Source organism: Dactylosporangium sp. NPDC006015 (assembly GCF_040614215.1).
Taxonomy (GTDB): Bacteria; Actinomycetota; Actinomycetes; order Mycobacteriales; family Micromonosporaceae; genus Dactylosporangium; species Dactylosporangium maewongense.
The window spans coordinates 56,593-171,935 of the sequence record NZ_JBEXUD010000021.1 but is presented as its reverse complement, the minus strand read 5'-3'; the positions used below and the strand labels follow the sequence as shown (position 1 = coordinate 171,935).

At 70.7% G+C, this 115,343-nt stretch carries 102 protein-coding genes (2 of these 102 only partly in view); 43 read left to right on the top strand and 59 right to left on the bottom strand.

The window, feature by feature from the left end; translation table 11 throughout:
- Positions 1–1,669 carry the start of a hypothetical protein gene (locus ABZ321_RS32615; RefSeq protein ID WP_354898457.1) on the bottom strand. The gene continues 1,763 nt to the left of window position 1, outside the view, so 1,669 of the gene's 3,432 nt are visible here — the first part of the coding sequence; the start codon lies at positions 1,667–1,669; its stop codon lies off the left edge, out of view.
- 221 nt (positions 1,670–1,890) lie between these two features.
- Positions 1,891–2,583 (bottom strand): hypothetical protein, encoded by a 693-nt coding sequence (locus ABZ321_RS32610; protein ID WP_354898454.1) that lies wholly within the window; start codon positions 2,581–2,583, stop codon positions 1,891–1,893.
- A 161-nt stretch (positions 2,584–2,744) separates the two neighbouring features.
- Between ABZ321_RS32610 and ABZ321_RS32605 the strand changes: the two genes are divergently transcribed.
- On the top strand, positions 2,745–3,179 hold the full coding sequence (locus tag ABZ321_RS32605) for a hypothetical protein (protein WP_354898451.1): 435 nt from the start codon (positions 2,745–2,747) through the stop codon (positions 3,177–3,179).
- 15 nt (positions 3,180–3,194) lie between these two features.
- Positions 3,195–4,310 carry a hypothetical protein gene (locus ABZ321_RS32600; protein WP_354898448.1) on the top strand — a complete coding sequence of 372 codons (1,116 nt, stop codon included), beginning with the start codon at positions 3,195–3,197 and terminating at the stop codon, positions 4,308–4,310.
- Positions 4,311–4,464: 154 nt separating this feature from the next.
- Here ABZ321_RS32600 and ABZ321_RS32595 read toward each other — a convergent pair whose 3' ends face one another.
- Positions 4,465–5,148 carry a DUF6766 family protein gene (locus ABZ321_RS32595; protein WP_344509902.1) on the bottom strand — a complete coding sequence of 228 codons (684 nt, stop codon included), beginning with the start codon at positions 5,146–5,148 and terminating at the stop codon, positions 4,465–4,467.
- 81 nt (positions 5,149–5,229) lie between these two features.
- The gene (locus ABZ321_RS32590; protein ID WP_354898445.1) at positions 5,230–5,622 is read right to left on the bottom strand and encodes a hypothetical protein; all 393 of its coding nucleotides are present in this window, start codon (positions 5,620–5,622) and stop codon (positions 5,230–5,232) included.
- A gap of 66 nt (positions 5,623–5,688) precedes the next feature.
- On the opposite strand from ABZ321_RS32590, the gene ABZ321_RS32585 reads away from it, so the two are divergent.
- Positions 5,689–6,312 (top strand): SGNH/GDSL hydrolase family protein, encoded by a 624-nt coding sequence (locus ABZ321_RS32585; RefSeq protein WP_354898442.1) that lies wholly within the window; start codon positions 5,689–5,691, stop codon positions 6,310–6,312.
- A 56-nt stretch (positions 6,313–6,368) separates the two neighbouring features.
- On the opposite strand, the gene ABZ321_RS32580 is transcribed toward ABZ321_RS32585, so the two are convergent.
- Positions 6,369–7,190: a hypothetical protein gene (locus tag ABZ321_RS32580; RefSeq protein WP_354898439.1), complete on the bottom strand. Its 822-nt coding sequence runs from the start codon at positions 7,188–7,190 to the stop codon at positions 6,369–6,371.
- 85 nt (positions 7,191–7,275) lie between these two features.
- On the opposite strand from ABZ321_RS32580, the gene ABZ321_RS32575 reads away from it, so the two are divergent.
- Both ABZ321_RS32575 and ABZ321_RS32570 read left to right on the top strand, forming a co-directional pair.
- Positions 7,276–8,685 (top strand): lectin, encoded by a 1,410-nt coding sequence (locus tag ABZ321_RS32575; protein ID WP_354898437.1) that lies wholly within the window; start codon positions 7,276–7,278, stop codon positions 8,683–8,685.
- A gap of 21 nt (positions 8,686–8,706) precedes the next feature.
- The gene (locus tag ABZ321_RS32570; protein ID WP_354898435.1) at positions 8,707–10,122 is read left to right on the top strand and encodes a beta-N-acetylhexosaminidase; all 1,416 of its coding nucleotides are present in this window, start codon (positions 8,707–8,709) and stop codon (positions 10,120–10,122) included.
- Here ABZ321_RS32570 and ABZ321_RS32565 read toward each other — a convergent pair.
- The 5 genes from ABZ321_RS32565 to ABZ321_RS32545 form a co-directional block, all read right to left on the bottom strand.
- Positions 10,085–12,298 carry an MMPL family transporter gene (locus ABZ321_RS32565; protein ID WP_354898432.1) on the bottom strand — a complete coding sequence of 738 codons (2,214 nt, stop codon included), beginning with the start codon at positions 12,296–12,298 and terminating at the stop codon, positions 10,085–10,087. The genes ABZ321_RS32570 and ABZ321_RS32565 overlap by 38 nt on opposite strands.
- Before the next feature lie 128 nt (positions 12,299–12,426).
- Positions 12,427–13,092 carry an alpha/beta hydrolase gene (locus ABZ321_RS32560; RefSeq protein ID WP_354898429.1) on the bottom strand — a complete coding sequence of 222 codons (666 nt, stop codon included), beginning with the start codon at positions 13,090–13,092 and terminating at the stop codon, positions 12,427–12,429.
- On the bottom strand, positions 13,089–14,384 hold the full coding sequence (gene paaK, locus ABZ321_RS32555; protein ID WP_354898426.1) for a phenylacetate--CoA ligase PaaK: 1,296 nt from the start codon (positions 14,382–14,384) through the stop codon (positions 13,089–13,091). The genes ABZ321_RS32560 and paaK overlap by 4 nt, the downstream gene beginning before the upstream one ends.
- Positions 14,381–14,818, bottom strand: a complete 438-nt coding sequence (paaI, locus tag ABZ321_RS32550) for a hydroxyphenylacetyl-CoA thioesterase PaaI (protein ID WP_344509882.1) — start codon at positions 14,816–14,818, stop codon at positions 14,381–14,383. Before paaI ends, paaK begins: the two co-directional genes overlap by 4 nt.
- 21 nt (positions 14,819–14,839) lie before the next feature.
- Positions 14,840–15,313 (bottom strand): hypothetical protein, encoded by a 474-nt coding sequence (locus tag ABZ321_RS32545; RefSeq protein WP_354898423.1) that lies wholly within the window; start codon positions 15,311–15,313, stop codon positions 14,840–14,842.
- Between the two features lie 69 nt (positions 15,314–15,382).
- On the opposite strand from ABZ321_RS32545, the gene ABZ321_RS32540 reads away from it, so the two are divergent.
- On the top strand, positions 15,383–16,045 hold the full coding sequence (locus tag ABZ321_RS32540) for a TetR/AcrR family transcriptional regulator C-terminal domain-containing protein (protein WP_354898420.1): 663 nt from the start codon (positions 15,383–15,385) through the stop codon (positions 16,043–16,045).
- A gap of 28 nt (positions 16,046–16,073) precedes the next feature.
- Positions 16,074–16,538, top strand: a complete 465-nt coding sequence (locus ABZ321_RS32535; RefSeq protein ID WP_354898417.1) for a DinB family protein — start codon at positions 16,074–16,076, stop codon at positions 16,536–16,538.
- Between the two features lie 9 nt (positions 16,539–16,547).
- Here ABZ321_RS32535 and ABZ321_RS32530 read toward each other — a convergent pair whose 3' ends face one another.
- From ABZ321_RS32530 to ABZ321_RS32515, 4 genes are all read right to left on the bottom strand, one after another.
- Positions 16,548–17,240, bottom strand: a complete 693-nt coding sequence (locus ABZ321_RS32530) for a uridylate kinase (RefSeq protein WP_354898414.1) — start codon at positions 17,238–17,240, stop codon at positions 16,548–16,550.
- A gap of 373 nt (positions 17,241–17,613) precedes the next feature.
- Positions 17,614–18,012: a hypothetical protein gene (locus ABZ321_RS32525; RefSeq protein ID WP_354898411.1), complete on the bottom strand. Its 399-nt coding sequence runs from the start codon at positions 18,010–18,012 to the stop codon at positions 17,614–17,616.
- 79 nt (positions 18,013–18,091) lie between these two features.
- Complete coding sequence (locus ABZ321_RS32520) at positions 18,092–18,769, bottom strand: FadR/GntR family transcriptional regulator (RefSeq protein ID WP_344509870.1); 678 nt, start codon at positions 18,767–18,769, stop codon at positions 18,092–18,094.
- A gap of 43 nt (positions 18,770–18,812) precedes the next feature.
- A complete protein-coding gene (locus tag ABZ321_RS32515; RefSeq protein WP_354898408.1) occupies positions 18,813–19,925 on the bottom strand; it encodes a C45 family peptidase in 1,113 nt (370 codons plus the stop codon).
- Between the two features lie 132 nt (positions 19,926–20,057).
- Between ABZ321_RS32515 and ABZ321_RS32510 the strand changes: the two genes are divergently transcribed.
- The gene (locus ABZ321_RS32510; RefSeq protein ID WP_354898405.1) at positions 20,058–21,020 is read left to right on the top strand and encodes an acetylxylan esterase; all 963 of its coding nucleotides are present in this window, start codon (positions 20,058–20,060) and stop codon (positions 21,018–21,020) included.
- On the top strand, positions 21,017–21,961 hold the full coding sequence (locus ABZ321_RS32505; protein WP_354898402.1) for an amidohydrolase family protein: 945 nt from the start codon (positions 21,017–21,019) through the stop codon (positions 21,959–21,961). Before ABZ321_RS32510 ends, ABZ321_RS32505 begins: the two co-directional genes overlap by 4 nt.
- On the opposite strand, the gene ABZ321_RS32500 is transcribed toward ABZ321_RS32505, so the two are convergent.
- Positions 21,912–23,516, bottom strand: a complete 1,605-nt coding sequence (locus ABZ321_RS32500) for a hypothetical protein (RefSeq protein ID WP_354898399.1) — start codon at positions 23,514–23,516, stop codon at positions 21,912–21,914. The two genes, ABZ321_RS32505 and ABZ321_RS32500, sit on opposite strands and share 50 nt — an antisense overlap.
- A 376-nt stretch (positions 23,517–23,892) precedes the next feature.
- On the opposite strand from ABZ321_RS32500, the gene ABZ321_RS32495 reads away from it, so the two are divergent.
- Genes ABZ321_RS32495 through ABZ321_RS32485 form a run of 3 tightly spaced genes read left to right on the top strand, consistent with a single transcriptional unit; the run spans position 23,893 to position 26,943 of the window.
- Positions 23,893–25,158, top strand: a complete 1,266-nt coding sequence (locus ABZ321_RS32495) for an extracellular solute-binding protein (RefSeq protein ID WP_344509860.1) — start codon at positions 23,893–23,895, stop codon at positions 25,156–25,158.
- Positions 25,159–25,162: 4 nt separating this feature from the next.
- Positions 25,163–26,122 (top strand): sugar ABC transporter permease, encoded by a 960-nt coding sequence (locus ABZ321_RS32490; RefSeq protein ID WP_344509858.1) that lies wholly within the window; start codon positions 25,163–25,165, stop codon positions 26,120–26,122.
- Positions 26,119–26,943 (top strand): carbohydrate ABC transporter permease, encoded by an 825-nt coding sequence (locus ABZ321_RS32485; protein WP_344509856.1) that lies wholly within the window; start codon positions 26,119–26,121, stop codon positions 26,941–26,943. The genes ABZ321_RS32490 and ABZ321_RS32485 overlap by 4 nt, the downstream gene beginning before the upstream one ends.
- Before the next feature lie 8 nt (positions 26,944–26,951).
- Here ABZ321_RS32485 and ABZ321_RS32480 read toward each other — a convergent pair whose 3' ends face one another.
- The gene (locus tag ABZ321_RS32480) at positions 26,952–27,239 is read right to left on the bottom strand and encodes a UTRA domain-containing protein (protein ID WP_344509854.1); all 288 of its coding nucleotides are present in this window, start codon (positions 27,237–27,239) and stop codon (positions 26,952–26,954) included.
- Positions 27,240–27,831: 592 nt separating this feature from the next.
- Positions 27,832–28,443 carry a hypothetical protein gene (locus ABZ321_RS32475; protein WP_354898394.1) on the bottom strand — a complete coding sequence of 204 codons (612 nt, stop codon included), beginning with the start codon at positions 28,441–28,443 and terminating at the stop codon, positions 27,832–27,834.
- A 371-nt stretch (positions 28,444–28,814) separates the two neighbouring features.
- Between ABZ321_RS32475 and ABZ321_RS32470 the strand changes: the two genes are divergently transcribed.
- From ABZ321_RS32470 to ABZ321_RS32460, 3 genes are read left to right on the top strand one after another with little or no spacing between them, the layout of a single operon-like run.
- Entirely contained in the window at positions 28,815–30,131 is a 1,317-nt protein-coding gene (locus ABZ321_RS32470) for an extracellular solute-binding protein (RefSeq protein ID WP_344509853.1), read from the top strand.
- Positions 30,132–30,168: 37 nt separating this feature from the next.
- Positions 30,169–31,101 carry a sugar ABC transporter permease gene (locus tag ABZ321_RS32465; RefSeq protein WP_354898391.1) on the top strand — a complete coding sequence of 311 codons (933 nt, stop codon included), beginning with the start codon at positions 30,169–30,171 and terminating at the stop codon, positions 31,099–31,101.
- Positions 31,098–31,922 (top strand): carbohydrate ABC transporter permease, encoded by an 825-nt coding sequence (locus ABZ321_RS32460; protein WP_354898388.1) that lies wholly within the window; start codon positions 31,098–31,100, stop codon positions 31,920–31,922. The genes ABZ321_RS32465 and ABZ321_RS32460 overlap by 4 nt, the downstream gene beginning before the upstream one ends.
- A 140-nt stretch (positions 31,923–32,062) precedes the next feature.
- Here ABZ321_RS32460 and ABZ321_RS32455 read toward each other — a convergent pair whose 3' ends face one another.
- Positions 32,063–32,530 carry a hypothetical protein gene (locus ABZ321_RS32455; protein WP_354898385.1) on the bottom strand — a complete coding sequence of 156 codons (468 nt, stop codon included), beginning with the start codon at positions 32,528–32,530 and terminating at the stop codon, positions 32,063–32,065.
- 225 nt (positions 32,531–32,755) lie between these two features.
- Here ABZ321_RS32455 and ABZ321_RS32450 point away from each other — a divergent pair, with 225 nt between their 5' ends.
- A complete protein-coding gene (locus ABZ321_RS32450; protein WP_344509845.1) occupies positions 32,756–33,028 on the top strand; it encodes an ABC transporter permease subunit in 273 nt (90 codons plus the stop codon).
- An 8-nt stretch (positions 33,029–33,036) separates the two neighbouring features.
- Here the strand turns inward: ABZ321_RS32450 and ABZ321_RS32445 are convergent, their stop codons facing one another.
- Positions 33,037–33,792 carry a GntR family transcriptional regulator gene (locus ABZ321_RS32445; protein WP_344509843.1) on the bottom strand — a complete coding sequence of 252 codons (756 nt, stop codon included), beginning with the start codon at positions 33,790–33,792 and terminating at the stop codon, positions 33,037–33,039.
- A gap of 218 nt (positions 33,793–34,010) precedes the next feature.
- Between ABZ321_RS32445 and ABZ321_RS32440 the strand changes: the two genes are divergently transcribed.
- The 6 genes from ABZ321_RS32440 to ABZ321_RS32415 all read left to right on the top strand — a co-directional run bounded on the left by ABZ321_RS32440 (position 34,011) and on the right by ABZ321_RS32415 (position 38,831).
- On the top strand, positions 34,011–34,859 hold the full coding sequence (locus ABZ321_RS32440) for a cupin domain-containing protein (protein WP_344509841.1): 849 nt from the start codon (positions 34,011–34,013) through the stop codon (positions 34,857–34,859).
- Positions 34,852–35,808: an ROK family protein gene (locus ABZ321_RS32435; protein ID WP_354898380.1), complete on the top strand. Its 957-nt coding sequence runs from the start codon at positions 34,852–34,854 to the stop codon at positions 35,806–35,808. The genes ABZ321_RS32440 and ABZ321_RS32435 overlap by 8 nt, the downstream gene beginning before the upstream one ends.
- Positions 35,809–35,914: 106 nt before the next feature.
- The gene (locus ABZ321_RS32430; RefSeq protein ID WP_354898377.1) at positions 35,915–36,343 is read left to right on the top strand and encodes a DJ-1/PfpI family protein; all 429 of its coding nucleotides are present in this window, start codon (positions 35,915–35,917) and stop codon (positions 36,341–36,343) included.
- Between the two features lie 33 nt (positions 36,344–36,376).
- Positions 36,377–37,417, top strand: a complete 1,041-nt coding sequence (locus ABZ321_RS32425; protein ID WP_344509835.1) for a hypothetical protein — start codon at positions 36,377–36,379, stop codon at positions 37,415–37,417.
- An 11-nt stretch (positions 37,418–37,428) separates the two neighbouring features.
- Positions 37,429–38,094 carry a type 1 glutamine amidotransferase domain-containing protein gene (locus ABZ321_RS32420; protein ID WP_344509833.1) on the top strand — a complete coding sequence of 222 codons (666 nt, stop codon included), beginning with the start codon at positions 37,429–37,431 and terminating at the stop codon, positions 38,092–38,094.
- Entirely contained in the window at positions 38,091–38,831 is a 741-nt protein-coding gene (locus ABZ321_RS32415; RefSeq protein WP_354898374.1) for an SDR family oxidoreductase, read from the top strand. Before ABZ321_RS32420 ends, ABZ321_RS32415 begins: the two co-directional genes overlap by 4 nt.
- Positions 38,832–38,912: 81 nt before the next feature.
- On the opposite strand, the gene ABZ321_RS32410 is transcribed toward ABZ321_RS32415, so the two are convergent.
- Together ABZ321_RS32410 and ABZ321_RS32405 are read right to left on the bottom strand one after the other, a co-directional pair.
- Positions 38,913–39,704: an SMI1/KNR4 family protein gene (locus tag ABZ321_RS32410; RefSeq protein WP_344509829.1), complete on the bottom strand. Its 792-nt coding sequence runs from the start codon at positions 39,702–39,704 to the stop codon at positions 38,913–38,915.
- Between the two features lie 201 nt (positions 39,705–39,905).
- Positions 39,906–40,232 carry a nuclear transport factor 2 family protein gene (locus tag ABZ321_RS32405; RefSeq protein WP_344509827.1) on the bottom strand — a complete coding sequence of 109 codons (327 nt, stop codon included), beginning with the start codon at positions 40,230–40,232 and terminating at the stop codon, positions 39,906–39,908.
- Positions 40,233–40,280: 48 nt separating this feature from the next.
- On the opposite strand from ABZ321_RS32405, the gene ABZ321_RS32400 reads away from it, so the two are divergent.
- Positions 40,281–41,096, top strand: coding sequence for a MerR family transcriptional regulator (locus tag ABZ321_RS32400; protein WP_354898370.1), 816 nt, complete (start codon positions 40,281–40,283; stop codon positions 41,094–41,096).
- Positions 41,097–41,153: 57 nt separating this feature from the next.
- The gene (locus tag ABZ321_RS32395) at positions 41,154–42,170 is read left to right on the top strand and encodes an endonuclease/exonuclease/phosphatase family protein (protein ID WP_354898367.1); all 1,017 of its coding nucleotides are present in this window, start codon (positions 41,154–41,156) and stop codon (positions 42,168–42,170) included.
- 68 nt (positions 42,171–42,238) lie between these two features.
- Here the strand turns inward: ABZ321_RS32395 and ABZ321_RS32390 are convergent, their stop codons facing one another.
- The 3 genes from ABZ321_RS32390 to ABZ321_RS32380 form a co-directional block, all read right to left on the bottom strand.
- Positions 42,239–43,105: a S41 family peptidase gene (locus ABZ321_RS32390; protein ID WP_354898364.1), complete on the bottom strand. Its 867-nt coding sequence runs from the start codon at positions 43,103–43,105 to the stop codon at positions 42,239–42,241.
- A 214-nt stretch (positions 43,106–43,319) separates the two neighbouring features.
- Positions 43,320–44,051, bottom strand: a complete 732-nt coding sequence (locus ABZ321_RS32385; RefSeq protein WP_354898362.1) for a methyltransferase domain-containing protein — start codon at positions 44,049–44,051, stop codon at positions 43,320–43,322.
- 119 nt (positions 44,052–44,170) lie between these two features.
- Positions 44,171–44,581 (bottom strand): organic hydroperoxide resistance protein, encoded by a 411-nt coding sequence (locus ABZ321_RS32380; protein WP_344509819.1) that lies wholly within the window; start codon positions 44,579–44,581, stop codon positions 44,171–44,173.
- Between the two features lie 138 nt (positions 44,582–44,719).
- On the opposite strand from ABZ321_RS32380, the gene ABZ321_RS32375 reads away from it, so the two are divergent.
- The 4 genes from ABZ321_RS32375 to ABZ321_RS32360 all read left to right on the top strand — a co-directional run bounded on the left by ABZ321_RS32375 (position 44,720) and on the right by ABZ321_RS32360 (position 47,588).
- The gene (locus ABZ321_RS32375; protein WP_354898359.1) at positions 44,720–45,634 is read left to right on the top strand and encodes an AraC family transcriptional regulator; all 915 of its coding nucleotides are present in this window, start codon (positions 44,720–44,722) and stop codon (positions 45,632–45,634) included.
- A 49-nt stretch (positions 45,635–45,683) separates the two neighbouring features.
- Positions 45,684–46,439: a YwqG family protein gene (locus tag ABZ321_RS32370; protein WP_354898356.1), complete on the top strand. Its 756-nt coding sequence runs from the start codon at positions 45,684–45,686 to the stop codon at positions 46,437–46,439.
- Between the two features lie 50 nt (positions 46,440–46,489).
- On the top strand, positions 46,490–47,179 hold the full coding sequence (locus ABZ321_RS32365; protein WP_344509815.1) for a hypothetical protein: 690 nt from the start codon (positions 46,490–46,492) through the stop codon (positions 47,177–47,179).
- Positions 47,180–47,261: 82 nt separating this feature from the next.
- Positions 47,262–47,588 (top strand): DUF2283 domain-containing protein, encoded by a 327-nt coding sequence (locus ABZ321_RS32360; protein ID WP_344509813.1) that lies wholly within the window; start codon positions 47,262–47,264, stop codon positions 47,586–47,588.
- Positions 47,589–47,824: 236 nt separating this feature from the next.
- Here ABZ321_RS32360 and ABZ321_RS32355 read toward each other — a convergent pair whose 3' ends face one another.
- Positions 47,825–48,271 carry a GNAT family N-acetyltransferase gene (locus ABZ321_RS32355; protein ID WP_354898352.1) on the bottom strand — a complete coding sequence of 149 codons (447 nt, stop codon included), beginning with the start codon at positions 48,269–48,271 and terminating at the stop codon, positions 47,825–47,827.
- A gap of 94 nt (positions 48,272–48,365) precedes the next feature.
- On the opposite strand from ABZ321_RS32355, the gene ABZ321_RS32350 reads away from it, so the two are divergent.
- Positions 48,366–49,793 carry a hypothetical protein gene (locus tag ABZ321_RS32350; RefSeq protein ID WP_354898349.1) on the top strand — a complete coding sequence of 476 codons (1,428 nt, stop codon included), beginning with the start codon at positions 48,366–48,368 and terminating at the stop codon, positions 49,791–49,793.
- On the opposite strand, the gene ABZ321_RS32345 is transcribed toward ABZ321_RS32350, so the two are convergent.
- Positions 49,790–50,530, bottom strand: a complete 741-nt coding sequence (locus ABZ321_RS32345; protein WP_344509807.1) for a hypothetical protein — start codon at positions 50,528–50,530, stop codon at positions 49,790–49,792. The two genes, ABZ321_RS32350 and ABZ321_RS32345, sit on opposite strands and share 4 nt — an antisense overlap.
- Positions 50,531–50,717: 187 nt before the next feature.
- Between ABZ321_RS32345 and ABZ321_RS32340 the strand changes: the two genes are divergently transcribed.
- Positions 50,718–51,299 carry a dihydrofolate reductase family protein gene (locus ABZ321_RS32340; protein ID WP_354898345.1) on the top strand — a complete coding sequence of 194 codons (582 nt, stop codon included), beginning with the start codon at positions 50,718–50,720 and terminating at the stop codon, positions 51,297–51,299.
- A 3-nt stretch (positions 51,300–51,302) separates the two neighbouring features.
- On the opposite strand, the gene ABZ321_RS32335 is transcribed toward ABZ321_RS32340, so the two are convergent.
- From ABZ321_RS32335 to ABZ321_RS32320, 4 genes are all read right to left on the bottom strand, one after another.
- Positions 51,303–52,271 (bottom strand): hypothetical protein, encoded by a 969-nt coding sequence (locus ABZ321_RS32335; RefSeq protein ID WP_354898342.1) that lies wholly within the window; start codon positions 52,269–52,271, stop codon positions 51,303–51,305.
- Positions 52,272–52,325: 54 nt separating this feature from the next.
- A complete protein-coding gene (locus ABZ321_RS32330; protein ID WP_354898339.1) occupies positions 52,326–52,538 on the bottom strand; it encodes a hypothetical protein in 213 nt (70 codons plus the stop codon).
- 47 nt (positions 52,539–52,585) lie between these two features.
- The gene (locus ABZ321_RS32325; RefSeq protein WP_354898463.1) at positions 52,586–54,838 is read right to left on the bottom strand and encodes a catalase; all 2,253 of its coding nucleotides are present in this window, start codon (positions 54,836–54,838) and stop codon (positions 52,586–52,588) included.
- An 82-nt stretch (positions 54,839–54,920) separates the two neighbouring features.
- The gene (locus tag ABZ321_RS32320) at positions 54,921–55,412 is read right to left on the bottom strand and encodes a quercetin 2,3-dioxygenase (protein WP_354898336.1); all 492 of its coding nucleotides are present in this window, start codon (positions 55,410–55,412) and stop codon (positions 54,921–54,923) included.
- Positions 55,413–55,470: 58 nt separating this feature from the next.
- On the opposite strand from ABZ321_RS32320, the gene ABZ321_RS32315 reads away from it, so the two are divergent.
- Positions 55,471–56,124: a helix-turn-helix domain-containing protein gene (locus ABZ321_RS32315; RefSeq protein WP_354898333.1), complete on the top strand. Its 654-nt coding sequence runs from the start codon at positions 55,471–55,473 to the stop codon at positions 56,122–56,124.
- 42 nt (positions 56,125–56,166) lie between these two features.
- Here ABZ321_RS32315 and ABZ321_RS32310 read toward each other — a convergent pair whose 3' ends face one another.
- Both ABZ321_RS32310 and ABZ321_RS32305 read right to left on the bottom strand, forming a co-directional pair.
- On the bottom strand, positions 56,167–56,766 hold the full coding sequence (locus ABZ321_RS32310; RefSeq protein ID WP_344509796.1) for a sugar O-acetyltransferase: 600 nt from the start codon (positions 56,764–56,766) through the stop codon (positions 56,167–56,169).
- 14 nt (positions 56,767–56,780) lie between these two features.
- A complete protein-coding gene (locus ABZ321_RS32305) occupies positions 56,781–60,824 on the bottom strand; it encodes a hypothetical protein (protein ID WP_354898330.1) in 4,044 nt (1,347 codons plus the stop codon).
- A gap of 237 nt (positions 60,825–61,061) precedes the next feature.
- Here ABZ321_RS32305 and ABZ321_RS32300 point away from each other — a divergent pair, with 237 nt between their 5' ends.
- The 4 genes from ABZ321_RS32300 (at position 61,062) to ABZ321_RS32285 (ending at position 64,669) form a co-directional block, all read left to right on the top strand.
- Positions 61,062–62,111 (top strand): aldo/keto reductase, encoded by a 1,050-nt coding sequence (locus ABZ321_RS32300; protein WP_354898327.1) that lies wholly within the window; start codon positions 61,062–61,064, stop codon positions 62,109–62,111.
- 62 nt (positions 62,112–62,173) lie between these two features.
- Positions 62,174–63,334, top strand: coding sequence for a hypothetical protein (locus ABZ321_RS32295; RefSeq protein ID WP_354898324.1), 1,161 nt, complete (start codon positions 62,174–62,176; stop codon positions 63,332–63,334).
- Positions 63,321–63,950, top strand: coding sequence for a hypothetical protein (locus tag ABZ321_RS32290; protein WP_354898321.1), 630 nt, complete (start codon positions 63,321–63,323; stop codon positions 63,948–63,950). The genes ABZ321_RS32295 and ABZ321_RS32290 overlap by 14 nt, the downstream gene beginning before the upstream one ends.
- Before the next feature lie 47 nt (positions 63,951–63,997).
- A complete protein-coding gene (locus tag ABZ321_RS32285) occupies positions 63,998–64,669 on the top strand; it encodes a GPP34 family phosphoprotein (RefSeq protein ID WP_354898318.1) in 672 nt (223 codons plus the stop codon).
- A gap of 32 nt (positions 64,670–64,701) precedes the next feature.
- Here the strand turns inward: ABZ321_RS32285 and ABZ321_RS32280 are convergent, their stop codons facing one another.
- From ABZ321_RS32280 to ABZ321_RS32260, 5 genes are all read right to left on the bottom strand, one after another.
- A complete protein-coding gene (locus tag ABZ321_RS32280; protein ID WP_354898315.1) occupies positions 64,702–65,961 on the bottom strand; it encodes a hypothetical protein in 1,260 nt (419 codons plus the stop codon).
- A gap of 54 nt (positions 65,962–66,015) precedes the next feature.
- On the bottom strand, positions 66,016–66,915 hold the full coding sequence (locus tag ABZ321_RS32275) for a septum formation family protein (RefSeq protein ID WP_354898313.1): 900 nt from the start codon (positions 66,913–66,915) through the stop codon (positions 66,016–66,018).
- A gap of 113 nt (positions 66,916–67,028) precedes the next feature.
- Complete coding sequence (locus ABZ321_RS32270; RefSeq protein ID WP_354898311.1) at positions 67,029–67,832, bottom strand: hypothetical protein; 804 nt, start codon at positions 67,830–67,832, stop codon at positions 67,029–67,031.
- Positions 67,832–68,653, bottom strand: coding sequence for a hypothetical protein (locus ABZ321_RS32265; protein ID WP_344509777.1), 822 nt, complete (start codon positions 68,651–68,653; stop codon positions 67,832–67,834). The genes ABZ321_RS32270 and ABZ321_RS32265 overlap by 1 nt, the downstream gene beginning before the upstream one ends.
- 236 nt (positions 68,654–68,889) lie before the next feature.
- The gene (locus ABZ321_RS32260) at positions 68,890–69,510 is read right to left on the bottom strand and encodes a putative immunity protein (RefSeq protein WP_354898308.1); all 621 of its coding nucleotides are present in this window, start codon (positions 69,508–69,510) and stop codon (positions 68,890–68,892) included.
- A gap of 162 nt (positions 69,511–69,672) precedes the next feature.
- On the opposite strand from ABZ321_RS32260, the gene ABZ321_RS32255 reads away from it, so the two are divergent.
- Together ABZ321_RS32255 and ABZ321_RS32250 are read left to right on the top strand one after the other, a co-directional pair.
- A complete protein-coding gene (locus ABZ321_RS32255) occupies positions 69,673–70,062 on the top strand; it encodes a hypothetical protein (RefSeq protein WP_354898305.1) in 390 nt (129 codons plus the stop codon).
- An 83-nt stretch (positions 70,063–70,145) separates the two neighbouring features.
- Entirely contained in the window at positions 70,146–70,577 is a 432-nt protein-coding gene (locus ABZ321_RS32250; protein WP_354898303.1) for a GNAT family N-acetyltransferase, read from the top strand.
- 199 nt (positions 70,578–70,776) lie between these two features.
- Here ABZ321_RS32250 and ABZ321_RS32245 read toward each other — a convergent pair whose 3' ends face one another.
- The 6 genes from ABZ321_RS32245 to ABZ321_RS32220 all read right to left on the bottom strand — a co-directional run bounded on the left by ABZ321_RS32245 (position 70,777) and on the right by ABZ321_RS32220 (position 83,557).
- The gene (locus tag ABZ321_RS32245; RefSeq protein WP_344509769.1) at positions 70,777–71,286 is read right to left on the bottom strand and encodes a hypothetical protein; all 510 of its coding nucleotides are present in this window, start codon (positions 71,284–71,286) and stop codon (positions 70,777–70,779) included.
- Positions 71,271–78,392: an FG-GAP-like repeat-containing protein gene (locus ABZ321_RS32240; RefSeq protein WP_354898300.1), complete on the bottom strand. Its 7,122-nt coding sequence runs from the start codon at positions 78,390–78,392 to the stop codon at positions 71,271–71,273. Before ABZ321_RS32240 ends, ABZ321_RS32245 begins: the two co-directional genes overlap by 16 nt.
- Before the next feature lie 200 nt (positions 78,393–78,592).
- On the bottom strand, positions 78,593–78,760 hold the full coding sequence (locus ABZ321_RS32235; protein ID WP_344500648.1) for a hypothetical protein: 168 nt from the start codon (positions 78,758–78,760) through the stop codon (positions 78,593–78,595).
- Positions 78,761–79,103: 343 nt separating this feature from the next.
- The gene (locus ABZ321_RS32230; RefSeq protein WP_354898297.1) at positions 79,104–80,372 is read right to left on the bottom strand and encodes an MFS transporter; all 1,269 of its coding nucleotides are present in this window, start codon (positions 80,370–80,372) and stop codon (positions 79,104–79,106) included.
- Positions 80,373–80,512: 140 nt separating this feature from the next.
- Positions 80,513–81,367 (bottom strand): DUF4253 domain-containing protein, encoded by an 855-nt coding sequence (locus ABZ321_RS32225; protein ID WP_354898294.1) that lies wholly within the window; start codon positions 81,365–81,367, stop codon positions 80,513–80,515.
- A gap of 81 nt (positions 81,368–81,448) precedes the next feature.
- Complete coding sequence (locus ABZ321_RS32220; protein ID WP_354898291.1) at positions 81,449–83,557, bottom strand: MMPL family transporter; 2,109 nt, start codon at positions 83,555–83,557, stop codon at positions 81,449–81,451.
- Between the two features lie 134 nt (positions 83,558–83,691).
- On the opposite strand from ABZ321_RS32220, the gene ABZ321_RS32215 reads away from it, so the two are divergent.
- The 3 genes from ABZ321_RS32215 to ABZ321_RS32205 are packed head-to-tail and all read left to right on the top strand — an operon-like array spanning position 83,692 to position 86,194.
- The gene (locus tag ABZ321_RS32215) at positions 83,692–84,975 is read left to right on the top strand and encodes a sensor histidine kinase (protein WP_354898288.1); all 1,284 of its coding nucleotides are present in this window, start codon (positions 83,692–83,694) and stop codon (positions 84,973–84,975) included.
- A complete protein-coding gene (locus ABZ321_RS32210; protein WP_344500638.1) occupies positions 84,927–85,577 on the top strand; it encodes a response regulator transcription factor in 651 nt (216 codons plus the stop codon). The genes ABZ321_RS32215 and ABZ321_RS32210 overlap by 49 nt, the downstream gene beginning before the upstream one ends.
- 47 nt (positions 85,578–85,624) lie before the next feature.
- On the top strand, positions 85,625–86,194 hold the full coding sequence (locus ABZ321_RS32205) for a hypothetical protein (protein WP_344500636.1): 570 nt from the start codon (positions 85,625–85,627) through the stop codon (positions 86,192–86,194).
- A gap of 8 nt (positions 86,195–86,202) precedes the next feature.
- Here ABZ321_RS32205 and ABZ321_RS32200 read toward each other — a convergent pair whose 3' ends face one another.
- Positions 86,203–86,970, bottom strand: coding sequence for a helix-turn-helix transcriptional regulator (locus tag ABZ321_RS32200; protein ID WP_354898284.1), 768 nt, complete (start codon positions 86,968–86,970; stop codon positions 86,203–86,205).
- An 85-nt stretch (positions 86,971–87,055) separates the two neighbouring features.
- Between ABZ321_RS32200 and ABZ321_RS32195 the strand changes: the two genes are divergently transcribed.
- The gene (locus tag ABZ321_RS32195) at positions 87,056–87,478 is read left to right on the top strand and encodes a hypothetical protein (protein ID WP_344500632.1); all 423 of its coding nucleotides are present in this window, start codon (positions 87,056–87,058) and stop codon (positions 87,476–87,478) included.
- Between the two features lie 33 nt (positions 87,479–87,511).
- Here ABZ321_RS32195 and ABZ321_RS32190 read toward each other — a convergent pair whose 3' ends face one another.
- A complete protein-coding gene (locus ABZ321_RS32190) occupies positions 87,512–88,213 on the bottom strand; it encodes a Clp protease N-terminal domain-containing protein (protein ID WP_354898282.1) in 702 nt (233 codons plus the stop codon).
- Between the two features lie 75 nt (positions 88,214–88,288).
- On the opposite strand from ABZ321_RS32190, the gene ABZ321_RS32185 reads away from it, so the two are divergent.
- Entirely contained in the window at positions 88,289–89,401 is a 1,113-nt protein-coding gene (locus ABZ321_RS32185) for a hypothetical protein (protein WP_354898279.1), read from the top strand.
- Between the two features lie 7 nt (positions 89,402–89,408).
- Here the strand turns inward: ABZ321_RS32185 and ABZ321_RS32180 are convergent, their stop codons facing one another.
- The 11 genes from ABZ321_RS32180 to ABZ321_RS32130 form a co-directional block, all read right to left on the bottom strand.
- On the bottom strand, positions 89,409–90,920 hold the full coding sequence (locus ABZ321_RS32180) for an ABC transporter ATP-binding protein (protein WP_354898276.1): 1,512 nt from the start codon (positions 90,918–90,920) through the stop codon (positions 89,409–89,411).
- Positions 90,917–93,625: a cysteine peptidase family C39 domain-containing protein gene (locus ABZ321_RS32175; RefSeq protein ID WP_354898273.1), complete on the bottom strand. Its 2,709-nt coding sequence runs from the start codon at positions 93,623–93,625 to the stop codon at positions 90,917–90,919. Before ABZ321_RS32175 ends, ABZ321_RS32180 begins: the two co-directional genes overlap by 4 nt.
- Before the next feature lie 2 nt (positions 93,626–93,627).
- Positions 93,628–94,722 (bottom strand): tetratricopeptide repeat protein, encoded by a 1,095-nt coding sequence (locus tag ABZ321_RS32170; RefSeq protein ID WP_354898270.1) that lies wholly within the window; start codon positions 94,720–94,722, stop codon positions 93,628–93,630.
- A 110-nt stretch (positions 94,723–94,832) separates the two neighbouring features.
- Complete coding sequence (locus ABZ321_RS32165; RefSeq protein ID WP_354898267.1) at positions 94,833–95,099, bottom strand: hypothetical protein; 267 nt, start codon at positions 95,097–95,099, stop codon at positions 94,833–94,835.
- A gap of 334 nt (positions 95,100–95,433) precedes the next feature.
- Positions 95,434–96,462, bottom strand: a complete 1,029-nt coding sequence (locus ABZ321_RS32160) for a hypothetical protein (protein ID WP_354898264.1) — start codon at positions 96,460–96,462, stop codon at positions 95,434–95,436.
- Positions 96,463–96,484: 22 nt separating this feature from the next.
- Complete coding sequence (locus ABZ321_RS32155) at positions 96,485–103,387, bottom strand: polymorphic toxin-type HINT domain-containing protein (RefSeq protein ID WP_354898261.1); 6,903 nt, start codon at positions 103,385–103,387, stop codon at positions 96,485–96,487.
- Positions 103,388–103,835: 448 nt separating this feature from the next.
- A complete protein-coding gene (locus ABZ321_RS32150; protein WP_354898258.1) occupies positions 103,836–104,903 on the bottom strand; it encodes a hypothetical protein in 1,068 nt (355 codons plus the stop codon).
- Positions 104,904–104,906: 3 nt separating this feature from the next.
- Complete coding sequence (locus ABZ321_RS32145) at positions 104,907–106,016, bottom strand: SPFH domain-containing protein (RefSeq protein ID WP_344500612.1); 1,110 nt, start codon at positions 106,014–106,016, stop codon at positions 104,907–104,909.
- A gap of 160 nt (positions 106,017–106,176) precedes the next feature.
- Positions 106,177–107,127, bottom strand: coding sequence for a glycosyltransferase family 2 protein (locus tag ABZ321_RS32140; RefSeq protein WP_344500610.1), 951 nt, complete (start codon positions 107,125–107,127; stop codon positions 106,177–106,179).
- A gap of 191 nt (positions 107,128–107,318) precedes the next feature.
- Positions 107,319–108,119 (bottom strand): class I SAM-dependent methyltransferase, encoded by an 801-nt coding sequence (locus ABZ321_RS32135; protein WP_354898253.1) that lies wholly within the window; start codon positions 108,117–108,119, stop codon positions 107,319–107,321.
- Complete coding sequence (locus tag ABZ321_RS32130; RefSeq protein ID WP_354898250.1) at positions 108,116–109,276, bottom strand: glycosyltransferase; 1,161 nt, start codon at positions 109,274–109,276, stop codon at positions 108,116–108,118. Before ABZ321_RS32130 ends, ABZ321_RS32135 begins: the two co-directional genes overlap by 4 nt.
- Before the next feature lie 94 nt (positions 109,277–109,370).
- Here ABZ321_RS32130 and ABZ321_RS32125 point away from each other — a divergent pair, with 94 nt between their 5' ends.
- Positions 109,371–110,369, top strand: a complete 999-nt coding sequence (locus ABZ321_RS32125; RefSeq protein WP_344500604.1) for a lysylphosphatidylglycerol synthase domain-containing protein — start codon at positions 109,371–109,373, stop codon at positions 110,367–110,369.
- 19 nt (positions 110,370–110,388) lie between these two features.
- Here ABZ321_RS32125 and ABZ321_RS32120 read toward each other — a convergent pair whose 3' ends face one another.
- The 3 genes from ABZ321_RS32120 to ABZ321_RS32110 form a co-directional block, all read right to left on the bottom strand.
- The gene (locus tag ABZ321_RS32120) at positions 110,389–112,542 is read right to left on the bottom strand and encodes a hypothetical protein (RefSeq protein ID WP_354898247.1); all 2,154 of its coding nucleotides are present in this window, start codon (positions 112,540–112,542) and stop codon (positions 110,389–110,391) included.
- 114 nt (positions 112,543–112,656) lie between these two features.
- A complete protein-coding gene (locus ABZ321_RS32115) occupies positions 112,657–114,234 on the bottom strand; it encodes a hypothetical protein (protein WP_354898245.1) in 1,578 nt (525 codons plus the stop codon).
- A protein-coding gene (locus ABZ321_RS32110) for a DUF2079 domain-containing protein (protein ID WP_354898242.1) crosses the window boundary here: on the bottom strand, positions 114,231–115,343 show its 3' portion. 450 nt of this gene lie beyond the right edge of the window; 1,113 of the gene's 1,563 nt are visible here — the last part of the coding sequence; the start codon falls outside the window, past its right edge; its stop codon occupies positions 114,231–114,233. Before ABZ321_RS32110 ends, ABZ321_RS32115 begins: the two co-directional genes overlap by 4 nt.

Below are 115,343 nucleotides of genomic sequence, written 5' to 3'. Positions count from 1 at the left end.
TGTGCTCGTCGTCGAGGCGGTTGGTCCACGGCCCGTAGAGGGTGCTGACGGCGCGGATCGCGTACAGCCATCCGGCTGCGTCGTCGGTCCGGCCGTCGTGGATGGCCTGTTCGACGGCTTGCCGCCAGTGTTCGATTGCTTCCTCGGCCGAGCCGTCAAGAACGTCCCGGCGTCCCTGCGCTGCAAGCACCATCGCAGCGTGGTGGCGCGGTATCCGCCGCTGCCGCGCCTGGGCCAGCAACGCCGTGCGAGCCTCTCCGTCGTAGGCGGCCTGGATCATCCGCAGCCGGACGGTGACATCCTTCGTCTGCGCCGACCGTGGCGCCTTCGTCAGGTTCCGCAGCGCCGCCGTGACCAGATCGTCAAGACCAACCATGCTGCCGGCGACCGGGTCTACCGGGTCGGCGCCGTCACCGGCCGGGGTGGGGCGCTCGCCCGGCCCGTTGATGATGGCGTCGGCGACGGTCAGTTCCGCGGCCAACAACACCAGCAAGGGTTGGTAAGTCGGCGGTTCGACACCCGCTGGCGGATGGCGTAGCGCATTGGTCAATTCATTGCTGTCGGCAAGCGGGTGCATCACTGCAAACACCGCAGCAGAGATCAGTTGTCCGCTCCAGGCGGCGGCGCTGATCGGCCCCTCCAACCCTGCGGCTGGGTTTGCAGTCGTGGGTTCAGATGCTGCCGGGTCGGCCGGTGCCGGTACCTGGCGCTCAAAGACACGAGCCAGGTGCAGGTTGCCCTCGTGTAACGCGGTGGCGGCCAGCAGCGCCGCCAGCGCCGCCCGGGCGTCGTCCTCACCTGCGGCGGCCAGCGCGTCGAGCTGCTTGCGCCGCATGACGTTGGCGTGGCCGAGGTAGTTTTCGCCGGTCAATGTATCGGCCAGCCTCGCGTAGATCTCGGCGGCGGACGCCGGCTGATCGTCGAACAGCCGATCGGCTTCGGCGAGCTGCTCGTCGAGGCCGTCCACAGCCAGCGGGGTACGCAGCACCTGGTCGGCCAGACGAGTCCAGTCCAGCGGTGCAGCGGCGACGCCCGCAAGCGGCGCGCCGGTACAGAACGTGTCGGCCGTTTCTCGGGTCCAGAACCGGGCAACGATGTCGGCCCGCTTGCGAAGCTCGTCGTTGATCTGCTCGGCGCCCCACAGCTCGATGTCCAAGTCCGGGTGCGCGTCCTGTGCTCGGGCGAGTTCGTCCTCCACCTGAGTGTCACGTGTCACGACGCTGACTGCGATGATCAGATGGCGCGCGCCGAATGGTCGGGAGCCATCGGCGAAGGTACGGACTGCCGTGCGAAGCTGCGCCGCGGTGAACTTTTCGACCTGTTTGCACTGTACGACGGTGTATGAGCGGTCCGCGCGTCGACCGGCCAGATCGATTCCCCGCTGGGCCTGACCGCCGAGTCCGTATCGACGGAACCGCATCTGGTTGAGGCCGACGATCTGCTGAGCGACATACACCAGAAGCTGTTCGAAGCGGTCCCACCCAATCCTCAGATCTAGATCACCGCCGGTGAAGACCCTGCCCGGCAATCCCGGTACCGGCGCCTGCGACAAAACCGAGTCCTCGCGCACTGGACGCCAGGACACCGGATCCTGGGCGGCCTTCGCATGGCTGGATCTGCGTCGCACGCCGGTCCCCTTGATCGGGCGAGCAGGCGGTTCATGGCTCACAGTGCACATTCTTCCGCGCGGTCGCCGATCCTGCGGGTGAACACACGCCGCAGGAGGTCGAGCAACTATCTCTCCGTCGGACCAGCGCCCATGAGAACGTCGATCTCTTCTGCTCGGGAACTAGTCGGCAATCACTTAATCACGTACGCACACATGCCGCGATGCGCTCGTTACGGATAGTAGTGTCTAACTTTCCGATCCTCCGTGGCCGGCGCTTGTCGTCAAGACGCCGAAGCGGTGCCGGTCGCCGTCCGCCTGTTGGTTCGTCCCGCAGCGAGTTCAGCACGAATACGAAGTTCGAGTCTGACCGCCGCCTCGGACGCATCAGCGAAGACGATCTCCAGCGGCATGGTGTGTTCATCAGTGAAGAAGTAGTAGGACTCAAAGTTGTCGACGAGTCCATGGTCTGCCGTGGGTGAGGTTGCTCCGCGTTGGCTCGCACCGTCGCCGCGGAGATAGTTGCTGTAGTGGGCAACCGCGTTGCGGAGCGCCCTGCGATCTGGACATGCCGCGTTGAACTCAGCGACGGCTGCCTCAATGCCAACTTCAAGGTCCGCCGGAGCGTGTTGACAGATTGCCTTGGCGGCCTCGGCCACCTGATCCAGAGCGAGCACGAACATCAGCCCGTCCGCGCTCAGCTGGGTTACCGCAGCGAAGATCTCCTCACGCGACACCGTGCCATCCGATTCGACGAACCGTCGGGGACGCAATCGTCCGCGCTGCAGGCAGATGGCGGTAACCCACGTCGTCAAATTGATCTCGGCATCGAAGAGCTCCGAGAAGGGGGCCAACTGGTAATCCACCCGTTTAGCGTCGGCTTGGATCTGACAATGCACAACCGCTTTGCGGCGCGTCCCCTTCGGCTGGCGTTGGAGCTGCGCGTCGCGACCGGTCAACATCCGGTGCACGCTCATGGCCGCCGATCGAGCGTCCTTGCGTCGGAACTGCCGGTTGCCGGACCAGTCTGCGCGCTTGTGCTACCCGTCGTGCCGATCCTCGGTAGTCTTCCGGCCGTTGAGGTCCAGCCACCGGAGGTCTTGTGGAGCATCGGAGTCCTGCCCAGCGAGTCGCCGTCGTGCTCCGGACGGCACGGATTCTGGAGATCTACGGGCGGGATCGGAACGTGTTCTGCGCGGCAGTCGAGGAACCGGGCGCCGACATCGTCTGTTGGGACTGCGACCCCGATGCGGTCCTCGTCTGGAACGTAGTGGCCAGGGACGGCGCGGAGCAGGCAGAGCTCGCAGCGGCGATCGAGCTGCTCTCCCAGCCACCTTGCAATCGCCTGGTTCGGGCCGGCGACCCGTTGGGAGGACCGCAAACGGGCTTCAACCCGTTGCACCAACTGCTGGTAACTGTCTCCAGCGGCGACGGTGGCGTGGAATCCTACGACTCGACCCGCCGCGTTCAGCGGCTGGACATCGACGCCGCGATGGCCACGCAGCGGTCTGCCGAAGAGCTGGTTGGACGCCGACCCCGTTGGACGAAACCACCCTACCTCCGGGGTGAATAGCATCAGTTTCTGCCCGTGACCGAACGCCGTCGATTGCGAGAACCGGCGATTGACCATCGGGGGAACAACTACGCACCGCATCAGAAGCCCAGCCGCTCAACCAAGCCCCGCGACGCCGTGAACCGCGTGAATCTTCAAGGTCACGTGCGCACATCTGCCGCTGAGCGCTCGGCTGTCGGACTGCCGTCGGTCACCGTGTGTCGGGCAACGTCCGATCGCACCGTTACGATCGTGTCCGACTCGGGAGTGATTGAGACGTTGGTGCGCACGCTGCAATGTCGTCGGATGGCAGAGCTTCCGGCTCTGACTGACGCGGAAGACCTCGTTGCGTTGAACGCCACCGTCGACGGCCGGTTGATCGCTGTCTCGGCTCGTGGTAGCCGGCGCGACGGGCTGCCCGACCTGCGGGTACGGGTTCACCTGCATGAAGCCGGGGGCGATTGGCGTGCGGTGGTACTGACCGATGTGACGATAGTGCCGAACAAGGTGGATCTACTGCCAGACGGAAGTTTCCTGCTGGTCCAATCCCGATGCGTCCACCGGCCGTTCAAGCCGGTGCCGGACAACGCACAAGTGTTCAACGCCTCCGGTCAAGCGTTGCGGTCATTCCGGATCGGTGATGGCGTCGAACACCTCGCCGTCGACGAGCCAGGCACCATCTGGGTCGGCTACTTCGATGAAGGCATCTACAGCGGGGATCCGCTCAGCGCCGGCGGTCTCGCACGGTTTGACGAATACGGTCGGCAGTTGTGGACCTACTGGCCGCCATCCGGATTCGACCACATCGCCACCTGCTACGCACTGAACGTCGGTGCACGCACGGCTTGGGCGTACTACTACACCGGCTTCCCACTGGTCCGGATCACCGACACGGAGGTCAGGCCCTTCCCGCCGGGCCCGGTCCGCGGGGCACGGGCCGTATTGATCCACGACAACGTGGTGATCTTCATCGGTGGGTACGGCACGCCGCATCAGCTCACCGAGTGCCGGCTGCACGACGGAACCATCGTCGAACACGGACCGGCCACCCTGACCCCGCTGAAGAAGATCAACGTCGTCAGCACTCGCGGAAGCCGCCTCTACGCGCGAAGCACCCATTCAGTCTTCCAGGCCGACGTAGCCGATTGCTGATCGCTGGCGTGGGCCTGGCCGCTCGGCGGACGTCCTCTCATGCCGCGATACGCGCGGCACCTCCCAGCGACGAACGAACCGGTTCCGGCCAATGAGCGTGCGGGTCAGTGCCAGTGGCCCCATGTCGGGAACGCCGCCGGCCGCGTTGTCCGCCTCAGCCTTCGATGCCGGTGGAGGTGTGGGAGGCGCCGACGGGTTTGGACTCTGGGGAGCCTCGTTGGCGCAGGTACACGGAGAGGATCACCATCGAGAAGACGGCGAGGAGCTCGGACTGCCAGTTTTGCAGGGTGCGGTTCCAGAAGTCGGGTTCGGTCAGGTAGGCGGCCCAGGAGACGGGGGGCTGGCGGTGGCTGAGCTGGCGTTCGTTGAAGGCGGCCACGCCGGCGATCGACTGGGCGAGCCACGACAGCGCGAAGATGCCGCCCATGACGAGGCCGAGGGAGTTGGACAGCAGGTGCAGGCGCCAGCCGGTCGTGCGGGCCCAGGCGGGTGAGTCGTCGCGGGCGAAGGCGCCGACGAGCTGGTCCTTGTCGGACTCGGTGCCGGGCCGGTCGAGCGGCTTGGACTCCGGGGATCCCTTCTGCAGCAGCCAGACCGTCGCCAGGATGTACAGGGAGAACTGCAGATACTCCGACTGCCAGTTCTCCGCGACGTCCACGGCGAAGTCCGCCGACGTCAGGTACCGGCCGAGGGAGACCGGCAGGAGACCGTCGGTGACCTGCTGCTGGTTGAAGTCGGCGTGCCCGGCGAGGCCCTGGCCGACCAGGGCGAGGACGAACAGGACGCCGAACACCACGCCGAGCGCGTGCTCACGCAGGACCCGCCGTGCCCCGCTCACCGGTGCAGCAGCCCGATCGTGATGACGTAGGCGAGACCGGCGCCGACGACCGTCAGGCACAGCACGAACATCAGCCGCATCTCAGTCTCCTTCCACGGCGCACTGGTACGGGCGTTCGCCGCGGGACTGGCAGCCCGCCGCCACGACCCGCCAGCCGCCCGGGAACACCGCCAGGAACTCGGTGTCGCCGGCGTGGACGACGCGGGCCCATTGCCCGTACACGTCGACGTGGCGCACCGCGTCGGGGGCGGGCAGGTCCTCGTCGAGGATCGCGGCGGCGCACGGGGCGTCGGCGGACCGTTCCAGGGCGCTGACGGTCCCGGGCGCGAGCAGCCGGCAGGCGGTGGCGCCGTCGCCGTCGCGGACCGCCGTCAGCAGCCGGGTCGCCGTGGCCGAGGCGGCGTCGCGCCGGCCACCGTCGCCGCAGCCCGCGGCCAGGAGACCCACGACGACCAGCACCACAGCGATCCGCACGCTGTCCGTAGTGCCCCGATCTGGGAGGTCGCACACATCGTGCCGGGCGGATGAGATCATGGCGCGATGATGTTCGAGGCTGGGCAGCGCATCGTGTTCATCGGCGACAGCATCACCGACTGCGGGCGGCGGGACGTGCGGGCGCCCTACGGTGACGGGTACATGAGCCTGGTGCGGGCGCTTGTCACGGCCCGCTTCCCCGGTACCCCGCTGACCTGGGTCAACCGTGGGGTCAGCGGCAACACGGTCCGGGATCTGGCCGCACGCTGGGACCGCGACGCGATCGGCCAGCGGCCCGACTGGCTGGTCGTGATGATCGGCATCAACGACGTGTGGCGGGCGTTCGCCGGGCGGCCGCACGAGGCGGTGCCGTTGGACGAGTACGAGGCGACCCTGCGCACTCTGCTGCGGAGCGCGGTCGACGCGACCGGCTGCCGGTTGCTGCTCGCCGACCCGTACCTCATCGAACCCGACCGCACGGAGCCGCAGCGCGCCGAGAGCGACCGCTACGCCGCGGTGGTGGCGAGGCTCGCGGAGGAGTTCGAGGCGCCGCACGTGGCGACGCAGCACGCGTTCGACGCCGTCCTCGAGGTGTCGCCGCCGGACCTGTGGGCCGACGACCGCGTCCACCCGGGCCTGCCCGGCCACGCCGTCATCGCCGACGCCTTCCTGCGCGTCATCACCGGCTGAGCCGGCCGAACCAGCCGAGCGGCTGAGAAGGCCGAAAGGCTGAGACAGCCGACCTGCTACCGGACCCGCCCCGGATCGGCCAGGAACTCGGTGATGGCCCGCCCCGGCACGTCCGTCACCCCGAACTCCCAAGGCGCGGCGTCGAGCTTGCGCTGCACCGCCGCCCGGATCGCTCCGGCGTCCTCCCCGTCCGGCGAGGCGAGCCGCTCGTAGGCGTCGTCGTCGGCGTCGCGCAGCACCGCCCGCAGGTCGGGCAGGCCCAGGTAGTCGGCGGCGCGCGCGGCGGCGTCGAGCCGGTCCGGCGGGAACTCGGCCAGCACCGCGTCCAGGCCACCGCCCATGGCGCGGTCGTGCAGCCGCCGCAGCAGCGCCAGGTGCCGCAGCCCGAGGGGTCCGGCGGCGGCCGCCGGTTCATCGACCGGCAGTGAACCGGCCGCGTCCCACAGCACCTCGACGAGGTCCCGCAGCAGATACCCGCGCCGGTCGCCGACCCAGGCCGGCGCGGGCCGCCAGCGGCGGGTGGCGCGCAGCTGGTCGAACCCGGCGCCGATGGTGACCGTCTCCAGGGCGTCGACCGCGAACCGGCACGGCAGGATCGACGCGAGCGGCACCACACCCGGCGTCCCGGTCAGCGACACCCAAGCCAGGGTGGAATCGTCGGAGTCGACCAGGTCGTGCCAGCGCCCGCCGTCCAGCAGCGCGACCTGGCAGTGGTCGGCGTCGATGACCGACACGACCACCGCGACCCTTCGTTCGTCGTCGCGCCAGGTGTACGAGGGGTCGTCGCCGGGGTCCGCCGACATCAGGATCCGCTGCACGTCACCCGCCGCGGCGGCCCGCAGCGTGCGGGTCAGCCCGAAGATCCGTCGCTCGATCACGCGCAACTGTAGCCGGTTGACTTAACCCGTTTTAGCTGACTTACTCGGTTCAGTTCGCACCGACCGCCAGCGGAAGGAACCCCTCATGCGACTTGCCGCGTTCGCGGCGTCGGCCGTCGTCGTCTGGGCGGCGGCCTCGGCCGTGCCCGCCGCGGCGGCGCCGACGCCCAGTGGCACCGCCACCGTCGCCGACGTCGTCACCTACCTGCAGAGCATCACCGGCCGCAACATCCTGTCCGGCCAGCAGGACGGGCCCAGCTCGGCACCGAACACCTGGCAGCAGAAGGTGCACGACATCACCGGCGAATACCCGGGGTCGTGGGCCGGCGACTTCGCCTTCGAGCAGAACGACATCAACGCCCGGCCGGCCGTCATCGCCCAGGCGAAGGCGGTGTGGGCGGCCGGCTCCATCCCCGCCCTGGTATGGCACATGTGCCCGCCGACGGTCGCGCAGTCCTGCCACTGGGACTACGGCACCGGCGCCATCATGAGCAGGCTCAGCGACGCGCAGTGGAACGAGCTCGTCACCAACGGCACCGCCCTCAACACCGCCTTCAAGCGCCGCCTCGACGAGGCCGTGCCCTACCTGCAGGACCTCAAGAACAGCGGGATCCCGGTGCTGTTCCGCCCGCAGCACGAGATGAACGAGGGCTGGTCGTGGTGGGGCGGTCGCCCCGGCGCGAACGGCAGCCGCAAGCTGTTCCAGATCACCCACGACTACCTGTCCGGCACCAAGGGCCTGAACAACCTCGTCTGGGTCTGGAACCTCAAGGACATCGCGGGCGGCGAGAGCCACGTCGCCGACTACTGGCCCGGAGCGTCCTATGTGGACCTCGCGACGCTCGACGCGTGGGTCAACAAGCAGCCGACGCAGGCCTGGTACAACGCCATGCTGGGCATCGCCGGCGGCAAGCCGATCGGCCTGTCGGAGGTCGGCACCGTACCCACGCCGGAGACCATCACCGCCCAGCCGCGCTGGACGTTCTTCAGCGTCTGGATCAGCTGGCTCACCGACCCGGCCTGGAACACCAACGACGCCGTCAAGCGCACCTACTACGACCCGCGCGTGCTCAACCGCGGCGAGATCCACATCGGCGGCGGCACCGACCCCGCGCCCGGCACGGGACCAATCACCGGCCTGGCCGGCAAGTGCCTCGACGTCGCCGCCGCCGGCACCGCGAACGGCACAAAGATCCAGCTGTACAGCTGCAACGGCACCAACGCCCAGCGCTGGACCGTCGGCACCGACGGCACGCTGCGGGCGCTCGGCAAGTGCCTGGACGTGACCGGCGGCACCGCAGCGGACGGCACGAGGGTCCAGCTGTGGGACTGCAACGGCAACGGCCACCAGCGCTGGACCCGGGACGGGCGGCGCCTCGTCAACCCCGACACCGGCAGGTGCCTCGACGTCGCCGGCCAGTCCACCGCCGACGGCGCCCAGATCCAGATCTGGACCTGCAACGGCCAGACCAACCAGAACTGGACCCTGCCCTAAGAGGGGCGTTACCGTGCATCGATGGATGCGATCATTCCCGCGCCGGTGTACGTCAAGCCGGTGCCGGCGGAGAGCTTCACACTGACCTCCGCGACCGTGGTGTCCGCGACCGGTGCCGGTGTGCCGGTCGCGGAGCACCTCGCGGCGCAGCTGGACATCGCGGTCGTCGAAGGGACCGGCGGGGCGATCGCGCTGACGCTCGACGAGGCCGCCGTGACGCACCCGGAGGGCTACCGCCTGCGCGTCGGCAAGGAGCGGGTGACGCTGGCGGCGGGGACGCCGGCCGGGCTGTTCGCCGGGGTGCAGACCCTGCTGCAGCTGCACTCGGACCGGGTCATCGCCGGTGGGGAGGTGCGGGACGAGCCGCGGTTCGCGCACCGCGGGGCGATGCTCGACATGTCGCGGCACTTCTACACGGTGGCGGAGGTCAAGCGGTTCGTCGACCAGCTGGCGCGGTTCAAGCTCAACGTCCTGCACCTGCACCTCACCGACGACCAGGGCTGGCGCATCGAGATCCGTAGCTGGCCGCGGCTGGCGACGGTCGGCGGTGGCACGCAGGTCGGCGGCGGGGGCGGCGGGTACTACACGCAGGACGAGTACCGGGACCTGGTCGCGTACGCGGCGGCGCGGCACATCACTGTCGTGCCGGAGATCGACGTGCCGGGGCACACGACCTCGGCGCTCGCGTCCTACCCGGAGCTCAACGCCGACGGGGTGGCGCCGGCGGTGTTCACCGGGCGGGGCAACGCGACCGGGTTCAGCTCCCTCGCCACCGGCAAGGAGGTCACGTACCGGTTCATGGGCGACGTGCTGCGGGAGGTGGCCGCGCTGACGCCGGGCGAGTACCTGCACCTCGGTACCGACGAAACCCACGCGACGCCGGAGGACGAGCGCCTACGGTTCCTGGACCGGGTGCTGCCGATGGTCGCGGACCTCGGCAAGTCCGTGATGGGGTGGCACGAGATCCTGCGCTCGCCGGACCTTCCGGTGTCGGCGGTGCCGCAGTACTGGGGGCGCGCGTCGAGCGACCCGGCGATGGCGGCCGCGGTGGCGCGCGGGCAGCGGGTCCTGCTGTCGCCGGCGCACCGCGTGTACCTGGACATGAAGTACGAGCCCGGCATGGAGATCGGTTACGACTGGGCGGGCTGCATCGACGTCGCCGACGTGTACGGCTGGGATCCCGGCACCTACATGGAGGGTGTGCCGGAGGCGGCGGTGCTCGGGATCGAGGCGCCGCTGTGGTCGGAGACGCTGCGCTCGTACGCCGACGTCGAGGCCATGGCGTTCCCGCGCCTGGCGGCGGTCGCCGAGCTGGGCTGGTCGCCGCGGTCGGCGCACGACTGGGACTCCTTCGCCCGCCGGCTCGCCGCGTACGGGCCGCGCTGGGACGCCGACGGCGTCAACTACCACCGTTCCGCGCAGATCCCCTGGCGCTGACCGGCTCCGGCGCCTTCTTGATCACGACGACCGGTCGCACCAGGGTCGCGCCTTCGACGTCGACATTCGGCAGCAGCCGTTGTAGCGGCCTCGGCAGCCACCAGGCGCCGCGGCCGAGGATGTGCAGCACCGCCGGGACGAGGGTCATGCGGACGATGAACGCGTCGACGGCGACGCCGACGGCGAGGGAGAAGCCGATGGCCTTGATGATGACGTCGCCGCCGAAGATGAACGCGGTGAAGACGGCGGCCATGATGAGGCCGGCGGCGGTGACGACGCGGGCGCTGTCGCGCATGCCGTCGCCGATGGCGCGGCGGGCGTCGCCGTGGTGGGTGAAGGCCTCCTTGATGCGGGAGACGAGGAACACCTCGTAGTCCATCGCCAGCCCGAACAGGATGCCGATGACGAGGACGGGCAGGAAGCTCAGGATCGGGGCGGGCGCCTGCACGCCGAACACGCCGCCGGCATGCCCCTGCTGGAACACCCAGGTGACCGCGCCCAGCGACGCGCCGAGGGACAGCAGGAACCCGGCGACCGCCTTCACCGGCACGAGGATCGACCGGAACACCAGCAGCAACAGCAGCAGCGCGAGCACGACGATCAGCACCAGGAACGGGGCCAGGGCGGCGCTGAGCTTGTCGGAGACGTCGTTGTTGACCGCGGTGGTGCCGGTGACGTACGCGGTGATCCCGGCCTGCTGCCTGGCCTGCTCGCCGGCGGCGCGGATGCGCCGGACGAGGTCTTTGGTCTGCTGCGAGTCGGGCCCGGACTTCGGGATGACCGACAGGATCACCACGTCCCCGGCCTGGTTGGTGGCGGCCGGGACGGCGACGGCGACGTCGGGGTCGGCCCGCAGCAGCGGCGCGGCTTGCTCGCCGATGGCCTTCATGTCGGTGCGGCCCGGCCCGTGCAGCACGAGGGTGAGCGGCGCGTTGAACCCGGGCCCGAAGCCCTTGGCGAGCAGGTCGTAGGCGCGGCGTTCGGTGGTGCCGGTGGACTTGGTGCCGTCGGACGGCAGGCCGAGGCGCAGGTCGAGCACGGGCAGCGCCATGCCGCCGACGACGGCGAGGCAGGCGACGACGGTCAGCCACGGCCGGGCGGTCACGATCCGCGCCCACCGCGCGCCGAACGGGTGGGCCTTCGGCTCGGCGCGCCGGTTGAGCGCCCTGATGCGGCTGGCGGTGATCCGGTGGCCGGCGACGGCGAGGACGGCGGGCGTGAGCGTGACGGCGAGGACGACGGTGACGGCGACGGTGGCCGCGGCGCACAGGCCCATGACGGTCAGGAACGGGATGCCGGCCACGGCGAGGCCGCACAGCGCGATGATGACGGTGACGCCGGCGAAGATCACGGCGCTGCCGGCGGTGGCGGTCGCGGTGGCGATCGACTCCTCGACCTGCATGCCGTCGCGCAGCTGCTGGCGGTGCCGGGCCACGATGAACAGCGCGTAGTCGATGCCGACCGCCAGGCCCAGCATCGTGGCGAGGGCGGGCGCGGTCGAGTTCAGCTCGACGAACCCGGTCACGACCTGGATGCCGAGCATCCCGATGCCCACGCCGACGGCGGCGTTGAGCAGCGGCATCCCGGCGATGACCAGCCCGCCGAGGGTCAGCGCCAGCACCAGGTACGCGATGATCACCCCGTACAGTTCGCTGCTGGCGCCGTGCGCCTCGGTGGTGGACACGACACCGCCGGAGAACTCCACCCGCAGCCCCGCCGCCCGGGCGGGGCCCGCCAGCCGCTCCAGGGCGTCCTTCGCCTCCTGCGTGACCTCCGAGACCGGCACGGCGTACTGGACGTCGGCGAACGCGATCCGCTTGTCCGCGCTCAGCGTCGCCTCATTGAACCCGGTCACCGCGATGACCTGCGGCGCCTTCGCCAGCGCGACGAGCGCGTCGGCCGCGCGGGCGGTGTACTCGGCCTCGTCGAGCGTGTGCCCCGGCGGGGCGGCCACCACGATCCGCGCGCTGGCGCCGCCGGTGCCGGGGAACTTCTTCGACAGCAGCTCGATCGCCCGCTGCGACTCCGTGCCGGGGATGCTGATCGCGGACGTCGTCGGCTTGGCCAGCACCGCCGCCGACACCGCGACGGCGACCAGGACCGCGGCCCAGCCGCCCAGCACGACCCAGCGACGGCGCGCCACGACGACGCCGAGACGGTACAGCATCGTCGCCATTCGCCCGCTCCCTAGAACTGGCGGCCGCGCGGACCCGGCCGTTCACGGCTGTGGGTGTTCGCGCCTTGATCCTATGGGCGTGCCCCGCCGGGCAGGACCGGAACGGCGAATGCGCAACCGGGCGGCGGTCAGCTCCTGCCGCTCAGCGCGGTGCCCATGGCGATGAGGCGGTCGGCGACCGCTCGCGGGTCGACGAGCTGGTGCAGGTGTTGGCCCGGGAGGTGCTCGACGAGCCAGCCGCGGTCCTCGGCCTGCGCCGCGGCCGGCGCGTAGTGCGCGGAGAACCGGAGGTATCCGCACGGCACCGCGTCCCAGCCGGCCGGGACGGGAAGCCGCTGCTCGTAGTACCAGAGCGGAATCCGCGGCTGCTCGGCCTCGACCGCGCGCCTGATCAGCGGGTCCGGGACGAGCTCGGCGAAGTCGGCGCCGGGCCACCACGTCGTCCACGGTGGGAGCAGGCCGTCGACGACCCTGTCCCGCAGCCGGTCCAGCGCGCCGGGCGCGACGATGCCCGTGGTGGGGCCGGTGCGGGCGGGCAGCGACGCGTCCACGAACACGCACGCCGCGACCCGCCGCGGCATCGCGCCGACCACGGCCGGCATGAAGTAGCCGGCGTTGCTGTGCGCCACGAGGATCACCGGGCCTTCCCCGGCCGACGCGACGACCCGCTCCACGATCGCCTGACCGGACGGGGGCATCTCGTGCAACGCCGGCACCGCCGCATCGAGCAGCGCCGCCACCGGCGCCCACGACGCGGGCCCCAGCAGCGGGCTGTGCACCAGGACGTAGTTCACCGCGGGCGGTTGTCGAGGATGCGCTTCGCCTTGCCGACCGAGCGCTCCAGCCCGCCGGGCGGCAGCACCTGCACCCGTACCGTGACGCCGACGTTGTGCTTCACCAGCGCGACGAGCTGCGCGGCGAGCGAGTCGTCGACGGGCTCGGTGCGGGCCTCCACGCGGACGGTCAGCTCGTCGAGGCGGCCGGGCCGGTCGATGACGCAGACGTAGTGCGGGGCCAGGCCCGGCACCCGCAGGATCAGCTCCTCGATCTGGGTCGGGAACACGTTGACGCCCCGCAGGATCATCATGTCGTCGGAGCGGCCGGTGACCTTCTCCATCCGGCGCATCGTGCGGGCGGTGCCGGGCAGCAGGCGGCTCAGGTCGCGGGTGCGGTACCGGATGATCGGCAGCGCCTCCTTGGTCAGCGACGTGAAGACCAGCTCGCCGCGCTCACCGTCGGGCAGCACATGGTCGAACACGGGGTCGACGATCTCGGGGTAGAAGTGGTCCTCCCAGACGTGCAGGCCGTCCTTCGTCTCCACGCACTCCTGCGCGACCCCGGGCCCGATCACCTCCGACAGCCCGTAGATGTCCACGGCGTGCATGTCGAGCCGCTCCTCGACCTCGCGGCGCATGTCCTCGGTCCACGGCTCCGCCCCGAAGATGCCGACCTTGAGCGCGAGGCCGCGCGGGTCCACGCCCTCCCGGTCGAGCTCGTCCAGGATCGTCAGCATGTAGGACGGGGTGACCATGATGATGTCGGGCTCGAAGTCGACGATGAGCCGCACCTGCCGCTCGGTCATACCGCCGGACACCGGGATGACGGCGCAGCCGAGCCGCTCGGCGCCGTAGTGCGCGCCGAGCCCGCCGGTGAACAGGCCGTAGCCGTACGCGACGTGGACCCGGTGGCCGGGGCGCCCGCCCGCCGCGCGGATCGAGCGGGCCATCACGTCGGACCACATGTCGACGTCGGCCCGCGTGTAGCCGACGACGGTGGGCTGTCCGGTGGTGCCACTGGATGCGTGGATGCGGGCGATGCGCTCCCTGGGGACCGCGAACATCCCGAAGGGATAGCTCTCCCTGAGGTCCTGTTTCGTCGTGTACGGGTAACGCGCCAGGTCCTCGAGCGAGCGGCAGTCGTCCGGGTGCACTCCGGCCTCGTCGAACTTGCGCTTGTAGAGGGGCACGTTGTCGTACGCGTGCCGCAGCGTCCACTGGAGCCGCTTGAGCTGCAGGGCGCGCAGCTCGTCGACGGACACGGTCTCGATCGGCTCCAGGTCGCCGGGGCGCGGGCTCAGGTCTCTCACGCTCGTTCCTGCCCTTCCAGGATGCGGCGGCCGAGTGCTCTGCTGCGGCCGCGGAACTCGGCGATGACCGACCCGTCGGCGGTGCGCACGGTGACGTCGTACAGGCCGCTGCGCCCCTGCCGAACCCGCTCCTGCGCGACGGCGGTCAGGTCGTCGCCGGGCTTCGCGGGCGCGACGAACGTGACGTCGAAGCCGGCGGCCACGGTCACCTCGTCGTAGGTGTTGCAGGCGATCGCGAACGCACTGTCGGCGAGGCTCGCGATGAGCCCGCCGTGACAGATGCCGTGGCCGTTGGCCATGTCGTCACGGACGCGCATCGCGATCGTCGCCCGGCCGGGCGAGACGTCGCCGAGCCGCATGCCGAGCGCGCGGCTCGCCTCGTCACCGTCCCACACGGTCCGCGCGCAGCGGCGGGCCACTTCCTCGGGGTCCATGCACCTTGCATACCCGGGTTTTCACACCGCCGCAAAGGTACAGACGGCCGCGGCGAGCATCAGGGTGTGCAGGATCATGTGCTCCAGGTTGGGCCGGGGGCGGTCGCCGATGCGGGGCAGGACGGTGACGGTGCGGGCGTACGTGCGGGCGTGCAGCTCCGCCCAGGTGACGCCGGCGCCGGCGGTCGCCCACGGTGCGGTGCGGCCGGCGAGGTACGGCATCCACCACAGGATCAGCCCGCCGGCCACGGAAAGTGCGGCGAGGGTGCCGGCGGCGTAGCCGAGGACCGGCAGGTGCAGCACCTTCCCGAGCCCGAGCAGCACCGCGGGCAGCGCAATCACCGGCGCGTTGATCGCGACCTCGGTGCGCTGCTCCTCGCGCTTCGCGTCGCGCACGTTGTTGAACGGGTACAGGTCGACCAGCGTCGTCACCAGGAAGTAGGCGACCACGGCAAGGATCAGGACCAGGGCGAGGACGAGCACGTCAGCCTCCATGTTTACGGTGTAAGCATGCCGCTGTCTGGTAGTTTTGCTTACGCCGTAAACATCGTCAAGGGAGCGCGCGTGCCGAAGGCCGGACTGAGCCGGGAGCGGGTCCTCGACGCCGCGCTGGACTACGTCGACACCCACGGCCTGCCGGCGCTGTCGATGCGCAAGCTGGGCGCGCACCTCGGCGTGGAGGCGATGTCGCTCTACCGGCACGTACCGAACAAGGACGCGCTGCTCGACGGCCTGGTCGACCGGGTGATGGAGCACGCCTTCGCCGGACTGTCCGTGGACTTCGACGACTGGGTGCCGTGGATGCGGTCCTTCGGGCACTCGCTGCGGGCCGCGCTGCTCGCCCACCCCGGCGTGCTCCCCCTCGCCGCGACCCGCCCCGTGAACTCCCCCGACGCGCTGCGCATGTCGGAGCGCTGGCTGGCCGCGATGCGCGCCGCCGGCCTGCCCCTCGGCCGCGCCATGGATGTCGTGAACGTCGTGGCCACGTTCACGATCGGGCACACCCTCGCCGAGGCCGGCCGGACCCCCGGCCACGAGGACTCCGACCCCAACCTCGACGAGCACGCCGGCGACCTCGACCCGGCCGAGTTCCCCAACCTCCTGGAGGTCATCACCACCCGCGCCGGCCTGGACTTCGACCACCGCTTCACCGAGGCCGTCGACATCCTCCTCGCCGGCTACGCGGCGCTGCCGCCTGTTGCGGATCCGCACGTTCCTTCGCCGTGACGCAACCCCGGCGGCGATGCTTGGCGACATGGCGCACCGAGACTCCGGACCACCGTCGACCGCCCCCGACGAGAAGTCGGTCCTGCTGGGCTTCCTCAACTACCTCCGCGACGCGATCACGACCAAGGTCTCGGACGCTCCCGAGCCACACGTCCGCACCGCGGGCGTCCCCTCCGGCACCAACCTGCTCGGCCTCGCCAAGCACCTCGCGCACGTAGAGCGGTACTACTTCTTCGGCGACCGCATCACCAGCCTCCGCCGCACCATGCGGCCCACCACCAAGGACACCGTCGAGAGCATCCTCACCGACTACCGGCAGACCATCACCCGCGCCAACGAACTCGTCGAGTCCTGCCCCGACCTCACCAGGCCGCTACGCGCCGGCGGCCCGTCCCTGCGCTGGATCCTGGTCCACCTCATCGAGGAGACCGCCCGCCACACCGGCCACGCCGACATCCTCCGCGAACACCTCGACGGCACCACCGGCCGCTGACGGTTCAGTTCACCGCTGTTCGGTCCTGCTCGTCGGCATGATGCGGGGGTCGTCGAAGTTCCGGTTGTCGATGACGATGTCGGCCTGTTCGGCGGGGCGGATCTCGGCCAGGTACAGCTCCTCGCCGGGGATGTAGTACGTGCGGTACCGCTCGGCGGCGGCCTCCGCCGAGTCCATCCACGCCTGGTCACGGGCCGTGCCGCGGGACAGCACGTCCGCCCCATCGATGTGGAGGTAGACCCGCAGGTCCCAGTGCCGCACCAGGGCCGGCTTCTGCAGGAAGCCGCCATCCGCGATCAGGATCGCGTCGTCCGAGGCCACCTGGACGCCGGAGTCGACGGGCGTGCGACCGCTGAGGTCCATGATCTGGGTGCGGTAGCGGCGGTCGCCGCCGGGACCGAGCGGCACCAACAGCTCATTGCGGATCGCGTCGACGTCGTACATCTCGAAGTAGTAGCTCTCCGGCGAGCCGGACGGATACCGCGTGCGCAGGTCGACATGCCGTTTGAAGTGGTCGACCGCGACTCGGAGCACGGGCCGCGTCGTCTTCCCTCGCAGGGCGGCGGCCACCTCGTCGGCCAGCGTCGTCTTGCCGGCAGCGGAGTGACCGTCGATCCCCACCCGCGCCGGGTGCTCCAGCCGCAGCCCGAGAATCCGGTCCGCCAACCCGTCGACCACCTGCCGCCGTGCAGCGCTACGCAAGCTGGTATGTGAAACGGTCGGTCCGGCCATCTGCAGCGGCCGCTCGCAAGACGTCCTCAACTTCCACGCACACCAGCCCACGGTAACGGATCGCACGGCAACACCTGGTCATCGGCCCGGTGGCGGACGACAGCCGTTCAGGCTGAACGCAGCAGTGACTCAGCGATGAGGTACATGCCGTCCGCGTCCAGCACCAGGTCGGCGCCGGCGGCCTGGTGCGCTGCGCCAGCTGTCCGTGGTGTCACAAGGCCCGATGCACGGCATGCGCAGCGAGCTCACTGGCGGCATGAGCGCGCAGCCGGTGAGATCTGAGCCGGTTCGATCAAGCCGCAAGCGCTGGGCGCTGGCCGGTCTACGGCCTCCGGTTTGGCGATCAATCGGTCACAGAGTGCCCTCGGTCAACGTAGAAGCTCCGTTTCGGGCCTCCCTCCGGAATCGGGTTCGAGGCCGTGTCGCCGCTCATCTGCTGCCGCAGCGCGTTCCACTTCCTGGTGACTTCCTCTGGGCGCTGATGGCCGCTCTCGAGACGGGTGCCGGTGCTGTCGGTGACTTCGGCGCTTCCTTCGTTCACGCAGACGGCGATGTTCGCGATGCCGGCCGCCCGGTCGTCGTCGTCCTCGAAGCGGTCGACAGTGAAGGGTGCATCGGCGCCGTCGTAGTCGGAGCGGACGTGGAACGTTTCGCCCGGTTTCAGCCAGCGGTCCTCTCCCCACGGCTCCAACCAGAGCACCAGCAACCCGGCGGAGTCGTTGTGCACGTCCATGATCGCCACGAGTACACCGTAGTCTCGGTGGCACTGCGGTCACCAGCAGTGGTCCTGACGGACGGTCAGGACGTACCCGAGTGCGCTGCTACTTCCGGCGTCCGGGCTTGGTCACGGTGTCCTCCACGGCGGCCAGGTGCAGCTTCATCGCATTGGCCGCCGCGTCGGCGTCGCGCTTCGAGATGGCGGCGAGGATGGCGTCGTGCTCGTCGGCCGCCTGGGTCGCCCGGCCAGGTACGGCGGCCGCGGCTATGGCCTGCTCCTGCAGGACCGAGCGGAGTTCTGAGACCAGCCTGGGGAACAGCGGGTTGGCGGTCGCGGTGGCGATGGCCACGTGGAAGTCGGCGTCGATGCCGACTCGGATGGAGGGGTCCTGCTCCTCACGGAACCGCACGAGCAGCTCGGTCATCGCCTTGAGGTCGGTCCGCGAACGGCGCTCGGCCGCGAGGGCGGCCAAGGGCACCTCCAGCGTCCGGCGGACCTCGTGCAGGTCGCGGGGGAGATACTTGCCGGTCAGCAGTTGGGACGGCGCGAACTGCGCGTCGACGAACGTGCCCTTGCCGGCGTACGAACGGGTGAGACCGAGCGCGTTCACGCTGTGCAGTGCCTCACGGATCACCGAACGGCTGACCGCGAACGACTTGGACAGCTCGGCCTCGGAGGGCAGCCGCTGACCCACCGCGAACTCACCCGACTCGATGAGTTCGACGAGTTGCGATCGCACGTGTTCCGCCGCGGTGCGCTGCGCGACAGGGATCACCTTCACGGCTGCCAGGTTAACAGCCTGTCGGGCAGCCGGCCGGTCAGACTTAGGCATCGAAGCGCACCGGCACTGACCAGGTCGACTCGCACGGGCTGCCGGCGGCGTACACCAGCGAGCGAGCCGACAGGTCCATCACGATCCCCGCGATGGTGCAGGTGCGCTCGGCCACGGGCTGGGCCGCGTCCGGGTGCTGGCACACGCTGTGCGGTGCGTCCGCGTGGTCGGCCAGCGCCTCCTGCAGGCTCTCGATCGTGTGCGTGTCGTGTTGCTGCACGCGCGCGGTCAGGTGGTGCAGCCGGTTGCGCGTGTGCGCCTTGCGCTCGAGATAGCGGTCCACCCCTGTGAGACCGTCGACCAGGAAGTGGTTGGCGTGCGTGACCACACCGTCGACGGGAGTGATCACGCCGCATGGGCCGTCGCCCGGTCCGGTCTCTATGTCCGCGCAGAACCCGCCCGCATCCGCGATGAGATAATTTGCGGAGTTTGCCCGGGATGTGGATTGAATCCGCTGGGCGGCCTCCGCACCACTGTCGCTGTCGAGCACCGATCGCAGCAGCACGTGGTACGGAACGCCGAACCGGCCCTCGTCGCCGTCCGAGATGAGGGTGTTGGTGCACAGGCCGACACCGCTGGAGTTGATCCCGACCTTCGCCAGCATCCCGGCCTCGACCACCGTGACGAAGTCCGGGCCGTCGTCCCGGTGCACCTGCAGCACGATCGCGGTTTCCCGGGCCCCCTCGATCCAGTCCCAGTTCTGCCCCATCAGCGCGGCACCGGAGGTCGTGCGCTCCGGGGTCAGCGCGAATGACGTGCACTCGGTGGATGCCACCGCCCGGGCTCGCCCGGGAGCGGCGAACATGATCTCGCTGCGGGTGTTCAGGGCCAGGATGTCGGCCACCTCGACGCCGGCCCCGCGGGCGATCGCCCGGATCTCCCGCGCGGACGCCGGCGAGAAGTCCTCGATAGGACCGGCGAACCGGAGCCCATGTCGCCGCACGGCGTCCCAGTCCCACGATGCGTAGTGCCGGAACACGTCGGCATAGGTCCGCAACGCTTGCTCGATCCGGGTCTTCGCAGCGAGGCCGTACTGGTATCCCCGCTCTTCCGGGTCACCCGAGACGGCAATGACGTCGTACCCGGAGGCGACTGTCCGCGCCATGCCCGTTCCTCCACCTGTAGCTCCTGGCTTCACTCGCCTGGCAGGCTATCAGGTTGCATGACAGGTTGTCCCTTCCCCGCCGCGGTCGTCATTGCTTAGACTCCTGTCGGACAGTCGGACAGGAGTCGTGCAATGCGGGTAGACCTCCCCCTCGATCAACTGGTGCGGTACGAGTACCCGCACCCCGAGCCCGGGGACTTCGACGCCTTCTGGAGCCGGACCCTGCACGAACAGGGCGCTCATCCCCTCAATCCGCGGTTTGAGCCGGTGGACGCCCTGGTCCGGACCGTTGACGTGTACGACGTCACCTTCGGCGGATACGCCGGGGACGACGTACGGGGGTGGCTGCTGCTGCCGCACGAGCGAACCGGCCCCCTGCCGCTCGTGGTGGAGTACCTGGGCTACGGCAGCGGACGCGGGCACCCGGTCGAGTCGCTCGCCTACGCCAGTGCCGGCTTCGCGCACGCCGTCATGGACTCCCGCGGCCAGGGCAGCGCCCTGCGGGCCGGCCACACCGCGGACCCGCATGGGGCGGGCCCGTCCGCGCCGGGGTTCATGACCAGGGACATCCTCGATCCCGAGCGGTACTACTACCGCCGCCTGTTCACCGACGCGTACCGGTTCGTCGATGCCGTGACGACCCACGAGGCCGTGGCGCGCGACCGGATCGCGGTGACGGGACGCAGCCAGGGGGGTGCCATGGCGCTCGTGGCGGCCGGCCTGCGGGACGATGTCCGCCTGGCGATGCCGCACGTGCCGTTCCTGTCCGCCTTCCGGCGCGCGGTCGAGGTGACGGACCACAGTCCCCATGGGGAGATCGTCAAGTGGCTGGCCGCCCACCGCGGTTCGGTGGAGCGCGCCTTCGAGACCCTCGCCTATTTCGACGCCGTGTCCTTCGCGCGGCGAGCCACCTGTCCCGGCCGGTTCTGCGTCGCCCTGCATGACGTCGTGAGCCCGCCTTCCACTGTTTTCGCTGCATACAATGCCTTTGCCGGGCCCAAGGAGATGACCGTGTGGCAGTTCAACGGCCACGAGGCGGGCGGGCCCGAAGACCTCTTGCGAACCATCCGTGCCGTCCGAGAGCTGGTGTCATGACCATCGTCGACTTCCACCACCACGCGCCGTTGGCGTCCTATGTCAGCCGGTTGACGGCACTGGGCATCCAGGCTCAGCCGGGCGCACCGTTTCCGGTGTGGGAGCCGGCGGACTCGGTCCGGATGATGGATCGGCTGGGGATCGACCTGGCCGTGCTGTCCGTCGCCTCGCCCGGGTTCTACTTCGGCGATCAGACCTTCACCACGGCCCTGTGCCAGGACACCAACGACGAGCTCACCGAGGTGGTCCGCGACGGCGACGGGCGGTTCGCGGCGGTTGCCTGCCTGCCGCTGCCCTCGGTCGACGCCGCGCTCACCGAGATCGAGCGGGTGTTCGACCGGCCGGAGTTCGTCGGCGTCGGCCTGCTCACCAGCTACGCCGGGTCGTACGTCGGCCATCCCAAATTCGACGGCCTGCTGGAGACCCTGAACGACCGCGGTGCCTTCATCCACGTGCACCCGGTGCTGCCCGCGTGGTGGCCCGAGGGCGAGATCCCCCTCCGGCCGTCGGTCCTGGAGTATCTCTTCGACTCGACGCGCCTCATCACGAACCTGCTCCTCACCGATGTGCCGCGCCGATTTCCGCGGATCCGGTGGGTCTTCTCGCACTGCGGCGGCGCGATGCCGGTCGTCGCTCCGCGCATGGTGCTGGCCGAAGGCATGCCGGAGCTCGCGGCCGTCGCCGCGCAGGGCGTCCTGCGCGCGCTGGCGGCGTTTCGCTATGACACCGCCCTGTCCCACACCGCCGCCGACCTCGGCGCGCTGCTGTCCTTCGTCGACGACTCGCGGGTCGTGCTGGGAACGGACTTCCCGTTCTCGTCGCTCGACGAGGTGGCCGAGCGCTTCAACCTCTTGCGCGAGTATCTCGGCGACACGCATCGCTCGGCCGTGCTCAGCGAGAATGCCCGCGAGCTCGTCGGCGACCGGGGGCGGACGCGGTGACCCGGGCCGGCGGCTGGATGGTCAGTGCCCGGTAGATGGCCGCCTGCTCGGGGCTCAGCGGCGTGGTCTGGGTGACGGTGCCGGCCGAACCGGTGAGCGTCACCTGGGCCACCCGCCCGAGCTTCCGGTTGATGGTCCGCCAGGTCTGGCCGCAGGACTGCTCGGCGACGCGGGTCAGCAGCAGGGCCAGCCACCAGATCAGCACGTGCGCGCGGATGCGGTGTCCCGAGCTGTGGGCGGCCGCTCCGGGCAGCAGCCGCGCCTTGAGGTCACGAGCTTCCAGGAGGTTCTTGTAGCCCAAGGCGACGTCTTCGGCGCTGACGTGCGGGTCGGAGGTGGCGATGAGGTACTTGCCGTCGAGCCTGGCCTCGGCCTTGACCTTCGCCAGGTCCACCTTCAGGCGTCCGTCGGGCCGCCGGACAAGCCAGCGGCCGAGGGTGGGGTGGTCGCGTAGCGCGCACTCGGCCCGCACGCGGCCGGCGTCGTCTCCGGCGCACTGGTCGGCGATCCGGGCCAGTTCGGCTTGGATGTGGACGATTGCCTCGTCGCGCTGCCGGCGGTCGCGCTGCGCCTGATCCGGGTCGTGGCAGACGACGAACCGGGCGTCCTGACCGTCGATGCGGACCTCCCGGACGCGCAGATCGTCGCGGACGTACCGGTAGCGGCCCGAGCGGGACAACACCGCCTCGACGAGGCGGTTGCCGTCGCACATACGCATCCCGGCCATGTAGTGATCGCCGGCGCGGCCCAGGCCGGCCAGGTCGTCCGCGCCGGAGAAGCCGCGCTCGACCACGGTGATGACCCGGCCCGGATGCCGGTCCAGCAGGTCGTCGCGGACCTCGGCCGGGACGGAGCCGGCACCGGCGCCACCCGGCCAGCACCAGCAGCGGACCGGGATGCCTTCCTTGGTCGCGGCAAGGCCGATGACGATCCGCTCCCCGTCGTCGCAGGCGAACTCGATGGTGTCGAAGAACAACGGGTCGAGCCGGTCGGTCACGGCGAGGAACAGCGACTCCTGCACCCGCGCCTGCGTGTCCGCGTCCACGAGCAGATCCATCGTCCGGCGGACGTGTTCATCGTCCATTGTGGATAGTCCCGGAACGGCGGCCTCCTCGCGCACCCATTCCGCGGCCGGCAGCCCGCTCATCGGGGCCACCGCCCGGTGGGCGACCAGCGCGAACAACACCCGTTCCAGGTTGGCGGTGAACCGCCGCGCGCCGGTGGCCGCACGCACCGCCGCGCCCACGTCGAGGCGGTGCCACAGCGCGTCGAGCAGCCAGGTGGCTCCGATGGTCCGGACATCGACGACCTCCAGCGACGCGGCCCTGACGGCCGCACCCGCCGGCGCGGCACCGGCCGGATCGTCGCCGCCGAAGTGCCTGCCGATCGACGCGGCCAGCCGCTGCAGCCCGGCCACGTCAACCTGGTCCTCCCGGCCCAGATTCATCAGTACGTCCGGCTTGATCTGCCCGTCCACCCGCCGGTTGTGGGCCAGGGCGACGTAGCGCACCACCGCGCCGTCGGCGTTGGTCCGCGAGGTGAACCGCAGGAACATGCCTACGACCAAACCATTCTTGACCTGCTAGCACAAGGTCAAGATACTGAGTCGTGTTACTACATGTTCATCCTTCCGAGCCGCCTTGCGGCCGTCCGACACCGCTCTGACCAGCGGTGATCCTAAACTGATCACTCCCGCGTGTGTACCAAACTGTGGGCCCCGGGCGCAAGGAAACTTCGTAACGAACCGAGCGGAGGCCCTTGCGATCCACCTCACCACGGTGCACCCTGAGGGACAACTTATCCGGCTGTCAGACAGCCGGGCAGGTTGACAGGTCCGGAGGCACCGCGTACCCCGCGCTTAGCAGGTCTTCGGTCCCGAGCAGAGGAGAGCAGCGATGCGTGCAAGGAACTTATGGCGCGGCCGTGTCGCCGTGGCCATCGGGCTGGCGGGGGCTCTGGCCCTCGCGGCCTGTGGCGGAGCAAGCGACTCGGGCGCAAACAGCTCGGGCGAGATCAAGGGAAGCATCGACTTCTGGATGGGCGACCCCATCGGGGACACCCAGCAGCCAATCATGCAGAAGCTGGCGGACGACTACGCCGCCGCACACCCGGGGACCAAGGTGAACCTCCGGTTCCTCGGTAAAGACGCACACCAGACGTACCTGACCTCGATCGCCGGCGGCAGCGTCCCCTGTGTCGCGCTCATCGGCAACACCTGGACCCCCGAATTCGCGGCACTCAACGCCCTCGAGGTCTACGCCAACGACCCCAAGACGCTGCAGGGCACCTACGTGCCCGGCATGATCGAGTCGACCATCTTCAAGGGCAAGTCGTACGCCGTTCCTTATGACACCGGTGTCCGCGCCCTCATCTACCGCAAGGACATGCTCGAGGCGATCGGCAAGACGGCGGCCCCCGCCACCTGGCAGGAGCTGCGCGAGGACGCCCTCGCCATTCAGGCGAAGAACCAGGGCGTCAACGGGTTCGGCATCATCGGCGGCGCGCACTGGTACTACCTGCCGCTGATCTGGAACTGGGGCGGGGAGATCGCCAAGCAGAGCGGCGACAAGTGGGTCTCCGAGGCCGGCTCGACGCAGTCCGTCCAGGCGTTCCAGTTCTACTCCGACCTGCTGACCAAGGATCGCCTGTCGCCCGCCGGCGCCTCGGCCTGGACCGCGGCCGACGTCGACAAGTCCATGGGCCTGGGCCAGACGGCGATGATGGTCGGCGGATCGTGGGATCTGCGGACCATTCTCAAGCAGAGCCCCGATCTGGAGGGCAAGCTGGCCACGGCCGTCCTGCCCAAGGGCCCGGGTGGGAACAACGACACGTTCGCCGGCGGCAGCAACCTCGCCGTGTTCCGCGAGTGCAACAACAAGGCGGTGGCGAACGACTTCGTGAAGTTCATGATGACCAAGGAGAACCTCGTGCCGGTCACCTCGAACCTGGGCCTGCTTCCGGCGACGAACGACGCGCTGGCCCAGGAGAAGGCCACCGGGTCGTTCTCCGCCCCGCTGTTCAAGGCGTACGCCGAACAGGCCGACCACACCCGTTCCATTCCGCCGGTGGCCACTTGGGGCAAGGTCGAGGGGGCCAACTCCATCGTGAACGCCATGCAATCGATCATGAGCGGCAAGAAGACGGCCGACGTCGCCATGAAGGAACTCGCGGACCAGGTGAACCAGGCAATTGGTTGAGAATGTGAAGACCACGATCCGTCGCGCGGCGTCCTCGGCCATCCCGAGGGCGCTGCGCGCGCCGCGCTTGCCGCACCGGCAGCAGAGCTTCGAGAAACGATTCCTGCCGTGGGCCTTCCTGGCGCCTCTGCTCGCGGTGATCGTCGGCGTGGTCGGATACCCCGTGGCGCGCACGATCTGGCTGTCGTTCTTCGACGGTGAGTACCTGCAGAGTGGACCGTTCGTCGGGCTGCAGAACTACCGCGACATCTTCGCCGACCCGAACTACACCGCCGCGCTGCTGCGCACGACCCTGTTCGCGGCCGCGGTGGTCGTCACCACGATCCTGCTGAGCCTGGCCATCGCCCTGGTCCTTGACTCCGCACCCCGCGCGGCCAGGGTGCTCAGCGTCATCGTGCTGCTCCCCTGGGCCATGCCGCGGGTCGCGTCGGGCATCGTCTGGAAGTGGTTGTTCGACGACCAGTACGGCGTGGTCAACTGGCTGCTGGTCAACTGGTTCGGCCTCGACTCCTTCAACGGCTACTCCTGGTTCAGCACGGGTACACCGGCCATGGTGGCCATCACGATCGCTGTCGTCTGGCACTCGGTCCCCTTCGTGGCGGTCTCCCTGTTCGCCGGGCTGCGCGGCACCCACGGTGAAGTGGTGGAGGCGGCCCGGGTCGACGGCGCCAGCGCCTGGCAGATCCTGCGACGGATCCGGCTGCCGATGATCCGTCCCCTGCTGGTCGTGATGACCACGATCTCGACCATCTGGGCGTATCAGTCCTTCGACCACTTCCTGGTGATGACCACACCGCCCGGCGGCCCGGACCACTCGACCGAGGTGTTGTCCCTGCTGACCTGGCTCGAGGCGTTCGCCCAGCTCGACCAGGGCTCCGCCGCGGCCATGGCCGTGGTCCTGTTCCTCATGCTGGCCGCGGTGAGCGTGCTGTACGTCCGGCTGAACCGAGAGGACGTTCGATGACGTCGCTGTTGCGCCGTGGTGCGCTGTTCCTGCTCGTTGCCGTGATCGTGGTGAGCAGCCTGTTCCCGTTCTTCTGGATGCTGGTCACGTCGGTCAAGCCCGACAGCGAGCTGTTCACCCGCACCCCGCGGTTCATCGTCACGTCGCCGACGGTGGAGCGGTACACGCACCTGCTCGACGGCAACATCCCCACCCAGTTCCGCAACTCCCTCATCGTCGCCGTGGCGACGACGGTGCTGACCGGCCTGATCGCCCTGCTGGCGGGCTACGCCCTGGCCCGCTACCGGCTGCGGACCCGGCACATCCTCACGGTCGTCATCCTCGTCACGCAGTTGCTGCCGCAGACCATCCTCGTCATCCCCCTGTTCACGCTGTTCCGCAACGCCGGCCTGCTCAACACGTTCCAGGGGCTGACCCTGAGCCACCTGGCTCTGACCGTGGGCCTGTGCACGTTCATGCTGCGCTCGTTCGTCGTGGAGATCCCGTACGAGCTGGAAGAGGCCGCTCTGGTCGACGGGGCGAGCCGGCTACGTGCCGTTTGGTCGATCGTGTTCCCGCTGGCCTGGCCGGGGCTGGCGGCGAGCTCCGTCTACGCGTTCATCACGTCGTGGAACGAGCTCATGTTCTCGGCGACGTACATGCAGCGGCCCGAGATCGAAACGCTCCCCGTCGCCTTGCAGCAGTACTTCTCCAGCTACTACACCGACTGGGGCGGAGTGATGGCGGCGAGCGTGATCTTCACGATCCCCGTGGTGATCTTCTTCCTCGTCGTGCAGAAGCGGCTGATGCAGGGAATGGCATCGGGCGCCATGAAGGGCTAGCAGAAGGGCTAGAAGCGGAACAGCGACGCCTGGAATCGGTAGGCGTCCCCGCGGTACAGCTGACGGCCCACGTCGAAGCACTGGTCGTGCTGGTCGAAGGTCTTCTGGTAACCGACCAGCACCGGATCACCGGGCTCGAGGCCGAGCAGCTTGGCAGCCTGTTTGACCTGGTCACGTCGTTGCCGGCTGCCCACTTCGAGGAGCAGACCCTTCGCCAGCGCCGCCCGGACGCGCCAGTCCTCGTGAGCAACGAGAGCTTCAAGCCAGCCATCATCGGACAGACCATGGAACAGCACAGCACGGCGCGCGAAGAAGGCCGCCTCCTCCCCTGCTCGAAGTCGGCTGTGCCGAGCAGGGCCTCCGCCATTCCGGCGTCAAGAGACCGTTCAAGATGCGCCAGCATCTCCGTCCACACTGACGGGCCGAATGTGCGCAGCGCGGTGACGACCCATTCGCTGTACGTTCCGCTGAGAGCGGTGGCGAGTTCCGGCTTGGACAGGAGGGCCCGGGCGAGATTCAGCGTCTGCGGGTGCGTCGCGCGGGCAGCGCACGACCGCAGTACCTGCGGTGATCTCGTCGCTGCGGCAGGGTTCCGTAACAGCACGGGCAACGCCACGTCGACAGAGATGGCGGGCGACGTAGCGATGGCGGGCACGAGGTTCTGGTCACGGTCGTCGACCCGGCAGACGACGAACTCGAGGATCCCCTGCGCTGCCGCGGACACGGTAGCCTGCTCCGCCAGGTCGTTGATCGCGCTGACACTTGGAACGGAACGGCCCATCTCCACGAGTGCGTCGGCGATGCGGGCAGCAACGAAGTATTCGCGGATGACGTCGTGCGCGAACCTGGGTTCCAGGCCGGCGTTGACCACGAGCGGCGGCAGTTCGGTCAATGCCCTGACGGGGCTTGGTCCCGCACTGCCCGGCGGGGTCCGCCGCAGCATGTGCGCAGGGAGTGACGGGCCAGCAGAATGGGGGCCTGGGCCATCGCGAGGTCGGACAGGGACTCGAACGTGACCGCTGCGTCAACGCCCGCCCGACGGAGGATGCCGCGGATGCAGTGGTCGACCAGCCGGTACGCCGACGCTGCACGTTCAGGGCCGGCCCGCCCGGCCGAATGAAGTAGCGCCAGGTAGAGCGGCACCGTTGCAAGCTGTTGAACGGATGGCGGCAGGTCCGTGAACGGTGTCTGGTGTTCACCCTCAGCCGACTCCCACACCTGACATGCCTGCTCGTGCCGCCACGGAGCGAGCCGGAACGACACGCCAGGATCGTGCGCCGCCGGCTCGAAGATCGACGCGGCGAGCACCGGATACGTCGTCAGCGCAAGATCCGGCGGAGTGCGCACGACCAGCATGAACTTCATGCGCGGCTCCGTGACCTGCCGCAGGATCATCTCCAGCTGGGCGGCGAGCGCGCATTCACCGGGAAGTCTCGAGCCGGGCAGGAAGTCGGCGGAGTTGAGGCCTTCACGACGATTTGTCTCCGTCACGTCGCGCACGACGCGACGACCCGTATGACCTGCATCACGGGTGGGTAACGAAGGCCGCAATGATCGCCAGCGAGCCTTGACAGCCCGATCATGGAATTGCAATCTGGTCTCCTCCGCAGACCAGTTGCTGCTTGGAAGTGAAGACCCGAGGCGGCAAAGGATCGGTTCACGTCTCCGCCGCGCCGTTGATGTCCACCGCCCGAAGGTTCCGCCGGCGCTCCGACGTCCGCTCCCAGGCCACCTAATCCCTGCGATTCCGACCCTCGCTCCGCGGGGTGCAGCACCAGCGAGCCCGGCCAGCCGGCCGCGCCGAGTAGAGAAGGAACCCGCAAATGCCCAATAGACACGCCAAAGGGCGCCATGCCCGGTTCGCTACCGCCTTGCTAGCCACCGTCGTCGCAGTCGCTGTCACCGCCTGCTCGTCCTCGCCGGCTGGCGAGGAAACCGGCGGCGGCACTTTGGTCGTGCAGAGCGGCCTGGCCAATTCGCCGGGCAACCTGGCCGTCTACCAGAAGCTGAACAAGCAGTTCGAGGACGAAAACCCAGGCGTAAAGGTCGACTTTGTCGCGAAGAGCTTCGACGACCTGGCCTCCATCGCCAAGCTTCAGCTCTCCGGCACCAACCCGCCGGATGTTACGCAGGTCAACCGCGGTTACCAGGCCTTGGGCGCCTTCGTCAAGGGCGGCCTGCTGACCAACATGGACGACTACGCCAAGAAGCACGGTTGGGACACCCGCCAGACCGCCTCCCAGCTTCAGCTCAACCGTTTCAGCACGGACGGGAAGCTGATGGGCGAGGGCCCGCTGTGGGGCATGTCAGCCACTACGGCATGGATCGGCCTGCTCATGAACACGGAGATCGCCGGGAAGCTGGGCATCACCGAGGCGCCGAAGACCATCGCGGAGCTCGAAGACCAAATGCAGCGTGCCAAGGCGGCCGGGGAGATTCCGATGCAGTTCGGATCGGCCAGCGGCGAGCTGGCCGCATGGCTGCTCAGTGAGTTGCTGCTGGCCCACGGCGGTCCGAAGGCCGTGCAGGACCTGGTGTTCCACCACGCGAACGCGAACTTCACCTCCGAGAGCGCAACCTGGGCCGCCAAGACCATGAAGTCCTGGGGCGACAAGGGCTACTTCGCGCCGGACTGGACGGCGTACAAGACCGACCAGGTTCTCGCCAACTTCATCTCCGGCAAGGGCCTGTTCTCCCTGACCAGCTCCCGCTTCACTCCGCTCAAGGGCACGCCGGAGCAGACCAAGAAGCTTCGGATGGTGTTCTTCCCGTCGGTGTCCGGGCAGGGAATCGCGGCCGTCGGTGCTGGCGATATTCCATGGACCATCCCGGCAAAGGCGAAGAAGAAGGACCTGGCGGCCAAGTACATCGACTTCGTCACCAGCCAGAAGGCAGCCGAGCAGTTCCTGGCCGGTGGCGCCATCCCATCGAAGCCACCGGCGGACGCCGAAACCGCGATCAACGCGGCAAACCTGCCGGTCCCGTCACAGGACGCGCTGCGCAACGGCCTCAAGCTGGTGGGCGAGGGCACACCCGTGCCGTACGTCGACTGGGGCGCGCCGGAGCTGTACCCAACCATCTCCCGCACATTCGACCAGCTCATGTCCGGCGCCCTCAGCGTCGACGCTTTGCTGGCGGAACTGCAGAAGTCCTACGGCCCGTTCGTGGAATCGCTGGCGAAGGGCTGATCGGCATGTTCCACCCGCTCGCGAAGGCGGCAGGCTCTTGGCGTCGAGACTGACGGTGACCTCCCGCCCCGTTCAACCGAACGGGGCGGGAGTCGCCGCTCGCAAGCAGCGCAGGTCCACGACCCTTGTCGGCTTCGGGTACCTGGCACCCGCGTTGATCTTCTACGGTCTGTTCCTGATCCTGCCTTTCCTGCACAGCGTCTACCTGTCGTTCAGTGCATGGGACGGCATCAGCCCGGCACGCTGGGTTGGTCTGGAGAACTACCGAACCATCCTGGAGAGCTCGCAAAACCGCGCCGCGTTCGGGCACGCGTTCGTGCTGATCGGCTTCTACGCGCTCCTCACCACGGCCTTGGCCCTAGTGCTGGTGGGCATCATCGGCAGCACACGGATCCGAGGGCTGACCGTATTCCGGGCGGCGCTGTTCCTGCCGTACGTCATCGCCCCGGTGGTGACCGGTGTCGCCTGGCGCTGGCTGCTGGCCCCAGAAGGACCGATCAACTCGCTGCTGCGGGCGGTCGGCCTCGGCGGCTGGGCCCGCGGCTGGCTGGGCGACTTCACCTGGGCGCTGCCCTCGGTCGGGCTGATCGGCACCTGGATGCTCCTCGGCCTGGCCCTCGTGCTGCTCATCTCCGGTGTGCAGCGCATACCCGTGGAACTCTACGAGGCGGCGCGGATGGACGGTGCGGGCCCCGTCCGCGAGTTCTTCGCGGTGACGCTGCCCAGCATTCGCAACGAGATCACGGTCGTCACGGTGCTCGCGGTCACCGCCGCGCTGCGCAACTTCGACCTGATCTATGTGACTACCCAGGGCGGACCGGGAAGTTCCACCGAGGTGCCATCCTTCCTCGTCTATCAGAAGGCGTTCTTCGTCGGAGACCTCGGCCTCGCCTCAGCCATGGGTGTGCTCCTGACCATGGTGATCCTCGTGCTGACAATGTTGATCCTCCGGCCATGGAGAAAAGGATGAGAACGAGCCGGGCACACGCCCTCACCGGCCAGGTGGTCGTCACCTGCGCGGCCGCGCTCGCGATGGTCCCCCTCATCGGAGTCGTGATCATGGCATTGGGGGAGCCCGACACCCAGGACAGCACCATCAGGTTGAGCGACTCCTTCCACTTCGGCAACTTCAAGGCCGTCTGGGACCTCGCCGACATGGGGACAGCCTTGGCGACAAGCTTCAAGGTGAGCATCACAGCGACGCTGCTGACACTGCTGCTTTCGGTGCCCGCTGGCTACGCCCTCGCCCGGTTCAAGCTCCCGCTGCGCAACGCGCTGTTCTTCATCCTCCTGGCCGGACTGATGCTGCCGAACGAGTCGCTGATCATCCCGCTCTTCTTCGACTTCCGCGAGGTGGGGCTGGCCGACAACCTGATCGGCGTCGTCCTGGTGGAGACGGCGCTCGGCCTCCCCTTCGGATGCTTCTGGATGCGCACGTTCTTCCGGGACGCACCACACGAAATCACCGACGCCGGACGGGTCGACGGGGCCAACAGCTTCGTCATCCTGGTACGCCTGCTGCTGCCGATGGCAATGCCGCAACTGCTGGCGCTGATCGTCCTGTCATTCGTCTGGACCTGGAACGATCTTCTGGTGCCGCTCGTCATGCTCTCCGGCGGTCGCGAACTGACGGCACCGATGTCATTGGCCACCTTCCAGGGCCAGTACACGACCGACTACACCTACCTGTCCGCCGGCGCCATTCTGACCGCCCTCCCCGTCATTGCCGTGTACCTCGTGCTGCAGCGGTCGTTCGCCCACGGGATCACATCAGGCGCGATGAAGGGGTAGTCACTAGGCCTCGGCCCTTCGTTAAGGGCTGTCCGCATGGTGGATCAATTGCGAACAGGCGCCTTGTCGGGTAGCCGGAGGGGGTTCCCCTCCGGCTCCCGCAGATCCCGGCGTGAGCGTCTCTGAAATCCTACGAAAGGCTATGCCGCGGCACTGTTCCAGCATGTGACGGTGTCGCTGTCACATGCTGGTGGAATCCGCGGTGGGCCCGCCGGTCGCGGATGCGCCGGCACGGTTACGACCGCGATGCCTTCGACCGCGGCCAGATGGGTGAGTGCGGTGAACACGAGCCCGCGGACGTGTACGCCGAGACGGCGGTTCAACGTCCGACCCAACCCACAGGTCTCCATCGACGTGAGGTCTTCGATGTAGATGACAGTGGATCGCGCGGCGGAGGCATGGTCGACTGTCCAACGCGCGGCGGCCCAGGCGAGGCTCTTGCGAAGAAACCGGATCCGGGCACACACCCGGTCGTGCTCAACCTCGAGCCGGCCTCGTTTCACGGCCAGTGCGGGGTCGGGCCGTCCTTCGAGGAGCCGGTCGTAGCGGTCGAGGCGGGTCCGGACCTGTTCACGGATGGTGCGCAGGCGTAGCAGTTTCGCGGACACGCCGGTCGCGTCGAAGGTGAGGGGCTTACCGGTCGTGGTGACCCGGGCCCGGCCGGCGCGGTCGTTGCCGAGGCGGGCGGTCACGCCGGTGAGTAGCGTGTTGTAGCCCCAGTCCACGCCGACCGCCCGCCGGTGTCCGGCCGTGCGGGGCAGTGGGGCTGGCCGGGTGAACGGCAGATCAACTCGGACCAGACCCGACGTCGACTGCGGGCCGTGTGATCGATTGTGTTTCCGCTGGCCTGGCCGGGGCTGGCGGCGAGCTCCGTCTACGCGTTCATCACGTCGTGGAACGAGCTCATGTTCTCGGCGACGTACATGCAGCGGCCCGAGATCGAAACGCTCCCCGTCGCCCTGCAGCAGTACTTCTCCAGCTACTACACCGACTGGGGCGGAGTGATGGCGGCGAGCGTGATCTTCACGATCCCCGTGGTGATCTTCTTCCTCGTCGTGCAGAAGCGGCTGATGCAGGGAATGGCATCGGGCGCCATGAAGGGCTAGCAGAAGGGCTAGAAGCGGAACAGCGACGCCTGGAATCGGTAGGCGTCCCCGCGGTACAGCTGACGGCCCACGTCGAAGCACTGATCGTGCTGGTCGAAGGTCTTCTGGTAACCGACCAGCACCGGATCACCGGGCTCGAGGCCGAGCAGCTTGGCCTCCATCGCGTTGACCGCCTCCGCCGCGAGTTCGTAGTCGCACCGGCTGGCCGCGATGTCATACCGGTCGCGCAGGACGTCGTAGAGCGACTGGCCGGTGAAGTCGACGTCCTCGATGCCGGGGACCCGGACGGCGTCGAGGCACGAATGGTCGACGCTGAGCGGTGACCCGTCCAGGAACCTGACCCGGCGCAGCTCGAACACCGGCTGGGACGTGTCGATGCCCAGGACCTCCGCCTCGGCCAGTGTGGCCGGGCGGACCGTGGCCCGCGTGACCCGGGACGACGCTTCCATGCCGCGCTCGCGTGCGACCTCGCTGAGCCCGCGCAGCCGGTTGGGCTCGTGCACGAGCCGGTTCTCGGCAACGAACCAGCCGCGCTGCGGCGACGGCATGATCCGTCCGGCGTCGGCCAGGGCGCTGAGCACCTGCCGCAGCGTCGCCCGGCTGACCCCGAGCTCGGCGGCCAGGGTGCGCTCACCGGGCAGCCGGGTGCCGGCCGGGAACTGCCCGACGGTCAGCGCTTCCTGGAGGGCGCGGTAGGCCTCGACCGCGTTGTTGCGGCCTTCTATCCGGGCCGGGGAGACCTTGAGGTCGAGTGCCTTCACCACGGGGCTGCCCTCCTTGGTTTGTTGCGGTGCGCTGTGGTGTGCGCCGGCCGGGATGCATCCTAGCGCCAGGCCGTCCGCTGCCGGGGAGTCGCTTGTTGCGCAGGCCGCAGTCGTTTGACACCGTCGACCCGATCCATCAGACTGGTTCAACATGTAGACCAGTTAGCTTGACTGCTTGGCTGGCCTCAACGCGAGAGCGTCCGACCCGAGAAGGCGATATGACAGACGAGAGCATCCGCGAGCCGCAGGTCCTTCGGTACCGAGACCTTGAGCGGCGCACGTGGGGTGACGAGACCACTGGACGGCTGTGCGACTGGTTCTACGCCGACGACGCAACGATGAATCTCAACATCGTCGGCATGCCGCCGAACGGTTCCGCGATCTCCTCGCCGGAGCACCCCACGGTGTTCGGCGCCGACGAGCTCTTCTACGTGCTCGAAGGGCGCATGGTCCAGAGCAACCCGGTCACCGGCGAGGTCTTCGTGGTCAACCCCGGCGAGGCCATCTTCTTCCGCAAGGACACCTGGCACTACCAGTGGAACCACAGCAACACGCAGCTGCGGATGCTCGAGTTCTTCCAGCCCGCCCCCAAGGCCGGAACGGGCGGCGCCTACGCGCGTGCCCAGCCCCCGCTCGACGGCCCGCCGAAGCAGGGGCAGGACGAGCTGCTCGGCAACTGGCCGATGGCCCGCGACCTTCCGCGCGAGCGGACCACCTGGATGATCCGGGAGGCCGACATCCTCTGGCGGATGGAGGGCACCACGCGGGGCCGCGAGATCCTCGTGGGCATCCTGGCCAGCACCGAGCACCTCACCGGCGGGAAGATGTCGTTCCTGGGCGGCCAGCGCAGCGACGTGTACAGCCACGGCGCCGACAAGGTGATCTTCGTGGAGTCGGGCAATCTGCACGTCGAGCTGACCGGCACGAAGAAGTGGGTCGAGCTGGACGCCTGGGACGGCGTGCGGATCCCGGCCGGCACGCCGCACTCGTTCTACAACATGAGCCACGAGCCAGCCTCGTGCCTGTTCTCGGTGGCCGGCGAGTACCGGCCGGGCTGCGTTGAATGACCTCGCGGTCGACGGCGGTCACGACACTCTCGTGGCCGCCGTCGACTGGGGTGGGACCTGGATCCGGACGGCCGCCGTGTCGGGCGGCCGGATCGTGCGCAAGGACCGCCGCGCCAAGCCGGCGAGCCTGGCCGAGCAGTACGTCACCGTTGCCGAGATGGTCCTGCACACCACCGCGGACCTGGCCCAGCCTCCGGCGGCGGTGGGCGTGGGACTCGCGGGCGTGGTGCAGGAAGGCATCGTCGGCACCGCCCTCAACCTCGGTTTCACCGACGGGACCGACGTTGCGGCGGCGCTGCACCCGCACCTGCCGCTGCCCACCTATCTGCTCAACGACGCGCAGGCCACCGCGCTGGGCGTGGCGGCTCGCTGGCCGCACGGCACGACCGTCGTCCTGACCATGGGCACCGGCATCGGCGGAGCGGTGATCAGGGACGGCTCGCTGGACCCCGGGCTCGGCGGCGCCGGCGACTTCGGCCATGTGGTGGTCGATGTGTACGGCCCCCGCTGCCCCTGCGGCGGCACCGGCTGCCTCGAGGCGCTGGTCTCCGGACGGGTCCTGGCCGAGGCCGCGGGCGCGCTCGCGGAGGACGGGTTGAGCCCCCTGCTCGCCGCCCGCGCACACAGCGGGCGCGCCCTGCACGCCGGAGACCTGCAGGACGCCGCCGAGAACGGCGACGGCCAGGCGGTCGGCGTGCTCGACCGGTCCGCGTTCGCCCTGTCCGCCGGCCTGCGCACGATCGTCGCGACGCACGATCCGCAGCGCATCGTCCTTGCCGGGGCACCCCTGGCCCCGGACACGTGGTTCGGCCGGGCGGTGCGAACCCACTGGGACCACACCCGGCCGCGCTGGGCCCGCACGGAGCTGCACCACGTGCGCGACGACGAGGACGCGGCACTGCTCGGGGCGGCGTCGCACGCACTCGACAGGTTCACCGCGGCTTTGTAGCGGCTCAGCCCGGCTCCTGACGAACTTCCCAGCCGATCCATCGTGTGGCAAACTGCAACTGGTTCATGTACTAGACCAGTTCTCTTGAGAGGCCAGGTCAATCCCCATGACGTTGTCCAACCGTTCGATCGTCGTCTTCGCCTTCGACGGCTACCAGGAGCTCGAGTTCTGGTACCCGGTCCTGCGCGCCCGGGAGGAGGGGGCGGAGGTCAAGGTCGTCGGTCCGGGGGACGGCCCGTGTGAGAGCCACCTGGGCTACCCGATCCTCGGGGACACGGTCCCGGGCGAGGTCGTGTCCGAGGACGTGGACGCACTGGTCGTGCCGGGGACGGTGACCGGCCGCCCGGCGGCCAGCGACGAGCAGGTGGCGCTCCTGCGCCGGTTGCGCGCCGCGGAGGTGCCCATTTTCGCCAGCGGCTCCGGCGCCCACCTGGTCCGGGAGCTCGTCCTCGACGTCGATCCCGACCGCGTCGCGGTGGACGCCGACGCCCTTCCCTCCCTGTTCACCCGGCTGCGGACCGAGCTGGCCGGCTGAACCCCGCTCGCCGACGTCGAAGGAGCGTTCGTCATGCAGATCTTCCGTACCGTGCTCGGTGACGTCCCGGCCGAGGAGTCGGGCCGCATCCTCACCCACGAGCACCTGCTCTACGGCTACCCCGGGGCCGAGCTGGACCACCGGACCGTGTTCGACCACCCCGCCGCCGTCGAGCGGGTCAGCGATCAAATCGTCACCGGCATGATCCCCAACGGCTACAACACCCTCATCGACATGACCCCGGCCGAGGTCGGCCGCCACCCGCAGTTCATGGTGGACGTCGCCAAGCGCACCGGCATCAACGTCGTGGCGATCACCGGGTTCTTCCCGGAACGCATGGGCGTGCCGTACTACTGGCGCCGGCAGACCGTCGAGGAGCTCACCGACTTCTTCGTGCGTGACCTCACCGAGGGCATGGTGTTCGCCTGGCAGCAGACGCCGTACAAGGCCGGCGCCATCAAGATCGCCACCGGCCAGGAGAGCGTCTTCCCCAAGCCGAGCCCGGTGGGCGCGTACGGCCGCCACGTCCACGAGGTGGAGGACCGCCTGATCCGGGCGGCCGGCAAGGCGGCCATGGCGACCGGCTGCGGCATCAACACCCACATCGACCCGATGGACTTCGAGGTCACGAACCCGGGACGCGAGCAGCTCGAGATCCTCGACGAGGTCGGCATGGACCTCTCCAAGGTGATCATCGGCCACGCCTTCGTGCCGCCGCAGGTCAACATGATGCGCGAGGTCCTCAAGATGGGCGCGAACGTCCAGCTGGACCACATCGGCATTCCCTGGCGCGTCGGCAGCGCGGAAGAGCTGGACGAGGCGATGGCCAACGCCCTCATCGAGCTCATCGAGGACGGCTACCTGAACCGCATCGTCCTGTCGTTCGACCGGTGGTTCTTCAACCCCCGGGCGACGGTCACCGAGACCGACCCGCAGCTGGAGAACGAGAAGGTCAACCTCAACTACATGTTCACCAGCTGGGTGCCGCGCCTGAAGGCCAAGGGCGTCACCGACGAACAGCTCGACCAGATCATGATTCACAACCCCCGACGCATCCTGTCGATCGCGGTCTGACGGAGGACTGAATGGAACTGCAGAAGGCTCGAGTCGCCGTCCTGGCCGAGAACCTGTACCAGGAGCTGGAGCTGTGGTATCCGGTCCTGCGGCTGCGGGAGGCCGGTGTACGGGTCACGATCGTGGGCTCCCGCGCGGGCGAGGTGTACGCCAGCAAGCTGGGCTACCCGGCGGTGGCCGAGGTCGGCATCGCGGACGTGTCGCCCGACGACTTCGACGCGGTGATCGTGCCCGGCGGGTTCTCGCCCGAGTACCTGCGCCGGGAACCGCGCTTCGTCGAGTTCGTCCGCGCCCTGAACGACCGGGCCGCCCCGGTCGCGGCGATCTGCCACGCGGGATGGCTGCTGGCGACGGCGGACATCGTGAAGGGGCGGGCCGTCACGTCGGTCCCCGTCATCAAGGACGACGTGATTCACGCCGGTGGCGACTGGCGCAACGAGGCCGTCGTGGTCGACGGCAACCTCATCACCTCGCAGCTGCCCAACGACCTGCCCCAGTTCCTCGCACGGATCCTCGACGCCCTGGCCGGCAGCGACGCGAAGGGCGGTGACGTCCCGGCCGTCGTCCGTGATGCCACGCCGAGCTCGGCGGTCTACCGCGCGGCCGCCGTGGTGAAGAACCGTGCGGCCGGCCCGGGATCGGCCAACTACCGGGCGTACGCGGTGGCGGGCGAGTGACCGTCGCGCTGGTCGCCGGCGGCGCCACCGGCATCGGACGGGCAACCGTGCGGGCCCTGCGCGCCGCCGGCACCGACGTCTACCTGGCCGACGTCAATGACTCGGCGGCCCGGGAGGTGGCGGCGCAGGAGGCCCCGGGGCGGATCGTCGTGGGGCACCACGACCTGGCCGACCGGCACGCGCCGAAGGCCGCCGTGGACGCCGCCCTGGAGGCATTCGAGCGGCTCGACCACGTTGTCGTGACCGCCGGCCTGCACGTCGTCGCCCCCCTGGAGACCTTCGCGTTCGAGGCGTGGGAAGCGACCATGGCGGTGAACGTGCGGGCGCCCTACCTGCTGGCCCAGGCGGCCGTGGCGGCGCTGGCGGACACCCGCGGAAGCATCGTGTTCACGGGCTCGACCGCGGCCCATCGCGGCAGCCCCGGCACGTTCGCCTACGCCGCGTCCAAGGGTGCACTCATCAGCCTGACTCGATCGCTGGCGGTCGAGCTCGCGGGCCGCGGAGTTCGCGTCAACAGCGTGTGCCCGGGGTGGATCGACACCCCGTTCAACGATCCGTACTGGAACGCCCAGGCCGACACCGACGCTGCCCTGAACGGCATCGTCGCGCGGGTGCCGCTGGGCCGGCAGGGCGATCCGGAGGAGGTGGCCGCCCTCATCGTGTACCTGCTCGGTCCGGGCTCGGCCTACCTGACGGGACAGTCCGTGATCATCGATGGCGGCTTGCTCTCCGCCTGAACTACGACAGGGCGGCCGGCCGGGGACGGTGGTTCGACACCACGAGCCCCCGGGCCGTGCCGCGCGCGGCGGCGAGATGGTTCAGGCTTCCAGGCGATGGCCGATGCGGTCGAGGGCCTCCGCGCCCCAGTACGTGCTGAGCTGCGTCGCCAGGCCGCTGGCTGCCCGCACGGTGGTGACGAGGTCGACGAGCAGGTCGTCGCTGGCCGCCCACAGGTAACACTGGCCGGTCTGGCCCCACGCGTCCTTCTCCAGCAGGACCCGCTGGTCGTCGGCGCTTCCGGCGAACCGGTGCCGCTGGCCGTTGCTGTCCGTGGGCCGCTCCTCCAACCGTGTACCGAGACCCGCCCAGGCGGCCGGGTCGAAGCTCGTCACCGGTGCCCGGAGCGTCCGTTCGCCGCACATCGCCTGGTGGTCCCAGATCCGGGTGTACACCAGATCCGAGAACGAAGCCGTGAGCATCGTCCACTCGTCGGTGGGCTCCAGGTCGTCGAACGAGATCATCACGGGCGGGTCGTCGCTGCCGTCGAGCATGACCGCCCAGAAGCAGACTCCCTGATTCTCGATCATGAACGGCAGCAGCTGACGCTCGGCGACCAGATCCCACTCGCGTTCCTGGTCGGACTCGTCGCCGGGCCAGTACTCCTCCATCCGGCCCAGCTCGTGGGCCGCGTACACGCGGTCCTCGTTGCTGAACGCGCGCAGCGTCTCCTGGCCGGCGGTGAGTGAATACCACTCCCGCACCGATGCGGGCAGCGGGAAGCCGCGCGCAGCCGCGAACCGGTCGATGGCCGCGACGGCGTCGGGTGAAATCTCCGCGGTTCGCCCGGCCAGGGCCAACGAACGCGCGTGATACTGCAGCTGGGACAGCATATGTGGAACGCTCCTGAATGCCTTGTGTACGTTGACGCGATGCGATCTTGAAACGCGCGGTGCATCGTACAGAGGCGGTTCAAGGGCAGGCCGGGCCGAAACAACTCCCGCTGACGTGACCGCCCGGCGAGGGTGCCGGAGGTCCTGCCTCACGTCCCCGGCGCGGAGGAGGGTCCTCGGCCATTGCGGCGAACCACGTCCTCACGGCTCGATCACCAGCCGGACGATGGCGGAGCCGCGCAGGGTGAACCGGTAGTGCAGGTCGACCACCCCGCCCGGGAAGTCGCCTTCCAGATGCTGCACCACGTCGTAGCGATCCTCGCCGAGCCGCGTGACGGAGATGAGTTCGGTGGTGTACGTGTACTCGGACGCCGCGCCGGCCAGCCACTCGCGGATCTCATCCGTGCCGTGATGGCTGCGGCCGTCGTCGATCACGGTGGCGTCGGGTGCGTACGACGTGATCGCCCTGTCGACGTCCCGGGCGTTGTGAGCGGTCAGGTATGTCGTGATCGCTGGGGGAAGGTTCATGAGGCCAACGGTGGAGTCTCCCGCAGGGAGAGGGTCAACACTGGAGGCATGCGCCAAGGACTGACCATCGGGGAGTTCGCCACGCTGACCCACCTGAGCGTGCGGACGCTGCGCCGGTACCACGAAGCCGGCCTGCTCGAGCCGGCCACCGTCGACCCGTTCACCGGCTACCGCTACTACTCCCCCGAGCAGATCCCGTCCGCACAGGTCATCCACCGGTTGCGCGAGCTCGACGTACCCCTCGCGGATGTGAAGTCCATCCTCGCCTCCGGCGACCCGCAACGGCGCGCGGACCTCATCGCCGAGCACCTGCGCCGGCTGGAGGCGGAGCTCGACCGGACCCGGGCCGCCGTCGTGTCGCTGCGCCGCCTGCTGCGCCCCGACCCGGAGGACCTCCAGGTCGAGCTGCGCTCCGTGCCCGCCCGTACCGTCGCCGCCATCCGCGGCCACGTCACACTGGAGGACTCGACCAGCTGGTACGACGCCACGATGGCCGAGCTCGACGCCGCGTTCGGCCCGTCCGAGCGCACCGGCCCACCCGGCGGGCGTTACGCCAACGAGCTGTTCACCGCCGGCGCCGGGACGATGACGGTGTACCGCCCGGTCCGTGAACCCCGCGTGAGCGGCCGCATCGAGATCGTCGAACTGCCACCGGTCGACGTCGCCGTAGCCGTGCACTCCGGCCGGCACGACGACATCGACGTGACGTACGGCCGATTGGGATCCTGGGTGGTCGAGCATGCCTTGGCCGTCGACGGCCCGGTCGACGAGACCTACGTGGTCGGCCCCCGCGACACCCCGACGCCGGCCGACTGGCGCACCGAGATCGGCTGGCCGGTGTTCCGCCTCACCCCAGGGGACTGAGCGCTCGTCCAACGACCCGCCACGTGACGACTCGCCTGGTCCCCTACCCTTAGCGGGATGATCAGCACCGAGGAGACTCTGCCGGGCACGTCGGCTGCTGCGACCCTACAGCGGCGGCGGTGGTTGACCGTGCTGCTGTGGCTGATCATGGCGCCGTTCGCGGTATGGGCGGCGGTGCGGGTGTTCGGCCTGGAGAGCGGCTACCCGACCATCCAGCTCCTCGCCTTCACCCCGTACGTCGCGGTGGTCTCGTTCGTGCCGCTGGCGCTCGCGGTGCTGACGAAACGGATCTGGCCGGCGGTCGTGGCTGCGGGGGTGGTGGTCGCATTGGCCGCGTGCGTCCTGCCGCGCTGGATCGCCGACACCGACGCCGGGGCTCAGACAGGACCGACGCTGCGGGTGATGACCGTCAACATGCTCTACGGCCAGGCCGACCCCGGCCAGATCGTGCGCCTCGTCCGCGACGGCGCCGTCGACCTGCTCGCCGTCCAGGAGTACACCGCCGAAGCGCGTGCCGCACTGCATGCGGCCGGGCTGGAGGAGACACTGCCGGACGCGGTCACCTACCCGCGGGCCGACGCGGGCGGCTCGGCCGTCTACAGCCGCTTCCCGCTCGCCGACAAGGGGTACCGACAGCTCGCCGGCGGCTTCATGCAGGCGCACGGCAGAGTACAGGTGCCGGGCGCCCCGGAGGTGTACGTCGAGTCGGCGCACCCATGCGCCCCGATGGGCCGCGTGACGGACGCCTGTTGGCACGCCGATCTCGCGGCGCAACCGGCCGCGACCCCGAACGGGCCGGTCATCGTGCTCATGGGCGACTTCAACTCGACCCTCGACCACGAGGCGTTCCGCGGGGTGGTGGCGAAGGGGTACCACGACGCCGCCGACACCGCCGGTGCCGGGCTGTCCACGTCGTGGCCCTACGACAACCGGTGGTACTTCCCGAGCGTGACGCTCGACCACATCCTCGCCGACAAGCGCGTCGGAGTGCGGAAGGTCGTGATCCATCGCATCGCGGGGAGCGACCACCGGGCTGTGTTCGCCGAATTCGTGCTCCCGAAGGCCAGCGGCTGACCCGCGCGGAAAGATTCCTGACGGCCCTGCGAACTGCCCTGATCCTGGCCCGGCTCACCCAGCAGCCGTCAGCGCAGCGCCTCCACCGCGGTCTCGATCACCGTGTCGGGCGGGCTGACGACGTCGGGCACGACGCCGGCGCCCTCCCAGTTGGTGCCGGTGATGCTGTCGACGACGTAGGCCTCGGGCAGGTACGCCAGGACCGTCGGCGCCAGCCGGATCGGCGTGATGTGATCGGCGGCGCCGGGCGTGGTTTCACCCACGACGGCCACCCTGCCCCGTGCCTGCAGGTGATACGCGAGCGCTTCGCCGGACGAGAACGTGCCCGGGCCGACGAGGACGGCGACCGGCTGCCGCAGACTCGTGCCGGACGGCAGGGCGGGTGTCCACCACTGGCGCCGCCGGTCCGGGTAGACGACCTCGGACAGCTGCGTCGGCGTATCGCCAAGCAGCCGGCCGGCGATGTGCGCCACCGTTGCCGGGTCGCCGCCCCCGTTGGCGCGCAGGTCGAGCAGGATCCGGGCCGAGCCGTGAGCGAGGGCGAACGCGGCGTCGAGATACGGCTGGGCGAGGCTGACGGCGTCGAGGTCATCGACGCTGATGAGGCAGGTGCCGTCCGCCAGCCGCCGCACCTGCGAAACGCACGCGGCCCGAGCCCGGACCACGTCCGGGTCGGGATCCGGCCACCCCGGCGACACGGTGTCGGGCCGGCCGGTGCCGCCGGGCTCGAAGGTGAGCGCGAGATGGCGGGAGACCGTCCACGCACACTGTTCGATCGCCACGCAGTCGGCGCCGGTGACCGGGGTGTCCGCGGCCCCAAACCGTTCGGTGAGCACGGCGATGAGCGCGTCGCGTCGCGCGCCGGATGGCATCAGCCGCGGCAGCCAGCCGGTGAGCCGCTCGACGAGGTCATGCACCAGCAGGACGTCGGACATGACCGAACGGTAGAGCAGCGGGTCCGCGTCCAGCAGCCTCGACCGCTACGCCCGCAGCGAACCGGCTTCGCGCCCTGCACAGATCAAGTCCGGCAGCGAACGGCGTCGGCGCCGACAGCGACGGCACGCGGATTCTCACTGCGCAGCAACGAGCGGACAGCGGCTCCGGACGCCAAGATCGTGACCGGCGGCGCGGCAGGTCGGGCCGCGATGGTCAGGTTGCGCGTCGTGCGGCGACGATGAGGAAGTTCGGCAAGTGGACGTAGGCGTCGATGCCGTCGGGGCCGTCGGAGGCGACGTCGGGGGCGAGTCCGGGCTCGGCGATCTCGGTCAGGTGGCAGCCGAGGCTGGTGAGCTGGTTGAGGTAGGTCGAGAGGGTGCGGTGGAAGTTGGCGCCGCTGGGCCCGGGGATCTCGTACTCGGCGAGGTAGCGGTGCGTGCGGTACTCACCGTGGTCGCGCCAGGCGGTCCACAGCTGTTCGAAGCAGGGGTGGTTGACAGTGAACACGAACAGTCCGCCGGGTTTGAGCGCGTGCACGCACGCCTGCATGGCGCCGGTCCAGTCCGGGATCGCGGGCAGGACCATGCTGGCGACCACGGCGTCGAACGGTGCGCCGAGGTCCGGCAGGGCGCACAGGTCAACCTGAATGTACCGGATGCCTTGCGGCGCAACGGCTTCCTGCTCCACCGCGAAGTCGAACAGGGACTGGCCGGGCTCGACGCCGACGGTCCGGGCGCCGCGCCCGGCCAGCATCCGGCTGAGGTAGCCGTTGCCGCAGCCCGCATCGAGCACCCGCCGCCCGGCCACGTCGCCGAGCATGCGCAACAGGACGGGGTTGATCAGGTGGCGCTTGGCGAAGTCGCCGTCGTGCGCCATCTGCTCCAACAAGGTGCGGGGCATCGTTCCCCAGCGTTGGATGGCCATGTCGTTGGTCCACTCGGTCACGATGTGCTCCCTCTGGTCCTTGTCTTGCTGATGAGTCTGGTGGGCTCACCGAGCTGTGTCATGCGGCGGGTTCCTGCGTCGCGGACTCCGGTGGTCGCGATCCAGGCGGCGTCCGGCGGTTACCCGGCGAGCAGTTCGACTGGGATGTTGCCGCGTGTGGCGTGGGAGTACGGGCACACCTGGTGAGTGGCCTCGATGAGTTCGCGACCGGCTTCCCGGGGCAGGCTTTCCGGCAGCTTCGTCCGCAGGGTGACTTCGAGACGGAAGCCGCCTTGCCCGTTCGGGACGAGGCCGACCTCAGCGGTGACCGACATGCCGGAGACGTCGATCTTCTTCTTCTGCGCCACCAGCTGCATCGAGGTGGCGAAACAGGCGGCGTAGCCGGCCGCGAACAACTGCTCGGGGTTGGTGCCGTCGCCGGTGCCGCCCAACTCCTTCTGGAGGGCGAGCGTGACGTCCAACTTGCCGTCCGAGCTGAAGGCGCGGCCGTCGCGGCCGGTGGCGGTCGCGACGGCGGTGTAGTGGCTCATGTACTGCTCCTCTGGTAGACGGACCGATCGGTTGACTGCATTCACCGTATGGAGATCAAAGACCGCTCTCCATGGCTCTAGGTCTTCGATCCATGTCTGATCGTCTCGATCGGTGCCGTCAGGCGATACGATCTGGAGATGGACGTACTCAGTGACGCCATCCGCGTCATGCGCACGGGGCGGCCACATTCCGCCGAGATCCGCAAACGTGTCCCGTGGGGAGTGCGGGCCGAGCCGTTCTCCGGGGCCGGCTTTCACGTGGTGCTGGAAGGGACGTGCTGGCTGATCCCGCCGGATGGCGCGACGATCGCGCTGGGTCCGGGCGATGTGGTGTGCCTGCCGCACGGTTGCGGGCACGCGCTGGCCGACAGCCTGTCCAGGCCGCTGGCGGGCGCACCCTCGGCCGCCCTGCCGGAGGTGGTGCCGAGTGCCGACGACGGCGAAGGCGCCGCCACGATCCTGTTGTGCGGCGCCTACACGCTCGACCAGACCCGGCCGCATCCACTGTTCCAGGAACTGCCCGAGGTGATTCACCTGCCGGCTCGCCTCGGCCACCGCTCGCCGCTGCACGCTGCTGTCAACCTGCTCGGCGACGAGATCGCCAACCCCGGCCACGGAACCGAAGCCGTCGTTTCGGCTCTGCTGGACATGATGCTGCTCTACATCCTGCGGGCCTGGCTCGCCGACCAGACCGAGGGCGGCCCGGCCACCGGTTGGGCCGCGACGCTGGCCGATCCCGCGATCACCGCGGCGCTGCGCCACATCCACCAGGAACCCGCCCGGCAGTGGACGGTCGAAGCGCTGGGCGCGAAGGCCGGGCTGTCGCGGGCGGCCTTCTCTCGCCGGTTCACCTCACTGGTCGGCAAACCACCCCTCGGCTACCTGACCTGGTGGCGGATGACCTTGGCAGCGCGACTGTTGCGCGACAGCAACAAATCGGTGCAGACCATAGCGCAGAGCGCCGGATACACCTCCGAATTCGCCTTCGCCAAAGCGTTCAAACGGGAGCAAGGCTTGGCCCCTGGCCAGTACCGCCAGCACTCGCGAAGGTAATCCCGGCGCGCGTTACCTGCGGCAGATCGTGCACTCATAGTTGCCGTCGGTGCGTATCCAGCCAACCGAAGCGTGTGACGCGGACGCTGCGGTGACCCGGTTCGGGGGTGTGCCGCTCGTTGGCATGGGCTTCGCATGGCCGACGAAGGACGACGGCCGACCGCTGAGTCTGATCGGCCAGTGGCGTTGCGACGAGCTGAACCGGTGGATCGGCGAGCAGCTCCTGCCGGCCGACAGCCTGCTCTGCTTCTTCTTCGACGTGGAGGAAGAGGCCGGCTGGGGCCTTACCCCGCAGGACGTCCGGGCCTGGCGGGTCATTGCCACCGACACTGCCACCGCTTCCCCCGCGCAGCCGCCCGTCGGCGCGGTCACCTATCCAGCCGTTGCTGCGGAGGGACGCCGGGTGCTGACGATGCCGCAATCGGATGAACCTGCGATCGAAGCCATCTGGGCCTGGGCCACTCCTGCATCCCTGACCTACGAACGCCTCCGGCTCGATGAGGGACCCGGTCGCGTTCACCGCGCCTTCGGATGGCCGGAACCGCAGCAGCATCCGATGCATCTCGACTGCCAACTCGTCACCAACGGCATCGAACTCACGGCGGCCGGCTACCGCGACCCACGCGTCCCGGAACTCCAGACCGACGCCGCAGGCTGGCGGCTGCTGTGGCAGGTGGACACCGACTTGCACGGCCTCGGGATCGAGTGGATGTGGGGCGACATGGGCAAGCTGTACTTCTGGATCCGCAGTGAGGATCTTGCCATCGGCTGCTTCGACCGAGTCTGGGTCCTCGTACAGGGCTGAGGCCGAACGTCTCAACTCATCGGCTGCACGCGTAGCCGTAGGATGCGGTCGTGGTGTCGTCGCTGTCGTTGTCGCTCGAGAGAGCGCTGCATGCGCGGTCCGCCGAGCAGGTGCGGGTGATCGTGCGGATCGACGGCGTCGACATCAGCCACGCCAACGGCGACGACGGCCCGGACCCGTGGGACGCGCTGGTGCCGGTGAACCGTTTCGTGGCGACCGGCGACCTCACGACCGCAACGCTTGCCTGCTGCCCGAGCTGCGGCCCGGACTGCTGCGCGATCGAAGCGCGGGTCCGCCGCGAGGGCGACGTGGTGCGCTGGGAGGTGGGTGACCGGCGCGGCGTTCGTCATGTGGGCGAGCGGCGCACGATCCTGTTCGATGCCGCGGCGTACGACGCCGAGGTTGCCCGCATCGAGGCCGACCGCAGCTGGGAGACGGCGATGCACCGGGCCGGGCGGCTCATCCTCGCCGGCCTTGCCCTGCCGTCAGGGATCGAGGGCGTGCGGGTCGGCGTGATCGGCACCGGAGAACTCGAGGTGTGGCTCGAGGAGCCGGACGAGTACCAGATCTGGGTGGACGCCCCGTGGGACCCGCAGCGGCCCGACGAGAGCGCCGCCGCGGTGCGGGCGATGCTCGCCGGACCCACCGCCGACTGGCCCGCGCGGTGGCACAGCATCAAGGGGGGCCGCGAGGACCCGCCGGCGTACGCCGGTCCGTCCTGGCGGCACTTCGAGTTGTAACGGAACAGCGCGAGTGGCGCCCGGCTTCAGCCGCCGTACGGCACGGTCCGGACCGCCATGGCGTTTCAGGCTACGCCGACGCGTGAACGTCGTTGAAGCTCTGGAAGCATTTCGCCTGCAACAGGCAAGATTGACCGTCGTGGGACGCTGGGGCATGGCTCAGTTGAAGGTCACCTACGACGAGACCGTGAATGCGGCCTACATCTACCTCAAGCCCGGAGCCGAGGGCGCCAGAGTGGCCCGCATGTACGCGTGCGACCCGATCGGGGTCGACGGAATGATCAATCTGGACTTCGACGGATCCGGCCGCCTCGTCGGCGTCGAGGTGCTGGCCGCGCGCACGAAGCTTGCACCGGAGCTGCTCGCGATGGCCGAGGACATCACCGAGCCAGATCAGAGCGCCGAGTAGCGGTGCGGTGGGCGTCGACGCGACAGGGCGGGTAGTGGATCGTCGGGATCGGGTGGCCGGGGGGCTTGTTGGGTGTGCACGCCGGGGACACGCTCGGGGCGGCCGTGGAGTTCTCGTCCTGGGCGAGTATTCGTGACCGGTACCCCGGCGGGCTGCGGGACATCGTGGGAGGTTCGGCACCGCCGCCGACTCGCTGTGCGGCCGGTGACGGTACCGCGGCAGGAGGTGAACGGCCGTCAGGGCAGGTCCCGGCGCAGGATGTGGTTCAGGCCGAAGTCCGTCTCGATGGAGCGGACGTCGACGTAGCCGAGCCGGCGGTAGAAGTCGTGCGCGGTGATGCTCGCGCTGGTCTCCATGTGGTCGTAGCCGTCGGTCACGGCCAGCGCCTCGATGTGGCGCAGGAGGAGTCGTCCGATGCCGCGGCCGGCGGACGTCGGGTGGACGAACATGCTGTGGACCTTGTTGCCGTCGCGGGAGATCGTGCCGGTGATCCCGTCTGTTTCGGCGACGAACATCTGCCGTTGCGCGGCGAGTTCCTGGACGCGTTGCGCCGTGAAGTGGACGCACATCCGCTCGATGATCTCGCTCGGGTAGTCGCGGCTGTTGACCTCGCGCAGGCAGCGTTCGATGATGCCGGCCACGGCGTGGGCGTCAGCATTGTCGAACCGTCGAATCGTCACCATCGATCCATCGTGCCAGCATCAGGCGCCGACACGCCCGGGTTCGGCACGGACACTGCCGGTCGCCACGACCACCAGGGCCGGTAGGGTGCGGCGCATGTCCAAGCTGGCCGGGAGTCTGTCGGCGGTGTTCGCCGGGTACGCCGAGTTCTGGCTCGGGGTGTCGCGGCCGGTGCCGGAGTTCCGGGTCGAGGTGCACGGGCCGGACCTGGAGCTCACGGTCGAGGTGGACGGGGCCGAGCGGCGGGTGGTCGGGCGGCTGTCCGCCTACGCGGTGCTGGCGCACCGGTTCTGGGCCGCGGTCCTGCCGCCGCCGGTGGTCATCCCGTCGCTGATCCGCGAGGGCAACGAGGGACGCGACTGGGCACAGTTCGACGACGAGCACGCCGGAGCACCGCTGCGGGAGGCCGCGGCCTGCCTCGAAGCGGCGGGCGAGCGGACCGAGGCGGCCCTGGTCCATCGGCTCCTGGCGGCCACCGACGGCGACTGGGGTGTCCCGCCGTGGACGAGCGACAAGGACTACACCGGCCATCACCAGGTGCCGGTGTCGTTACTGGCGGAGGTCCAGCGCCGCAGCCCGGTCGTGGACCGGATCGCCGGCCGCAAGTCCTGGAACGCCACCGGCACCGTCAAGGCGCTGCAGGCCGGCGTCGGGGTGAGCGACCCGTTCGACCGGCTGGCCCTCGCGCACCTCTCCGCGCATGCGATCGGTGAGTGGATGTGGTCGGAAGGGCTCAAGCACGACGAGGCGCTCCGGTTCCTGCTGGCGTTGACGACCGACCCGGACGCCGCCGGCATGGTGGCGCTCGGTGGCGCCGAGGACATGGGGCTGGCGCTGGCCCGGCAGCGGGCGTACGCGGAGGCGATCCCGTGGCTGACCGCCTGCATCGACGGCGGCGTCCGCGTGGCCGAGCTGGCCGCGGCCCGGCACGAGTGCCGGCTGGCGGTCGGCGACCCTGCCGCCGACGACGACTGGGCCCTGGTCGAGCGGACCATCGGCGCACCGGACGCCAAACGGAACCGCGGCGAGGCGTACTGGAACGACGTCCGGTTCTCGGGCGGTCTCGCCGCCAGGCGCGCGGTGGCCCTGGCCCGGGCCGCGGAGGCCACCGCGCTGCGGGCCGCCGGTGAGGATCTGTGGCTCGTCGAGCAGGTCCGCCGGTACGGCCGCGACACCGCACGCAAAGGCATCGAGCGGCTGCTCAAGAAGCAGGCCTACACGCCCGGCGACGACGAGGCCGCCGCGCTGCGCGCCCGCGCCCAGGACCTGTGCGAGCAGGCGTTGCGCACGGCCGGGCCGGAGGCGGCGGACACGACACCCACCACCGTGGAGGGCGGCAAGGACCGGGAGCGGTTCTTCCGCGCCAATGCGCTGTTCGGCTCGGTCGGCCGGGCCCGCGAGGCACTCGGCGACCGCGACGGCGCGCTCGCCGCCTACACCGCGGCCCGCGACATCGCGCTCGCCTCCGGCATCACCGGCGACTGGTGGGACGGCGACGTCCAGCGGGTCGGAAACGCCGCTTAGGGAACGTCGACGACATCCACCACCTCGCCCTCGTACGTCCACACTTCCGGGGGCGGGCCGAACGCGCGGCGAGCGGCCCGCACGGCCAGACTGGCGACGGCGGCGTTGGCGCCACCGCCGATCACCGCGCCGATGCCGAACGGCGCCACCCGGCCGAGCACGATGATGCCCTGCCTGGTCCCGTACTTGGTGATGAAGTTCCTGCCCAGGATCTTGTTGATCTGCCGCAACGTCTCGGTCGGCACCTTGGCGACGACCTGACGCCCCCAGTGCTGCCCCGTGCGCTCGGCGACCTTGCTGATGGTGGCGGAGCTGGTCCCGCCGAGCATGATGCCCATCACGATCGTCCGGCGGCGCTCCAGCTCGTCGATGGGGACGCCGTGGATCTCGGCGACCGAGAGCGCGAACAGGGCGGTCAGCTCGAGCGATGAGAGCACCTCGCCCGCCGACAGCGCCAGCGCGACCCCCGTGCCGACGCCGGGCGCGGCCGCGGCCCCGCCGACCGCGGCACCCGTCCCGGCCAGGGCGCTGACGTACATCCGCTCCAGGTTGCGGATCACCTGCGCCGGTGTCGCGTCCGGGTTCCGCTGGCGGGCCCGGGCGATGTTCCTGGCCACCAGCGAGCCGTGGACACCGATCGCCTTGTCCAGCACGTCGAGCACCCGTTGCCCACGTCCGGCCGCCGGAACCGGACCTTCGGGGGCATCGGTGTCCACATCGTCGTCGCGTGCCGTCATGGCCGAATCGTGCACGTCGGCCGGCGACAAGGGCACCGCCGAACATCCAGTTCTCCGCCGTTGCTTCGGGCACGCGCACTCCCGCGGAAATATCCTGGTGCGGTGTGTCGGATCGGGTGGCGGCCGTTCGTAGACATGAGTGAGGGCGGCCGACAGAGGGCCGCCGCAGGAACCGAAGGGAACCGACATGACCGCGGTCTACACCTGGGACGTCTTCTCCACGCTCGACGGCTACGGCTCCTACGCCGAGCCCGGCGACTGGGGCGGCTACTGGAGCAAGCAGGGCCCCGAGCTGCTCGCGCACCGCGCCGCACTGTTCGACACCCCGCAGCGCATGGTCTTCGGCGCCACCACCTTCCGGGAGAACGCCGAGATCATGTCCTCCGGCCTCGACCCCCACACCCTCGACGAGTGGAACGTCCGGACGATGCGGATGCCGGCGACGGTGATCTCCTCCACGTTGCGGGACACGCTCGGCTGGCCCGACGCGACCATCGTCAGCGGCGACGCGGTGGACATCGTCAAGCGGCTCAAGGAGGAGTCCGATGTACCGCTGCGCTCGCAGGCCAGCCTGTCGCTCAACTGGGCGCTGATGGCCGCCGGCCTGGTCGACCGCGTGCAGGTGACGATCTTCCCGGTCATCTCCGGCCTGACCGGCACCAGCCCGATCCTCAAGGGCGCCGCCGACTTCGACCTCGAGCTGCTCGAGAGCCGGACCCTCGACGGGCGCACCCAGGAGCTCGTGTACCGGCCGACCCGCCGGCGGTGAGGTTCAGCGCAGCTGCGGCAGGAAGCGGTGCCGGGCGAGCGCCGCTGTCGTCTCGGCCGCGAGGGCGGCGACGAGCGCGGTGATCGCCAGGATGACGACCCAGGCCCAGATCCGGGCTCCCGGTGGGTGGCCGTAGGCGATCCAGTGCAGCCCGAACGTGGCGACCGCCGCGTACGGGAACGCGTACGCCCAGAACCCGGAGCTGAAGCGCAGGTGGCGGTACATGCCGATGAGCCGGAGCTGGACGAGGGCCGCCAGGAGCGTGTAGCCGGCGAGCCCGAAGGCCACGGCGTCGACCTTGCCGTGGGTGATGGCCAGGTACGCCAGGCCGGCGAGGGCGGGCGGCGCCGCCAGGATCGCCAGGGTGGGTTGCAGCTGCGGGGGAAGCGGCCCGCGGAAGTACAGCCGGGCCAGGATCATCGACTCGATGACGAGCCACGACACGAGCCCGATGCCGAAGAACACCCGGGCGAGGCCAGGCCAGCCGGCGAGCGCCGCGCCGATCGTGGCGATGAGCCCTCCGGCGACCGTGGGCAGCACGTACCCGGGGTGCAGCTTGTCCATGTCGAGGCCGCCGGCGATCCACTGGCCGGTCATCCACCCGGCCAGCACGACCGTGACGATGGCGAACACCCCGAACAGCCACTGACCCGCCCCGCGGTCGTGCCGCATCAGGCCGATGGACAGCAGCATGCCGACGATCGGGATCACCGAGATGAACGGTCCCAGCACCGGGTCGGTCAGTTCGGCGCCCCAGCCGCCGGCCCGCCGCGACACCTGCGTGACGTAGCCGACGAGCAGCGTCAGCCAGACCGCGGCCGCCAGTATGCACAGGATGTCGGACACGAGGGCGGGCGCGAATCCCAGCACCGCGGCGTAGCCCCAGCAGCCGGCAAGGCCTGTCAGGCCGTACGCGATGCCGAACAGATTCGGTGTGATCCCGACGCGTGGCTCATTCGTCCGTGCGTTCACCGCGGCACGCTACCCGCCGATCCGGCCGTTATGCCGGTGCCGTGGTGCCGGGCATCAGTCGCAGCCGCCGGTTGCCGGCGTGCCCGCGACCCGGCCGCCGATTCGTTCGGGGAGACCGGTGACCGCTCCGACGACACACGCCGGCACCGACTCCGGCACCGGCGCAGCGGCCAGTTCGATCCGCTCGATCACCAGCGCCGTGACAGCGAGCGCGGGGAAGGTCAGCACGAACGCACCCAGCCCGAGAACCGCCCGCCGATGCGACACCCGGTCATCGTGCCACCGATCCCCGGCGCTCACCGCCCACGCGGCGGTCAGACGATCGTGGCGGGGAACCGCTCCCAGACCCGGTGCGCGCCCATCAGCCGCAGCACGTCCGCGAAGACCTCCTCGGCGGCATCGCCGGTGACGACGCCCGGTGAGCCGGTGACGCCGGTCGCGGTCAGCACCGTGGTGCCCGCGCCCCAGGCACCGATCGCCTTGGCGTGCCGCCAGCACTCCTCGACCAGCAGCAGGACCCGCGGGTCGACAGCGGCGTCGGCGGGCTTGGCCTCGCGGGACGGGGGCGCGTCGGGTGCGGGGACGGGCGCGCCGGCGAGCAGCAGGGCGTCGAACTCGATCGACCGGCCGGTGGCGAACGTCCGTTGCACCGGCAGGCCGCCGGCCATCCCGCCGTGCGGTGCGATCAGCAGCGGCACCATGCCGGCGGCGAACACGGCCTCGCGGAGGGCTCGTACATCGGCCATGTCGCCTTCAGGGTCGACGACGACGCCGACGGTGCGGCCGTCCGGCGGCCACACGCGCCCCACCTGTGACAGCGCGGGGCTCGGCGTCACCGCGGCCACGGGCGTGGCCGGCTGCGGTGCGGGCAGGCCCAGCCCGGCGGCCACCTGTGCGCACAGCACCGGGTCGATGTTGGCGAGGGCCTGCAGCTGCCGTTCCTTGATCGCCTGCTCGTAGCACTTGCCGAGCTCGAAGGTGTACGCGCGGACGATGTGCTCCTGCTCCACCGGCGACATGCTGGCCCAGAACAGCCGGGCCTGGCTGAAGTGGTCGTCGAACGACGCCGGGTTGGCGCGGATCTTCGGCGCCTCCGCGACGGTCACCGGGGTGTCGGAGAAGGCGTGCTCGGCGTCGCCGGCGACGAAGGGGTTGCCTCCGTCGAGGGAGTTCGGCCGGTACGGTGCGACCCCGGCGTGCACGGCCTGCTGGTGGAAGCCGTCGCGGAGCATGTCGTTGACCGGCGCGTGCGGCCGGTTGATCGGGATCTGCGCGAAGTTCGGGCCGGCGAGCCGGGTGATCTGGGTGTCGAGGTAGGAGAACAGCCGCGCCTGCAGCAGCGGGTCGTTGGTGACGTCGATGCCGGGCGGCAGGTGGCCCGGGTGGAACGCGACCTGCTCGACCTCGGCGAAGAAGTCCCGCGGCGTCTGGTTGAGGACCATCTTCCCGACCGCCTGCACGGGTGCGAGCTCCTCCGGCACGATCTTCGTCGGGTCGAGCAGGTCGATCCCGGCGAACGTCTCGTCCGGCGTGTCCGGGAACACCTGGACGCACAGCTCCCACTCGGGGTAGGCGCCGGACTCGATCGCGTCGTACAGGTCGCGGCGGTGGAAGTCGGGGTCCATGCCGCTGAGCAGCTGCGCCTCCTCCCACACCAGGGAGTGCACGCCGAGCTTCGGCTTCCAGTGGAACTTCGCCAGCACCGTCTCGCCGGCGTCGTTGACCAGCCGGAACGTGTGGATGCCGAAGCCTTCCATCATCCGGAACGAACGGGCGATGCCCCGGTCGGACATGTTCCACATCACGTGGTGCTGGGCCTCGGTGTGCAGCGACACGAAGTCCCAGAACGTGTCGTGCGCGCTCTGCGCCTGCGGGATCTCGCGGTCCGGGTGCGGCTTGCCGGCGTGGATGATGTCGGGGAACTTGATGCCGTCCTGGATGAAGAAGACCGGCATGTTGTTGCCGACCAGGTCGAACGTGCCCTCCTCGGTGTAGAACTTCGTCGCGAAGCCCCTCGTGTCGCGCACGGTGTCGGCGGAGCCGCGGGACCCCAGTACCGTGGAGAACCGCACGAAGACGTCGGTCTCCTTGCCCTTCCTGAGGAAGCCGGCCCGGGTCAACGTGTCCGCGGTGCCGTAGCCGGTGAAGACGCCGTGCGCGCCGGCGCCGCGCGCGTGCACCACCCGCTCCGGGATCCGCTCGTGGTCGAAGTGCGTGATCTTCTCGCGGAGGTGGTGGTCCTGCAGCAGAGTCGGCCCGCGCGGCCCGGCCTTGAGCGAGTGGTCGGTGTCGCGCAGCCGCGCGCCCTGCGCCGTGGTCAGGTATGCGCCCTGCTGTCCGTTCGCCGCGGGCGGCGCGCCGGTCTTCTCCCCCGTCGGAGTGCGCGTGTCGGGGCCACCCTGGTCCTGCTTCGCCGGCAGCGGCGGCGCCGGTGCCGTCGGCTCCTCGACCGTCGGCGTCCCGCTGCCCGGTGACCCGGGCACGTCGGGCGTCAGCAGGTCGGCCACCTTCTCTGCGGCGGCTTCGACGGCGTGCTTGACGGCCTTCGCGGGCTTGCTGGTGACCATGGCGAGTACCTCCATGAAGTGGACTCATGCAGGCCTTCCGGACTACCCGGGGCAGGTCCGGACAAACGTCTCCACGGCCCGTTCAGTGCCCGGGTGGGGGTCCGAGGAGCTCGATCGCGTGCTGGGCCGCGGCGTGGCCGAGGGCGACGGGATCGATCGGTCCGGGGTCCGGCAGCCGGGGTGCCCGCGCCGGCTCGCCGACCGCCGCGGCGAACTGGTCGAAACCCGACGGCGTGGTGATCTGCAGGGTCCGCAGGGGTTCGTCGGCGCCGACCACGAATGAGTGCGGCAGTCCCGTCGGCAGCAGGACGAAGTCACCCGGGCCGGCCGGCAGCACCTGCCCGTCGCAGTGGAACTGCGCCGTGCCGGACAGCACGTAGAACAGCTCGTCCTCCTCGAGGTGCCGGTGCAGCGGTGGCGCGAAGCCGGGCGGATTGACGAACTCGACGACCGTGAGACGCCCCCGCGTCTGCGCACCGGCCGCCTTGACCGTCACCAGGCTGCCGAGGAACCACAGCGCCTCACCCTCGCCGTCGCGCCGCACGTACGGACGGACCGCTTCCGTGTCTGACATGCCCCACCCCATTCGATATACCGCTGTCTAATGAATACGTTGCTAGTATGGCGGAACCATGAGTGATGTCAACGGCAAGCCGCGGCGGCGGTACCAGTCGTCCGTCCGCGAGGAGGGCGCCCAGCGGACCCGCCGCGCGATCGTGGCCGCGGCCGGCGAACTGTTCGTCGAGCGCGGGTATGTCGTCACCTCGCTGGCCGAGATCGGCGCCGCCGCCGGCGTCGCCCGGCCGACCGTCTTCGCCGCCTTCGGCTCCAAGCCCGCCCTCCTCAAGCAGGTGCTGGACCAGGCGCTCGCCGGCGACGACGAGCCCGTGGCCGTCGCCGACAGGCCGTGGTTCCGCCCCGTCTGGGACGCCACCACGCCCGGCACGGTCCTCGACGCCTACGCCGACGCGTGCGTCGTCATCGCCCGCCGCGCCGCGCTGCTGTTCGAAACCGTCCGCAGGGCGGCCGACGACGCGCCGGAGGTCGCCGAGCTGTGGGACACCCTGCAGCGCAACCGCCGGGCGGGCGCGGCGATGGTCGTCAGGCAAGTCCAGACGCTCGGCACCCTCGCCCCGCCGCTCGACACGGAGACCGCGACGGACGTGCTGTGGATCTACAACGACCCGGGCCACCACGCGGCCCTGGTGTCACAGCGTGGCTGGCCCGAGGACGCGTTCCGCCGCTGGCTGGCCACCAGCATGCGCCGCGCGCTCCTGCCCACCTAAACGCTCCTGCCCAGGCGACGCTCGCGGCCCGGGCGGCGGTGCTCAGTGCGTGGGGACGTAGCCGGTGCGGTCCGCGTCGGTGATCTGGCGCAGCACCCGGGCGGGGTTGCCCACGGCGAGCGCGCCGGCGGGCACGTCCCGGGTGACGACGCTGCCGCCGCCGACGACGGCGCCGTGGCCGACGGTCACACCGGGCAGGATCGTCACGCCGCCGGCGATCCACACGCCGTCGCCGATCGTGATCGGCCTCGCCCGGCAGCCGCCGGCCTTGCGCTCGGCGAGGTCCAGGGCGTGATCGGCGGTGTAGAGGCCCACCTTCGGACCGATCAGTACATCGTCGCCGATCGTGATGGGTGCGCCGTCGAGCATGACGCAGTCGAAGTTGGCGAAGAACCTCGCGCCGACGTGGATGTTCGTGCCGAACTCGCACCGGAACGTCGGCTCGAACTGCGCGCCCTCGCCGACGGTGCCCAGCACCTCGCGGAGCAGGGCCTCCCGTTCGGCCTGCGGTCGCCCGTACGAGGCGTTGTAGGCGTTGGTCGCCAGCACCGCCCGCTGCCGGGCGCCGATCAGCTCGGCGGTGAGGTCGTCGTACATCGCGCCGGTGGCGATGTGCGCGAACTGCTCGGAAAGGCTCGCCATGGGGATCAGGCTCCTCAGCACGGGTTGACGTAGGCCAGCCGTGGCACGAGCGTCCTCCACTCGTGCGGCGACAACGGCTTCTGGACGAGCCGGCACGCGGCGACCATCGGGTCGCCGGCGACGTGCCGCAGGGTCGGTGTCGTGCCTGGCTGGGCGGGGTTCTTCCAGACGGCGATCCAGTCACCGATACGCCCGTTCGTCCGGTAGACGCGGACCTCGCGAATGTCGTCGCCCTTACCCATCCGGTGGACTTCGCCGGTCGAAACGTTCACCGCCGCCTTCTTGCCCGCCACGATGACGGATGCCCATCGCCCGTCGTCGGTGAGGTAGACCGCCGACGTCAAGGGACCGCCGAGCGGGACGACCCGCTGCTGCCCGGTGGCGAGCCGCACGATCCGGAGGCTGCCGTCCCGCTGCCCGAGCACGGCGACCTCGCCGCCGACCGCGACCGCGACCGAGGTGTACTGGTCGCCGGGCCCGACGTACACCGGCGGCAAGTACCGGTCCCAAACCGACCAGCGCCCGGCGTCGTCCGCGAGCACTTCACTTTTCACCAGCTCGCCGGTAACGGTGACCCGCAGCGGATCCTGGTTCAGGTCCAGCAGCCTCAACGCGTTCCTGCTCTCGGACCCGAGCGCCACCCACCTGTCGGTGAGATGCTGGACGTCGTCCACGCCGGTCGCCACCGTCCGCCAGGCCGGCGGGTCCGCACCGAAGTCGACAACCGCGACGACACCACCGCTGAGGACGATGGCACGATCGTCGTGACCGGGCACGGTCACGGCGTCGTCGTACTCGATCGAGCGGGCGGGCGCCGTCCCCACATCGACCAGGCGGTCGCCGACAAAGACGAGCCGTGGTCCGGAGACGGACACAGCGGCGTCGGTGTCCGCACCGCCCACGTAGCGCGAGCGACCCGGGTCGGCGGGATCCCAGAGCGTGATGACGCCGGCCGGCGACGTGGTCACCAGGACCTCACCACTGGCGTCGGCGTCGAGCTTGGCGGTGGGGTCCGCGAGCGTCGCCACCCGGGGTGGTTCGTTCGCGAAATCGATGACGCGGACGTGGGTGCCGTCCCGGCCGGCGGCGTACACCCATCGGGTGGCGTCGCTCGCCGTCTCCGTGACGTCGCTCGCCAGGAGCACCTCGCGCGCCGGCCACAGCCGTGCGTCGAAGGCGGTCAGCCGCCCGTCCGGGTACAGACACAGCAGCCAGCCGCCGGGGCCGATGCTGAGCTCGGCGTCGTCGTCGATGTGGGCGGACTCCAGCCGTGGATTCGACAGCTGCCACACCAGGCGGGGCAACCGCTCCGACATCGCCCAGACACCGTCGTTGAACATGTCCGACAGCCCTCCGGTGTCACCCAGCGGGACCGGACCGGCCGCCGACGTGTCGGCAGGCCCCCACGCGGTGCCACGGCCGCCGGCGTCGTTGAACATGAGCCACTGGTCGCCTTCGACGATCTCGTTGGCCGCCTTCCGCCAGGTCAGCACCTCGCCGGTGGCGAGCAGGTCCAGGACGGAGCCGAGATCCAGCTTGGACGAGTCGTCGGAGTCCAGCTTCGCCGCGGCGGCGCGCAGCCGCAGCGCCGTCATCGGATCGGACTCCTGCAGGGTGTCCGCCTTGTCGATGAGCTCGGCCGCGTCGTCGCTGTCCTCGGCCGCGATCGCCGCCTCGAGACGGTCGCGGGCCACCGGGAACGACACCGTCACCAGCAGCGCCGGCAGCACGAGCATCGCCACCGCCGTGACGCCGAGGCGAGCGGCCCGTCGCGGCGGCGGGCGCTCACCGCGCAGGATCGCGCCGACCTCCGCGCCCGTCTCCACCAGCCGCCCGTAGCGGCCGGGGCGGTGCCCGGCGGCGAGGCGCTCCAGCAGGCGGGCGTGGCGGAACTGGTACACCGAACCCAGCTGCCGCAGGATCGCCCGCTCGTGCGCGTCCTCGAGGAACGTGAACAGCCGCCACGGCAGCCGCCGCCACAGGACCAGCCACCCGTGCGCGATCATGTACGACACGCTCGGCGCGCCGGAGCCGAGCAGCACCGCGCCGAACGCGACCAGCGCCGCCCACGGCGCCGCCTCCAGCGGGGAGTCGGTCGACATCCCGGCGAACTGGACCAGCGACCCGCTGCTCATGCCGGACGTGACCATCGTAAGCAGCGCGTCGCCGAGGCCCGCGGTCACCGCGCAGCTCAACGCGGTGACGGTCAGGCTGATCAGGTCGCCGCGCAGCACCGTGCGCGGGGTGAGCGGGGTGTCGGCCTCGACCGGCGTGGCGAACCACCGCCCGACGCCGACCGGCAGGCCGACGGTCGCGCCGACGACGAGCACCGTCAGCAGCCCGGCGATGAGGCCGCTGCGCAGGTCGCGCTCGGACACCCCGGCGACCACGCCGAGCGTGAGCCCGGCGGGCAGCCCGAACGCCAGGCCCATGCCGAGCCCGGAGACCAGCCGCGGCACCAGCAGGCCGGGGCGGGGCGCCGCCCGGTTCGGCGTGGAGCCGCGGCCCAGCGCCAGGCCCTGCAGGACCACGCTGAGCGCCATGCCGAGGCCGGTACCGAAGACCAGCAGCTGGATGAGCTGGTAGAGCAGGCCGATCCCGCCGGAAGTGGCGCGGCCAGCGAAGTACCAGCCGGTCGCCGCGCAGACGACGAGCGCGCCGGCGAGCCCGTCGCGGGCCGCCGCGCCGACGAGCCCCGTCCAGCGCCGCCGGCCGGTCGCGGGCGTGTTGGTGGCGGTCATGCCGCGGGCCGCGTTGAGCCCGGCCACCGTGCCGGCCGCGAGCCCGATCCCGGCGCCGAACAGGGCATCCGGCGCCACGCCGTACCCGAAGGGCTGCACGTATGCCGTCGCGGCGGCACCCACCGCCGCGATCACGGCCGCGACGGACCAGACCACCACCCCGGTCGGCACCGCCCGCGCCAGGTGCCACCAGGCGAGGTTCGGTGTCGCGAGCCGCTCCTGCAGATGCGCCGCCAGGAACGACAGCGCCCGCTCGGCGACCGGCAGGCGGGCGGCCGGGTACACCGTCGGCAGGAGCCGGTCGAGCAGGTGCTGCTGGATCGCGGGGACGTCGGGCAGCGCGCACAGCTCCGCCGGCGTGGTGTGCGGCCGCTCGTAGACGGCCCGGGCGAGCGCCGTCATCAGCGGCGTCGACAGGGCGGTGGCGAGCGGACCCGCCGGCTCCTGCCGCATCCGCTCGACCACCTCACGCCAGCGGTCGGCGTCGACCTGCTCGCCGGTGATGAACGCGATCGAGTCGCTGACCCGGATGGGCCTGATGACCGCCAGCGCGGCGAGGCGCAGCGGCGCGACGTCGGCGAGCGCGGCGTTGAACTCGGCCCGCCGGCAGGTGACCACCGTCTGCAGCCCGCCGACCCCGGCAACGTCGTTGAGCGCGTCGAACACGTCCGGCAGCAGCCCGGCGGGCATCTCGTCCAGCCCGTCCAGCACCGGCAGGACCAGCCGCTCGGCCACCAGACGCGCGGCGGCGTCCGGGCCGTACCGTGCGGCGTCGGCGAGCTCCGGGTAGTCCTCGACCAGCCGCCGCGCGATCCACTCGTGCAGCGTCTCCTGGTCGGCGCGCCAGGCGGCGAGGCTCAGCAGGACCGGCACGGGCCGCTGCACGGACACCGGGTCGTCGTCCCGGCCGGCCGCGGCCAGCACGAACAGCATCGCCACGGTCGACTTGCCGGCGCCCGGCTCGCCGAGGATGACCAGCTGACGGTGCTGCAGCCGGCGGAACGCGTCCACCAGCGCGGCGGCCGGTTCCCGTCCGGTCGTCTCGTCGACGAGGTTGCCGGGCGTGACGGTCAGCGACGCCGGCCGGCCGGGCACGGCGTTCTCCCAGCGCAGCTGCAGCGGCCGCGGGTGGCGCAGCCGGCGGTCCCCGACCTCTTCGTGCCACTGCTGGAGGATCTGCCGGCGCAGGAACCTGGCGGCCTCCAGCAGACGTTGATGGTCGGGCGTGCCCGGCCCGGTCGCTGTGACCGACTGACGCCAGGCGATCGCCGCGAACACGAGCTGCCCGAGGCCCGCGACCAGGCCGATCGTGTCCACCGCGCGACCGAACGGCTGCAGCCCCCACCCGACGGTGATCGACCCTGTGACGACAGCGACGGTGGCCAGCCACCGCCAGCGCGGACGCGGCACTCGCCGTGGACGGGATGGGGACACGGCGTCATCATGTCGCACCGCGGCGACCCCGGCCACCCAACATCATCTCGGGCGCTCGTGAACGACGTCGATGGTCTGGCGGTTGACCTGGAGTCCACTCCAGGTCCTACGCTGCGCGACATGCGATACCGCGCTCTCGGCCGGACCGGCATGCAGGTCAGCGTCCAGTGTCTCGGCACCATGATGTTCGGCGCCGTCGGCAACCCCGACCACGACGACTGCGTGCGGATCATCCACGCCGCACTCGACCAGGGCATCAACTTCGTCGACACCGCCGACATGTACTCCGCCGGCGAGTCGGAGGAGATCGTCGGCGAGGCGCTGCAGGGGCGGCGGGACGACGTCGTGCTCGCCACGAAGGTGCACTTCCCGATGGGTGAGGGGCCGAACCGGGGCGGCAACTCGCGGCGCTGGATCGTGCGGGAGGTCGAGGACAGCCTGCGGCGGCTGCGGACCGACTGGATCGACCTGTACCAGGTGCACCGGCCCGACCCGACCACCGACGTCGAGGAGACCCTGTCGGTGCTCACCGACCTCGTGCGGCAGGGCAAGATCCGGGCGTTCGGCTGCTCGACGTTCCCCGCCGAGGAGATCGTCGAGGCCCACCACGCCGCGGAACGCCGGGCGCTGCACCGGTTCCGGACCGAGCAGCCGCCGTACTCGTTGCTGGCCCGCGGCGTCGAGAAGGACGTCCTGCCGGTCGCCGCCCGGTACGGGATGGGCGTGCTCACCTGGAGCCCGCTCGCGTCCGGGTTCCTGACCGGCCGCTACCGCAAGGGCGACCCGATCGACCTGTCCGCCGGGCGGGCCGCCCTGAACCCGGCGCGGTTCGACCCGTCGCTGCCGGAGAACGCCCGCAAGCTCGACGTGGTCGAGCAGCTCGTCGCCGTCGCCGAGGACCTCGGCTGCACGCTGCCGGAGCTGGCACAGGCGTTCCCGATCGCGCACCCCGCCGTCACGTCCGTCATCATCGGCCCGCGCACCATGGCCCAGCTGGACGCCTCGCTGAAGGGCGCCGGCCTGACCCTCGACGACGCCGCCCTCGACCGCATCGACGAGATCGTGCCGCCGGGCACCGACCTGTACCGGGCGGACGGCGCCTGGCGGCCGCGGTCGCTGACAGACCCGTCCTTGCGCCGCCGCCCCGTCGCCGAGCGCGCCGCGGCGTAACGGGGCGGCGAGCGGGAGGGCGAACCCGTTAGGCTGGCCGGCTGCCGTACGGAAGGCCGAGCGTGACGACTGACCCAGTAGCCCTCCCGCAGTTCTGGCAACTCAGGTGGCGGGACGTCGATCCCGCCGCGCGTCCCGCGGTCGACCCGGCCCGCGTCGCGGACCTGGTGCGGGCACTGCCGCCGGCCGCCGACGTCCCGCCGGCCGGCACCGATTGGCGGCTCGTCGACATCTGGTACGACCGGATGACGCAGGCGCTGATCGAGCACCTGGGCGACTGGGTGGTGAGCTGGTGGTACACCGTCGCGATGGAGGACTTCCAGGGTCGCGGGTCCGTTCCGGTCTGGCGGGCGGAGCGTCCCGCCGCGGTGACAACCCCGGAGGAGACGCTGTCTCGCCTCGCCGACGCCGTCGTGGCCTGGCACGAACTGCTGGTCGAGCTCGCGACCGACGCCCGCGGCCGCTTCGCGGCGGCGGCCCCGGCGGAGGTGGACGGCACCGGCGAGCCGCCGGCCTGGCGGGCCGTTCGAGGCGACATCCAGGTCATCCGGTACACCGTGCCCCCGGACGGCCCGCTGCCCTATCCGTGGCAGCTGAGCTGGGCGGACACCGACGTTCAGGATCGGCCCTTCGATCCGGGGACGGTCCGGGCGGTGGTGGGCGACCTTGTCGCGGCGACCGGGTTTCCGGGCGCCGGCAGGCGGCTCAGGGACCTGTGGCTGGACAGCGTGTCGTCCGGGCTTGCCGCCCGGTACGGGCGGTGGGCGGTGGGTTGGCGCTGGTCGGTCGGCGAGGGCGACCTCGACGGTGGCCCGGTCGGCTCCTGGTGCTGCGTCCGGCACTCGGTCACCACACCCGAGGCGACCGTTGCCGCGATCTCGGCGGCTCTGATCGAGTGGCGCGCCTGGCTGGACGACCTGGCGGAGCGGTTCGACCGGTTCCTGCCGCACCTCGGCGACGACATCGACGGATGGGAGCGTGCGGTCGCTCACCTGGTGACCGCCGTCGGTGACCGCACGCAGTACGAGTCCGGCTGGTACGGCTGCTGCACGACGGTGCTGTGGTGGTTCCTCGAAGCGGCCGGCATCGACTCGGCCCGGCGGACGGAGCTGATCGAACACGCGGTCGGCGGCCGGTTCCGCAGCTGGGTGGAGCCGAAGCGAGCGGTCGTGCTGTCGGTCGCCGAGGACCTGGCCCAGCGGGTGGCCGTTGACCGCGCCTGATCACCTGACGGTGTGGCTCCGGTTGCGGGAGATCGTCGGCTGGCGGGAGCTCGTCCCGCACCCGGAGGTGCCGGTGCCGGCGATCCGTGACGGCTTCGCCGGCTGGGCCGCCGGGTCCGGCTCGCGGCGGCAGTGCCGGCTGCTGACCGCGTACGACGACGTGCGGCGCGAGGCCGCCGCCGGCGCCGACCTCACCCCGGACCTCCTGGCCCGCTGGAACCGGACCGTCCGTGGGGTCCCGGTCGCCACGTTCCGCCGGGCGCCGGCGCACGCGAAGAACGGCCGGGAACGGTACGGGCTGCACGCCGACACCGAGCACCGGTTCGCCGCCTGCCTGGCGCAGACCGCCGACCGGGACACCCCGGTGACCGCCCGGGCCGCCAGGGTCTACCTCGACGTCGCCTTCTTCCACCCGTACGACGACGGCAACGCCCGCCTCGCCGGGCTGGTGCTCCAGTTCGTGCTGCTGCGCGAGGGCGTCGAACTCGACGACGTCGCGCCGATCCTCACGACGGTGCGCCGCGCCGACGACGCCGAGGGAGCGGCCGACCTGGCCCGGCTGGTCCACGGCATCGCCGCGGCCACTCGCCGCCGCTGGCTGCGGGTTCACGGGTGACGCCGCCGCGCGCTGCACGGGATGCGCGGACGGCTTACGGTGGGATCATGAGCGACGGTCTCGCGGATCACTTCCTGCTGCTGGCTCTCGACGACGAGGGCAACCACCTGATCGGCGACCCGGCGCTCGACTACGGGCTCGCCGGGGCGGTGCTGCTCGACCTGATGCTGGCCGGGCGGATCGACCTCGCCGGTGACCAGGTCGTGGTCACCGACGCCACGCCGACCGGGGACCCGGTCGCGGACGCGGCCCTGGACCGTGTCGTGTTGGAGAAGAAGCCGCGCAAGCCCGACGCCTGGATCCAGCCGCTGGCCGACGGGCTGCGCGGGCGGCTGCTCGACCGGCAGGTCGAGGCCGGGGTGCTGCGCCGCGAGCAGGACCGGGTCCTGTGGGTGTTTCCCCGCACCCGGTACGCGTCGGCGACCGGCACCGAGCCCGCCGCCGAGACCGCGGTCCGGCGGGACCTCGCCGCCGCCCTCGACGGTGACGGTCCCGTGCCCGCGCGGACGGCGGCGCTGCTCGGGCTCGTGCAGGCGGTCGACCTCGCGCGGAAGCTGTTCCCCGGCCGGGACAAGAAGGAGCTGAAGGCGCGCATCGACGCGATCGGCAAGGACAACTGGGCCGCCGACGCCGTCCAGCAGGCCGTCGCCCGTATTCAGGCCCTCATCGCCTCGATGACCGCCGTCTCCGTCGCCACCACGGTCATCACCACCAGCTGATCAGGCGCCCCCGCGGTCAGCCGCCCCCGCCGTCAGGCGCCACCGGCTGGTCGGGATCGGCGGCGTTTGCGGAGGCGGACCAGGGCCGGGATCCACGGGGCGGTGCCGAGGACCGCGAGCAGGGTGAGCAGGGGCAGCCGCCACCACCAGTGGATGGTCTCCGGCGGCGCAGACGGTGTCTGGGCGACCCACGGCCGGGCGGTCTTCGACCAGGCGAGGAACGCGTCGCCGACCGGGACGAGGCCGAGGGCGTACCGCTTGGTCCACGGCGTGCCGAGCGGCAGGCCGGCCAGCTCGCCGTAGTTGGCCAGGGCCGCGGCGAGCGGGGCGTCGTGCTGCACCTGGGCGGCGCCGATGGTGACCACGGTCGCGGAGAGGCTGACGCCGAGCGGCAGCGGCCCCGAGTCGACGTCTGCCGGGCCGTCCAGACCGGCCGGGTACTCGCGCACGGCGGGGCCGAGGCCGAGCGGGCGCACGACGTACTGGTCGCGGAAGCGCAGGTACTGCTCGCGGGCGAACGCCGGATCGATGTCGCCGAGGAACCGGTGGATGATGCTCTGCGACGTCGCGCGGGCCACCTCGAGGGGCTCGCCGGTGGCGGGGTCGGCGCGGTGCGGCAGCAGGCCGGTCCTCGGGTCGAGCCGCTCGCGGGCGCCGGCGACCCAGCGGGTGACGGTCGCGCCGTACCGTGGCGGCAACAGCGCATCGTGCAGCCGTAGCGACGCGATGGCGACGGTCGAGTCCACCGGCCACGCCTGGCCCGGATACGCCTGCAGGAACGGCGACGCCGACGCGTCGAACGCGGTGCCGAGCGCCTCGGCCGCCGCCGCGAACCGCGCCTGCTCCCCCGGGTCGCGCTGCCCGGCGGGTTGCAGGCTCAGCACGCCGCCGAGCAGCCAGTTGCTCCAGCCCTGGTAGAAGACGCCGTACGGCGGGGTGAGGCTCTCGCTGAACGGTGCCTTGCCGGCGGGGTCGTCGAGGTGCCGCCACGCCCACCGGGCCTCGCGCAGCGCCGTCGCCCGTTCGCCCGCGGGGCCGCGCATGCCGAGCTCGACCCAGGTCAGGCCGTACAGCACGTGGAGGAAGAAGTACCCCTCCGGGTACAGCTGCTGCGCGTCCTCGCCGGCGCCGTCGTCGAGCGCGGCGCGCAGGAACGCCAGCTGCCGCCGCACCCCGTTCGGCTCGCCGCCCGTGCCGCCGGTGGCTGGCGCGACCAGCCGGACCGAACCCACCAGCGCACACACGCTGACAGCCACAGCGACGGTACGGCGTACCCACCGCAGCCAAGACATCCGCTGATCTTAGGAGGCGCCGTCCATACGCTTCGTCCCCGGACGACGCCGCGGTCAGGCGGGCAGGTCGCCGGCCCCGCGGATGGAAACGGTGACCGGGTGCGGCAGGAACACCCAGCAGCGGCCGTAGTGGTCGCCGCCGGGCCACGTCGACGGTTCGCCGGTCGGCAGGAACCCGACGGTGACGGCACGGCCGCGCATCAGGTCGCCGGGCATCGCGGTGTACGCGAGGGCGCGGTCCCGGCACTGGTCCCCGAACGCCGCGTCGCGGGCCGCCGCGGTCTCCGGGAACGCGGGCGCCGCCGACTCGGCCACGCCGGCGAACTCCATGTCGTGCGGCTCCGTGCACGGGGTCCGTTTCGTGCCGGCCCACTCGTCGTCGGCGACGAACCTGACGGCGCAGTTCAGGGTCAGGTCGTTGGACGGTCCGTGACCGGCCGGGTCGCCGTGCACCGAGCCTTCGCGGTCCCGGACGCTGTCGATGTCCCCGCCGAGCGCCACCACGTCGCAGCGGTACCAGCGGGCGCCCGCCTGCCACTGCTCGGCCGTCGGGGCGAACAGCAGCAGCGACACGTCCAGCGTCCGCCAGTCCGCGCCGAGATACTCCCCCGCCGTCCGCCCGCAGCCGGCGAACTCGCCCGTGAGCTCGGCCCGTTGCGGCGGCGCGTCACGGCGGGCGAGGGCCTTCGGGACGTGCCCGACGGCGACGGTCTCCAGCTGGTGCGGCACCTCGCAGGCCACACTCTCGGTCGGGGTCGCCTCGGCGGTGAGCACGACGTGCAGCCCGTGCCCCTGCCAGCATGCACCGACCGCCGGATCCGGCCCGCCGCGTGGCGGTGCGGGCTCGGCGGCGGGCTTGACGACCAGCGACAGCAGGACCGCGGCGAGCGGCAGCCCGAACATGACCACGTGCCGCCACCGCCGTGCCAGAACCTGCCGCCACCGCTGCACCATCGGCAGACTCTAACGACCTGCCCACCGGGCGGACCCAGCGGTCTCAGACCTGTGCTGCCGATGACAGCGGCAGGGCCGCTACCGACCGTCGCGGTAGCGGCCCTGCCGGTGGGTCAGGCGAACTGGGCGAGTAGCGCCGCCGGGGCGGGCTGCACGTCCGTGGCGGCGGGCTTGCTGATCGAGACCGGCTTGCCGAAGTCGGTGAACGTCGACGTCACCGTCGACGGCGGGACCTGGCCGACGCCGGGCATCTTCACCGTCAGCGAGGTGACGTAGCCTTCGGCGCTGACCGTCGCCTCGAACGGCACCGACTTCGCCGCGTCGCCCATCTGCTGGAGCAGGGCGGCGGCGGCTGCCGGGATGTTGCGCTTGGTGGCGTCGAGCGTGCCCTTGTACGTGCCCGTGCCGGTCCGCTCGACCGACACGATCGTGTCAGCGAGGCCCTTGACGTTGGCCGGGTCGTCCGGGCTGCCGAGGCCCAGCTTGCTCAGCGACGTCTTGGTGCCGTCGATGTACATCCACTTCTTCGGGTCGACGCCCGGAATCGGCAGGCTCAGCTTCAGGTACAGGTCGGTGCCGACGACGATGACATCGCCGTTGATCTGCTGCCCCTGCGCGGTGATGGTCATCGTGCCGCTGTTGGCCTTCTTGGCAGGGTCGCTGGAGCCCGTCAACTTGCTGCTGGCCATCGCGCCTGAATCGGTCGTCGACGTGTACGTCACGGTGACGCCGCTCAGTTTGCTGAACGCGCTGGTCAGCTCCGCGCGCGCGTCGGCCGTCGGTGACGCCGCGGCACTGGTCGATCCGTTGGCCGCCGGCGCGACGTCGCCGTTCTGGTTCTTGTCGCCGCAGGCCGCGGTGACGGTGAGTGCGCCGGACAGCGCCAAAGCAAGCAGGACATTCCTGCGGGACTTCATCAGTTTCCTCCCGTTGGGCGGCTCCGTGCCGCCTCGGCGAGGATAGTCACGGCGCCAGCAGGCCGCCGCACCCGGTGCTGGAAGCCGATCCGGAGGCGGTCCAGTTCGGTCTGGGTGCCGATGTCGGGGCGGTGCTCCGGGCGCTCGGCGTAGTGCCGTACGACGGTGGCGAGAAACTCGCGGTCGACGTGGTAGGTGTACACCAGGACGTCCAGTTGCCTGGCTCGTCCGGTGCGGCCGCGGTAGCGCAGCGGCATGGTCCTGCGGACCGTCGGCGGCGGGCCGCCCGGGAACAGGTCATGCCAGTCGATGCTCCGGGAACCCAGGAGGTACCGCACCGTGAGACCGGTCGGGGTCAGCCGTACCGACGAGTTGGGCAGCCACACAAGAACCAGCGCGAAGACGGCCAGCACGGCGGCCTCGACCACGAGAACGGGGACGAAGCCCAGCGGCGTCGACAGACGCATCCGGTAGCTGTCTGGCACTCGCTCCGTCGGTATCAGATTGGCGGCCATCATCATGAACACGATGGTCGCGATGCCGCGGTACATCGGCGACTCAGCTGCCACGAAGGCCGGCCGATCCAGGTCCGCGGACAGTGTGAACGTGGCGGGTCGGGGCCGCAGGCGCCGGGTCAGCCAGAGGAACGTGAGGACCGGCACGGCGACCGTCGACGCGAAGGCGATCAACCCGGCGTACAGGCCGAGGATCCCGGGTTCGATCCGCCAGGTCAGCGGCTGGATCACGAACTTGTCCAGCACGACGTAGCCGGCCGCGGAGACGGCGACGAGGATGGCGGTGACCCGCCAGGCAAGCGTCATGCCCGGACGGTGGACGGCCGGAGACCGGGCAACACCGGCGAGCCGGCCGCGGTGAACGCCGCCAAGGCAACGACGGCGGCGCTGATCTTCCAGACGAGCGACATCGCCAGAGCGTAGGCGCCCGGCCGGAGCGCAGGCACCCGCCGAACGGCTCAGAGCCGCTCAGGGGCGGTTTCGAGTCTCACCAGGGAGCGCCGCCGTGTGAGACTGAACGGCGTGGCCGCCCCGTGGAATGATTACTGCCCCTGACCGTCACCGCTACCGTTCTGCCGGTGCTGTTTCGGAGATCGTCGGTGTCCGGCCGGCGGTGGCCCGGTTCGCAGGGCGTGGTCCAGTGTGCTCATCAGCTGGGCGACACGGTTGCTGCCGGTCGGGGCCGGCGGGTAGCGGCGGAGCACGTCGATGAGCGGCGGTGTCGCGCGCTGCCGTGACCGTTCCAGCAGCGCGTCCCCGACCGTGGGGTCACCGCCCGCCATCAGCTCCCCGATGCGGGCGGCGCTCGCGGAGGCTCGCAGGATGTGGCCGACCTGGCTGGCCTGGGCGATGGGGTGCAGGTATGCGGCCGAGGCGGAGTCGCCGGCGGATCGCGCGGCCAGTCGCGTGGCCTCGGAGGGTGCGGACCGGGCGGCTCGATGCGCGTCGAGCGAGGTGACGCGCTGCAACTTCGTCCTGTTGGCGCCGTTGATGAACACCCACGCCGCGTCGATCGCCGCGCGGGGGCGAGGATCGTCGGGAACAGCCTGCTCGAAGACCGGCAGGACGTCCTCGGCGTGCCCGACCACGTACCGCGCAACGACGCGCAGCTCGTCCATCGTCAGGTCGAAGTCTCCGGACACGGTGTGCGTGCTCTGTGCCATGTCCATGAATCGTATCCTTGAACAGCCGATCGAGGCTCTGCGACCAGTTCTCCGCTTGCCTGCGCCGGAAACCCTCAACGGGCCTGGGAAGTGGCGGTCCTTCGTCCGTGAGGAGCTGGGTTCTGGCGCGTCTTCCGTTCACTGATCAGGCAAGATCAGTTTGTGCTGGTTGAGGTGAGCGACGCGGTCCGCACGCCGGATGGCGTGTCGGTGGTGTGCCGGGTTCCGTTCGGTCAGGCGAGGATGCGGTGGTGCGGAGATCCGTCGGTCTCGGCGGGGTCCTTTCACGTCGAGTGGACGATCAACGTGAATGCGGACTGGGGCCGAAATTCCTGGTTCTCGGCTGTGGCCCAGCCCGGCTTGTGGATGGACGCCGGGGCGGTCGTCTTCCGCGCCCGGCTCCGAGGGCCGGCCGAGCTGGCGGATCTGGAGTTCGGCGACTCGCTGGTGCTGCTGGAATTTGACGGGCCGGTGCCGGCCGAGGCATGGAATTCCTGGATCGAGCTGCAGGTGCCATCCGACCAGGTCGAGATCCACCCCTACAACCTGTAGCCGGCGAGCAGGTGATCCCGGACCTGTGCTCCGAATTCACCGGCAGACCAGGTCGCCGGTCGTGGGCGTGGCATCCTCTCTGGGTGATCATCAGCGCCTTGACAGAGCAGGACCTCGGCTCCTGCGCCTCGCTGTACGTCGCCACGTTCAACGCGCCGCCGTGGAACGAGTCCTGGCGTGTGGAGGACGCCACGCGGCGCCTCGGGGACTTTCTCGCGACTCCCCGTGCGCACGGCGTCGGTCGGCGAGCCGCGGACGGCGAGCTGCTGGGGTTCGCGATCGGACACCTGGAGCGCTCGGGAGCCGAGGACCACTTCCTGTTGCAGGAGTTGTGTGTACGGCCGGCACGCCAACGGCAGGGACACGGCAGCGCGCTGCTCGGAGCCCTGGCCGACCGTATGCCCGACGTCCGTCACTGGTACCTGCTGACCGCCCGGGACAGCGACGCTGCACTGTTCTACGAGAAGCACGGCTTCAGGCCGGCTCCGCGGATGGCAGTGTTCGTCCGTCCTTGAAGACGTCCACGCCCGCGTCCCCGTCCGCATCCGCTGCGCCGACGTGCGCGGCTCACGGCACGATGGCGGCGGAGAGTTCAGCACCTTTCCGGACGTCGGCGGCTGGTACCAGGCCGGCCGTACCGCCCCGAGAAGCACACGTTCGCGTCCATACCCGGCTACACGTCGATGTCAGCCGATCGGTTCCATCGCCGTTCGATCAGTTCGAAGTCTGCGAGTAGCCACATCCGACACTCAGCACCAGCACCACCGACTGCCCATTGGCGACGGCCGTGACCTGTTCCCGGGAAAGGCGGAAGCTCGGCAGCGGCGCTCGCCCCTGCGCGAACCGCGTCAGCAGCACGCTGCATCGCGAACCGCCGCCACCATCGACGTTTCCCACACCGTGTGCGATCTGTTCGTACAGCCCCTGACTGCGGTCGTTGGCGCTCTGCAGATCAATCGGGCCGGCGTAGTACGTGAGAATGCCCGGTATGCGGTCCGACGGACCGACCAGCACCACTTCCACGTGACCCTGCAGATACTGCCGATCCGACTGAGTGAAGCCTGCGATCGAAGTTCTGTCAGCGGTCCAGTTCGCGGCCCGGCAGTCGCCTTGCACGCACCAGTTCCACGGCCGCAGGTACAGCACAACGCCGATGCCGAGCACCGCGGCAGCGGCGACGACGAGGGCGACCAGGCGGTACCGTCGACTCACGAGCAGGTCCAATAGTCGGAATTGCAGAGGAAGCGTTCGGCGGCATCATAGTGGCTCATGATGATGTCGGCATAGTAGGTGCCGGTGTTGTCCGACTTCCCGCCGTAGAGTTCACCCTTCTTCGCGTCCGCGATCGCGTCGGCAGGCCCCCTGTTGTACGAGTAGGCCGTCATGTACTCCAGGCTCTTACCCTTAGCCGGTCCCTTAAAATCGGCCTTGTTCGCCTCGATCCCATCCTGAATATCCTTGATGTGATAGGCAGCGACCACGATCGCCAGCTGGTCGTTCTCAACCATGTCGGTGAACTTGAACATGCCCAGCTCGGGGTGATTCGCGACGGTCTCGTCGAATCTGCGTTCGATAAGCTGACCGACGCCGATCGACGGCGAATCACTCCACCAGAGCGCCCCGTAGTCGATCGCCTCGTAGAAAGTCTTCTGCCCCTGACGGCCGCCCTCCCTGAAGATGATTGCCATCAGCATCCGGGCGTCGATCCCGACCCACTGGGCGGCATCGACGATGGTCTGCGACATTACATACGGAAGGAAGTCCCCTCGGTCGTAGTCCTTGCCCTTCTTGTAGGTCTTCTTCTTGAGCTTGGCCAGTTCCCTCTTGAACTTGTCCCGCTTCGCCGCCTCAGGGCTGTAGGCCATGTTCCCGTTGGTGTCGTCGCCAGCGCAGTCGGTCGGATCGGAGCAGGTCCGCATCCCGGTCGCGTCGATGTTCGTCACCGGACTCGCCGCGGCGTAGGAGTATCCGTTGACCTGTTGCGGATCAGCTGGATCGGTGACCGAGTCATCGGAGATGAACCGACCGCTGAGCGGGTCGTATTCGCGCGCTCCGAGGTGGGTGAGCCCGGTGACGTCGCGGGTGCCACCGACGAACCCCTGTGTGTTGGGCCAACTCGGGTCGGCACCCCTGGGCCTGCCGAAGGGATCCGTCTTGCGCCGTGTGACTGCCTGAGTCGCCGCGGCGATCGCGAGTTGCCCAGTGCCGTGATGGTCCTTGGCGAGCCAGGTCAGGTCCGACGGGGTACGGCTGGCAACGCCGTAGTATCGGGTGCCGGTTACGGTGCTGCCGACCTTGCGCAGTTCATAGCCGGAGAGGTACACGGTCGCGCCGGCCGCATCTTTGGCCACGAGGCGGGCACCAGCGGGGTCGTAGATATAGCTGCTGGTCCCATTGCTGTCAGCGATGGAGGCCAGGTGGTTCTCATTGTCCCAGGTCAGAGTCTGCCCTGGTTTGCCGGCGATGTTGCGTGTCTGGGTGTTGCCGGCGGCGTCGTAGGTGTAGCTGTCGGTGCCGTTGCTGCCGCCGGTGGCGGTCACACTGGTGAGGGTGTGCCGCTTGCCCGTGGTCGGGTAGGTGTAGTTGCGGGTGGTGTCGGTCCCGCCACTGGTCGAGTGCTGAGTCTCCTGCGTACGGTTGCCGTTGTTGTAGTCGCTGGTGCCGGTGGCGTACCGGTAGCTGGTCCAGTACGGGTCCGGTCCGCCGATCGCGCCCGCGGACGGGTTTGCCTGGCAGACAGCCGCGGCGGTCGTCCACGCCTCGGTCAGCTCCCGCAGCGCGTCGTAGTTGAAGCACTGGTTCGACACAACTGACCCGGCGAGGGTCTCGGTGATGTTCTTGACGTTGCCCACCTGATCGTAGCCGTACCCTTCGGTGAGCCGCTCGATCCATGTGTTCGGGTTCGCGGAGTTCTCGGTCTCCGTCTTGGTGCTGGTAAGCCGGCGGGTCGAGTCGTCGATGACGGTGGTCTGGCGGACCCGCTTCGAACCGGAGCCGAGGATCTGCTGGTACGGGTCGCCGAAGGCGTAATAGCTCGTCCCGGCGATGTAGGTTTCCATACCGGTCAGGGTGAGCGCCTTGCCGGTGTCGTCGTAGGTGGTGGTCAGCGTCTCTGCGGGCAGGTTGCCGGCGCCCGGGTAGGTCAGCGTGGCGATGGACCCGTCGACCTTGTACGTCATCGACGTGGTGTAGGAGCCGCTCGGCAGCCACGGCATGCTGAGGCTTGAGGGAATGACCGTGGTGGTGCCGAGCGGACGGTAGCCGTCGTCGTAACCGGTGACCGTACTGGTGAAGCTGTCCGTGCCGACGTATCGGGTGGTCGAGGTCAGCTGACCGTTGGCGACGGTGTCGTACAGCCATGAGGCCCGCTTGAACCCGGTCGTGCCGATGCCGTCATACAACTCTGTCGCCCGGCCGAGGGAGTCGTAGGCGGTGGTGAGGCTGATGCCGCGGGCGTCGGTCGTGGTGACCGCTCGGCCGTCGAGATCGAACTTGACCGTGTTGGTGGTACCCCGGTCCGGGTCGGTACTCTGATCCGCCCAACCGCGCAGGTTGAAGCGGGTGCTCCACACGTTGCTGGACTGGTCCTGCACCTGTGTCAGACGGTTGAGCCGGTCGTATGTGTACGTCGTTGCCTGGTAGGTCCCGGTGGCCGTACTGCCCAAGTATTGCCGCAGTTGCGTGGTCGAGCCGCGGACGTTCATGAACGACGTGGTGGCGTAGCCGCCCGTGGGCGTGAGCACAGTGGTACGGTCGCCGTCGTAGGCGGTGGTCGTCTGCCACTTGAATGTCGGGTTGGTGGGGCCGGCGCCGTAGAGGGCGTCGATGGTCTTACGGCCCATGGTGTCGTAGGTGTACCGGTTCTGGCTGAGCACCGTGTTCTCTGCGACGGCCTTGATCGCGTCGGCCGGTCCGCTGGAACTGTCGTAGGCGATCGAGGACTTCGCGACGAGGCCTCTGCCGTCGTACTTCGTGTCGGTGATGATCCGGCCGCCGTTCGCGACAGGTGCCGGTGCCTGGGTCTGCCGCGCCCGGAGCAGTCCGTCGTAGAACTCGTAGCTACTGATGATGTTGCCGTTCGGGCCGAGCTTCTTGGTCTGCACCGAGCTGGCCGGGGTTTCCCGGACGTTGTAGACGTACTCGATGTTCGGTGTCAGGTTCAACGCCCGGCCGGGCAGCCACACCTGGGTAAGCCGTCCAAGCGGGTCGTAGGCCAGGGTCGTGGTCTTGCCGTTCGCGTCGGTGTTGGTCACCGGCTGCGAGCGGACACCGTCGAACGTCGCAGTGGAGATGTGGCCGGCCGGGTTCGTGGTGGTGGCGCTGAGTACGGGTCCGCCGGACGCGGGAGAGTACCGAGTCATCGTCTTGTCGCCGGACGCGTCGAAACTGTCCAGCACTCGACCGTTGTCGTCGTACACGGAACGGCTGGCCTGCGTCCATACCGGCGTGCTGCCGGTGAAGGACTCCAATGCCAGGGTCTTCGTGGCCAGACCGCGGGTACCGATGACGCCAGCAGTGGTGTTGCCGTCAAACAGGGTCTGGCTTCCGCTCAGGTGATTCGCCGGCGCTGGACTGGCCGTGCAATCGGTCGTGAGCGTCTGCGCCTTGTAGTCGATCAGCCAGTTGGTGGTGTTGCGCGCGTAGGTCGTCGAGGTGCACACATTGTCGGTGGCGATGCTCGTGTCGCCCAGGTCCTGTTCCAAGGTCGGTTGCGCGTAAGTCGAGTCGAAGGTGGTCTGCACGTCTGTGCGCCGCCACGTCGACGTTGCAGCGATCCAGATCCGACTCTGCTTGCGGGAGGTCTGCAGGAACGCCGCGGTCTGCACGTTCGGTGCCGCCCAGGCGGGCGTCATGGTCCGGGAGGCGGTCTGCTGCTGCCACGGGTCGTTCAACGTCGCCGAGAGCAGCTGCCCACCCGGCCCGTCGTAGTGGCGTTCCTCGCGGAGGAAGCCGTGCAGACGGTCATCATCGTTGAGCACGGCGCCTTCGGACGCAGTGATAGTCGCCGTTCGGGTGTACAGGCCAGCGTCGGTGCGGTCCTTATGCATGCCGCGCATGTACAGGAATTCGGTGTAGCCGCGTGGATCGCCGGCCGGGCCCTTGGTGACCTTGACAGTTGAGTAGCCGCGCCAGGCCGACCAGGTCCGCTTCGACACCTTCGTGTCCCAGATGCTGTCATTGTGGTGCCACAGCACCGGCGTGGAGGAACCCGCAGTGGTGTAGTCGTAGTTGTACTCGACGGGGGTGGTGCTACCACCGACGAGGTCCACTTCCAGGACCTTCGACACGCGGTACTTGTTCCACCACGACCAACCGGGTTGTGCCAGCGGCGGCGCGTAGTACTGCGGGAAGCATCGCTTGTCGTTGTTGTCCGGGTCCGGCGGCGCGGAGATGGAACAGTCGGTCGGGTCGTAGGTGATCTGCAGTTCGCCGCCGGTGCCGTTGCTGACCCTGGTCACCCGGTACTTGTTCGTCTGCGGCACGCCGGCGGAGACGTTGAAGTCCATCCGGTTTGCGTACGCGGTGCCGCCGAACGTGACCGCCGGCAGAGCTTTGCTGCCGCCGACCTTGCCGGCGTGCGTGATACTGGCCAGCCACAACGACGGGCTTGTGGTGTCGTTCGTCGACGGATACTGATGCGTCAGCGTCCACTCATCCACGTCCTGGTAGGCGGTGCTGCCTCTGACCTTCGTCGTCACACCGGTCAGCCGTTTGATGGTCCAAAACGACGGCGCGATGTTGTTGTTACACGGCACCGCAGAACACTTCAGGTCCCATGGCGTGTCGGGCCAGTTCGCGGTCACCGGGTTCGACCCCGACCAGCAGGACGCCAGGCACCGATCCCCCACCGAGAACACCATCTGCATCGGCGCCGGCGTCGACAGCGACTGGTTCTTCCGGGTGCCGTAGTCGATCCGGTTCAGATACCCCGCCCGGTCGTACGCCGCTGTAGCGCCGGGGTTGGCGAACAGGCCTGTGACGTTCTCTTCCCGCGTGTACCAGTACGACATCGTGTTGCCGTGCGGGTCCTCCACGTAGTCAAGGTTCCACCGCCACGTCTGATAGCACCACGACGCACCGAACGAACCGCTGTTGAAACACGGCTCGTCGCCACGGTTGGCGAACACCGGAACCCGCAGCGCCGAGTTCGTCTCCGCATTCCCCGCCACCCAGCCGGGAATCCGGTTCAGGCCGAAGTAGTACTGCGTGCCGTCCGTCGTCGTGAGCTTCCAGTGCTCACCGTCGTTGTCGCCGTTCGTGGCCCCGGTCAGCAGCTCGAACTTCGAACCGTCATCGCTAGCCAGCCGCCACTTGCCGGTCGCGTCGTCCAGGACCAGGTCGCCGGAATGGCTGCCGAACATGACGGTGGCGTTCTGCGACCGCCAGCACGAGTCCGAGGTGGCATTGGAGTAGAACGGTGCGTAGCTCGCCGCAGTCTTGCTCGTGTTCAGCCACGCCCGCAGCGTGTCCCCTTCACGGCCAATGATGTCCGTGGCACCGTCGCCGTCGAAGTCACCCGCCGTGAGCAGGTTGACGGAGTACCAGACGTTGCTGTTGAACACGCTCGCGGCCTTCGACGGCGCACCGGGCGTCGAGGTGTTCTTGTGGAAGTACATGTCGGAGCCGTAGACCGTCATGATGTCCGGCTTGCCGTCACCGTCGTAGTCCTTCAACGGCAGGAACGTGCCCCAGATCGCCCAGCCCGTCCCCCAGACCGTCGCCGCCCCGAGGCTCAGCGTGCCCGCCGCGCCGTTGCCGGGCCACAGGTACAACGCGTCGCCGGACCGGCCGAGAATGTCACGCTTGCCGTTGCCGTCGAAGTCGCCCTCCATGAACGAGTTGACGGACCCCCACCCGGCACTCAACAGCGACGACGACACCGAAAAGGTCCCCGGCGTCGATGTGTTCTTGTGGAACCACATCTGCCCCGACGAGTTGACCGCCAGAATGTCGACCTTGCCGTCGTTGTCGTAGTCCGCCATCGGCAGGAACGTGCTGTACCCCGACCAACCCGACCACACCACTGGCGCCGCCGTCGAGAACGTCCCCGGCGTGCTCGTCCCCCGCCAGATGTACAGACTGCCACCAGCCCGACCGACCAGATCCACCTTGCCGTCAGCGTCGAAATCCCCAGCCATGAACGAGTCGACCGAACTCCAGCCGCTGCTCACGAACTGCGCCGCCGCCGTCGCCGCACCCGCATGCGACGTGTTCCGCCAGAACCACATGTCCGCCCCGGCCACCGCCAACGCGTCGACCTTGCCGTCACCGTCATAGTCCAACGTCGGCAACATCTTGCCATACCCCGACCAACCCGACGACACATCGATCCGGTTGTTGTAGTCATCCACACACGACCGGAACGACCGCTCGATGTACCCAGGCTCGTAACCCCAACCCTCACCCACCCACGACGTCTGCGCCCCACTCGCATTCGTCCGACCGTCAACAGCGCTCGACGAATACCCCAACGACACATCCGGCACAGGCCCACCCAGCGCTGGCGGCGCTGCTAGCGGGTACGTCCAGGAGAACTCACCGGACTGCGTGCCCGCCTGCCACGACGCCGACGCCGCCAGCGGCGTGTGCGAATAGTCCGGGCCGTCCGCCGACGAGGACAACGCCGTCACCGCGAGCACCGTCGGCGACGATGCCACCGAGGTCCCCGACCGCGACGCCTCAGCCAGATCCGCCTTCGACGCAACCTGTGCCCCCACCGAGATGTCCGCCGTCAGCCGACCGGTCACAGTGTCGTTGCGGGTGGCCAATGCAGTGCCTTGTTGGCACGCCTTCATCTGCGGCGTGCTCACCGCACACTCCGGAAGTTGCACCAAGCTCAGCCGCGCGGACCAGTCGCCGCCGTACGCATCCCGGAACCCGGAATAGTCGAACTCCACCGACGCCGACCCGACCGCGGACACGTCATCCGCCCACGACATGCGCAGCACCACACCCGCCACGCCGACGGCCGCTGCCGCTGCCCGGTCGAACACCTCGACCTTCAACCTTGACGGGCCGGTGCCAGTGGTCTTCGCCTGCGCCGAACGACCTGCCCGTACAGGCGAACTCCCCGCTCTGGTCCGAGCGCCGGCCGCCGGCACGGAGATATCCACCTCCGACGACCCCGCCGCCGGCCAGGTCACCGGGCGCGGCGACCATCCGGCAGCGGTCTCCGTCGCTGACATCGCCTTCGACTTCGTGGGCAGCGTTGAGACCGTCGCCGACTTCTGTGACGGCACGTCCGGCTTGACCGGCGCCGGCGCCGCTTGTGCCGGCAGCGCCACAAACACAGCAGCGACCAGCATGCCTGCCGCTGCGACCGCGGTCACCCGCCGACCGATCCACGTGCGAGCAACCACGACATGCCTCCCCGTTCAGGACATCGAGCAAGAGGAAGGCTAAGGATCGAACGACGTTTTCCGACAGAGTATTCACCGCAAGATCACGCACCGCTACGACCTCCGCAGACCGAACGCTCAGCCAGCCAGCATTGCGTGCCCGCCGGGGTGACGCACATCACGGGAGGCGCTCACCGCACGCATTCAATCGTGCCCATGTGTTCGCGGATTGCCCGAGCGATGAACTCGTACGGGCGGGAGGCGTCATTGGCATCCGGCAGGTGCATCAGTCCGCGGTGCTCCGGGCCGGGCCTCGCGAGCGCCATCAGGAGATCGACCTCAACGACGAACGCCGCCATGTCGTCCGACCCGAAACGCGTCACTCTGTATGGATCAACTTGGCTGAGCAGGGGAAACGCCGCTGTGAACCCGGTTCAACAGTGCCCGACGCAGAGTCACGAGGGTGGAAACGACGGGCGCGTCCGGGGTAGCGAGGTGTTTCCGCCGGTCCCGCCCGCGCTTGCACCCGAGACCGATGGCACCGACCCGACGGGCGGCGAACAGCGCCCCGGCGTATCACTCACCAACTTCCGCTTCGCCAGCAGCGCGGCGACCGCCCGCATCCGGGCGCCGGTGCCGTGTGCGTCCCGGACGTTCGGCACGCCGGTGCGGCCTGAAGCCGGGTCCGCGGGCGGTGGTGGGTCACGGGACAGGGGTCTGGGTCGGGAAGTCGCGCAGGGTGCGGGTCTCGGTGGTGAGCAGGGGCAGCGGGGCGATGACGTACAGGGCGGCGAGCGCCCACATGGCGGGGCGGATGCCGAGTGTCGAGGCCAGCAGGCCGGCGGTCGCCGCGCCGAGTGGGACGGTGCCGAAGACGAAGATGCGGGAGGCCGCGGTGACCCGGCCGAGCAGGTGTGCGGGGACGAAGCTGCCGCGGAAGGTCATGGTCATCACGTTGGACATCGTGGCTCCGGCCAGGGCGATGAAGGAGCCCGCCGTGAACAGTGTCAGGCGCCAGCCGTGGCCGCCGAGGGGCAGCAGCAGGACGAAGGGGGCGGCCGCGAGGTTCGCCAGCAGGTAGGTGCGGGCGCTGCCGAAGCGGCGGGACGCGCGGGAGGCGAGGGCGGCGCCGAGGATGGCGCCGAGGCTGCCGACGCCGATCACGAGGCCCGCGGTCCCCGGTGGGGTGCCTTCGGCGTGGACCAGGAAGACGACGCGCAGCGCGGTGATGCCCAGCATCGCGAAGTTGGTCACCGCCGCGACGATCAGCATGGCCTGCAGGAGGCGTCCCCGCATGATGAAGCCGATGCCGTCGGCGATCTGGCGCAGCATGCCCGGGCGGTCGCCCGCGGCGGGGCGCGGCTCCGGGTCGGGGCGTAGGCCGAGCAGGCAGGCCGCCGACACCAGGAAGGTGCCGGCGTCGATGAGGATGCCGCTGACCGGGCCGGCCGCCTGGGCCAGCAGGCCGCCGAGGCCAGGTCCGGCGACGAGGGCGACCGACGCGCTGGTCTGCAGCTTGGCGTTGCCCTCCATGAGGTCGTCCGCGCCGACGAGATGGGGCAGGAAGGCGTTGAACGCCACGTTGGCGAAGACCCCGGCGGTCCCGGCGAGCAGCGCGGCCACCAGCAGGACGGGCATGGTCAGTACATCGGTCCAGGCCGCGATCGGGATGGCCGCGAGCACCGCCGCGGAGGCGACGTCGGCGATCAGCAGGGTGCGCCGGCGCGGCCACCGGTCGACCCAGACGCCGACCGGCAGACCGATCAGCAGCCATGGCAGCCAGGTGGCGGCCGTGAGCAGGGCGACCATGGCCGGACCGGCCTGCAGGGTCGTGACGGCCACCAGCGGGAGCGCCACCGTCGTCATCGCGGAGCCGACCGCGCTGGTCGACTGCCCGGTCCACAGCAGGGCGAAGTTCCGCGTCCGCAGCAGCCCACCCGCGGGCCGTACCGACGCCGGAAACGACTTCATGGACGGAGCGGCCGATGCGTCAGACCGTCGATCATCTGGGCAGCGTCACACGACGGGCCTGGAACGTCGACTGGTTTTGCAGCCAACCATGTCCGGCGGTAGCTGGTACATCTTCCGGATGCAACCCGACGGCGAACGCGTCAGGGTCGGTTGTGCACGAACCACGCGTCGCCGGCGGTCAGGGCGACGGCGACCTCCCACCGGCTCAGATCGAGGTTGCCGGCGAGCCCCTTGAGCTGACCGGCCGCGGTCCACGCCTCGTCACCCGCGGTCGGGCGGCGACCCACCTGGAACTGCAGCATGGTGCCCCACGACGCGACCAGCCGGGCATCCCACCGGTCCTGCCACTGCGCGAGGACCTCGGCCAGCTTGTACTGGTACTCCCGGGTCTCCGCCCCGTAGAAGTCGACCCAGTACGCCGAGCTGCGGACGTCGCCGGTGGGCAGCAGCATGAGCAGGACGCTGTCGGGCGTGTACCAGTAGCCGGTCTGCGTCACGAACCGCACGCTGTCCAGCACCCGGGCGTGCAGGTCGGGGTCGGCGAGCACCCTGTCGTACAGCGCCCGCTCCAGCGCCTGTCGCGGCACCGGCAGCGCCACGTCCGACACCAGGCCCGTCAGGTCGACGCCGGCGATGCTCCGCGCGTAGTACTCCAGCTCGCCCTCAACGACTTCGTCGTCCTCGCCGTAGTGGCGGTACGCCAGCCACGGCTCGGACGCCCGGGCCGCCTCGGCGAACGCGCGCAGCTCCGGCTCCGACGGACCCGGCTCACTCTCGGACAGCATGCGCATCGAATCGTCGAAGTCGTCGGTGACCAGGACCGGCCGGCGCCCGGTGACCGGCACCAGCGCCTCGGCCGCCCGCCACCCCTCGTGCAGCCGGTCAGGGTCGACGTCGGCGACGATGACGGTGCCCGACGGGCCGTGCCCGACCGGCAGCCCGGCCAGCGGAGTACCGACGAAAGCCGCCGTAATGAGGTCGAGGTCATTCAGCACGGTGACAGTCTCTCCGATGCGGCGGCATGGAGGTGCCCGGGCTGCCCCGTGGCAGCCCGGGCGGACAAGGGCGAGGAGCGGTCAGTGCACCGGCACGGCCGGCTGGTCGGCGTGGGCCGGAGGGTGGGAGCCGGTGCGGGACAGGCGGCCGGGCCACCAGGCGGAGCGTCCGATGTGGAGGGTCAGGGCGGGCACGAGCAGGCTGCGCACCAGCAGCGTGTCGATGAGGACGCCGGCGGTGACGATGACGCCGATCTGGGCCGAGGGCACCATCGGCAGGATGGTCAGGGCCGCGAACGTGGCGGCGAGGACCACGCCGGCGCTGGTGATGACGCCGCCGGTGACCGTCAGGGCGTGCAGGACGCCCGCGCGGTGGCCGAGCTGGGCGGTCTCCTCGCGGGCCCGGGTCATCAGGAAGATGGTGTAGTCGACGCCGAGGGCCACGATGAACAGGAACGTCTGCAGCGGCACCGCGCTCCACAGCCGCGGGTGGCCCATCGCGTCGAGGATGAAGCCCGCCGCGCCGAGCGCCGCCGCGTAGGACAGCACGACGCTCGCCAGCAGCACCAGCGGTGCCACGACGGCGCGGAGCAGGAACATCAGGACCAGCAGGATGACGGCGAGGACGAGCGGGATGACGACGAGGTTGTCGCGGCTGGTGACGGCGTCACCGTCGGCCTCGTACGCGGTGTCGCCGCCGACGATCGCCTCCGACGACGGCACGCCCCGCACGGCGGCCCGCAGCCGCTCCAAGGACGCCAACGCAACGTCGCTGGTCGGTTCGGCGGTGAACGTCGCCTCGATGCGCACCCAGCGCCCGTCCGCCGAGCGCACCGGCGCGCCGACGGTCGCGACGCCGTCGACGGCGCGGGCCGCCTCCAGCACGGGCGCTTCGGAAGCGGCCGTGGCGAGGACGACGGCGGGTGCGAGGGTGCCGCCGGGGTAGTGCCGTTCGATGAGCCGCTGCCCGGTGATCGAGCCGACCTCCTTGGTGAAGATCTCCGCGCCGGGCAGGCCGATGCTCAGGTTCGTGACGCCGAACGTCAGCGCGGCCAGCACCGCCGCGGTCGCGAGCCAGACCGTGCGGGGGCGGGCGCCGACGACCCGGGCGATCCGCGCCCAGACGCCATGGTCGGCGGCGACGTCCTGGTTCGCGATCCCCGGCGTGTACCGCGGGACGAACGGCCAGAACACCCACCGGCCGAACAGCACCAGCACCGCCGGCAGCAGGGTCGTCATCGCGCACAGGGTCGCGACGACCGCGACGGCACCCACCGGTCCGAGGCCGTGCGTGGCGGGCAGGTCGGCGGCGAGCAGGCACAGCAGGCCGATCGCGACCGTCGCCGCCGACGCGCAGATCGCCGGGAAGGAGCGGCGCAACGCGATCGCCATCGCCTCGTGCCGGTTCTCGTGCCGGCGGAGCTCCTCGCGGTACCGGGCGATGATGAGCAGCGCGTAGTCGACGCCGACGCCGATGGCGAGGATCGTCATGATGTTCTGGCTCTGCAGGTCGACGGCGAGCCCGGCGTGCTTGGCGAGCAGGTAGACGACGCCGCCGGCGACCTGGCTGGCGACCGCCGCGGTCAGCAGCGGGATCAGCCACAGCACCGGGCTGCGGTACGTGAGCAGGAGCAGCAACGCGACCGCGCCGACCGTGGCGAGCAGGAGGGTGATGTCGACGCCTTCGAACGCGTCGGCGAAGTCGTCCTCCGCACCGGCGGATCCGGTCAACGCGACCTGCAGCCCGTCCGGGCGCTGCGCGGCGAGACGGTCCTTCACCGGGGCGACCGCGGCCGTCTGCTCCTCGTCGGTGCCAGCGAGCGCGAACGACAGCAGCAGCGCCTTGCCGTCCGCGGCGGGCACCGGCTCCGGCACCGTCCCACCGGCGGCGTGCGCGGCGAACACGGCCCGGTCCCCGGCCACCTTCGCCCGGTCGGCGTCGGTGAGCCCGGACTCGCGGACGTACACGGCGACGGCGACGAGCGTGTCCGGCTCGGGGAACGCGGCCTCGGCGAGGGCGGCGGCGCGGCTGGCCTCCGCGGACGCGGGCAGCGAGCCGAGCGAGTCGTTGTCCTGCACGTCGGTGAGCTTCAGCGCGAGCGGGCCCAGCACCGACGCGATGACGACCCAGAGCGCCAGCATGAGCAGTTTCGTACGGCGGCCGGACGGCAGCCTGGACAGCGTGGACATCGCGGGTTCCTCCCTGGAGTGGCGATGCCTTCGATCCAACGCACCGCGCGCCGCGCGGGCAGGAGTGGCACGTCCCGAACCGTGGTGGTGATAGCACCACCGCCACCGCCGGGCGCGTGGGCGAGAATGGGACCGTGCCTGCATCCGATCGCGTCAAACGCGGACTGCTGGCGGGATTGCGCAGCATCCTGCTGGCGATCGGCACGCTGTCCACGAACATCGCCCTGCTCGTGCTCTTCGTCGTGTCGGTCGTGCTCACGGTCGCCGGCGTCGGCATCTTCCTCGTGCCGCTCGTCGCGGTCGGCGTCCGCGCCGTCACCGACCTGCACCGCCGGCTGCTGACGGAGTGGACCGGTGTCGTGATTCCGCGTCCGTACCGGCAGCGCCCCGCCGACGCCGGCCTGTGGCGCCTGTACCGCTGGGTGGTGACGGACCCCGCGACCTGGCGGGACCTGCTGTGGCTGGTGTTGTCCGTGCAGGTGGTGGGGCTGCTGCTGATCACCCCGCCGGCCCTGATCGCCAGCGGCGTCGAGGGCGTGCTCGGCGTGCCGGTGCTGCTGTACTTCGTGATGGACTGGTACGGCTACGGCGTCTTCTGGCCCATGGACAACCTCGCGAAGGCGCTGGCGAGCTGGCCGCAGGGGGTCGGCATCCTGGCCGCCGGGCTGACGCTCACCCCGTACACGCTGCGCTGGTACGCGCAGTTCACCCAGTGGTTCCTGGCGCCGACGCGGGCAGCCGCGCTCGCCCAGCGGGTCGACCGGCTCACCCAGACCCGCACCGACACCGTCGACGCGCAGGCGACCGAGCTGCGGCGGATCGAGCGGGACCTGCACGACGGCGCGCAGGCGCGGCTCGTCGCGGTCAGCATGAAGCTCGGCCTCGCCGAGGAGCTGATGGCCCGTGACCCGGAGGCGGCGATGCGGCTCATGGCGCAGGCCCGCGAGCACAGCGGCCTCGCCCTGGCGGAGCTGCGCGACCTGGTCCGCGGCATCCACCCGCCGGTCCTCGCCGAGCGCGGCCTCGACGGCGCCGTCCGCGCGCTCGCGATCAGCGCGCCGCTGCCCGTCGACGCCGACGTCGACCTGCCGGGCCGCCCACCGCCGCCGGTGGAGTCGGCGGCCTACTTCGCGGTCGCCGAGGCCCTGACGAACATCGCGAAGCACAGCGGCGCGTCCGGCGCGCGGATCCGCCTGTCGTACCGGCGCGACCGCATCATCATCGAGGTCAGCGACGACGGCCGGGGTGGCGCCGACCCTGCCGCCGGCAGCGGGCTGAGGGGGATCGAGCGACGCCTCGCCGCGTTTGATGGCACCATGTCCGTGGCCAGTCCGCCCGGCGGACCCACCACCGTGACGATGGAGCTGCCGTGCGAGTTGTCATCGCCGAGGACCTCGCCCTCCTCCGCGACGGACTGATCCACATCCTGCAGGCGTTCGACTTCGAGGTCGTCGCGGCCGTCGACAACGGTCCGTCGCTGCTGCCCGCGCTGCTCACCCACCGCCCCGACGTGGCGGTCGTCGACGTGCGGCTGCCGCCCACCTTCACCGACGAGGGGCTGCAGGCCTCGATCGCGGCCCGCGCCGAGGTCCCCGGGATGCCGATCCTCGTGCTCTCGCAGCACGTCGAGCAGCTGTACGCGCGGGAGCTGCTCGCCTCGGGCGCCGGCGGCGTCGGCTACCTGCTGAAGGACCGGGTCTCCAACGTGGGCCAGTTCATCGACGGGGTCCGCCGCGTCGCGGAGGGCGGCACCGTCATGGACCCGGAGGTGATCGCGCTGCTGCTGGCCCGCCGCCCCGCCGACCGGATCGCCGACACGCTCACCGCCCGCGAACGCGAGGTCCTCGCCCTGATGGCGGAGGGCCGCTCCAACGCGGCGATCGCCGGCCGGCTGTTCGTGACGGAGAAGGCCGTCAGCAAGCACATCAACAACATCTTCAGCAAGCTCGGCCTCCCCCCGTCCGGCGACGACAACCGCCGCGTCATGGCCGTGCTCACCTACCTCGACCAACTCGCCTGACGCAACTAATCTATATATCTGGGGTGATGCTCTGCGGGGGAGGCGGCATGCGGTTCTATCGCGGTCCACGGTCGTTGCGCGGTGTGCTCTGGTTCTTCGGTGTCTGGATCACGTTCGCGACCGTCCTGGTCGGGCTGGGCCTGTGGCTGACGTGGGAGGACACCCACGGCGGCGAGGCCATCGCGACCGTCCAGCGGGTCGACCGGTACCCGACCCTCCCGAGTGAGTTCGCCGCGATCGACGACGCCGCATGGTCGAACACCGATCAACTGCAGTGGCAGTACACGTCGGTCTTCGTGCTGCCCGACGGCACCCGTTGTGAGACGACCGCCCGGCTGTTTCCGGACGACCGGCGGGTCGAGGTCGGCGATGCCACCGAGGTGCACTACTCGCGCTGGCAGCCGTGCTCGAACGTGCAGCGGGCCGACCGGCCGCGCCCCGACATGTCCACCGTGCTCGGCGGGGGCGCCACCATGCTGGGCATCAGCCTGGTCGTCTTCGTCATGACGATCGCGTTCGTCCGCGCCCTCCCCGCCAGAGCGGCGGCCGGGGTGACCGGTCCCGAGGATCACGGGCCGGCCCAGTCCGCGCGGCGGCTGCCGGGCTGGCGCCCCTGACGGCTGCCCTATCTCGCGTCCACCAGGTCGTTGAGTGCGGCGGCGGTCGCGTCGTCGGCCGGCAGGAACGCTTCCAGCCGCAGCTCCGCCACGGTCACGTCGGTCGCGGTGCCGAAGTGGGTGAGGGTGGTGACGAGCCGCAGCTCGTGACCGGCCGCTCGCAGCCGTAGCGGCACCGCGAACCCGAGGTGGTCCTGCGGCACCTGCCGTGGCGGCGCGTACCCGGCGAGCTCTTCGGCGAGGCGGGCGAGCCGGTCGCTCGGGTTGCGTTCGCTCTCCGCCCCGACCCGGTCGATGACGTGCCACGCCCACTGGGCCAGGTTCACGATCCGTGGCGCGAGCCCTTCCGGGTGCAGGAGGATCCGCGGTACTGACACCGGCGCCGCCCGCAGCGACGGGGTGACGCCGCGGGTGATGGCGTCGAATCCGGCGTTGGCGGCGACCAGGTCGCCGTGCCGGTCCACGACGACCGCCGGGTACGGCAGGTGCCCGTGCAGCACCCGTTCGAGCGCCGCCCGGACCGACCTGAGCTCGGGCCCGTCGAGGTCGCCGTGCGGGTACGCGGGCGCGAACCCCGCGGCGAGCAGCAGCTCGTTGCGCTCCCGGATCGGCACCTCCAGGGACTCCGCCAGCCGGATGATCATCGAGCGTCCGGGTGCCGACCGCCCGCTCTCGATGAAGCTGACGTGCCGCTGGGTGGTCCCGGCCCGTGCCGCCAGCTCCAGCTGGCTGACCCGCCGCCGGGTCCGCCACGTCCGCAACGCTTCGGCGATCATGCCTTCTGTCTACCGGTTCGCCGGCCGCCTGACGATTCCCTGCGGGGAATTGCCGGTAGGCGGTGGACGCAGCACAGTTCGGCGCATGTCCGATCACGATCTGCAGCAGCTCATCGACCGTTACGTCGCCGTGTGGGGCGAGCCCGACCCGGCCCGCCGCCGCGCCGCCGTGTGTGACCTGTGGACCGGCGACGCCGTGCACGTCCTGCAGCCGCCGCTGGAGATGCGCCAGGCGGCCGCCGGTCTCGGCTTCGGCCGGCTCGCGCTGGAGGCCCGCGGCCATGACGCGCTCGAGTCGCGGGTGTCTCGCGCGTACGAGGAGTTCGTCGCGCCCGGTGGCTACGTCTTCCGCGCCCGGGGCGACGCCGACCGCCTCCACGACGTGGTCAAGTTCCACTGGGAGATGGTGCCCACCGGCGGGGGCGCCCCCGCCGGCGTCGGCCTGGAGATCCTCGTCCTCTCCCCCGACGGCCGGATCGCCGCCGACTACCAGTTCATCGAGGCCTGACCCGTCCCGTGCGGCAGCGATGGACCGACGGTCCTACGCGGCCGCGATGGACGCTTCCGCCGCGGCCTTGTCGACGCCCAGGCCGGCGAGGACGCCCGTGCCGTCCTCGAGCTCGAGCAGCGCGAGCAGGATGTGCTCGGTGCCCACGTGGTTGTGGTTCATCCGCAGGGCCTCCCGGAAGGTCAGCTCCAGGCCCTTCTTGGCGTGCGCGTCGAACGGGATGAGCGCGGGCACGGCGTCGGCGGCCGGCGGCAGGGTCGCGACGGCGGTCTCCCGGACGGCGTCCAGCGACACGCCCTGGGCGACGATCGTCTGGGCGCCGAGCGCGGTCGGGTCGGCGACCAGGCCGAGCAGCAGGTGCCCCACGCCGATGTGGTCGTTGCCTCTGGCACGGGCCTCCTCCTGCGACGCGACGACGACCTTCCGGGCCCGGTCGGTGAAGCGGCTGAAGCCCTGGCTGGCGTCGAGGTCGGGCGCCTCGCCCTTGGCGACGAACCGCTTCTGGGCCGCCTGCTTGGTGACGCCCATGCTGCGGCCGATGTCCGTCCAGGAGGCGCCGGAGCGGCGGGCCTGGTCCACGAAGTGCCCGATCAGGTGGTCCGCCACGTCGCCGAGGTGGTCGGCGGCCAGCACCGCGCTGGTGAGCTGGTCAAGGGCCTCGGGGTGCGTCTTCTTGATGGCCTCGATCAGGTCGTCGAGCCGGATCTGGCTGGTGGCGGGTTCAGGTGTCGTCATGCGTCAACCATAGGTTGACGATTCGGTTTGCGTCAACTCGGCGTTGACGATCCTGGTGGCCATTAGACTGCCGAAGTGACCGAAGCTGGCAGGCAGACGGGGAGCTACACGGACAGCTGGCACCGGCAACCGCTGCCCCCGCCGCTGGACGGCGCTCCGTGGCCGACGTCGGCGCAGTGGTCGGCGATCGCCGCCGTGTGGCTGCTGGCCGCGTGGACCGGCGAGGCGACGCCCGGCTGGCGCGGCGAGTGCGTCACCGGCACCGCGCCCAGCCGCGACGCCGAGCAGTGGCCGCAGCCGCCGGCGCTGGAGTCGATCGCGGCCATCGGCGGCTTCCCCACCGGGCCCGTCGCGGCCGAGGTCCTGATCAGCCTGGTCCAGCCGGCCCCCGGCCGCCCGTTCGACTCCGCCCGCCCCGAGGCCGACGTGGCCGCCGACGTCGCCGCGCTGCTGGCCGCCCGGATCCCCGCGACCGACCACCGGGCCGCCGTGCTGCTGGAGTACCTCGCCGGGCGGCTGACCGGGCCGTACACCGACCTGCTGCGCGTCTCGACCGGCGACGACGACCTGCACCTGCTGCACCGCGACCCGTCGCATGGCCGGACGCTGCGCCTGACCGTGTCCCCCGCGGCCACGACCGAGCCGCCGCCGGTGCTCGCCGCCGACGGCGCCGACGGTCCGCTGCGCACCCGGCTCGCGTGCCTGCTGACGCTGCTGAGCGCCGAACTGTGGGTGAACAACAACAACCCCGTGACGTTCCGGGTGTGGATCGGCCCGCGCGACACCGCCGACCCCGTCGCCGACGCCACCTCCTGGTGGACCCGCACCCGCGAGGAGCCACCCGACGAGCCGCCGCACCTGCACCCGGTCACCGTCGAGGAGCTCGACCTCGGCGTGTACACGATCGTGCGCGGCTCATTGCGTGACCTGTTCGACGACGACTGGGACGGCGTCGAGGAGTGGCCGCACGTCCCGCAGAACCACCTCACCCGGCACCTGTACCGCGACCTGCTCGACCTTCTCCTGACCCGCACCGCCGGCCAAGGCACCCCGCCGGACGTCCTGTACACCGGCTACCTGCCGATCACCGGCCGCCCCGACGACACCGAGGACGACGACTTCCTGGGCACCGTCATCTTCGTCGGCCCCACCGACGTCGCCGTCCTCGACCTCGACCTCAACTGCTGACCACCGCTCACTGGCGGATGACCAGCAGCGTCCTCGCGCGTTCCCGGGCGACCGCGAGCGCCCGCTCCAAGGTGTGCGGGTCGAGCGCGCCGAACGTCTCGTCGAGCACCAGCACCTCCGGCTCCTGCAGGAGCGCCCGGGCCAGGAACACCAGCGACCGTTCGCCGTGGGACAGCTGCCAGCCGGTCTCACCGACGATCTGCGCGAGCCCGGACGGCATCCGGTCGAGCAGGTCGCCGAGGCCGAGGGCGCGGCAGACCGCGTCGGCGTCGGCGAGGTCGCCGGGCGTGGCCGGCCAGCCGCGACCGATGAGCAGGTTGAGCGCGAGCGGGCCGAGCATCAGGTGGTTGTGGTCCGGCTGCGGGACGGTCAGCACCCGGCGGCGCCACCCGGCGGCACCGACCTCGGCCAGCGTCACGCCGTGCAGGCGCAGGACGCCGCTGGACGGGGCGCGCTGCCCGCCGAGCAGTCCGGCGAGGGTCGACTTGCCGCTGCCGGACGCGCCTTCCAGCAGGATCCGGTCGCCGGCGTCGACCCGCAGCGTGACCCGTTGCAGGACCGGCCGCTCACGCCCGGGATAGGTGTAGCCGACGTCCTCGGCCTCCAGCAGCGGGACACCGTCCGTCCCGTCCGGACACAGTGGACCGTCCTCTGTGGAGCCGCTGGGCAGCAGCGGACGCAGCGCGTCCCAGGCGCATCTGGCGTCGGCGACCCCGGCCAGGCCGCCCACCAGCCGGCCCAGCGCGCCGAAGGTGAACAGCACGCCGCCCGCCGCGGCGGCCACGCTCACCCGGTCCGCGCCCTGCGCGGCCCGCGCCGCGAGCAGCACGACGCCGGTCAGCGCCCAGCCGCGCGGCACCAGCGCGGTGAGCGCCGTCCAGCTGCGGTCCATCCGGCGGGCCAGCGTGGCGTACAGGTCGTGGGTGCCGTCGCCGGGCGGGTCGTCGGGCTGCTGCACGGCCCGCGTCCGGTGCCCGGCGACCTGCTCGGCGAGCGTGTTGCCCAGCGCCAGCCGGACCGCGCTCCACCGGCGGCGGCGCTGCTCGTACCGGCGCAGCAGCACCGCGGCGACCACCAGCCAGGCGGCCAGCAGCAGACCCGCGACCGGCCCGAGCGCGGCGGTGAGCAGCACACCGGCGAGCACCAGCTCCAGCCCGCCGGCCAGCCCGGCCAGCGCGCCGCCGACCGCGAGGTCCTCCAGGCTCTCCGCCTCCAGGACCCGGCCGAGGAGGTGGCCGGTGCCCTCACGCCGCACGTGGGACTCGTCGAGCGCCAGCGCGCCTCGCAGCAGCCGGCCGCGCAGCCGGCGGCCGATCACCGTCGCCAGCTCGCCCTGCAGCCGGACCGCCGCCGCCCGGCAGAGCAGGCTCCCGGCGAGCGCGGCGGCCCAGAGCGCGATGCTACGGCCGGTGACGTCGCCGTCCAGCGCGGCGCCGCCGAGCACCAGCCAGGAGCCGAGGAACAGTCCGTACTGCGCGGCGTGGCAGACCGCGAACGCGACCGCGAGCACCCGGATCACGCGTCCACCTCCACCGCGACGGTGCCGCCGGCGACCCGCACGCGCCGCCACGACGGGTCCGCGAACCGCGCGTCGACGGTGCTCTCCGCGTCGAGCAACGCGCGGAACCGGGACGCCGGATCGGCTGCGAGCGCCGAGGGGATGCCGTCCTCGGCGATCCGTCCACCGTCGACCACCAGGACCCGCGGGAAGGTCAGCGTGTCGGCGACGTCATGGGTGATGAACAGCAGGGTCGCGCCCGGCCACCAGCCGCGGGCCCGGGCCAGCAGCTGCCGGCGCCGGTCCCGGCTCAGCCCGCGGAACGGCTCGTCGAGCAGGACCAGCCGCCGGTCCGGCTGGTTGCGGGCGCGACCGAGCCGGACCCGCTGCGCCTCGCCGCCGGACAGCAGCCCGCCGCGCTCGCCGAGCACTCTGAAGAGTCCCGAGCCGGGCCCCGGAGCGAGCTCCGGACCACGTCCCGTGCCGGGCCCTGTGTCGAGCGCGTCGACGACCGGCCCGAGGTCGGCGTCGATGATTGCGCCGGACAGTGGCGCCACCGGGTCGCCGCCGTAGCGGAGGTTGTCGGCGAGGGAGGCGTTCCACAGCGTCACGCCCGGCTCGACCCATGCGGTCACCCGGCGCAGCGCGGCCGCGTCGAGCGCGACGCCGTCGACCTCCACGACCCCGGCCGCGGCGGTATGCCAGCCGAGCAGCAGCCCGGCGAGCGTTGACTTGCCCGAGCCGGACCGGCCGACGACGGCGATCTGCGCGCCCGCGGGCACGTCGAGGTCCGTCACGCTCAGGATCGGCCGCCCGCCGGCGACCACCTCGACATCGCGAAGCCGAAGGCGTGTACCCCTGGGATGCGGACGGTCCGCAGTGGCCGGCGGCTCGGCGGCGGCCGGCGGCTCAGCGGCGGCCGGCGGCTCGGTGATGGCCGGCGGCTCAGTGATGGCCGGCGTCGCGAAGGGCTCGACGAGGCGCAGGGTGACGCTGCGCAGTCCGGGAAACCGTCGGGCCAGCACCGCCAGCTGCTGGCCCAGGGCCGGGATCGCCGCCGCCCAGTACACCAGGAGCAGCAGCGCGGCGGGGTCGGTGACCCGGCTGGTCGCCCCGGCCAGCAGCCACGCGACACAGCCCAGCCCGATCGCGCCCTGGACCAGGTCCGCAGCGGCGGCGGTGCGGTGCACGGCGCGGACGGCCGCGGCCCACGGGCCGAGCATCCGCTCGTGCATGCCCTGCACCACCGCCTCGGCCCGGTGCGCGCGGATCGCGGTCAGGCCGGTGAGCGCGTCGAGGTAGCAGCGGGCGATCGCCCCGACGTGGCTGCGCATCCGCAGGTCGCGTTCCGCCTGCACCGGCAGGAACAGCCAGCCGGCGAGCGTGCCGAGCACCGCCGCGCACGCGGCCGGCAGGGCGCTGCGCGGGTCGACGAGCCCGATGACGACCGGGAGCAGGAGCAGCAGGGTGCCCGTGCGGGCGGCGTCGACGACGAGCGCCGGCAGCTCCCGCAGGCGGTGCAGCCGGTGTGCCCGCTCGGCCAGGTCGGACAGGGGACGGCTGCGGATGTACCGGTCGGGCAGGCGCGGCAGGCGGCCGGCGAGCGCGGTCCGCAGGCCCTGTTCGAGGCGACGGCCGGTGGCGGCGACCTGGCCGGCCACGACGCCGTCCAGCGCGAGCAGCGCCACCGCGAGCGCGACGAGCGCCGGCACGACCCGGCCCGGGTCCGCGGAGAGCAGCGCGCGCACGAGCACCACCTCGGCGAGGACGCCGGCCGCCGCGAGGACGGCACCGGCGGCGACCGCGGCAAGCCGGAGACGACCGAGGCCGCGCAGCCGCTCCCACAGGAAGCGCGACGGTGCGGGGTCCGGCCCGGCGAGCGCGGCACGCAGGTCCGGCGGAAGCGCGGCCGGGTCCGGAGGGTCGCCGGCCCGGCCGCGCACGGCGACAAGGACCGCGCCGCGGATCGTGACCGTGCCCGACTCGTCCAGCTCCGCGTCCGGCTCCGGCTCCAGCTCCGGCGATGGCTCCGGCGATGGCTCCGGCGATGGCTCCGGGCGGGCGAACCAGTGCTCGTCGGCGATCGACGCCGGATCGTCGGCGAGTGCCCGCACCGCCGCCTCACCGCGCACGCCGGTGGCCGCGGCCTGGCGGGTGGCCGCGTCCAGCGCGGCGAGCGGCTGCCAGCCGTCCCGGGCCGCATAGTCGTCCAGGACGGTCCCGGGCACGCGTACGCGCGACAGCAGCGCCCGCAACGGGTCGCCGAACGCGGCCGATCGGATCCAGCGCTCGAACGCGTCGGCCGGGACGCCGAACTCGTGCAGGTACAGCTCGTCGCGCCGGAACGCCGCGGCGGGCACCCAGCGGCGGCCGACCGCCGGGTCCATGATCTGCAGCAGCCCGCCGTGCCGCCGCCAGACGACCACGAAGTGCGTGAGACCGTCGGGGTTGCGGCTGACGACGATCGCCGGCAGCGCGCCCGCGGCGTCGAGCTCGAGATGGTCGGCCGGCAGCATCACCTGCTGGACCTGCAGGCCGAGCTGCGCGGCCGCGTCTTCCAGCGCGTCGATCGAGGTGCCGTCGACGTCGGTCTGGCAGGCGTCGCGCAGGCGGGCATAGCCGGCCCGGATGCCGAACCCGGCGAGCAGGCTGGTCAGCGTCGCCGGGCCGCAGTCCATCGTGGAGGTCTGGACCACCTCGGGCGCCAGGAGCCTGCGCGTTCGCATGCTCAGCCCCGCCCGGCAGGTCGCAACGACGCGAGGTTGGTCTCGGCGGCGCGGCGGGCGGGATGTTCGGCGTCGACCGCCGCGGTGAGGATCCGCAGCGCCTCGGTGGCCAGTTCGGTCGCGTGCCGCAGGTCCCCCGCGTCGGCGACGAGGACCGCGAGGTTGTTGAGCGTGAACGCGAGCTCCGGATGGTCCGGGCCCAGCGTCGCGCGTTTGCCGGTGAGGGCCTGCCGGTAGAGCGCGCCGGCCTCGTCGACCCGCCCCTGCGCGGCGAGGACGGCCGCGAGGTTGTGCTGGTTGACGACGACGTCGTAGTGCTCGGGGCCGTACCGGTCGGTGAAGTATCCGACCGCGTCCCGCAGCAGCGGCTCGGCCTCGGCCGGTTTGCCCGCGGCGTGCAGGATCACGCCGAGGTGCGCGGCGTCGGCGACCACGGCGGGGTGATCCGCTGGGTACGCGCGACGGTGCAGCCGCAGCGAGCGGCGCGCGTGCGACTCGGCCTCCGCGGGCCGCCCCCGGCTGTGTTCCAGCCCGGCGAGGTTGTGGCACAGGCCGGCGAGCGCCGGATGGTCCGCACCGTGCCGGGCCGTGAGGGCCGCCTCCACCTGCTGGTAATGCCGCTCGGCGTCCGCGAGGCGCCCGGCGAACTTGTAGAGCACGCCGAGTTCGTTGTGGATGGAGGCGAGCGCGACGTCGTCGTAGGCCTGCGACGCCTGCGCCGCGTGCAGCGCGCCGAGCAGCAGCGGCTCGGCCTCGGTGTACCGCGCCTGGCGCCGCAGCGTGCCGGCCAGCCCGACCCGGGCCGCGACGAGCAGCCGCAGCAGGTCACCGTCGCCGTGCGGCAGCGCCTCCATGACCCCGACGGCCCGGCGGTGGTGTTCCTCGGCGGCGGTGTGCCGGCCCAGCTCGTCCTCGGCGGTCGCCAGCAGCGTCAGTACGTTGGCGAGGTCGGGATGCCCGGGACCGCAGTGCGCCTCGAACGCGGCGAGCGCGGCCCGGCACAGCTGCACCGTCTCCGGGAACCGGTGCAGGGCCATCGCGGACAGTGCCCGGTCGTGCAGTGCGACCGCCTCGTCGAGCGGGTCCGTGATCGTCATGGTCCGGCGTGTCTCCGTGCTGTGGTCCGGCAGGGGTACGGGCTGGGGGCACGGGCCGGCGTCCCGGCGCCGGCCGGGACGGTGCCCGCCCCGGCCGGCGGTCTTCGGTCCTACGCCTGGCTGTGGACGGTCAGCGCCTCGCTGTGCTGGGTGTGGAAGCCGCCGGCCGGCAGCCCCGTGCGGACGGTCAGGGCGGTGCTGTGGTTCAGGATCCGGATCCCGCCGGCCTTGACGGCGCTGCGGACGGTCAGCGCCTCGGTGTGGTTGGCGATACGGATCCCGGCGGTGATGCTGGTCCTGGTGGTCAGGGCCTCCGGCTGCACCGGCGGGCGCCGGTCCGTCTCGCCGTCGGTCTTCTTCGACGTCTGCTCAGACATGCTCACTTCCTTCTGCTCGGATCACACGGGCCGCCGGCGGCGCGTGGCGTCCCGGTCCCCGGGTCGGAGCACGTCTCGCCGGTCGGGTGCCACGAGGGTAGAAGCGCTGTTCCGGCGCGAATTGTCGGTAAGAAGACCACCGAAAAGTGGCCGGGGTCACACCGGTGAGGCCCTCTGCCCCGAATGTGCGTGACCGTCTCCGGGCCGTTGTTCGCACTGATGGCGAGGTCACAGGCACCGCAGGAATCGATCACACCCGGTGTCAAGCGGCCGGGCCCACTGTCACCTTTCCGCCAAACACGAGCGCGTTCGCGCAGCGACCTGTCCGGCGCTGTCAGGCGGCGTCGCGCAGGACCTCGGACGGGTCGGTGTGCAGGGCGCGCAGCAGGGTCCAGGCGGCGTTGTCGGGGACGGTCAGGGCGGCGCTGAGCAGCTGGGCGCTGCCGGCCGGGACGCCGGCCGCGGCGGCGGTGGTGCGGGCCTGGTCCGCCGCGGCGGCCGCGGCGGTGGACCAGGGTGGGTTGTTCGGGTTGGTGCGCCAGGCTCTGCGCCGGGCCGGCCCGGCGACGGCGGGGTCGTCGGTGTCGGTCGCGGTGGTCGCGGCCAGGGCGGCGTCTGCCGAGGTGAGGCCGCGGACCGTCAGGAGGCTGCGGTGGGCCTGCACGGGTCGCAGCCGACGGGCGGCCAGCTCGTCCTCGAAGGCGGCGACGGCGAGCACCAGGTCGGCGGTCGTCACCCGGTCGCGGCCGAGGCGCACCGCCTGCCGGATCGCCTCGAGCTCCAGGTTCGCCAGGACGACGTCGGCGCCGGCGGTCAGCGACGTGTAGGCCGACACCCATCGGGCCGGGGGTTTCTGCTGCGGCTGCGGGTCGGGCGTGACATACCGCCAGTGCAGCAGATAGTCGGTCAAGGGACGCAACGGCCGGTCGTCGTCCTTCGGCCAGGCGATACCGCCGGTGCCGGGCAGGGCGGAGTAGCCGGTGAACAGCACCGCGGCGAGGTCGCCGGTGCCGACGGCGGGCCGGGCGGGCGGGGCCAGGTCGATCGCGCGGCGGATGGCGGCCGGCACGTCGTCGCCCCAGTGGATGGCGTCGCCGGGGCGCCGGCGGCCCGGCGACCTGAACGCCTCCCAGCGCGCCTGCCGGAGGGTGGCGGCGACCTCGAATCCGGCCCAGCCGCCGGGCCGGTCCGCGAGGGGACCGGCGCCGGCGAGCCTGCCCGGGACGAAGTTCGGGATCCTGCGCCGCATGCTTTCCTGGATGTCGTCAGCGCCGATCGTTGCCTGCTGCCGGCTCTTCGCGACCTGGCAGGCACCGACCAGGATCCGGTACAGGCCCTGAGCGACGAACACATGCTGTCCCACGGACGACATCTCTCCTACCCAGCTATTTCGGGTGCCGGATCGCTCGATAGCCCTTCACGTAACCATACGCGAACATGACTCCCCGGCCGCCCCACAGGACGTACCCGCTGAAGGGCTCCTTGATCAGGCCGATCGACGCGCCGAACCGGTCGGTGAAGTTGCTCTGCGCCTGGTAGCCGGTGTTCACGCCGTTGCGGTGGGCCAGCGAGCGGTCGAACCAGTTGAGCGGGCGGTGGCTCCGGACGCCGTTGTCGATCTCCCACTTGCGGTGCTTGCCGACGTGGTCGTTCGGTTCGGCCTCCTCGTCCGAGGCGTGCCGCGGCTGGTACTCCTCGGGCTCGCCGTCGCCGGCGCCTTCATCCTCGTCGTCCCCGCAGTTGTGCACGAGGACCGGCTTGCTGCCGGCGAGCACGTAGTACGTGTGGAGCTGCGCGACGGTGAGGTCGTGCATGTACTTCGCGCCGGTCCACACAACGGAGCCGATGACGACGGTCGTGGAGCCGTTCGGCGCGACCAGCTGGTCGCCCGACGCCAGGTCGCCCGCGCGCTGCCACTGGTCGAGCGACTCGTTCCAGAACGGGTGGTTGGCGGTCGTCTCCAGGGTGGCCTTGACACCCGCTCCGTCCACCACATCGAGGGTGGCGAACTCCTTGTCGAGGTTGAGGTGGGTGACCTCGACGGCCTCGGCGCGGGTTTCGCCGGTCTCCGGGTCGGTCGCCAGGACCTCGTCGCCGATCCGGACGTCCTTGATGGCCTTGACGGTGCCGCCCGCCATGAGCACCTTGGTGTCCGGGTCGAAGCTGTGCTTGCACGAATCGCCCGAGTCATCGTCGGTCTTGCCCGGCTTCTCCGGGTCCTTCGAGTCGTCGGTGCCGTCCCCGTCACGCTTGGGCTTGTCGGTGTTCTTGTCGGACCCTGGAACGCCGGAGTCGTTGTCGGGTGGCGAGCCGTTGCTGCCGCCGTTGCCGTCGTGACGGTCGTGGTGTGAGGGTCCGGTGTCGATGCCGGGGATCTTGACGTGGAACTTCTCGGCCAACCGTTTGGCGAGGCCGGCAGCCTTGGCGGACACGCCGCCCGCGCCGCCGGTCAGGGCGGACATCGCCATCTCGACCACGAGCTCGCCGATGGTCACGCCGCACTCGTAAGCGCTGGCGTCACCGCCGATGCACGAGGCGATCTGGTCGCAGATCCCACTGAGTGCGCAGGCCCAGCCCATGAGCCAGTTGCCGGTCTTCTCCTCCCACTTCTTCGCGTCGCCCTCCATGGCCTTCCAGGCGCCCTTGGGGTCCTGGAACATCTTCTTGAGGCCGCGGTACATGGCGAGGATGTTGATGGCGTTCCACATGCCCTTGAGCAGGCCGCGGAGGAAGTCGCCGGCGTCGGACTTCAGGCCGCTCGGGTCCGACCACGTGGTCGGGTTGTTGTTCGAGTACGAGTAGCCGTGCAGCTGTTGCGGGTCGTTGAAGTCGACGATCGGGTCGACGGAGATGAACCGCCCGGTGTTCGGGTCGTACTCGCGGGCGCCGAGATGCACCAGGCCGGTCGGATCGGTGTCACCGCCGACGAATCCCTTCTTGTTCGGCCACGTCACCGCGGCGCCACGGGCTTCGCCGTACGGCGTCTGGCGGCGGCGGGTCACGGTCTGCGCGGCGTCGGCGCTGATCGCGACGGTGCCGGTGCCCTGCTGGTCACCGCAGAGCCAGGCGATCCCGCCGCCGGTCCGCTGCCCCACGACCTGACCGTTGAACATGTAGTAGCGGGTGGCCGACAGGAAAGCGCCGGTGAGCCGGATCTCCATCCCGCCCAGGTACAGGGTGGCGCCGGTGCCGTCCTTCGCCAGCAGCCGGTTGCCGGTCCCGTCGTAGACGTACGAGGTGGTGCCGGTCGGGTCGGTCACCGAGGTGAGGTGCCCCTCGGCGTCCCACTGCAGGTCCTGCTGACCGTTCGGCCCCGGCCGGGAGACGGTGTTGCCCGTCTTGTCGTACTCGAAGGTCGAGGTCTTGAGGACCTGCCCGGTGGAGTTCTTGAGCGTGGAGCCCTTCAACAGGTGCGGCTGGGTGCCGGCGACGCCCTGGTTCGGGTACGTGTAGTCGGTCGTCTGCAGTCCGGTCGGGGTGAGGTGGTCGATCTCCTTCAGCCGCGAACCCGTCCGCCCCTTGGGGTCGGTGGCGGCACCGAAGTCCCACTCCTGCCAGTACGGTGCCGGACCGCCCATCGTCGTGGACGCGGGCGCGGTGGAGCAGTCACCGCTCTGCGGGGTCCACGCCTGCTTGAGCCGGCGCACGTGGTCGTACTCGAAGCACTGCGTGTCCCGCTGCCCGTTGAGCGGGTTGTCGTCGATCTTGATCAGGTTGCCGGCGGGGTCGTACTTGTACTCCGCGTCCGCGACGTACGCGGAGCCGACCGACTTGAGGACCGCCTGCCGTTTGATCCGGTGCGTGACGTCGTCGTACTCGGACTTGCTCTGCACGAAGGGTGCACCGGTCAGCGCCGTGGACCGGATCACCGAGCTCGACTCGCCGAACTCCGTGTAGGTGGCGTCGGTGACGTAGTGGGTCACGTCGCCGTAGTTCGTGCTCAGCGCCTTCGGCAGCGCAGAGGTGCTGTCGTACTCGTACGTCAGCGTCTCACCGGCGAGGTTGCCCGTGGTCGGCAGCACGACCGTGTTCGGGCTGCCGTCGACCTTGTACGTCATGCGCACCGAGTACGACGTGCCCAGCAGACCCTCGGAGGTCGGGATGGTCACCCGGGTCTGGGTCGGCCGGTACAACGTGTCCGCGGTGATGAGTTCGGTCTTGTACTCGCTGGTGCCGACGAACCGGGACACCGACTTCGTCAGACCCTTCGCGGGCAGGTCGTAGACCGTCTTCGTCCGCAGCGCTCCGGTGATGCTGCCGTCGCGGGTCGTCTCCGGCCGGCCGAGGTCGTCGTAGGTGAAGGCCAGGATCCGGTTCTCGGCGTCCTTGCTGGTCTCCACCTCGTCCCAGGCGTTGTACGTCAGCTCGACCGCGCCCTTGTCCGGATCCACGGACTTCTTCAGCCGGCCGAGGTCGTCGTACTCGTAGGACCACACGTTGCCGGACGCGTCGGTGACCTTCTCCAGCTGGCCGGTCTTGCCGTACCCGTAGCTGAGCTCGTCGTACGTGCCGGTCGGCGTGCCACCGTGGTACTGACGCAGCTTCGTCGTCTGCCCACGGTTGTCGGTGAACGTCGCACCCGCGGTCCCACCCAGCGGCGGCGTGACCGTCGTGTAGTCGCCGTAGTAGTTCACGAGCGTGCCCCACTTGCGCACGTTCTCGGAGTACAGCGCGGTCTCCGTCGTGCGGCCCAGCGTGTCGAACGAGACCCGGGTCTGCGCCGGCACGTCGAGATCCGCCGGCTGGTGCAGGGTCGTGCCGGCCGTGCCGGTGGTGTCGTAGGCCTGGTTGGTCTTCCACACCCGGCCGAACGAGTCGTAGAAGTTGGTGTCGGCGATGATCCTGCCCCCACCGACCGCCTGGGTCTGCTTCTGCCGGGGCCGCAGCAGCCCGTCGTACAGGTCGAACAGCGACTGGTAGTTGCCGTTCGCGTCCTGGGCGCGGGTCTCGACGGCGTTCACCGAGGTTTTGCTGATGGTGTACCGGTATTCGACGCTGGGCGTGTTCAGGTTGCTGGCCTGCGCCCGGTCGGCGTACCACACCTTCGTGCGACGCCCGAGCCCGTCGTACTGCGCCGAGGTGATCCGGGTGTTGATGTCGGACTCGGTGAGCACCTCGCCGTGGGCGGGGTCGATGGTGACCGTGGTCTCCCACAGCTTCGGGTTCTTCGTCGTCATCCCGACCAGCGGACCACCCGTCGCCGGCGAGTAGTCGGTCTTCGACAGCCGTCCGGCGATGTCGGTCGACTCGGTCGTGCGGCCGTGCACGTCGTGCTTGTACGTGCCGACGGTCTGGAACTGGACGTTGCCGCCGTTCCAGGCGCTCATCCGCTCGATCTTCGTGACCAGACCCGTCGTCGGCGTCGCGCCGTACGCCAGGTCGTCATACGTGAACCGCATGTCGGAGATGACCTGATCCGCCGCGGACGGCGCACTCGCCGAGCAGTCACCGGCCCAGGACCGCACCCGCTTCACCGAGTGCAGAAGCCACACGTTCGGGTCGGTGTTCGGCAGGTACTCCTGCAGCGTGCACTTGTCGTCGGTGGTGTCGGCGGGGTTGCCGAGGTCCTTCACCTTGAGCGGCACACCCCGCTGATCGTTCTCGGTCACCGTCTCGAACCGGCGCCACTGGTTGTTGCTGATCGAGGCCCGGGTCGCGGTCTTCTCGGTGCCCGCGTACCGGGACTCGGTGACGACGTTGTTGATCGTCCGGCTCGCGGCGGCCGTCGTCGACCGCCACGGCGTCGTCACCGTGCCGGCGTTGACCGCACCGTCCAGATAGACGAGCTGCTCCCGAGGCGACCCGGCGAACTGCTCGTAGTCCGGAAACGGACCACCCTCGAGGCCTTCCACGTTCACCGTGCGGGTGCCGGATGCCGTCTTGTCGCCGTGCATGCCGCGGAAGTACAGGGTCTTCATCACCTGCTGCTTCGCGCCTTCACCGAACTTCGTCTTCACGTACGGGTAGCCGCGCCACTGCCCCCACGACTTGTACTTCGCCTGGACCAGGCCGTCCTCGCCGTCCCAGTGCCACAACGGGAGATTCTGCGGGTTCTCGTACTCGTAGAACGTCTTCGTCGCACTGCCACCGGCGGTCAGGTCGATCTGCTGCACCGAGTCGACCACGTACGTGTGGAAGTAGTCCGTCCTGGGCTGCGTGTACCCCTGCGGCACCCACTTCACCGGATAACACCGCAACGTGTTGCTGTCCAGCGCGTTCACGTTCGGCAGCCGTCCCGGGTTCACACAGTCGGGGTCGCTGTAATCAACAGCGATCTCCGCACCCGCCTCGGTCCGGATGGACGTGATGCGCCACCAGTTCATCGCGGGCGCGAAGTCCGACCACACCGCGTCGACCCGGTTGGGCAGCTGGATGCCCTCGAACGTCACCTCGGGAAGCGTCACCGCGGTGCCGTTGAGGCCCTTGTGGGTGATGCCTTCCAGCCACAGACCGGCGCGGGTGCCGTCGCCCGGGTCGGGGAACGACTGCCGCAGGATCCACTGGTCTACGTCCTGGTAGCCGGACCCCTTCCGCACCTTCGTGGTGACGCTGGTGAGCCGCTTGCTGCTCCAGAACGACGGCCCCGACTGCCAGCACGTCCCGCTCGACGCGCAGTTCTGGTCCCACGGCGTGTCCGGCCAGTTCGTCTTGTCCTTCGTCCCACAGTTCGCCGTCACGCACCGATCCGACACACCGAAGTGCACCTGCGCCGGCGCGGCCGTCCCCGTGTACGCCGAGTCCGTCCGCACACCGTTCACGACGGTGCGGTTGTCGGTGCCGTAGTCGATCCGCACCGGGTACGCGTCACGGTGATAAACGACCGGCGAGTTCTCCTGCTTGTTCTTCGCGTAGTAGTTCGTGTCCCGCGCGTACCACAGCGACGCCGTGTTCCCGTACACGTCCTCGATGTAGTCGAGGTTCCACCGGTACGCCTGGGTGCAGAACGACGCCGCGAACGTCGCAGCCTTGCACGGCTCGCCCGTCTGGTTACCGGCGACCGGAACGGTCTGGACCGAGTTGGTCTCCAGCTTCCCGGCTGTCCAACCCTGCAACCGGCTCCGCCCGAAGAAGTACTTCGTGCCGTCGGACGCGGTGACCTTCCAGTACTCACCGTTGTCGTCACCGTTGGTGTTGGCCCCGCCGACCACCTTCTCGATCCGCGACCCGTCATCCTGCACCGGATGCCACAGACCGTTGGCGTCCTTGAGCAGCTCGCCACCGCCGCCGTTGAGCGACATCACCGCATTGTCCGTGGCCCAGCACAGGTCACCGGTGTCCTCGGTGTTGTTCCCGTTGGTCTTGTCGTCCGCGCAGCCCACGTACCGGCGCTCGATGAAGCCCGTGTCGTACGAGAACCCCTCACCGATCCAGCCCGGCTGGTTGTTCGACGCCGCCTGCCGGCCATCCACCGACTGCGACGAGTAACTCAACCCCACCGTCGGGGCGGGTCCACCGACCGCCGGCGGGACGCGCATCGGGTAGGACCAGGAGAACCCGCCGGCCGAACCACCGTGCGACCACGTCGAGGACGGCGCGAGGGTCGTGGCACCGAAGTCACCAGCACCGCCTGACGGCCCCGCCGCCAGGGCCACCGTGACACTGCCCGAGGTCAGCTTCGATGCGGCCGCGGTCGTGACGGCCGCCGGCAGCGTCACCTCACCGGACACCGTCTTCGTCTTCACGTTGTTGTCGGACTTCACCGGCACCGGCCGGCACGCCGCGTCATCCGGGGTGGTCTGGTGGCACTCCGGGACGACCAGGAGCCGCAGCCGGCTCCCCCAGTCCGCACCGAACGCCGACTCGAACGCCGCGTAGCTCGTCTCCAGCTTCACCGCACCCGTGGCGGCGGCGTTGTCGGTCCGCGCGACCCGGAACATCACACCCTGCACACCCGCCGCGTGGACCTCGTCCTGCGACAGCGTCTGCACCCGGACCCGCTCCGGACCCTTCGCGCCGGCCACCACCCGCAACGGCGCACCAGGCACCGACACCGACGTCTCCGCCGGCGACGCGCTGCCAGAGGCCCGCAGCTGCGACCGCGCCGCGGCGATGTTCACGTCCGCGGTCGCAGCGGCCGGCCACTGCACCGAGCCGACCGACGCGCGACGCGCCGCCGCCGATGCCGTCCCCGGCTGCGGCTCCTTCACCGCCACCGTGCCACCAGGCACATCCTTGTAGCGCTGCGCCGCCTCAGGCTTCGTCACCTTCGGCGCCGCCTGCACCGGCGGCACGACAAGGTTGGTGGCGGCCAGCGACAGGATCGCAGACGCGGCGACGACACGCGTCACGCGCCCGAACAGACGTCGAGACCGGCGTGGCAGCAATGGCAGGGCAGGGCTGAAGGACACGGTTCCTCCGCAGCAATGGGTGAGCGGCCACCGTCCACAAGTGACGGCGGCTGGGCGAAAGTCGAACGACGGCAGATGAAGAAGAGGAATCCGGCCGGTCTACGCCGGCATACAGAGCATCCGCGGACTCAATGTCGGCCGCTGTCTCGAGCGCAGCGCGCACCCATCACTGAACATGTGAAGCCTCCCCGTCAGGCCCATGCAGTCGCACCGGGATCAATACCCGGGCAGGGCGAAATCTAGGGGCTCACATCCACCGAAGTCAAGGTCTCGCCTTGTGTACGCGCCACGGCTCCGCCGAGCTCGTACTGCTCAGGCACGAAAATGAGGGCTTCCGCAGGCTTGTGACCTGTGGAAACCCTCACGCTTTCGGGACGGCGGGATCGCGCTATCGGCGTAGGACGAAGAACGCGACGATGGCGGCGATGAGCAGGACCGCGGCGGTGATGGCGGCGGCGATCTTTGCGGTGCTGTAGGGGCGTTCGCCGGCTACCTCGCCCGTGCGGCCGTTGACCTGGATGTTGTAGGTCTTGCCGGCGTAGATGTAGCAGGCCAGCCAGACCGGCAGGAGCATCAGCTTGAAGGTCAGGTCGTGGTACTCGGTGTCGACGTGGTCGACGCGCTGCTCGTCGCCGCCGATGTCGTGGCGGCAGTCCTGCTCGATGGCCGGGGCGATCTTGCGCTTCGCCTGTTCCAGGCCGGTTTCGGGTTCGACGTCGTAGCGGAGCGTCTCGTGGCCCGCCAGGTACTGGGCGTGGAAGGGCTGGGCGTCGGGCAGCGGCCACGGCTCCAGGGCGTCGAGGTGCTCCTGGGTGACCTTGGTCGTGCCGGTCACGAGCACGTCGTCGAAGGCGCGCCCGACGGTGCCGCTCGCGTGGTGCCACCGGGTCTTGCGCACCTGGCGGGTCTTCGTCTCGCCGTTCTCGGTGTAGGTCTCCGTCACCCAGTAGTGCTCGCCGCGCTGGCCCTGGTAGTGCGAGACGGTCCGGGTGTCGTAGGTCCAGTGCGGCAGGTAGGTGCTCTTCGCGGACTCGGCCTCGGAGACCTTCTTCAGCCCGTTGGGTGCGAACCAGCGCGACGCCGCCCACGTGCGCAGCTGCTCACGCAGCTGCTGCTTGGTGAGGGTGAACGGCAGGACCGCCTCGGGCACGACCTGGTCGCCGGGGTTGACCTCGGCGACGACGGCCGCGCCGCAGAACCGGCAGCGGTCGGAGATCGCGTCGGACTCGGTCGCCGCGCCGCAGTTCTGGCACTTGAAGACGTGCTTGGCCAGCAGCGCGATCGGCTTGCGGGGCAGGCCGGCGAACTGGTTCCAGTCGTGCTCGGCGATCTGGCGGGTGGCTGGGGCGATCTGGGTCTCGTGCCCGCAGTACGGGCACCGCAGCGCGGTGGTGCCGGGCGCGAACTCGACGTTGGCGCCGCACCCGGCGCACGGGTACTGCGTCTGTGTGATCACGGCTCAGCCCTGCGGCGGCAGCGGCGGCGGGACGGCGGCGAAGAGCGCACCGAGCTCGGCGACCTGACCGGCGGGGGTCCACTGCGCCATGCCGTTCTTCCAGACCAGCGTGGTGCGGCTGACGGTGCCCGACCGGACCTGCGCGCCGAGCGCGTCGAGGTCGAACGGCCCCGCCTGCTGGCCGTTGACGCCGGCGAACCACTGGTCCTGCTGCGGCAGTGGCGGCGGGCCGGCCGGCGGTGGAGGGGACGACACCGGCTGGTTGAGCGCGTTCGCCATCCGCTGCCCGGCGGCCATGCCCAGGCCCAGGCCGAAGCCCTCGCCGGCGCCGCCGCCCGGGTTGTTGGCGGCGTCCTCCATGGCGTTGGCGGCCTGGAACGTCGTGTAGGCGTTCAGGTTGCCGACCACGCCCATGGAGGTGCGCTTGTCGATGGCCTCCTCGACCTCCGGCGGCAGGGAGATGTTCTCGATGATGAACTTCGGGATCTGCACGCCGTACCCGGTCAGCTCCTCGGTCAGCACCCCGGCGAGCTTCTGCCCGATGACCAGCTGCTGCGCGGCCAGGTCGAGCGCCGGCACCTGCGCCGCCGCGAGGGCGCTGCCGAGGTGGCCGACGATGAGCTGGCGCAGGAACTCCTGCACCTCCTCGGTGCGGAACTGCGGGTCGGTGCCGACCAGCTCCCGCAGCAGCTTCGCCGCGTCGACGACCCGCAGCGAGTACGCGCCGAACGCCCGCAGCCGGACCATCCCGAACTCGGCGTCGCGCATCATCACCGGGTTCTGCGTGCCCCACTTGAAGTCGGTGAACTGCCGCGTGTTGACGAAGTAGACCTCGGCCTTCCACGGCGAGTCGAACCCGTACTTCCAGCCCTTGAGCGTGGTCAGGATCGGCATGTTCTGCGTCTGCAGCGTGTACGTGCCGGGAGTGAAGACGTCGGCGACCTGGCCCTCGTTGACGAACACGGCCGTCTGCGACTCGCGCACGATCAGCTTGGCGCCCATCTTGATCTCGTTCTGGTACCTCGGAAAGCGCCAGACGATCGTGTCACGACTGTCATCGAGCCACTCGATGATGTCGATGAACTCGCCTCGTAGCTTCTCCACCAAACCCATGACGGGCGCTCCTAACTCCGCATGCACCGTTCACACCGCGGCCAGACCATAGAGAATCCCATGATCCCGGACAAGCACCATAGACACTGTGTCGGCTTGTCGGCACTCACCGCGGGCACCTGGCACTCAGCCATCTGGCACTACCGGGTGGGCGGTCCGCCTACGGCTCGGGCCGGGACCGCACGATGAGGTCGGCGAGCAGGGCGAGCGACCCGATGATCAGACCGGTCAGGAAGATCATGACGGTGTTGTTCGCGAGCCTGATCGGGTGGACCGCGAGATCGAAGATGCTCTTGACGACGCCGATCATGACGAGCCACAGCGCGAGCGGCATGAGGGCCTTGAGCGGATCGAAGTACATCACCATCCGCAGGACCTGGAGGATGTACCGGTAGGCGTCGGCGATGAACCGGAACTTCGACGTGCCCGCGCGCTTCGCGTATTCGATCGGCACGTAGAGGATGTGATGCTGGTTGGACAGGAACGCCAGCGTGATGGTGGTGACGCAGGAGAACCCCGGGGGCAGCAGCCGCAGGTAGGGCTGCGCGACCTCGCGGCGGAAGGCCCGCATCCCGGAGTTGAGGTCAGGGATCGACTGGCTGGTGAGCCACTCGGCGATCTTGCGGATGACCCACTTCGCCGGGACCCGCAGCAGCTTGTGGCTGCCCTCCTCGGTCGTGCGCGCGCCGACGACCTGGTCGATGCTCGGGTCGTCGTGCAGCAGGCGGACGAGCTCGGGAATCCGGGTGTTGGGGTAGGTGAGGTCCGCGTCGGTCCAGACCACGATGGCGCCCGCGGCCATCCGGGACCCGAGCCGGCGGACGGTGCCGGATCCGCCGTTGCGGTGCAGCGCGACGACCTTGAGGTGCGGGAACGACGGTTCGGCCTCCCGGAGCACCTCGAGGGTGGCGTCGGTCGACGCGTCGTCGATCGCCAGCAGCTCGTAGGTGTAGCCGGACTCGTCGAGCGCGGCGCAGATCCGTTCGATCTCCTGGCGCACGTGCGCCTGCTCGTTGTAGCACGGCAGCACGACCGTGACGTCGAGGCTGCTGCTGGAACGGGCCGGCACGCTCCCGCCGCCCGCGATCGGGACCTGTTCTGTCAACGTCACTGCTGCCTCACTCGTGGACGGTGGTGCCGGCACAGCGTGCCGTTTTGCGTTCGGGTGCTCGCGCCGGGGCTACGGCACAGGGGGTGACCGTCACAGTAGGCCGCTCCGGTGCCGGTCGCGAACCAGGGCGGCCTCGGTGAGGTGTATCACTCGCCCCGCCCTTGCCCGGGCGGCCGCACGCCGGTGACGGTCTACGGTCCCGCCGGCCGGCGGGCCGCGGCGACCAGGCCCGGCCCGGTCTTCGGGAAGGCCCGTTGCAGCAGGCGGAAGGGTGCGGAGCCGCACCGGTTCAACGCGCCGCGCAGGCCGGACGAGGGCTGCAGGAGCCGCCCGGATCCGGCGCTGCGCTGCTGCGGTGACGTCGAGCCGGCCGCCCGGAGCCGTCTGCGGGCGATCACGTTCCGGCCGCCTTCCAGCACGTAACCCAGCGGCATCCCGTAGTGACGGATCCGGACGTCGACGAGTCCGGCGGCGGTCAGCAGGTTGTGCAGTGGTCCGGGGTCGTACCGGCGGAAGTGGCCGACGAGCTCGTCCGCGGCGGCGTACCGGCGCTGATACGCGGGCACGGACAGCAGCAGCAGGCCGCCGGGCCGCACCCGCTCGACCCAGGCGGCCAGCGCCGCAGTGTCGTCGTCGAGGTGCTCGAGCACCTCGAACGCGCACACGACGTCGAACTGGCCGGACTCCAGCAGCTCGAGGCGGGCGTTGCGGACCTCTCCCCCGCCGGCGTGGCGCAGCCGCTGCTCCGCCACCGTGAACGACGCGTGGTCGGGTTCGATGCCGAGGTACCGGTGCCGCTGGGCGAGCCTGGCGCCGAAGCCACCCTGCCCGCACCCGATCTCCAGCACGTCCGTCGCGCCGGAGGACGGGAACAGGTGCATGACGGCGTCGTGGCGGAGCCAGCCGTTCGGCGACAGCGGCGCGACGGCGTCCATCCGCCAGGCCGACATCGGCGCCCGCGGTGGCCCGGACCGCACACTCGGATCGCTCATCGACGCCCCCGGGACGCGAGCCGTCCGGCGCCGGCGGGCTCGCCGGCGCCGGAGTCACCGAGACGCTCCCACAGGGGCGTCACGACGTGTTCGGGGGTGAACCGGGCCTCGGCGAGACGGCGGGCGGCCTGCCGCAGCCGGGCCGTCTCGGACCGGTCCGTGGCGAGCCGCCGCAGTGTCGTGGCCAGCGCGTGCGGGTCACCGGCCGGGACGAGCAGCGCCGCGTCGCCGAGGGCGCGCCGCTGCGGCGGGGAGTCGGACGTGACCACGGCGCAGCCGGCGGCCGCACCCTGGAACACCTTGTTGGGCACCACCCGCATCGCCTTGTCGCTGGTGCCGAAGATGCCGAGGCACACGTCGTGCCCGGCGACGAGCGCGGGAAGGTCGCCGGCCGGCACCCAGGGCAGCCAGGCGACGTCGGCGCCCTCGGCGGCGTGCCGGGTCGCCGCCTCGTCCTGCCCCTGCCCGACCATGGTGAAGGTGACGCCCTCCCCCGCCAGCAGGCGCGCCGCTTCGCCGATGACCGTGGCGCCCTGCAGCGGCGTGTAGAGGCCGAAGAACACCACCCGCAGCGCCGGTGCGGCCGGCGCCTGCCGCGCACCGGCGTCCGTGGCCTGCTCCCGGCCGGCCGTGAACCAGGCCGACGGCGCGCCGACGGCGACCGCGACGCTCCGGGCGTGGTGCCGGGCCGGGAGCGCATCGCGGTGTTCGTCGGTGTCGACGACGATGAGGTCGGCGCGGCGGAGCGCGGCCCGGTCGACGGCGGCGAGCAGGCGGCGGCGCAGCCGGCCCCCGAGACGGCGGTCCGCGGCGGTGTCCCCGGCGCCGGTCATGTGGTCCAGCACGATCGGCACCCGCCGGAACAGCAGCCGCGCCAGGTGGACGTCCAGCAGCCCGAGATACCCGACGACGACGGCGTCGACGGCACCGACGCGGCGGGCCGCCCGCGCCAGCGAGACCCAGCGCCGGGCCACCGTGAGGACCAGGCCGGGCAGGCGCCACGGCTGCGCCACCGCCGCCACCCGTGCGGCGGTGCCGACACCGAGCGGGGCGTTGCACTCCACGACGTCGGCGCCGTGACCGCGGAGCCCTTCGGCGAGCACACCGACGCGTGGGTGCATCGCCGTGTCGTACGTGCCGAAGAACAGGACCCGCATGGCGCCCTAGCCTAGGTCATCGCCCGCGGCGGCCTTGGCGCACGTCAGCGGGGACTCCGGCGGCGGCCCGTCGCCAGGACGGTAGGCTCGCCCGGTGCCTGATCGCGGAGCCGAAGCCGGGCAGCCACCCGCGAAGGCCGGCACGCGGAGGCGCATCGCGTCACTCGTCGGGCGAGCACTGACCAACCGCTGGACCAAGTGGTCGCTGCTCGGTGTCGCGGTGGTCGGCGGCGGTGTCGCTGTGGCGCGGCAGCGCGCCGACGTCGGCGCCGCGGTCACGCAGATCGGTGCCGGGGCGACCGCCGCCGCGGCCGCGCTCGTCGCCGTCGGCCTCCTGGCGACGATGCAGGTCTGGCGGACGCTGCTGGGCGGGCTCGGTTCGCCGTTGCCGGTCACCACGGCGGCCCGGATCTTCTTCGTCGGGCAGCTCGGCAAGTATCTGCCCGGGTCGATGTGGCCGGTGGTCGCCCAGATGGAGCTCGCCCACGCCCACCAGGTGCCACGCAGCCGCACCGCGACTGCCGCCATCCTGACGATGGCGGTGTCGCTCGGTGCCGGCCTGGTCACCGCCGCGGTCGTGCTCGCGGCGGGTGCCGGGGCGGTGACCGAGCGGTACTGGTGGGCGCTGCTCGGCGTGCCGGTCCTCGGTCTGCTGCTGCGCCCGAAGGTCGTCAACGCCGTCATCGGGATGGCGCTGCGGGTGCTGCGCCGCCCGCCGCTGCCCCAGCCGCTGTCCGGCCGGACGATCGTCGTGTCGCTGGCCTGGGCGGTGGCGTCGTGGCTGCTGCTGGGCGCGCACGCGTGGCTGCTGAGCTGGCCGCTGACCGGCAGTCCGGGCGGGGTCGCGGCGCTGGCGGTCGGCGGTTTCACGCTGGCCTGGTGCCTGGGGTTCCTGGCGGTGATCACGCCCGCCGGGGCCGGTGTCCGCGACGTGCTGCTGGTCGCGATCCTCGGCGCGCAGCTCAGCACCGGCCAGGCGACCGCCGTCGCGGTGCTGTCCAGGGGACTGCTGACCGCCGGTGATCTGGTCCTGGCCGGGGTGACGGCCGTCGCCGCCTACGTGGCCGGGCGCGACCCCGGCCGGTCACGGTGAGCGACGCGGCGACCTCGCGTCAGGGGCGGACCAGCCAGCACTCCAGCCGCCGCGGGTCGGTCCCGGTCGGGCGCCACGTGAGCACGTGCTGGTCCTCGTGGGTGTCCAGGTAGACGATCCGCTCCAGCGGCAGCCCGTAGGGCAGCAGCGTCAGCGTCGACGACGACATCAGCACCGGCACCTGGCCGGCCGCGCGGATGCCGGCGACGACCTGCTGCATGCGCTCCACCGTCGGGTCCTCCAGGGCCGCCACGGGCAGGCCGCACTGGTTGCGGATCGTGGGTGACCACTGCGTGTCCATCATGACGACCGAATCCGTCGGCCGCAGCGCCCGGCACACCGCGGCCGCGGCGTCCGGCTCGCCCAGCTCGGTGCGGTTCGGCCCGAGCCGCGCGGTGACCACCAACGCCGGTGCGGTGATCGCCAGCAGCACGAGCAGCCGGGCGAGCGCACCCGTCGGCGTCGGCGCGAGCAGGCGGCCGGCCGCACGCCACCCGCCGGTCGCGGCCGCCCGGATGCGGCCGGTCTCGCCCAAGCGGGTCAGCGCGGCAAGGGTCCAGGTGGCGAACAGCGCCACGGCGGGCAGCACCTCGACGACCAGCCGGCGGTCCGCCCACGGATGGTCGGGGGTGATCGCGGGGCGCAGCAGGGAGGCCACCCCGGATCCGCCGTACACCAGCAGGATCGGCAGGAAGCGCCAGCCACGGCCGCGGGTGGCGGCGTACACGACCCCGGCGGCGCCGATCCAGGCCAGCACCAGCACAGGCCAGCCCGTGTACCACGAGACCCAGGACACCGTCTGCTCCGCGTAGCTGCGGGTGCCGTCGACCGGAAGCCCGAACTGCTCCTGATGCGACGCGACGTACTCGATCGTGTTGGCCGCGGTGATGGAGCGGTCGACGTACAGCAGCGGCCGCGCGGCAAGGAGCAGCCCCAGCACAAGGGTGCCGGCCGCCGCGACCGGCGGCACCCAGCGCCACCAGCGCATGGTCCGCACGTCACGGTGCCGGCGGCGCAGGAACAGCGCCAGCGCGGCGGTCACGACGGGCGAGAGCACCAGGACCACGATCATGAGCCGGACCGACGACCAGTTCACCAGCACGTACGGCCAGGTCACGAACCGGCAGTCGATGAATCCCAGGCCGCCGCCGATCACGGCGCCGCCGGCGAACGGCCAGACCCCGCCCCGCTGGCGCAGCCACCACCAGCCGATCGCGGGGATCATGAGGGCGAAGTCCACCCCCATGTCGAGGCGGACCAGCTCACCGGCGGACAGCAGCAGACCTGACAGCGCCATCGACCAGCCGACGTCCCGGCGCGCCTCGGCGCTCCTCGCCGACGCGCCGGCTTTCCAGGCACCGGCGACCAGGCACAGCCCGGCGGCGAGCATGAGACACGCCAGCGGTTCGGAGTACGTCGTCTGGCTCACCCGCAGCATCGGCCACGCCGAGCCCAGCAGCAACGCGGCCACCGGCGCCCACCGCGCCCCGAACAGGCGCCCGGCCAGCCCGCCGACGGCGAGCAGGGCCGCGCCACCGACCAGCGCCGGCAGCACGAACATCCCCTGCCAACCGGCGACCCAGTGGGCGGCGGCGAGCATCGTCGGCCAGCCGGTCATGAACTGCGGCACGATCATGCCGTCCTGCACGTAGAAGCCGGGGTGCGCGAACGTCAGTTGCGCCGCCGCGGCCCCGAAGGCGTCGACCGGCACCGGGGTGGTCAGCCCCGGATGGTCGCTCAGCCAGAGCCCGACCTGGGCGTAGGTGCCGGCGTCACGGTGCAGCACCGCCTGCTGGCTGGACCTCACCGCGGCGAACCCGGCGAACCCGACGGCGATCGCCGACGTCGCGACGACCGCCGACCACGGCGCGGTGAACGACCCCGCGCCGCTGCGTCGCGGCAACCGTGTCGCGCACCGCACCAGCGGGATCGCCAGCACCACCGCGGCCGGCACCACGACACCCGGGCGGAAGTGTCCCGTCGCCGCGAGCGGCACCGCGACCAGCAGCCATGCCGTCACCGTCACCGCGGGCACCACCGCCAGCAACAGCAGCAGCCGACCTGCCCGGGCGCTGTCCGCCGACGCGGCGTCGAGCAGACGACGGACTGCGGGGGCACGACGCGAAGGCGGGGCAGCGGGCTGCCCCGGCACGGTCGCCGCGGTAAACGACACGATGAACCAGACTCCACATCCTCGACCGGCACGGACCGCCGCGGCACCCGATGTCCGGGACCGGCGATCCGCCGCGGAGAGCATAGTCGGACCAACTGGGAACCGACCGGGACGTCAGCGCCCCGTCCGGTGACCGGGCGTCTGGAGGACGGTCAGCGTCGCCAGCGGCTCGGGTCCGACCGCGATCTCGTCCACGACGCCGCCGGCCAGGGCGGCGTGCCAGGCGGCCCGTTCGTCGGCATTGACGTGGCTGCGCACGAGCCAGATCCGCCCGCCCGCGCCGGCCAGCCGCTCGGCGGTGGCGACGAGGTCGGCGACCGCGGCCGTGTCACGTCCGGACGCGACGAGGATCCGGCTGCCGTCGGCGTACGAGACGTGCCATCCGGTGGCCATCGGGCCACCACGCCGCAGCAGCGGCGGGTCTTCGGACCAGTAGTACGCGAAGCCGAACTGACCGGACATGTTCACGGCGATCACGTCATCGGGCCGGCGGTGCGACGCGACGTACGCCACCTGGGCACGGACGTCCTCGCCTGGGTCGCCGGGGGCCGGCGGGTGCAGCAGCACGCGGCTGTTCGCCATCGCGTACGCGGACACGGCGGTGACGACCAGGACCGCCGCCACCGCGCTCCGTGTCCGTGCCCTTGTCCGTGCCCTTGTCTGTGCCGGCAGGTGGCCGGTCAGGTCGGCCGCCGTCCGCACCAGGCCGGTCCCGGCCACGGCCGCCGCGACGACCAGCAGGAAGTGCGACGTGCGCTGGTCCAGCAGCGGGTACACGCCGGCCAGCGCCGCCGCGACGGCGATCACCGGAACCAGCAGCAGGGCCAGCGCTGTCGCCGGCCGGCCCAGCCGCGCGACCGCCACCACGCCCACCGCCGCCGCGGCGGCCACCAGCTGCCACGGAGCGCCCAACGCCGGCGTCAGCTCCGCCAGCCGGTTGCCCAGGTAGGACGGAAGCCCGCCGACCGTCGGGAAGAACCCCGACCAGTAGTCGGCCAGCGCGTCATTGCGGTTCGGCCGGTCGAGCACCACGTACACGAGCAACGCCGCCACCGCGGTCCCGGCGCTGACCAGGGCGGTGTCCCGCAGCCGGCCCCGACGCTCGCCGACGGCCGACGTGAGCAGGAGCGCGCCGAGCACCGCCGCGCCGATGAGCGCCGCGGGATGGCTGAACAGCATCCCGGCCACCACGCCCGCCCCGACAAGGACCAGGCGGCGCCGGGACCAGGCCGATTCCAGCCACGCGGTCATCGCCAGCAGCAGCAACGCGACCGCACCTTCGGCCGTGTACTGCTTCAGGTCGTGGCGCACCACCTGCGCCGGGATCAGCAGCGTCGCGGCGCCCGCGGACAGCCCGGCGGCGACGGCCCAGCCGCGGCCCGGCCAGCCGAGGAAGCGCCCGAAGGCGTAGCCGGCCAGCACCGAGCCGGCGAGGAACAGCAGCGGGATCAGCCGCTGCTGCTGCCCGCCGCCCGGCACCGACCAGACCAGCAGCGTCCATCCGAGCGGTGTCGACGCCGTCACCCACGGCAGGTCCGCCAGGGGCGCCTTGGCCGCCAGCGCCACCCACGACTCGTCCAGCCAGTAGGGAGCGTCCAGCGCCGGGCCGATCCGGTGCACCACGGGCACGGCCGCCAGCAGCGCACCCACGGCGACGGCATCCGCGCGCCGCGCCGCTCCCGCGTCGGTCACGATCCGCCGCATGGTGGTGCGGGTGGGGCCGTCAGCCGCGGCACCGCGTCCGGGTTGTGCAGCACGACGAAGTCACGTTCCCGGAAGACGACCCGGTAGCCGCTGCCCTGCAGCAGGTCGACCCGCGCGCGCTGGTCGTCGAGGCCGCAGAACGGGAACTGCGGGCGGGCGACGTCGGCGACCACCCACGGGGCCCAGCGGGGGATCCGGTCCCACAGCAGCACCTGGGTGCGGCTGCTCAGGCGCGGGCCGAGACTGGAGGCGGTCTCCACCAGCGCCCCGTCCGGGACCTGCGCGGCCGCGTGCTCCATCGCCCGCATGTCGTCGGTCCACCGCCACTGCGACGGCCGGGCCAGCTGACCGAACGCCGAGCCAGGCAGCGCCAGTACCGCGGCGACGACCACCACGGCCGTCCAGACGGTGCCGGACCGGCGCATCCGCCGGTGCCGCGCGATCCGGGCCGCCCCGTCGACACCCGCGCACAGCAGCGGGACCACCACGAAGGCGTTGTAGTGCGCCCCGGTGTCCCACCAGCCCGGCGACTCCGACAGCATCCGCTCGGCGATCAGCGGCAGCGTCACCGCCAGATACGGTGAGACCAGCGGCGTCAGTCCGGCGAACGCCAGCAGCATCAGCATCGTGTGCGTCTTCGTCGCCGGGTTGAAGAAGGTGTACAGCGCATCGCCCGGCTGGCTGACCACGTGCCACAGCACGGCCGGGACGGTCGGCCCGAAGTGGTCGTACGACCAGTAGTAGTCGGACCGGCCGCCGAACGCGGGGATGACGACCTGGGTGGCCAGGACCGTGTACGCCGGCCCGCCGAGGAGGCAGCCGAGCCCGAGAAGCACGTCACCGCGCCGCCGCGGCCGGCCGCGCTGAGGCAGCAGCGGGGGCAGCAGCAGGCACACCCCCACCCCGGCCAGCGCCAGCCCCATGTCCTCCTTCACGAGCAGCAGCGCCGCGCAGGCCAGCGCCACGTGCCGGCGCCGCCCGCAGCCGTGCCGGTAGGCGGACAGCTGGTCGAACAGCACGGCGAACAGCAGCGGGGCGAACGCGACCTCGTGGAAGTCGAACCCGACGGCGCCCGCCACCGGCCACGACAGCGCATA

Excerpts from the sequence above, each read along its gene's own strand:
- ABZ321_RS32505 (WP_354898402.1), top strand. The coding sequence starts at position 21,017 with ATGACCATCGTCGACTTCCACCACCACGCGCCGTTGGCGTCCTATGTC.
- ABZ321_RS32350 (WP_354898349.1), top strand. The coding sequence starts at position 48,366 with ATGTCCAAGCTGGCCGGGAGTCTGTCGGCGGTGTTCGCCGGGTACGCC.
- ABZ321_RS32270 (WP_354898311.1), bottom strand. The coding sequence starts at position 67,832 with ATGAAGTCCCGCAGGAATGTCCTGCTTGCTTTGGCGCTGTCCGGCGCA.
- ABZ321_RS32500 (WP_354898399.1), bottom strand. The coding sequence starts at position 23,516 with ATGTTCCTGCGGTTCACCTCGCGGACCAACGCCGACGGCGCGGTGGTG.
- ABZ321_RS32200 (WP_354898284.1), bottom strand. The coding sequence starts at position 86,970 with ATGATCGCCGAAGCGTTGCGGACGTGGCGGACCCGGCGGCGGGTCAGC.
- ABZ321_RS32220 (WP_354898291.1), bottom strand. The coding sequence starts at position 83,557 with ATGTCCACGCTGTCCAGGCTGCCGTCCGGCCGCCGTACGAAACTGCTC.
- ABZ321_RS32420 (WP_344509833.1), top strand. The coding sequence starts at position 37,429 with ATGGAACTGCAGAAGGCTCGAGTCGCCGTCCTGGCCGAGAACCTGTAC.
- ABZ321_RS32545 (WP_354898423.1), bottom strand. The coding sequence starts at position 15,313 with ATGGAGGCTGACGTGCTCGTCCTCGCCCTGGTCCTGATCCTTGCCGTG.
- ABZ321_RS32145 (WP_344500612.1), bottom strand. The coding sequence starts at position 106,016 with ATGGGTTTGGTGGAGAAGCTACGAGGCGAGTTCATCGACATCATCGAG.
- ABZ321_RS32510 (WP_354898405.1), top strand. The coding sequence starts at position 20,058 with ATGCGGGTAGACCTCCCCCTCGATCAACTGGTGCGGTACGAGTACCCG.
- ABZ321_RS32440 (WP_344509841.1), top strand. The coding sequence starts at position 34,011 with ATGACAGACGAGAGCATCCGCGAGCCGCAGGTCCTTCGGTACCGAGAC.
- ABZ321_RS32430 (WP_354898377.1), top strand. The coding sequence starts at position 35,915 with ATGACGTTGTCCAACCGTTCGATCGTCGTCTTCGCCTTCGACGGCTAC.
- ABZ321_RS32460 (WP_354898388.1), top strand. The coding sequence starts at position 31,098 with ATGAGAACGAGCCGGGCACACGCCCTCACCGGCCAGGTGGTCGTCACC.
- ABZ321_RS32610 (WP_354898454.1), bottom strand. The coding sequence starts at position 2,583 with ATGAGCGTGCACCGGATGTTGACCGGTCGCGACGCGCAGCTCCAACGC.
- ABZ321_RS32280 (WP_354898315.1), bottom strand. The coding sequence starts at position 65,961 with ATGTCTTGGCTGCGGTGGGTACGCCGTACCGTCGCTGTGGCTGTCAGC.
- ABZ321_RS32515 (WP_354898408.1), bottom strand. The coding sequence starts at position 19,925 with ATGGCGCGGACAGTCGCCTCCGGGTACGACGTCATTGCCGTCTCGGGT.
- ABZ321_RS32190 (WP_354898282.1), bottom strand. The coding sequence starts at position 88,213 with ATGACGACACCTGAACCCGCCACCAGCCAGATCCGGCTCGACGACCTG.
- ABZ321_RS32175 (WP_354898273.1), bottom strand. The coding sequence starts at position 93,625 with ATGCGAACGCGCAGGCTCCTGGCGCCCGAGGTGGTCCAGACCTCCACG.
- paaI (WP_344509882.1), bottom strand. The coding sequence starts at position 14,818 with ATGGACCCCGAGGAAGTGGCCCGCCGCTGCGCGCGGACCGTGTGGGAC.
- ABZ321_RS32285 (WP_354898318.1), top strand. The coding sequence starts at position 63,998 with ATGAGCGACGGTCTCGCGGATCACTTCCTGCTGCTGGCTCTCGACGAC.
- ABZ321_RS32375 (WP_354898359.1), top strand. The coding sequence starts at position 44,720 with ATGGACGTACTCAGTGACGCCATCCGCGTCATGCGCACGGGGCGGCCA.
- ABZ321_RS32260 (WP_354898308.1), bottom strand. The coding sequence starts at position 69,510 with ATGGCACAGAGCACGCACACCGTGTCCGGAGACTTCGACCTGACGATG.
- ABZ321_RS32265 (WP_344509777.1), bottom strand. The coding sequence starts at position 68,653 with ATGACGCTTGCCTGGCGGGTCACCGCCATCCTCGTCGCCGTCTCCGCG.
- ABZ321_RS32300 (WP_354898327.1), top strand. The coding sequence starts at position 61,062 with ATGCGATACCGCGCTCTCGGCCGGACCGGCATGCAGGTCAGCGTCCAG.
- ABZ321_RS32570 (WP_354898435.1), top strand. The coding sequence starts at position 8,707 with ATGGATGCGATCATTCCCGCGCCGGTGTACGTCAAGCCGGTGCCGGCG.
- ABZ321_RS32585 (WP_354898442.1), top strand. The coding sequence starts at position 5,689 with ATGATGTTCGAGGCTGGGCAGCGCATCGTGTTCATCGGCGACAGCATC.
- ABZ321_RS32410 (WP_344509829.1), bottom strand. The coding sequence starts at position 39,704 with ATGCTGTCCCAGCTGCAGTATCACGCGCGTTCGTTGGCCCTGGCCGGG.
- ABZ321_RS32395 (WP_354898367.1), top strand. The coding sequence starts at position 41,154 with ATGATCAGCACCGAGGAGACTCTGCCGGGCACGTCGGCTGCTGCGACC.
- ABZ321_RS32400 (WP_354898370.1), top strand. The coding sequence starts at position 40,281 with ATGCGCCAAGGACTGACCATCGGGGAGTTCGCCACGCTGACCCACCTG.
- ABZ321_RS32325 (WP_354898463.1), bottom strand. The coding sequence starts at position 54,838 with ATGGTCACCAGCAAGCCCGCGAAGGCCGTCAAGCACGCCGTCGAAGCC.
- ABZ321_RS32380 (WP_344509819.1), bottom strand. The coding sequence starts at position 44,581 with ATGAGCCACTACACCGCCGTCGCGACCGCCACCGGCCGCGACGGCCGC.
- ABZ321_RS32310 (WP_344509796.1), bottom strand. The coding sequence starts at position 56,766 with ATGGCGAGCCTTTCCGAGCAGTTCGCGCACATCGCCACCGGCGCGATG.
- ABZ321_RS32315 (WP_354898333.1), top strand. The coding sequence starts at position 55,471 with ATGAGTGATGTCAACGGCAAGCCGCGGCGGCGGTACCAGTCGTCCGTC.
- ABZ321_RS32205 (WP_344500636.1), top strand. The coding sequence starts at position 85,625 with ATGCGGTTCTATCGCGGTCCACGGTCGTTGCGCGGTGTGCTCTGGTTC.
- ABZ321_RS32355 (WP_354898352.1), bottom strand. The coding sequence starts at position 48,271 with ATGGTGACGATTCGACGGTTCGACAATGCTGACGCCCACGCCGTGGCC.
- ABZ321_RS32320 (WP_354898336.1), bottom strand. The coding sequence starts at position 55,412 with ATGTCAGACACGGAAGCGGTCCGTCCGTACGTGCGGCGCGACGGCGAG.
- ABZ321_RS32275 (WP_354898313.1), bottom strand. The coding sequence starts at position 66,915 with ATGGTGCAGCGGTGGCGGCAGGTTCTGGCACGGCGGTGGCGGCACGTG.
- ABZ321_RS32170 (WP_354898270.1), bottom strand. The coding sequence starts at position 94,722 with ATGACGATCACGGACCCGCTCGACGAGGCGGTCGCACTGCACGACCGG.
- ABZ321_RS32575 (WP_354898437.1), top strand. The coding sequence starts at position 7,276 with ATGCGACTTGCCGCGTTCGCGGCGTCGGCCGTCGTCGTCTGGGCGGCG.
- ABZ321_RS32535 (WP_354898417.1), top strand. The coding sequence starts at position 16,074 with ATGGCGCACCGAGACTCCGGACCACCGTCGACCGCCCCCGACGAGAAG.
- ABZ321_RS32230 (WP_354898297.1), bottom strand. The coding sequence starts at position 80,372 with ATGAAGTCGTTTCCGGCGTCGGTACGGCCCGCGGGTGGGCTGCTGCGG.
- ABZ321_RS32485 (WP_344509856.1), top strand. The coding sequence starts at position 26,119 with ATGACGTCGCTGTTGCGCCGTGGTGCGCTGTTCCTGCTCGTTGCCGTG.
- ABZ321_RS32405 (WP_344509827.1), bottom strand. The coding sequence starts at position 40,232 with ATGAACCTTCCCCCAGCGATCACGACATACCTGACCGCTCACAACGCC.
- ABZ321_RS32345 (WP_344509807.1), bottom strand. The coding sequence starts at position 50,530 with ATGACGGCACGCGACGACGATGTGGACACCGATGCCCCCGAAGGTCCG.
- ABZ321_RS32565 (WP_354898432.1), bottom strand. The coding sequence starts at position 12,298 with ATGGCGACGATGCTGTACCGTCTCGGCGTCGTCGTGGCGCGCCGTCGC.
- ABZ321_RS32340 (WP_354898345.1), top strand. The coding sequence starts at position 50,718 with ATGACCGCGGTCTACACCTGGGACGTCTTCTCCACGCTCGACGGCTAC.
- ABZ321_RS32425 (WP_344509835.1), top strand. The coding sequence starts at position 36,377 with ATGCAGATCTTCCGTACCGTGCTCGGTGACGTCCCGGCCGAGGAGTCG.
- ABZ321_RS32135 (WP_354898253.1), bottom strand. The coding sequence starts at position 108,119 with ATGAGCGATCCGAGTGTGCGGTCCGGGCCACCGCGGGCGCCGATGTCG.
- ABZ321_RS32235 (WP_344500648.1), bottom strand. The coding sequence starts at position 78,760 with ATGGCGGCGTTCGTCGTTGAGGTCGATCTCCTGATGGCGCTCGCGAGG.
- ABZ321_RS32130 (WP_354898250.1), bottom strand. The coding sequence starts at position 109,276 with ATGCGGGTCCTGTTCTTCGGCACGTACGACACGGCGATGCACCCACGC.
- ABZ321_RS32165 (WP_354898267.1), bottom strand. The coding sequence starts at position 95,099 with ATGTCTGAGCAGACGTCGAAGAAGACCGACGGCGAGACGGACCGGCGC.
- ABZ321_RS32390 (WP_354898364.1), bottom strand. The coding sequence starts at position 43,105 with ATGTCCGACGTCCTGCTGGTGCATGACCTCGTCGAGCGGCTCACCGGC.
- ABZ321_RS32195 (WP_344500632.1), top strand. The coding sequence starts at position 87,056 with ATGTCCGATCACGATCTGCAGCAGCTCATCGACCGTTACGTCGCCGTG.